The 114359-nt window shown below is 67.9% G+C and carries 106 protein-coding genes, 2 tRNA genes and 1 other RNA gene (2 of these 109 running past the window's edge); 50 read left to right on the top strand and 59 right to left on the bottom strand.

Annotated elements, in window-relative coordinates; genetic code table 11:
* On the top strand, positions 1-129 hold the final stretch of the coding sequence (locus ABDC25_RS08330) for an SPFH domain-containing protein (protein ID WP_347125782.1). The gene continues 567 nt to the left of window position 1, outside the view; 129 of the gene's 696 nt are visible here — the last part of the coding sequence; its start codon lies beyond the left edge, outside the window; the stop codon is at positions 127-129.
* A gap of 39 nt (positions 130-168) precedes the next feature.
* Here ABDC25_RS08330 and dxs read toward each other — a convergent pair whose 3' ends face one another.
* The 5 genes from dxs to dut all read right to left on the bottom strand — a co-directional run bounded on the left by dxs (position 169) and on the right by dut (position 7051).
* Positions 169-2109 (bottom strand): 1-deoxy-D-xylulose-5-phosphate synthase, encoded by a 1941-nt coding sequence (gene dxs / locus ABDC25_RS08325; protein ID WP_021200679.1) that lies wholly within the window; start codon positions 2107-2109, stop codon positions 169-171.
* A 169-nt stretch (positions 2110-2278) separates the two neighbouring features.
* Entirely contained in the window at positions 2279-5113 is a 2835-nt protein-coding gene (locus ABDC25_RS08320; protein ID WP_021200680.1) for an aconitate hydratase, read from the bottom strand.
* Between the two features lie 153 nt (positions 5114-5266).
* Entirely contained in the window at positions 5267-6001 is a 735-nt protein-coding gene (locus ABDC25_RS08315; protein ID WP_021200681.1) for a DUF3159 domain-containing protein, read from the bottom strand.
* Positions 5998-6585, bottom strand: a complete 588-nt coding sequence (locus tag ABDC25_RS08310; protein ID WP_021200682.1) for a DUF3710 domain-containing protein — start codon at positions 6583-6585, stop codon at positions 5998-6000. Before ABDC25_RS08310 ends, ABDC25_RS08315 begins: the two co-directional genes overlap by 4 nt.
* Positions 6578-7051 (bottom strand): dUTP diphosphatase, encoded by a 474-nt coding sequence (dut, locus tag ABDC25_RS08305; RefSeq protein WP_046398983.1) that lies wholly within the window; start codon positions 7049-7051, stop codon positions 6578-6580. Before dut ends, ABDC25_RS08310 begins: the two co-directional genes overlap by 8 nt.
* Positions 7052-7063: 12 nt before the next feature.
* Here dut and ABDC25_RS08300 point away from each other — a divergent pair, with 12 nt between their 5' ends.
* Positions 7064-7528 (top strand): DUF3093 domain-containing protein, encoded by a 465-nt coding sequence (locus ABDC25_RS08300; RefSeq protein ID WP_167254736.1) that lies wholly within the window; start codon positions 7064-7066, stop codon positions 7526-7528.
* A 113-nt stretch (positions 7529-7641) separates the two neighbouring features.
* Here the strand turns inward: ABDC25_RS08300 and ABDC25_RS08295 are convergent, their stop codons facing one another.
* Positions 7642-7935, bottom strand: a complete 294-nt coding sequence (locus ABDC25_RS08295; protein WP_029259298.1) for a DUF4193 domain-containing protein — start codon at positions 7933-7935, stop codon at positions 7642-7644.
* Positions 7936-8133: 198 nt separating this feature from the next.
* Here ABDC25_RS08295 and sepH point away from each other — a divergent pair, with 198 nt between their 5' ends.
* Positions 8134-9183 (top strand): septation protein SepH, encoded by a 1050-nt coding sequence (gene sepH, locus ABDC25_RS08290; RefSeq protein WP_021200685.1) that lies wholly within the window; start codon positions 8134-8136, stop codon positions 9181-9183.
* A gap of 59 nt (positions 9184-9242) precedes the next feature.
* On the opposite strand, the gene ABDC25_RS08285 is transcribed toward sepH, so the two are convergent.
* On the bottom strand, positions 9243-10364 hold the full coding sequence (locus ABDC25_RS08285) for a nucleotide pyrophosphatase/phosphodiesterase family protein (RefSeq protein ID WP_347125778.1): 1122 nt from the start codon (positions 10362-10364) through the stop codon (positions 9243-9245).
* A gap of 44 nt (positions 10365-10408) precedes the next feature.
* Here ABDC25_RS08285 and ABDC25_RS08280 point away from each other — a divergent pair, with 44 nt between their 5' ends.
* Positions 10409-12850: a DNA topoisomerase IV subunit A gene (locus ABDC25_RS08280; RefSeq protein WP_021200687.1), complete on the top strand. Its 2442-nt coding sequence runs from the start codon at positions 10409-10411 to the stop codon at positions 12848-12850.
* An 83-nt stretch (positions 12851-12933) separates the two neighbouring features.
* Here ABDC25_RS08280 and ABDC25_RS08275 read toward each other — a convergent pair whose 3' ends face one another.
* Complete coding sequence (locus ABDC25_RS08275; protein WP_347125776.1) at positions 12934-15054, bottom strand: DNA topoisomerase IV subunit B; 2121 nt, start codon at positions 15052-15054, stop codon at positions 12934-12936.
* Positions 15055-15235: 181 nt separating this feature from the next.
* Here ABDC25_RS08275 and ABDC25_RS08270 point away from each other — a divergent pair, with 181 nt between their 5' ends.
* A complete protein-coding gene (locus tag ABDC25_RS08270) occupies positions 15236-15454 on the top strand; it encodes a hypothetical protein (protein WP_021200689.1) in 219 nt (72 codons plus the stop codon).
* Positions 15455-15513: 59 nt separating this feature from the next.
* Here ABDC25_RS08270 and ABDC25_RS08265 read toward each other — a convergent pair whose 3' ends face one another.
* Together ABDC25_RS08265 and ABDC25_RS08260 are read right to left on the bottom strand one after the other, a co-directional pair.
* A complete protein-coding gene (locus ABDC25_RS08265) occupies positions 15514-16563 on the bottom strand; it encodes an alanine racemase (RefSeq protein WP_347125774.1) in 1050 nt (349 codons plus the stop codon).
* The gene (locus tag ABDC25_RS08260) at positions 16551-17255 is read right to left on the bottom strand and encodes an alanine racemase C-terminal domain-containing protein (protein WP_235045240.1); all 705 of its coding nucleotides are present in this window, start codon (positions 17253-17255) and stop codon (positions 16551-16553) included. Before ABDC25_RS08260 ends, ABDC25_RS08265 begins: the two co-directional genes overlap by 13 nt.
* An 80-nt stretch (positions 17256-17335) precedes the next feature.
* Here ABDC25_RS08260 and ABDC25_RS08255 point away from each other — a divergent pair, with 80 nt between their 5' ends.
* Positions 17336-18352, top strand: coding sequence for a sugar-transfer associated ATP-grasp domain-containing protein (locus tag ABDC25_RS08255; protein ID WP_021200692.1), 1017 nt, complete (start codon positions 17336-17338; stop codon positions 18350-18352).
* Positions 18353-18429: 77 nt separating this feature from the next.
* Here ABDC25_RS08255 and ABDC25_RS08250 read toward each other — a convergent pair whose 3' ends face one another.
* The 3 genes from ABDC25_RS08250 to ABDC25_RS08240 all read right to left on the bottom strand — a co-directional run bounded on the left by ABDC25_RS08250 (position 18430) and on the right by ABDC25_RS08240 (position 21470).
* Complete coding sequence (locus ABDC25_RS08250) at positions 18430-19125, bottom strand: coenzyme F420-0:L-glutamate ligase (RefSeq protein ID WP_021200693.1); 696 nt, start codon at positions 19123-19125, stop codon at positions 18430-18432.
* Positions 19122-20360 (bottom strand): RNA polymerase sigma factor, encoded by a 1239-nt coding sequence (locus ABDC25_RS08245; protein WP_017830477.1) that lies wholly within the window; start codon positions 20358-20360, stop codon positions 19122-19124. Before ABDC25_RS08245 ends, ABDC25_RS08250 begins: the two co-directional genes overlap by 4 nt.
* 168 nt (positions 20361-20528) lie before the next feature.
* Positions 20529-21470 (bottom strand): PAC2 family protein, encoded by a 942-nt coding sequence (locus ABDC25_RS08240; protein ID WP_021200694.1) that lies wholly within the window; start codon positions 21468-21470, stop codon positions 20529-20531.
* Between the two features lie 113 nt (positions 21471-21583).
* Between ABDC25_RS08240 and ABDC25_RS08235 the strand changes: the two genes are divergently transcribed.
* From ABDC25_RS08235 to sucB, 3 genes are all read left to right on the top strand, one after another.
* Positions 21584-23056 carry a leucyl aminopeptidase gene (locus ABDC25_RS08235; protein ID WP_167254030.1) on the top strand — a complete coding sequence of 491 codons (1473 nt, stop codon included), beginning with the start codon at positions 21584-21586 and terminating at the stop codon, positions 23054-23056.
* 3 nt (positions 23057-23059) lie between these two features.
* The gene (lpdA, locus tag ABDC25_RS08230) at positions 23060-24433 is read left to right on the top strand and encodes a dihydrolipoyl dehydrogenase (RefSeq protein ID WP_347125771.1); all 1374 of its coding nucleotides are present in this window, start codon (positions 23060-23062) and stop codon (positions 24431-24433) included.
* Between the two features lie 67 nt (positions 24434-24500).
* The gene (sucB, locus tag ABDC25_RS08225; protein ID WP_347125769.1) at positions 24501-26300 is read left to right on the top strand and encodes a 2-oxoglutarate dehydrogenase, E2 component, dihydrolipoamide succinyltransferase; all 1800 of its coding nucleotides are present in this window, start codon (positions 24501-24503) and stop codon (positions 26298-26300) included.
* A gap of 11 nt (positions 26301-26311) precedes the next feature.
* Here sucB and ABDC25_RS08220 read toward each other — a convergent pair whose 3' ends face one another.
* Positions 26312-27808: a hypothetical protein gene (locus ABDC25_RS08220; protein ID WP_167254026.1), complete on the bottom strand. Its 1497-nt coding sequence runs from the start codon at positions 27806-27808 to the stop codon at positions 26312-26314.
* 161 nt (positions 27809-27969) lie between these two features.
* On the opposite strand from ABDC25_RS08220, the gene ABDC25_RS08215 reads away from it, so the two are divergent.
* On the top strand, positions 27970-28680 hold the full coding sequence (locus tag ABDC25_RS08215) for a DUF4191 domain-containing protein (protein ID WP_021200699.1): 711 nt from the start codon (positions 27970-27972) through the stop codon (positions 28678-28680).
* Between the two features lie 62 nt (positions 28681-28742).
* On the opposite strand, the gene ABDC25_RS08210 is transcribed toward ABDC25_RS08215, so the two are convergent.
* On the bottom strand, positions 28743-29930 hold the full coding sequence (locus ABDC25_RS08210; protein WP_017830470.1) for a RimK family alpha-L-glutamate ligase: 1188 nt from the start codon (positions 29928-29930) through the stop codon (positions 28743-28745).
* A gap of 20 nt (positions 29931-29950) precedes the next feature.
* Here ABDC25_RS08210 and ABDC25_RS08205 point away from each other — a divergent pair, with 20 nt between their 5' ends.
* Positions 29951-30442, top strand: a complete 492-nt coding sequence (locus tag ABDC25_RS08205; RefSeq protein ID WP_029260308.1) for an ATP-dependent zinc protease — start codon at positions 29951-29953, stop codon at positions 30440-30442.
* A gap of 17 nt (positions 30443-30459) precedes the next feature.
* Here ABDC25_RS08205 and ABDC25_RS08200 read toward each other — a convergent pair whose 3' ends face one another.
* Positions 30460-30888, bottom strand: coding sequence for an RDD family protein (locus ABDC25_RS08200; protein ID WP_029260307.1), 429 nt, complete (start codon positions 30886-30888; stop codon positions 30460-30462).
* Positions 30889-31035: 147 nt separating this feature from the next.
* On the opposite strand from ABDC25_RS08200, the gene glnA (ABDC25_RS08195) reads away from it, so the two are divergent.
* Positions 31036-32460, top strand: a complete 1425-nt coding sequence (gene glnA, locus ABDC25_RS08195; protein WP_021200702.1) for a type I glutamate--ammonia ligase — start codon at positions 31036-31038, stop codon at positions 32458-32460.
* Between the two features lie 85 nt (positions 32461-32545).
* Here glnA (ABDC25_RS08195) and ABDC25_RS08190 read toward each other — a convergent pair whose 3' ends face one another.
* Complete coding sequence (locus ABDC25_RS08190; RefSeq protein WP_347125765.1) at positions 32546-33487, bottom strand: DUF1214 domain-containing protein; 942 nt, start codon at positions 33485-33487, stop codon at positions 32546-32548.
* Positions 33488-33688: 201 nt separating this feature from the next.
* Here ABDC25_RS08190 and ABDC25_RS08185 point away from each other — a divergent pair, with 201 nt between their 5' ends.
* A complete protein-coding gene (locus ABDC25_RS08185; protein ID WP_347125763.1) occupies positions 33689-35164 on the top strand; it encodes a LuxR C-terminal-related transcriptional regulator in 1476 nt (491 codons plus the stop codon).
* Between the two features lie 91 nt (positions 35165-35255).
* Positions 35256-36404, top strand: coding sequence for an AI-2E family transporter (locus ABDC25_RS08180; protein WP_167254018.1), 1149 nt, complete (start codon positions 35256-35258; stop codon positions 36402-36404).
* Between the two features lie 27 nt (positions 36405-36431).
* Here ABDC25_RS08180 and ABDC25_RS08175 read toward each other — a convergent pair whose 3' ends face one another.
* The 4 genes from ABDC25_RS08175 to ABDC25_RS08160 are packed head-to-tail and all read right to left on the bottom strand — an operon-like array spanning position 36432 to position 41952.
* Entirely contained in the window at positions 36432-37352 is a 921-nt protein-coding gene (locus ABDC25_RS08175) for a diacylglycerol kinase family protein (protein WP_029260275.1), read from the bottom strand.
* Positions 37353-37402: 50 nt separating this feature from the next.
* Complete coding sequence (locus ABDC25_RS08170) at positions 37403-40378, bottom strand: bifunctional [glutamine synthetase] adenylyltransferase/[glutamine synthetase]-adenylyl-L-tyrosine phosphorylase (RefSeq protein WP_029265070.1); 2976 nt, start codon at positions 40376-40378, stop codon at positions 37403-37405.
* Positions 40379-40387: 9 nt separating this feature from the next.
* Positions 40388-41725, bottom strand: coding sequence for a type I glutamate--ammonia ligase (glnA, locus tag ABDC25_RS08165; RefSeq protein WP_021200708.1), 1338 nt, complete (start codon positions 41723-41725; stop codon positions 40388-40390).
* 2 nt (positions 41726-41727) lie between these two features.
* Positions 41728-41952, bottom strand: coding sequence for a hypothetical protein (locus ABDC25_RS08160; RefSeq protein ID WP_021200709.1), 225 nt, complete (start codon positions 41950-41952; stop codon positions 41728-41730).
* Between the two features lie 68 nt (positions 41953-42020).
* Between ABDC25_RS08160 and ppgK the strand changes: the two genes are divergently transcribed.
* Complete coding sequence (ppgK, locus tag ABDC25_RS08155; protein WP_021200710.1) at positions 42021-42767, top strand: polyphosphate--glucose phosphotransferase; 747 nt, start codon at positions 42021-42023, stop codon at positions 42765-42767.
* Between the two features lie 263 nt (positions 42768-43030).
* Here ppgK and ABDC25_RS08150 read toward each other — a convergent pair whose 3' ends face one another.
* From ABDC25_RS08150 to ABDC25_RS08130, 5 genes are all read right to left on the bottom strand, one after another.
* Positions 43031-43609, bottom strand: a complete 579-nt coding sequence (locus tag ABDC25_RS08150) for a hypothetical protein (RefSeq protein ID WP_021200711.1) — start codon at positions 43607-43609, stop codon at positions 43031-43033.
* Between the two features lie 122 nt (positions 43610-43731).
* Positions 43732-44088: RNase P RNA component class A (gene rnpB, locus ABDC25_RS08145), an RNA gene on the bottom strand.
* Between the two features lie 43 nt (positions 44089-44131).
* Positions 44132-45832 carry a bifunctional 3'-5' exonuclease/DNA polymerase gene (locus ABDC25_RS08140; protein ID WP_347125758.1) on the bottom strand — a complete coding sequence of 567 codons (1701 nt, stop codon included), beginning with the start codon at positions 45830-45832 and terminating at the stop codon, positions 44132-44134.
* A 22-nt stretch (positions 45833-45854) separates the two neighbouring features.
* Positions 45855-46589, bottom strand: a complete 735-nt coding sequence (locus tag ABDC25_RS08135) for a C4-type zinc ribbon domain-containing protein (RefSeq protein WP_029260271.1) — start codon at positions 46587-46589, stop codon at positions 45855-45857.
* 36 nt (positions 46590-46625) lie between these two features.
* Positions 46626-47048 (bottom strand): YchJ family metal-binding protein, encoded by a 423-nt coding sequence (locus tag ABDC25_RS08130; RefSeq protein WP_136024266.1) that lies wholly within the window; start codon positions 47046-47048, stop codon positions 46626-46628.
* Positions 47049-47090: 42 nt separating this feature from the next.
* On the opposite strand from ABDC25_RS08130, the gene ABDC25_RS08125 reads away from it, so the two are divergent.
* Positions 47091-47939: an aldo/keto reductase gene (locus tag ABDC25_RS08125; RefSeq protein ID WP_021200715.1), complete on the top strand. Its 849-nt coding sequence runs from the start codon at positions 47091-47093 to the stop codon at positions 47937-47939.
* Between the two features lie 12 nt (positions 47940-47951).
* On the opposite strand, the gene ABDC25_RS08120 is transcribed toward ABDC25_RS08125, so the two are convergent.
* Complete coding sequence (locus ABDC25_RS08120; protein ID WP_347125755.1) at positions 47952-48788, bottom strand: helix-turn-helix transcriptional regulator; 837 nt, start codon at positions 48786-48788, stop codon at positions 47952-47954.
* Positions 48789-48888: 100 nt separating this feature from the next.
* Here ABDC25_RS08120 and ABDC25_RS08115 point away from each other — a divergent pair, with 100 nt between their 5' ends.
* The gene (locus ABDC25_RS08115) at positions 48889-49653 is read left to right on the top strand and encodes an SDR family NAD(P)-dependent oxidoreductase (RefSeq protein ID WP_347125753.1); all 765 of its coding nucleotides are present in this window, start codon (positions 48889-48891) and stop codon (positions 49651-49653) included.
* Between the two features lie 33 nt (positions 49654-49686).
* Here the strand turns inward: ABDC25_RS08115 and ABDC25_RS08110 are convergent, their stop codons facing one another.
* The 6 genes from ABDC25_RS08110 to ABDC25_RS08085 form a co-directional block, all read right to left on the bottom strand.
* Entirely contained in the window at positions 49687-50640 is a 954-nt protein-coding gene (locus ABDC25_RS08110) for an L-lactate dehydrogenase (RefSeq protein ID WP_021200718.1), read from the bottom strand.
* Between the two features lie 74 nt (positions 50641-50714).
* Complete coding sequence (locus ABDC25_RS08105) at positions 50715-51602, bottom strand: TIGR01777 family oxidoreductase (RefSeq protein ID WP_021200719.1); 888 nt, start codon at positions 51600-51602, stop codon at positions 50715-50717.
* Positions 51603-51684: 82 nt separating this feature from the next.
* Positions 51685-52242: a dihydrofolate reductase family protein gene (locus ABDC25_RS08100; protein WP_031207696.1), complete on the bottom strand. Its 558-nt coding sequence runs from the start codon at positions 52240-52242 to the stop codon at positions 51685-51687.
* A gap of 75 nt (positions 52243-52317) precedes the next feature.
* Entirely contained in the window at positions 52318-53748 is a 1431-nt protein-coding gene (locus ABDC25_RS08095) for a PepSY-associated TM helix domain-containing protein (protein WP_167254006.1), read from the bottom strand.
* A gap of 166 nt (positions 53749-53914) precedes the next feature.
* Positions 53915-54520 (bottom strand): hypothetical protein, encoded by a 606-nt coding sequence (locus tag ABDC25_RS08090; protein WP_347125750.1) that lies wholly within the window; start codon positions 54518-54520, stop codon positions 53915-53917.
* Positions 54521-54571: 51 nt separating this feature from the next.
* Positions 54572-54644, bottom strand: a tRNA-Val gene (locus ABDC25_RS08085).
* Positions 54645-54797: 153 nt separating this feature from the next.
* Between ABDC25_RS08085 and aceE the strand changes: the two genes are divergently transcribed.
* From aceE to ABDC25_RS08055, 6 genes are all read left to right on the top strand, one after another.
* Positions 54798-57524: a pyruvate dehydrogenase (acetyl-transferring), homodimeric type gene (gene aceE, locus ABDC25_RS08080; RefSeq protein ID WP_021200723.1), complete on the top strand. Its 2727-nt coding sequence runs from the start codon at positions 54798-54800 to the stop codon at positions 57522-57524.
* A 31-nt stretch (positions 57525-57555) separates the two neighbouring features.
* Positions 57556-58752, top strand: coding sequence for a PucR family transcriptional regulator (locus ABDC25_RS08075; protein WP_021200724.1), 1197 nt, complete (start codon positions 57556-57558; stop codon positions 58750-58752).
* A 92-nt stretch (positions 58753-58844) separates the two neighbouring features.
* Entirely contained in the window at positions 58845-59765 is a 921-nt protein-coding gene (locus ABDC25_RS08070) for an ACP S-malonyltransferase (protein WP_031207699.1), read from the top strand.
* Positions 59762-60763: a beta-ketoacyl-ACP synthase III gene (locus tag ABDC25_RS08065; protein WP_021200726.1), complete on the top strand. Its 1002-nt coding sequence runs from the start codon at positions 59762-59764 to the stop codon at positions 60761-60763. Before ABDC25_RS08070 ends, ABDC25_RS08065 begins: the two co-directional genes overlap by 4 nt.
* Positions 60764-60831: 68 nt before the next feature.
* On the top strand, positions 60832-61080 hold the full coding sequence (locus tag ABDC25_RS08060) for an acyl carrier protein (RefSeq protein ID WP_017830435.1): 249 nt from the start codon (positions 60832-60834) through the stop codon (positions 61078-61080).
* Between the two features lie 96 nt (positions 61081-61176).
* Positions 61177-62415: a beta-ketoacyl-[acyl-carrier-protein] synthase family protein gene (locus tag ABDC25_RS08055; RefSeq protein WP_021200727.1), complete on the top strand. Its 1239-nt coding sequence runs from the start codon at positions 61177-61179 to the stop codon at positions 62413-62415.
* 138 nt (positions 62416-62553) lie between these two features.
* Here ABDC25_RS08055 and ABDC25_RS08050 read toward each other — a convergent pair whose 3' ends face one another.
* On the bottom strand, positions 62554-63219 hold the full coding sequence (locus ABDC25_RS08050) for a hypothetical protein (RefSeq protein WP_347125746.1): 666 nt from the start codon (positions 63217-63219) through the stop codon (positions 62554-62556).
* 95 nt (positions 63220-63314) lie between these two features.
* On the opposite strand from ABDC25_RS08050, the gene ABDC25_RS08045 reads away from it, so the two are divergent.
* A complete protein-coding gene (locus tag ABDC25_RS08045; RefSeq protein WP_021200729.1) occupies positions 63315-64718 on the top strand; it encodes a PLP-dependent aminotransferase family protein in 1404 nt (467 codons plus the stop codon).
* A gap of 138 nt (positions 64719-64856) precedes the next feature.
* Here ABDC25_RS08045 and ABDC25_RS08040 read toward each other — a convergent pair whose 3' ends face one another.
* Both ABDC25_RS08040 and ABDC25_RS08035 read right to left on the bottom strand, forming a co-directional pair.
* Positions 64857-65360, bottom strand: coding sequence for a DUF3145 domain-containing protein (locus ABDC25_RS08040; protein ID WP_017830431.1), 504 nt, complete (start codon positions 65358-65360; stop codon positions 64857-64859).
* Positions 65361-65545: 185 nt separating this feature from the next.
* Positions 65546-66319: a hypothetical protein gene (locus ABDC25_RS08035; RefSeq protein ID WP_021200730.1), complete on the bottom strand. Its 774-nt coding sequence runs from the start codon at positions 66317-66319 to the stop codon at positions 65546-65548.
* Between the two features lie 176 nt (positions 66320-66495).
* On the opposite strand from ABDC25_RS08035, the gene ABDC25_RS08030 reads away from it, so the two are divergent.
* Genes ABDC25_RS08030 through ABDC25_RS08020 form a run of 3 tightly spaced genes read left to right on the top strand, consistent with a single transcriptional unit; the run spans position 66496 to position 70087 of the window.
* A complete protein-coding gene (locus ABDC25_RS08030) occupies positions 66496-68499 on the top strand; it encodes a DUF262 domain-containing protein (protein WP_347125743.1) in 2004 nt (667 codons plus the stop codon).
* On the top strand, positions 68496-69749 hold the full coding sequence (locus ABDC25_RS08025) for an alpha/beta fold hydrolase (RefSeq protein ID WP_347125741.1): 1254 nt from the start codon (positions 68496-68498) through the stop codon (positions 69747-69749). Before ABDC25_RS08030 ends, ABDC25_RS08025 begins: the two co-directional genes overlap by 4 nt.
* A 56-nt stretch (positions 69750-69805) precedes the next feature.
* The gene (locus ABDC25_RS08020; RefSeq protein WP_347125739.1) at positions 69806-70087 is read left to right on the top strand and encodes a hypothetical protein; all 282 of its coding nucleotides are present in this window, start codon (positions 69806-69808) and stop codon (positions 70085-70087) included.
* Positions 70088-70176: 89 nt separating this feature from the next.
* Here the strand turns inward: ABDC25_RS08020 and ABDC25_RS08015 are convergent, their stop codons facing one another.
* The 3 genes from ABDC25_RS08015 to glgA form a co-directional block, all read right to left on the bottom strand.
* The gene (locus ABDC25_RS08015; RefSeq protein ID WP_021200734.1) at positions 70177-70434 is read right to left on the bottom strand and encodes a type B 50S ribosomal protein L31; all 258 of its coding nucleotides are present in this window, start codon (positions 70432-70434) and stop codon (positions 70177-70179) included.
* Between the two features lie 91 nt (positions 70435-70525).
* A complete protein-coding gene (locus tag ABDC25_RS08010; RefSeq protein ID WP_021200735.1) occupies positions 70526-71311 on the bottom strand; it encodes an ABC transporter ATP-binding protein in 786 nt (261 codons plus the stop codon).
* 17 nt (positions 71312-71328) lie between these two features.
* Positions 71329-72513 carry a glycogen synthase gene (gene glgA / locus ABDC25_RS08005; protein WP_029260256.1) on the bottom strand — a complete coding sequence of 395 codons (1185 nt, stop codon included), beginning with the start codon at positions 72511-72513 and terminating at the stop codon, positions 71329-71331.
* Between the two features lie 46 nt (positions 72514-72559).
* On the opposite strand from glgA, the gene glgC reads away from it, so the two are divergent.
* Genes glgC through ABDC25_RS07990 form a run of 3 tightly spaced genes read left to right on the top strand, consistent with a single transcriptional unit; the run spans position 72560 to position 75227 of the window.
* Positions 72560-73801, top strand: a complete 1242-nt coding sequence (gene glgC / locus ABDC25_RS08000; protein WP_021200737.1) for a glucose-1-phosphate adenylyltransferase — start codon at positions 72560-72562, stop codon at positions 73799-73801.
* Positions 73802-73850: 49 nt separating this feature from the next.
* Positions 73851-74486, top strand: a complete 636-nt coding sequence (serB, locus tag ABDC25_RS07995; RefSeq protein WP_021200738.1) for a phosphoserine phosphatase SerB — start codon at positions 73851-73853, stop codon at positions 74484-74486.
* 45 nt (positions 74487-74531) lie between these two features.
* Positions 74532-75227 (top strand): alpha/beta hydrolase, encoded by a 696-nt coding sequence (locus tag ABDC25_RS07990; protein WP_021200739.1) that lies wholly within the window; start codon positions 74532-74534, stop codon positions 75225-75227.
* Positions 75228-75242: 15 nt separating this feature from the next.
* Here ABDC25_RS07990 and ABDC25_RS07985 read toward each other — a convergent pair whose 3' ends face one another.
* Positions 75243-75953, bottom strand: coding sequence for a beta-ketoacyl-ACP reductase (locus ABDC25_RS07985; RefSeq protein WP_167253997.1), 711 nt, complete (start codon positions 75951-75953; stop codon positions 75243-75245).
* Between the two features lie 235 nt (positions 75954-76188).
* On the opposite strand from ABDC25_RS07985, the gene ABDC25_RS07980 reads away from it, so the two are divergent.
* From ABDC25_RS07980 to ABDC25_RS07970, 3 genes are read left to right on the top strand one after another with little or no spacing between them, the layout of a single operon-like run.
* Complete coding sequence (locus ABDC25_RS07980; protein WP_031207707.1) at positions 76189-76536, top strand: DUF3099 domain-containing protein; 348 nt, start codon at positions 76189-76191, stop codon at positions 76534-76536.
* Positions 76533-76727, top strand: a complete 195-nt coding sequence (locus ABDC25_RS07975) for a hypothetical protein (RefSeq protein WP_081859644.1) — start codon at positions 76533-76535, stop codon at positions 76725-76727. Before ABDC25_RS07980 ends, ABDC25_RS07975 begins: the two co-directional genes overlap by 4 nt.
* The gene (locus tag ABDC25_RS07970) at positions 76724-77536 is read left to right on the top strand and encodes an SURF1 family protein (RefSeq protein WP_021200742.1); all 813 of its coding nucleotides are present in this window, start codon (positions 76724-76726) and stop codon (positions 77534-77536) included. Before ABDC25_RS07975 ends, ABDC25_RS07970 begins: the two co-directional genes overlap by 4 nt.
* A gap of 4 nt (positions 77537-77540) precedes the next feature.
* Here ABDC25_RS07970 and ABDC25_RS07965 read toward each other — a convergent pair whose 3' ends face one another.
* The 4 genes from ABDC25_RS07965 to abc-f are packed head-to-tail and all read right to left on the bottom strand — an operon-like array spanning position 77541 to position 80964.
* On the bottom strand, positions 77541-77990 hold the full coding sequence (locus ABDC25_RS07965; RefSeq protein WP_021200743.1) for a cupin domain-containing protein: 450 nt from the start codon (positions 77988-77990) through the stop codon (positions 77541-77543).
* A complete protein-coding gene (locus tag ABDC25_RS07960) occupies positions 77987-78610 on the bottom strand; it encodes a pyridoxamine 5'-phosphate oxidase family protein (protein WP_167253995.1) in 624 nt (207 codons plus the stop codon). The genes ABDC25_RS07965 and ABDC25_RS07960 overlap by 4 nt, the downstream gene beginning before the upstream one ends.
* A 44-nt stretch (positions 78611-78654) precedes the next feature.
* Positions 78655-79323 carry an HAD hydrolase-like protein gene (locus tag ABDC25_RS07955; protein ID WP_347125734.1) on the bottom strand — a complete coding sequence of 223 codons (669 nt, stop codon included), beginning with the start codon at positions 79321-79323 and terminating at the stop codon, positions 78655-78657.
* Between the two features lie 42 nt (positions 79324-79365).
* Positions 79366-80964, bottom strand: coding sequence for a ribosomal protection-like ABC-F family protein (gene abc-f / locus ABDC25_RS07950; RefSeq protein WP_029261766.1), 1599 nt, complete (start codon positions 80962-80964; stop codon positions 79366-79368).
* A gap of 162 nt (positions 80965-81126) precedes the next feature.
* On the opposite strand from abc-f, the gene ABDC25_RS07945 reads away from it, so the two are divergent.
* The 4 genes from ABDC25_RS07945 (at position 81127) to ABDC25_RS07930 (ending at position 85104) form a co-directional block, all read left to right on the top strand.
* Positions 81127-81744 carry a VTT domain-containing protein gene (locus ABDC25_RS07945; RefSeq protein WP_021200747.1) on the top strand — a complete coding sequence of 206 codons (618 nt, stop codon included), beginning with the start codon at positions 81127-81129 and terminating at the stop codon, positions 81742-81744.
* Positions 81745-81749: 5 nt separating this feature from the next.
* Entirely contained in the window at positions 81750-83012 is a 1263-nt protein-coding gene (locus tag ABDC25_RS07940) for a sensor histidine kinase (RefSeq protein WP_347125731.1), read from the top strand.
* A complete protein-coding gene (locus ABDC25_RS07935) occupies positions 83009-83680 on the top strand; it encodes a response regulator transcription factor (RefSeq protein WP_021200749.1) in 672 nt (223 codons plus the stop codon). The genes ABDC25_RS07940 and ABDC25_RS07935 overlap by 4 nt, the downstream gene beginning before the upstream one ends.
* A 98-nt stretch (positions 83681-83778) precedes the next feature.
* On the top strand, positions 83779-85104 hold the full coding sequence (locus ABDC25_RS07930) for an acyltransferase (RefSeq protein WP_021200750.1): 1326 nt from the start codon (positions 83779-83781) through the stop codon (positions 85102-85104).
* 1 nt (position 85105) lies between these two features.
* Here ABDC25_RS07930 and ABDC25_RS07925 read toward each other — a convergent pair whose 3' ends face one another.
* Both ABDC25_RS07925 and ABDC25_RS07920 read right to left on the bottom strand, forming a co-directional pair.
* Positions 85106-85699, bottom strand: a complete 594-nt coding sequence (locus tag ABDC25_RS07925; RefSeq protein WP_347125729.1) for a CbiQ family ECF transporter T component — start codon at positions 85697-85699, stop codon at positions 85106-85108.
* On the bottom strand, positions 85696-86394 hold the full coding sequence (locus ABDC25_RS07920; RefSeq protein WP_021200752.1) for an ABC transporter ATP-binding protein: 699 nt from the start codon (positions 86392-86394) through the stop codon (positions 85696-85698). Before ABDC25_RS07920 ends, ABDC25_RS07925 begins: the two co-directional genes overlap by 4 nt.
* A 62-nt stretch (positions 86395-86456) precedes the next feature.
* Between ABDC25_RS07920 and ABDC25_RS07915 the strand changes: the two genes are divergently transcribed.
* A complete protein-coding gene (locus tag ABDC25_RS07915; RefSeq protein WP_021200753.1) occupies positions 86457-87041 on the top strand; it encodes a TetR family transcriptional regulator in 585 nt (194 codons plus the stop codon).
* Here ABDC25_RS07915 and ABDC25_RS07910 read toward each other — a convergent pair.
* The 7 genes from ABDC25_RS07910 to sufB form a co-directional block, all read right to left on the bottom strand.
* Positions 87004-88371: an MFS transporter gene (locus ABDC25_RS07910; protein WP_347125727.1), complete on the bottom strand. Its 1368-nt coding sequence runs from the start codon at positions 88369-88371 to the stop codon at positions 87004-87006. The genes ABDC25_RS07915 and ABDC25_RS07910 overlap by 38 nt on opposite strands.
* Entirely contained in the window at positions 88368-89522 is a 1155-nt protein-coding gene (locus ABDC25_RS07905) for an aminotransferase class I/II-fold pyridoxal phosphate-dependent enzyme (protein WP_347125725.1), read from the bottom strand. Before ABDC25_RS07905 ends, ABDC25_RS07910 begins: the two co-directional genes overlap by 4 nt.
* 89 nt (positions 89523-89611) lie before the next feature.
* Complete coding sequence (locus ABDC25_RS07900; RefSeq protein ID WP_021200756.1) at positions 89612-89941, bottom strand: metal-sulfur cluster assembly factor; 330 nt, start codon at positions 89939-89941, stop codon at positions 89612-89614.
* Positions 89942-89950: 9 nt separating this feature from the next.
* The gene (gene sufC / locus ABDC25_RS07895) at positions 89951-90721 is read right to left on the bottom strand and encodes a Fe-S cluster assembly ATPase SufC (protein WP_021200757.1); all 771 of its coding nucleotides are present in this window, start codon (positions 90719-90721) and stop codon (positions 89951-89953) included.
* 3 nt (positions 90722-90724) lie between these two features.
* Positions 90725-91051, bottom strand: coding sequence for a non-heme iron oxygenase ferredoxin subunit (locus tag ABDC25_RS07890; RefSeq protein WP_017830403.1), 327 nt, complete (start codon positions 91049-91051; stop codon positions 90725-90727).
* Positions 91048-92265, bottom strand: coding sequence for a Fe-S cluster assembly protein SufD (sufD, locus tag ABDC25_RS07885; protein ID WP_347125722.1), 1218 nt, complete (start codon positions 92263-92265; stop codon positions 91048-91050). Before sufD ends, ABDC25_RS07890 begins: the two co-directional genes overlap by 4 nt.
* Positions 92265-93683: a Fe-S cluster assembly protein SufB gene (gene sufB, locus ABDC25_RS07880; protein ID WP_021200759.1), complete on the bottom strand. Its 1419-nt coding sequence runs from the start codon at positions 93681-93683 to the stop codon at positions 92265-92267. The genes sufD and sufB overlap by 1 nt, the downstream gene beginning before the upstream one ends.
* A gap of 233 nt (positions 93684-93916) precedes the next feature.
* Between sufB and ABDC25_RS07875 the strand changes: the two genes are divergently transcribed.
* Positions 93917-95023, top strand: a complete 1107-nt coding sequence (locus tag ABDC25_RS07875) for a COX15/CtaA family protein (RefSeq protein WP_167253987.1) — start codon at positions 93917-93919, stop codon at positions 95021-95023.
* Positions 95024-95089: 66 nt separating this feature from the next.
* Positions 95090-95596: a hypothetical protein gene (locus ABDC25_RS07870; protein ID WP_347125719.1), complete on the top strand. Its 507-nt coding sequence runs from the start codon at positions 95090-95092 to the stop codon at positions 95594-95596.
* A gap of 76 nt (positions 95597-95672) precedes the next feature.
* Here ABDC25_RS07870 and ABDC25_RS07865 read toward each other — a convergent pair whose 3' ends face one another.
* Positions 95673-96578, bottom strand: coding sequence for a heme o synthase (locus tag ABDC25_RS07865; protein ID WP_136024288.1), 906 nt, complete (start codon positions 96576-96578; stop codon positions 95673-95675).
* Between the two features lie 220 nt (positions 96579-96798).
* Here ABDC25_RS07865 and tkt point away from each other — a divergent pair, with 220 nt between their 5' ends.
* The 6 genes from tkt to pgl are packed head-to-tail and all read left to right on the top strand — an operon-like array spanning position 96799 to position 104912.
* A complete protein-coding gene (gene tkt, locus ABDC25_RS07860) occupies positions 96799-98910 on the top strand; it encodes a transketolase (RefSeq protein WP_347125717.1) in 2112 nt (703 codons plus the stop codon).
* Complete coding sequence (gene tal / locus ABDC25_RS07855; RefSeq protein ID WP_347125715.1) at positions 98907-100019, top strand: transaldolase; 1113 nt, start codon at positions 98907-98909, stop codon at positions 100017-100019. The genes tkt and tal overlap by 4 nt, the downstream gene beginning before the upstream one ends.
* Positions 100016-101623, top strand: coding sequence for a glucose-6-phosphate isomerase (locus ABDC25_RS07850; protein WP_347125713.1), 1608 nt, complete (start codon positions 100016-100018; stop codon positions 101621-101623). Before tal ends, ABDC25_RS07850 begins: the two co-directional genes overlap by 4 nt.
* 21 nt (positions 101624-101644) lie before the next feature.
* Positions 101645-103195 carry a glucose-6-phosphate dehydrogenase gene (zwf, locus tag ABDC25_RS07845; protein ID WP_021200766.1) on the top strand — a complete coding sequence of 517 codons (1551 nt, stop codon included), beginning with the start codon at positions 101645-101647 and terminating at the stop codon, positions 103193-103195.
* On the top strand, positions 103192-104127 hold the full coding sequence (locus tag ABDC25_RS07840; RefSeq protein ID WP_029260234.1) for a glucose-6-phosphate dehydrogenase assembly protein OpcA: 936 nt from the start codon (positions 103192-103194) through the stop codon (positions 104125-104127). The genes zwf and ABDC25_RS07840 overlap by 4 nt, the downstream gene beginning before the upstream one ends.
* Before the next feature lie 5 nt (positions 104128-104132).
* The gene (pgl, locus tag ABDC25_RS07835) at positions 104133-104912 is read left to right on the top strand and encodes a 6-phosphogluconolactonase (protein WP_029260233.1); all 780 of its coding nucleotides are present in this window, start codon (positions 104133-104135) and stop codon (positions 104910-104912) included.
* 52 nt (positions 104913-104964) lie between these two features.
* Here the strand turns inward: pgl and ABDC25_RS07830 are convergent, their stop codons facing one another.
* On the bottom strand, positions 104965-106074 hold the full coding sequence (locus ABDC25_RS07830; RefSeq protein ID WP_347125710.1) for a DMT family transporter: 1110 nt from the start codon (positions 106072-106074) through the stop codon (positions 104965-104967).
* A gap of 61 nt (positions 106075-106135) precedes the next feature.
* On the opposite strand from ABDC25_RS07830, the gene def reads away from it, so the two are divergent.
* Positions 106136-106702: a peptide deformylase gene (def, locus tag ABDC25_RS07825; protein ID WP_084487383.1), complete on the top strand. Its 567-nt coding sequence runs from the start codon at positions 106136-106138 to the stop codon at positions 106700-106702.
* Positions 106703-106822: 120 nt separating this feature from the next.
* The gene (locus ABDC25_RS07820; protein WP_021200771.1) at positions 106823-107338 is read left to right on the top strand and encodes a hypothetical protein; all 516 of its coding nucleotides are present in this window, start codon (positions 106823-106825) and stop codon (positions 107336-107338) included.
* A 60-nt stretch (positions 107339-107398) separates the two neighbouring features.
* On the opposite strand, the gene ABDC25_RS07815 is transcribed toward ABDC25_RS07820, so the two are convergent.
* A complete protein-coding gene (locus ABDC25_RS07815) occupies positions 107399-108817 on the bottom strand; it encodes a helix-turn-helix domain-containing protein (protein WP_021200772.1) in 1419 nt (472 codons plus the stop codon).
* A 113-nt stretch (positions 108818-108930) separates the two neighbouring features.
* Here ABDC25_RS07815 and ABDC25_RS07810 point away from each other — a divergent pair, with 113 nt between their 5' ends.
* Together ABDC25_RS07810 and ABDC25_RS07805 are read left to right on the top strand one after the other, a co-directional pair.
* A complete protein-coding gene (locus ABDC25_RS07810; protein ID WP_021200773.1) occupies positions 108931-110028 on the top strand; it encodes a Zn-dependent alcohol dehydrogenase in 1098 nt (365 codons plus the stop codon).
* A 56-nt stretch (positions 110029-110084) separates the two neighbouring features.
* Positions 110085-111521, top strand: a complete 1437-nt coding sequence (locus tag ABDC25_RS07805; protein WP_021200774.1) for an APC family permease — start codon at positions 110085-110087, stop codon at positions 111519-111521.
* Positions 111522-111679: 158 nt separating this feature from the next.
* Here ABDC25_RS07805 and ABDC25_RS07800 read toward each other — a convergent pair.
* The 3 genes from ABDC25_RS07800 to dnaG form a co-directional block, all read right to left on the bottom strand.
* A tRNA-Asn gene (locus ABDC25_RS07800) sits at positions 111680-111755 on the bottom strand.
* A gap of 97 nt (positions 111756-111852) precedes the next feature.
* On the bottom strand, positions 111853-112626 hold the full coding sequence (locus ABDC25_RS07795) for an ATP-binding cassette domain-containing protein (protein ID WP_347125706.1): 774 nt from the start codon (positions 112624-112626) through the stop codon (positions 111853-111855).
* Between the two features lie 36 nt (positions 112627-112662).
* Positions 112663-114359, bottom strand: partial view of a DNA primase gene (gene dnaG / locus ABDC25_RS07790; RefSeq protein WP_031206747.1) — the 3' portion only. The gene runs 163 nt beyond the window's last position; only the last 1697 of its 1860 coding nucleotides appear in the window; its start codon lies beyond the right edge, outside the window; its stop codon occupies positions 112663-112665.

Below are 114359 nucleotides of genomic sequence, written 5' to 3'. Positions count from 1 at the left end.
TGCGGCGTCGAGCTGGTGCGGGTCATGGTCACCGGCGACGCACTCACCGACGGTTACCTGCTGTCGACCGCGCTCCGAGATGCCGATCGCGGAGCACAGGCCGTCGCCGCGTTGCACGCTCTGAACTGACGTCTGCGCGCAGGGGATTGCGAAGGGTCGGAGCGAGCGTCAGTGCCGTTCGTGCAGCGGAAGATCGATGGTTCCTGTCTCTCCCGCGTCACGCGCCTTCGGGATTCGCGTCCCGAGCACCTGCGACACGATGTCCTGTGCGATCTTCGGCGCTGTGAGGCCGGCGTCGACGAGGATCTGATCACGCGATGCGTGGTCGATGAACTCGTCGGGAAGACCCAGCTCATCCACCGCGGTGTCGATGCCCGCCTCGCGAAGGACCTGACGTACACGGGTGCCGATGCCTCCGACCCGGATCCCGTCTTCGAGGGTGATCACGAGGCGGTGATGGGCGGCGAGTTCCACGATCGACGGCTGCACCGGAATAGCCCAGCGCGGGTCGATGACCGTCGCGCCGATCCCCTGCGCTCGAAGGCGGTCCGCGACATCGAGAGCGAGTTCGGCGAATGGTCCGATGGCGACGATCAGGACGTCTTCGGATTCGCCGCGGGCGAGCACATCGACGCCGTCGCTCAGACGTTCGATCGCGGGAAGATCGGCGGCGACCTCGCCCTTCGGGAAGCGGATGACCGTCGGAGCGTCTTCGACGTCGACGGCCTCACCGAGGGCCTCCGTCAGCCGCGCCCCATCACGCGGCGCGGCGATGCGAATGTGCGGGACGATCTGCAGCATCGCGAGATCCCACATGCCGTGGTGGCTGGGACCGTCGGGACCGGTGACGCCCGCTCGATCGAGGACGAAGGTGACTCCGGCACGGTGCAGAGCCACGTCCATCAGCACCTGGTCGAAGGCGCGTCCCATGAACGTGGCGTACAGGGCGACGACGGGGTGCAAGCCCCCGTAGGCCAGACCAGCCGCTGACGCCACCGCGTGCTGTTCTGCGATGCCCACGTCATAGACGCGATCGGGGAAGCGTTCGGCGAACGGCGCGAGGCCGGTGGGGCGCAGCATCGCAGCCGTCATCGCGATCACATCGTCGCGCTGCTCGCCGACAGCCACCAACGCGTCGGAGAACACATCGGTCCACCCACGCCCACCGGACGACAGGGTCTCCCCGGTCGTGGGGTCGATCTTGCCGACGGCGTGGAACTGATCGGCTTCGTCGTCGCGGGCCGGCTGGTAGCCACGGCCCTTCTCGGTGATGGTGTGGACGATGACGGGCGCACCGTACGACTTCGCCAACTCCAGAGTCTCGAGGAGCGCGGGAAGATCGTGGCCGTCGACCGGACCGAGGTACTTGATGTCGAGGTTGGAGTACAGCGCCTCGTTGTTGGTGAACCTCGACAGGAAGCCGTGCGTGCCTCCCCGGACGCCGCGGAACACCGCACGTCCCACGGGACCGAAAGCGCGGAACAGGCGATCGGACCGCTGGTGGAGGTCCTTGTAGGCTGCTGCCGTGCGCACGCGGTTGAGGTACCGCGACATGCCGCCGATCGTCGGCGCGTAGGAGCGTCCGTTGTCGTTGACGACGATGACCAGGTTGCGATCGTTGTCGTCGGAGATGTTGTTCAACGCCTCCCAGGTCATGCCGCCGGTCAGCGCGCCGTCGCCGACGACCGCGACCACGTGCCGGTCTGCACGACCGGTGGCCGTCAAGGCCCGGGAGATGCCGTCCGCCCAGCTGAGCGAGCTGGAGGCGTGCGACGACTCCACCACATCATGGGCGCTCTCGCCCCGCTGCGGGTACCCGGCGAGACCACCGCGCACGCGCAGCGCCGAGAAGTCCTGGCGCCCGGTGAGGAGCTTGTGCACGTAGGACTGGTGTCCGGTGTCGAAGATGAAGGGGTCGTCCGGGGAGGAGAACACTCGATGGAGAGCGATCGTGAGTTCGACGACGCCGAGGTTGGGGCCGAGGTGGCCGCCCGTCCTGGACACGTTCTCGACCAGGAACGTGCGGATCTCCGCAGCGAGCTCGGTCAACTGGTCGGTCGAGAGTGCATCGAGATCACGGGGTCCAGAGATGCTCGGAAGAATGGGCATCTGCACCTCCTCACAGGCTCCGTCAGAAGCGCCCGACGACGGTGCGAGCGCCCCTCGATCCTACCCCGCCGGACTCAGAGAGCACGGCGAATCGGACCCCCTTGACAGGAAGGGCCGGCACGATGAAGGGGCCCGGGTCCGCAGACCCGAGCCCCTTCGTCTCGTGCGATCAGACCAGCGAACGCAGCACGTACTGCAGGATGCCGCCGTTGCGGTAGTAGTCGGCTTCACCGGGGGTGTCGATGCGGACGACAGCATCGAACTCCACCGGCTGCTTGCCCTCGGGCGAGTTCTCGCTCGGAGTGGCCGTGACCTTGACCGTCTTGGGCGTGACACCGTTGTTGAGCTCTTCCAGACCCGAGATCGAGACGATCTCGGTGCCGTCGAGGCCCAGCGATTCCCAGCTCTCGCCGGCGGGGAACTGCAGCGGGACGACACCCATGCCGATCAGGTTCGAGCGGTGGATGCGCTCGAAGCTCTCGGTGATGACCGCCTTGACGCCCAGCAGGCTCGTGCCCTTGGCCGCCCAGTCACGCGACGAACCCGAGCCGTACTCCTTGCCACCGAAGATGACGAGGGGCGTGCCCTGCTCCTGATAGTTCATGCTCGCGTCGTAGATGTACGACTGCGGGCCACCGGGCTGCGTGAAGTCGCGGGTGAAGCCACCCTCGACGACCTGTCCGTCGTTCACGGCAGCGACCATCGCGTTCTTCAGACGAATGTTCGCGAAGGTTCCGCGGATCATGACCTCGTGGTTGCCGCGACGCGAGCCGAAGGAGTTGAAGTCCTTGCGGTCCACGCCGTGCTCCGTGAGGTACTGCGCCGCGGGCGTTCCGGCCTTGATGTTCCCGGCGGGCGAGATGTGGTCGGTGGTGACCGAGTCGCCGAGCGTCGCCATCACGCGCGCACCCTCGATGTCCTTCACCGGGGTGAGCTCCATCGTCATGCCCTCGAAGTACGGCGCCTTGCGCACGTACGTGGAGTTCTCGTCCCACTGGAAGATCGCGTCGTCCGGAGTGGGCAGGCTGCGCCAGCGCTCGTCACCGTCGAAGACCGTCGCGTACTGCTTGATGAACTGCTCGCGCGAGATCGAGGAGTCGACGAGTTCCTGCACCTCGGCCGGGGTCGGCCAGATGTCCTTCAGGAAGACGTCTTCGCCGTCGGTGCCCTTGCCGAGCGCGTCGTTCTCGAAGTCGAAGTGCATCGACCCGGCCAGCGCGTACGCGATGACCAGCGGCGGGCTGGCGAGGTAGTTCATCTTCACGTCGGGGCTGATGCGACCCTCGAAGTTGCGGTTTCCGGAGAGGACCGCGGTGACGGCGAGGTCGTGCGAGTTGATCGCTTCGGAGACCTCTTCGATCAGCGGACCCGAGTTGCCGATGCAGATGGTGCAGCCGTAGCCGACGGTGTAGAAGCCGAGGCCCTCGAGGTCCTTGTCGAGTCCGGACTTCTCGTAGTAGTCGGTGACGACCTTCGACCCCGGGCCGAGCGTGGTCTTGACCCACGGCTTCTGCTTCAGACCCTTCTCGAGAGCCTTGCGCGCGACGAGACCGGCGGCGATCATCACCGACGGGTTCGACGTGTTGGTGCACGAGGTGATGGCCGCGAGGGTGACGGCACCGTTGTCGAGGATGTACTTCTCCCCCGACGGCGTCGTGACCGGCACGGGCTTCGAGGCGTTAGCCGGTGCGCCGCTGTTGATGTGCACCGGACGCGTGGTGGGCTCTTCGTCGCCGGGTGCCTGTCCGGGGTCGGAGGCCGGGAAGGAGTGCTTCGATTCGAGGTCGACGATCGAGTCTGAGGTCGATGCCGTCGCGTAGCTCAGGATGTCCTGCTCGAACTGCGACTTCGCCTCGGAGAGCAGGATGCGGTCCTGCGGGCGCTTCGGGCCGGCGATCGACGGCACGACGGTGCCGAGGTCGAGCTCGAGGTACTCGCTGAACGTGGGCTCGTGCGCGGCGTCGTGCCAGAGCTTCTGCTCCTTGGCGTAAGCCTCGACCAGCGCGACGGCCTCTTCGCTGCGGCCGGTGAGTCGCAGGTAGTCGAGCGTCACGTCGTCGATCGGGAAGATCGCGGCGGTGGAGCCGAACTCCGGCGACATGTTGCCGATGGTCGCGCGGTTGGCGAGCGGCACCGACGCGACGCCCTCTCCGTAGAACTCGACGAACTTGCCGACCACACCGTGCTTGCGCAGTAGGTCGGTGATCGTGAGCACCACGTCGGTCGCGGTCACGCCGGCGGGGATCTCGCCGGAGAGCTTGAAGCCCACGACGCGCGGGATGAGCATCGACACGGGCTGGCCGAGCATGGCTGCCTCGGCCTCGATGCCGCCGACGCCCCAGCCCAGCACGCCGAGGCCGTTGACCATGGTGGTGTGCGAGTCGGTGCCGACGCAGGTGTCGGGGTATGCGCGGAGCACACCGTCGACGTTGCGGTCGTAGATGACCTTGGCCAGGTGCTCAATGTTCACCTGGTGGACGATGCCGGTTCCCGGCGGGACGACCTTGAAGTCGCTGAACGCGGTCTGACCCCAACGCAGGAACTGATAACGCTCGCCGTTGCGCTCGTACTCGATCTCGACGTTGCGCTCGAGGGCGTTCTCAGAGCCGAACAGGTCGGCGATCACGGAGTGGTCGATGACCATCTCGGCGGGCGAGAGCGGGTTGATCTTGTTCGCGTCACCGCCGAGTGCCGTCACGGCCTCGCGCATGGTGGCGAGGTCGACGATGCACGGCACACCGGTGAAGTCCTGCATGACCACACGGGCCGGCGTGAACTGGATCTCGGTGTTCGGCTCGGCCGCGGCATCCCACGAACCCAGCGCCTCGATCTGCGCCTTCGTCACATTCGCGCCGTCTTCGGTGCGAAGCAGGTTCTCCAGGAGGACCTTGAGACTGAAGGGAAGCTTCTCGAAACCCGGCACCGTGTCGATGCGGAAGATCTCATAGTCGGTGCTGCCGACTGTCAGGGTGCTCTTGGCACCGAAGCTGTTCACCGTGGACACGAATCCGTCTCCTTCTATTCGGATGGGAGCGACAGGCGCCTCCATCTTGCTCGCCAGCGAGCCCCTGCGGCTAGCAAGGCGGACCTAACCAGTCTGCTCCGCGCAGCTCACCGGCGAAAGCCTGCGATTTATCTTGATGTCAAGATAAATCTATCACGCCTCGGGGGCATCCTCGCGCGCGGGCTCGCGCGGGTGCAACGCGCGGACCACGAGCCACGTGACGGCGATCAGCGGGGCGAACAGCGGCAGCCCCATGATGAGTTTGAGCGTGCCCAGCGCCGTGACGTCACCGGCCAGATAAAGGGGCAGCTGCACAGCCAGCCGGGTGAAGAACAGCGCGGCCCAGGCGATCCCCAGCCAGAAGTAGGCACGTCGCTTGCGGCGATCGTTCCGCCAGGTGGTGCCCTCCCCCATCAGGAATCCGACGGCGAGGCCGATCAGCGACCAGCCGATCAGTGCCGACACCAGGATGACCGAGCCGTAGACCGCGTTGGTGATGAGCCCCGGGACGAAGTTGTCGGCGCCGCGTCCGGTCCACAGAGCCAGCGCTGCCGCGGCGACCGCGGCGATGAGACCGCCGAGGGCGGCCGAGGGCGGCGACTTCTGCACGAGTCGGACGATCGTGAAGACGGCTGCGAGACCGACCGAGATGCCGAGCGAGAGGATCAGCGGCTCGGGGCGGATCGTGAAGATGATCACGAACGCGAGGCTGGGCAGCACCGACTCGAGGATGCCCCGCCACCCGCCCATGGCGGTCCACACGACCGTGTGGGTGGCCGCACTCTCCGACGGGTCGAGCCCGGCACGACGGGCGACTCCTCCGAGGGCCTCCCCGAGGATCTCGGAGGTGCTCTTCTCCCGTTCGGCGTCGGGCTCGGGAGTGCTCACGCGGAACCAGGGGTCGCCGGCATCTTGAGCGGGATCAGGTCGCGCGGCGGCATCGGAGACCCGCCGCGGACGACCACGATCGACCGGAAGAGGTCTTCGACCTTCTCCGCCGCTTCGGGGTCCGAGGCACCGGCGCCGCCGATCACGCCGCGAAGGAACCAGCGCGGGCCGTCGATGCCGATGAAGCGCGCGAGGCGCAGACCGGATCCCTCCGCCGCCGTGGCGGGGACCTCGGCGAGGAGCTCCTTGCCCAGCGGGCCTTCGCGCTCTTCCACGCGGCCGCCCTGCGCCTTGACCTGGTCGCGGAGCTGTACGCGGGTCTCGTCCCACAGTCCTCCGGTGCGCGGTGCGGCGAAGGGCTGCACCTGCAGCGAGGAGTCCGCGTAATCGAGGCCGACCGCCACGATGCGCTTCGACTGCTCCTCGACCTCGAGGCGCAGGTTCAGACCTTCGCGCGGCAGGATCTTGATGCCGCCGAGGTCGATGTAGGGACGGACCGGGTTCGCCTCGGAATCGTCGAAGGGACCGTCGGTGGCACGATTCAGCGGTGCCGACTTCGAAGGGGTCTCGTTGTTGTCAGTCATTGGCCTGTCCTGCTTCGTTCTGGTGGGTCGCTGCCTGGTAACCGGTGGAACCGAACCCACCGGCACCGCGGACACTGTCCGGCAGCTCGTCGACCGGGATGAACGTGGCGCGCGTGACCGGCATGATGATCAGCTGCGCGATACGATCGCCGACCGCCACATCGTACGCGCTCTGGGTATCCGTGTTGATCAGGCTCACCTTGATCTCGCCGCGATACCCGGCATCCACCGTCCCCGGCGAGTTCACGATCGAGATCCCGTGCTTCGCGGCCAGTCCGCTGCGCGGAACCACGAAAGCGGCGTACCCGTCGGGCAGCGCGATGCTGACGCCCGTCGGCACCAGTGCACGCTCTCCCGGCTCGAGGTGCACGGCCTCCGCCGCGACCAGATCGGCACCGGCATCGCCCGGATGCGCATACCCGGGCACCACTGCAGCGATAATGGGGACATCAACGGAATCGGTCACCCCATGAGGCTAATGCAGAACCCCGCCACAGACGCACGTCCCCGCTACCGCGAAAGACTCTCGCCGAGCCTCTGGCTGCTCGTGACCGTCGCGGTCGCCGGCCCCATGGTGTCGCTCGTCTTCGTGCCGATCGGCTCGACCGTCGCACTGGTCCTCGGCGCCGCCGTATCGGCCCTCCTGGTGCTGGGCTTCATCGCGGCCACCCCTGTCGTCTCCGTCATCGGCACGGTGCTGCGCGCCGGCCGCGCGCACATCGACACGAAGCATCTTGGCGAGCCGGTGGCCCTGACCGGCGACGACGCCCGGCAGGCTCGCGGCCCCGGGCTCCCGGCGCGCGGGTGGCACCTGATCCGCGGCGGCATCGACGGAATCGTCGTCGTCCCGAATCTCGACCCGGACGACCCCGTCGACACGTGGACCGTCTCGACACGCACGCCGGATCGACTGGCAGCGGCGATCCGCACTGCGCAGAGCTGAGACGCGGCACGAAGAGGCAGAGCTGAGGTGCGGAGCCGAGAGGCACCCGCATACGACAGCGCGCCCCTGACCGGAGTGGTCGGGGGCGCGTGATACGTCGCTCGGAGGACTGCTTACGCAGCGCACTCCTTGCAGATGGGCCCGGATGCGCCCTCGTGGTCGAGCTGTGAACGGTGCTTCACGAGGAAGCAGCTCATGCACGTGAACTCGTCCTGCTGCGCGGGCAGCACGACGACGTCGAGCTCGAGATCGGAGAGGTCGGCACCCGGAAGGTCGAAGCTCGACGGGTTGTCGGAGTCTTCGTCCCCGCTTGAGCCGGAGAGCTTGTCCGGCACACGCTCCTTCAGGGCTTCGATCGACTCGGAGTCGTCTTCGCTCTTTCGGGGGGCGTCGTAATCGGTTGCCATGCGGTAGATCTCCACTTTCATGGTGCGAGTGGGTGGTGCGCCGTCGGGTATTCGGCGGCCATAGTTTGCACGACCGGACGACATAACGCAAATGCTCGCCCGTTCGCCTGAACAAACTCACGGCACGCCCAGGGTATTCCCGGCCCGGATGCCCCATGCGTGACACCATGATGAGACACCCATCAGAGGGGCATTCGCATGGAAAACGTCACCATCGTCGGCACAGAAGCAGGAGTCCTCGTACTCGCGACCGAGTCGGGCGAGCGGTTCGCGCTGCCCATCGACGACATGCTGCAGCGCGAGATCCGTCGCGCCACCCGTCAGAGTGAGCCGACGGCACAGAAGCTCGCCGCGAGTCCGCGTGATATCCAGGCGCAGATCCGAGCCGGTCTCACGGCTCCGGAGGTTGCCGAGCTCCTGGGTATCAGCGTCGACGACGTCGCCCGTTTCGAAGGCCCCGTCCTGGCCGAACGCGAGCACGTCATCGGCCAGGCCCTCGCCGTTCCCGTTCTCATCGGCAGCGAGGTCGAGCCCGACGCGCAGCCCACCTTCGGAGTTGCCGTCCGCGCCAAGCTCGCGGAGGTCGAAGCGACGTCGGAGCGTTGGGCGAGCTGGAAGGAGGACTCGGGCTGGACCATCAAGCTCGAGTTCACCGCCAACGACGTCGAGCACGACGCCCGCTGGAGCTTCGATCCCCGCCGCAGCGCCCTCTCGCCGCTCAATGCGGACGCCACGCAGCTGTCCCGCCAGGGCTCGCTGCCCGAGGGACTCATCCCCCGCCTGCGGGCCGTGGACGCAGAACGGATCACCTCTCCGTACAAGGACGAGAGCCGCTTCGACTCCGGCGCATTCGGCCCCCGTCTGCTCCCTGCTCCCGACGCCGAGATCGAGGATCCCTCCCTTCCCGAGCGTTCCGACGCGGCCGCACAGGACGCGGCGATCAAACGCGCACCGGCATCACAGACGACGAGCCCCGAGACCGCAGACCTTCTCGAAGCTCTCCGCCGTCGTCGCGGCCAGCGCGAGACCGCGCCGCTGCTGGATGAGCCCACGGACGCAGATCGGGCCGATCAGAGCCCGATCTCACTCTTCGAGGTCCTGGAGCAGCCGGACGACGAGCCGCAGTCTCCGCAGCCCGCGCCTCAGACGACCAACTCGGATTCCGGCGAATCCACAGGTCGGAGACGTCGTCGCAACGCCATGCCCTCTTGGGACGAGATCGTCTTCGGCGCACGAACGGACGAGTGAGACCGGCCTGAGAGTGCTCGCCGGGAAGTCGTGCCGGAGAGCATACCGGGCGATCGTCGTCAGCGAGCGAAAGCGCCGAGCCTGACGACGGGGACCTGCCGCTCCTCCGGTGTGAGTGCACCGTGCTGGCCGACCATTCCGCGACCGCGCTGGTCCGCAGCCGTGCCGTCATAGACCGCCCACGACCCACGCGCGATCGCGAGCACGTCACCGATCCGAGGCGAGGCTGCCTCGGAGACCGTGGGTCCGAAGAGGCCCGCACGCACGGCCTCCTCGCGGGTGACGACATCGGCGACCCCCTCGAGATCCGCACGCCAGCGCGATACCAGCGAGACGCCATCCGCATCGGGCTCCAGATAGGCGTGCAGCATCCGCGGTTCACCACCCACGTGTCGGACGCCTTCGAGGTAGTCCGCTTCGAGCACGATCTGTCGGTTCGGCGCCACATCGACCATCCCATGATCCGACGTGACCACGACCCCGACGCCCGGGGGCACCCGTGCGGAAAGAGCGGCATCGACGTCCTCGAGCGCCGCGACCCATTCGGACGAGGCGATGCCGTACTTGTGGCCGGCCTTGTCGACCTCTGGAAGGTAGCAGTAGACCAGCGAGCCCGGATGGGACTGAGCGAGCGCATAGGCGGCTTCGATACGCGACGCCGCTGTGGTGGCTGCGACGAACTCGGCACCTCGGAGAGTGGCTTTGGTGAAGCCGCTGTGCGCGTATCCGGCGAACCCCACGGCGAAACTCTCGTGGCCGGCACCACCGGCGCGCTCGAAGATCGTGGGAGCCGCCTGCCACGTATACGGGTCGATCCCGTCGGTCTCCCAGCCGCTGAGCTGGTTGACGAGCACGTCGCGGGTCGGATCGAGCACTCGGTAGCCGACGAGGCCGTGCTCCCCCGGCCAGACACCGGTGACGATGCTGGTCAGCGCCGCCGCGGTGGTGGAGGGGAAGACCGACTGCGCGACGTCCTTCTTCGCCATCCCCGCCGTCAACGCACGTGCGTGACCGGCGTGTGCCCGCAGACTGATCGCTCCGAGCCCGTCGATCACGACGAGCACGGCCGAGTCTGCGCGCGGCAACAGCGCCGATTCGCCGCGGAGGGCGGCGAGCAGGTCGTCCGCCACCCCGACGACACTCCGGGCACTCGGCGACGCGGACGGTAGCATGAAGGACATCCGAGCCAGTCTGACACAGGCTCCCGTATGCCTTCAGGAAGTCCATGCCGAAAACCCCGCCGCCCGAGCCTGTCGAGGAGCGCATCCAGGACATCGACCTCTCCACCGAGATGCAGGGCTCGTTCCTCGAGTACGCATACTCGGTGATCTACTCGCGCGCGCTCCCCGATGCGCGCGATGGTCTGAAGCCGGTGCAACGCCGCATCCTGTACCAGATGGCCGAGATGGGCCTTCGCCCCGACCGCGGTCATGTCAAGAGCGCCCGCGTGGTCGGCGAGGTCATGGGAAAGCTCCACCCCCACGGCGACTCCGCGATCTACGACGCGCTGGTGCGCCTCGCGCAGGAGTGGGCGCTGCGCGTCCCTCTGGTCGACGGACACGGCAACTTCGGCTCCCTCGACGACGGTCCGGCCGCGGCTCGATACACGGAGGCACGGCTCGCCGCCGCCGCCCTCGCGCTCACCGAGAACCTCGACGAGGACGTCGTCGATTTCATCCCGAACTACGACGGCCAGTTCCAACAGCCGGCTGTCCTGCCCGCTGCTTTCCCGAACCTCCTGGTCAACGGAGCGAGCGGCATCGCGGTCGGCATGGCGACCAACATGGCGCCCCACAACCTGATCGAGGTCGTCGCGGCCGCCACGCATCTCCTGGAGAACCCGGACGCGACCACCGAGGACCTGATGGAGTTCGTTCCCGGTCCGGACTTCCCGTCGGGCGGGATCCTGATGGGACTGGACGGGGTCAAAGACGCCTACACGAACGGACGCGGTGCGCTCAAGGTCCGAGGGAAGACCTCGATCGAGCCCCTCGGCCCTCGGCGCACCGGCATCATCGTGTCGGAACTGCCGTACATGGTCGGCCCCGAGCGTCTGCTGGAGAAGATCCGCGACGCCGTGCAGTCGAAGAAGCTGCAGGGCATCAGCGACGTCACCGACCTCACCGACCGCAACCACGGACTCCGCGTCGCGATCGGCATCAAGACGGGCTTCGACCCGAACGCCGTCCTCGAACAGCTCTACCGTCTGACGCCGCTGGAAGACTCGTTCAGCATCAACAACGTCGCTCTGGTCGAAGGCCAGCCGCGCACGCTCGGGCTCAAGGAGATGCTGAGCGTCTACGTGGGCCACCGCCTCGAGGTCATCACCCGGCGCAGCCGCTACCGCCTGAAGCGGCGCGAGGAGCGTCTGCACCTCGTCGAGGGGCTGCTCATCGCGATCCTCGACATCGACGAGGTCATCCAGGTCATCCGCTCATCCGACGACTCGGAGCAGGCCCGCACCCGCCTGCGCTCGGTCTTCGATCTGAGCGAGCTGCAGGCGGAGTACATCCTCGAGCTGCGTCTGCGCCGTCTGACGAAGTTCTCCCGCATCGAGCTCGAGACCGAACGAGACGCGTTGCTGGCCGAGATCGCTGCCCTCCGCGAACTGCTGGGGAGCCCCGTGCTGCTGCGCGCCGCGGTCGCGAAGGAACTCGATGCCGCGGCCGACGCGTACGGCACGCCCCGGCGCACACTGCTCATGAACGCCGCACCGCCCAAGCCCCGCGCCACCAAGGGCGCGGTCGACCTGCAGATCGCCGACGCCCCCACGGTGCTCATCCTCTCGACCACCGGGCGCACGGTCCGAGTCGACCTCGGCGAAGGGCAGGAGCTCACTTCCCCGGCACGTCGTAGCAAGCACGACGCGATCCTGACCACGGTCGAGACCACGGTCAGGGCCGAGCTCGGAGCGCTCACGAACCTCGGACGCGTCGTCCGCTTCTCCCCCGTCGACCTGCCTTCCGTGCCTGCCACCTCGGTTCAGCTCGCTGCCGGCACGCCGTTGCGCGACTACCTCGGGATCACGACGAAGGGCGAGCGGGTTCTCGGTTTCGTGCGGTTCGACAGCGATACGCCGATCGCCATCGGCACCGCCCAGGGTACGGTCAAGCGCATCGTCCCGTCAGCGCTTCCCGTGCGGCCCGACCTCGAGGTCATCGGCCTGAAGCAGGGCGACACGGTGGTGGGCGCGGCCGAGGCGCCGGACGACGCCGAACTGGTGTTCGTCACGACCGACGCGCAGCTGCTGCACTTCTCGGCCTCCGCCGTGCGCCCGCAGGGAGCGCCGGCCGGCGGCATGGCTGGCGTCAAGCTCAGCTCCGGGGCATCGGTCCTCTTCTTCGGTGTCGTCGATCCCGCCACCGAGTCGGTCGTCGCCACCGTCTCCGGAGGCGACAGCGCGCTTCCCGGCACGGAGCCGGGGCGCGCGAAGGTCTCGTCGTTCACCGAGTACCCGGCCAAGGGCCGCGCCACGGGCGGCGTGCGCGCGCACGCATTCCTGAAGGGTGAGGATCGCCTCACGGTCGCGTGGGTCGGGCCCCAGCCACCGCTGGCGGTCGATCCGACCGGTGCCGTGCGCAAGCTTCCCGAGACGGGCGCGCGTCGCGATGCCTCCGGACAGCCCGTCGAAGGCGTGATCGGCAGCATCGGCCGCACCCTGGTCTGAGTGCTCCGCAGGCGGGGTGACCGCCTGCAGCGAAGAAGCCGGCAAGGGATGACCCGTGCCGGCTTCTTCCGTGTCTCCGGGGCTCAGGCGTCGATCGACTCGCGCGACAGCCGGTCGGAGGAGTCGATGATGAACTCGCGGCGCGGGGCGACCTCGTTGCCCATCAGGAGCTCGAACACGCGGCCCGCGGCCTCCGCATCCTCCATGCGCACGCGACGCAGCAGCCGTCCGGAACGGTCCATCGTGGTGTTCGCCAGCTGTTCTGCGTCCATCTCACCCAAGCCCTTGTACCGCTGGATCGGCTCGTGCCAGCGCTTGCCCGCCTTGCGGAGCTTCGCCAGCAGCGTGTGCATCTCCTGCTCGCTGTAGGTGTAGATCGTCTCGTTCGGCTTCGAGCCCGGGTTCATCACGATGATCCTGTGCAGCGGCGGGACGGCGGCGAACACGCGGCCGTGCTCGATCAGCGGCCGCATGTAGCGGAAGAACAGGGTGAGCAGGAGGGTGCGGATGTGGGCGCCGTCGACATCGGCATCGCTCATCAGGATGATCTTGCCGTAGCGAGCCGCATCGATGTCGAAGGTCCGGCCGGAGCCTGCACCGATCACCTGGATGATCGACGCGCACTCCGCATTCGACAACATGTCGCCGACCGACGCCTTCTGCACGTTGAGGATCTTTCCCCGAATCGGCAGCAGCGCCTGGAACTCGCTGTTGCGCGCGTTCTTGGCGGTGCCGAGCGCCGAGTCTCCCTCGACGATGAAGAGCTCGCTGCGTTCGACATCGTTCGTGCGGCAGTCGACGAGCTTCGTCGGAAGGGTCGACGACTCCAGTGCGTTCTTGCGGCGCTGCGTCTCCTTGTGCGCACGTGCCGACACGCGCGCCTTCATCTCCGAGACGATCTTGTCGAGCAGCTGCGACGCCTGGTTCTTGTCGTCGCGCTTGGTCGAGCTGAATCGCTGGGCCAGGTCCTTGCGGATCACCTGGGCGACGATCTGCCGGACGGCCGGAGTGCCGAGGATCTCCTTCGTCTGCCCCTCGAACTGCGGCTCGGGCACGTTCACCGTGAGCACCGCTGTGAGGCCCGCGAGGACGTCGTCCTTCTCGAGCTTGTCGTTGCCGACCTTGAGACGACGCGCGTTCTGCTCGACCTGGGTGCGGAGAACCTTGAGGAGTTCTTGCTCGAAGCCCTGCTGATGGGTTCCGCCCTTGGGCGTCGCGATGATGTTGACGAACGACCGCACGCGCGTGTCGTAACCGGTGCCCCACCGCAGCGCGATGTCGACGGCGCACACGCGCTCCACCTCGGTAGCGACCATGTGCCCGTCGGCCTGCAGAACGGGAACGGTCTCCTTGAACGTCCCCTCCCCCTGGATGCGCCAGTTGTCGGTCACCGGCGGATCGACCGCGAGGTAGTCGACGAACTCCGAGATCCCGCCCTCATAGAGGTAGGACGTCACCGTCCCGGTGGCATCCGCATCCTCGGAGCCGAGCTCGGGAGCATCCGGACGATTCGTCCGCTTGTCGGCGACCTCGATCTCGAGGCCCGGGACGAGGAACGCCGTCTGTCGGGCGCGGGTCTCGAGCTCGGAGAGCTGGAAGGCCGCGTCCTTGGTGAAGATCTGCCGATCGGCCCAGTAGCGAACCCGCGTACCGGTCACGTCGCGGGGCGCCTTGCCGATGACACGGAGCTCGCTCTTCTCCTGGAAGGGAGTGAACGGCGCGTCGGGACGCTTCTCTCCGGAGTCTGCGAAGACCCCCGGTTCGCCACGATGGAACGACATGGCGTAGGTCTTGCCGCCGCGATCGACCTCGACGTCCAGGCGCTCGGAGAGCGCGTTCACCACGGAGGCGCCGACACCATGCAGACCACCGGATGCCGCGTACGACCCGCCGCCGAACTTCCCACCGGCGTGCAGTTTGGTATAGACCACCTCGACGCCGGTCAGACCGGTGCGCGGTTCGACGTCCACCGGGATGCCGCGGCCACGGTCGTGGACCTCGACACTGCCGTCGGCATGCAGGATGATGTCGATCTTCGTGCCGTTGCCGGCCACCGCCTCGTCGACGGAGTTGTCGATGATCTCCCAGAGGCAGTGCATGAGTCCGGGCGACCCGTTCGACCCGATGTACATCCCTGGGCGCTTGCGGACGGCCTCGAGGCCTTCAAGCACCTGGAGATGATGGGCGGAGTACTCGGCATTCACAATCTCCGAGTCTAATCTCGCGAGTCGTTCCGGCTCCGCAGACACTCCCCGCGGAGGGCCACTCGACGGGCGTCGCGTACGCGCTGAGCGAAACACGCCGCAAACCGGGCATGCGCACAGGTGGGGCGTGGTTGTATTGACCAAATCCCCCAGCGAAGCCGACACCCGAGGAGGCACCGAGATGAACGCAACGACCGAACGTGACACCTCCACCGTCGAGTTCCGCCTGACCGCCATGGATCGCTGTGATTCATGCGGCGCTCAGGCGTACATCGCCGCTGAGGTCAACGGATCCGAGCTCCTGTTCTGCGCCCACCACGGCCGCAAGTACGAAGAGAAGCTCCGCAGCATCGCGACCAGCTGGCACGACGAGACCGCCCGCCTCGTCGAGACGGTCTGATCGCATCCTGACGCACGTCGACTGGTCCCGGTCAGTCGGCTGCGGTCAGCGCACACGAATCAATCGGCGACGACTCTCCGCACACGTGATGTGAGCCGGGTGAGGATCTCTTCTCCCACGGTATCGATACGCTCAGCGAGAGTCGTCGCCGACGTCTCTCCGTGCGTCCCGGCGCCGAAGACCACGACCTGATCCCCCGCTCTCGCTCCTGCCCAGCCTTCGACAGTCGACGTCGTATGTCCCACCGACGTGAGGGTGCGCGTTCCGGCAGATGTGCCGACGCGACTTCCGGCCAGTGTCGAAGGGAATCCGTCGAAACTGCCGATGCCGATGGTCACGTCGTCCCGCTGGACGCTGATGACGGGCGCGACGAGGCTCGCAGCCGGGAGGATGCCTTCCAGTTCCGGTCCGTCTGCGGATCGGATGCCATAACAGAAGGCTCCGATGCGCGAGACCGTTCCGCGCAGTTCGGGGCGCCACCAGGACGCCGCCGACGCGGTCAGGTGAAGCGCGGCAGGGGTCGTCCCCGAATCCGCCACGGTACGGACCGCTTCGAGGAACACCGATTGTGCGACGTCGTCGTCCGCGTCGCTCGCCTCGGCGATATGGCTCCACACCCCCTCGAACTCCAGGAGTCCTGCGCGCTCGGCGTCGCGCGCGACAGCGACGGCCGCAGCCCAGTCGTCGGGCAGGATGCCATTGCGATGAAGGCCGGTGTCGATCTTCAGGTGCACGCGCGCGGGCGTGCCGAGCGCCTCTGCGCGCGTGATGATCCGCCGAAGGTAGTCGCTCGTGCCGACGCCGAGGTCGAGCCTCTGCATGAGGGCGTCGTCGATCTCGGCGTCCGTCGACGTCACCCACGCGAAGATCCTGGCGTCGCCGCCGGCGATCCTGCGCACGGTCAACCCGGTACGGATGTCATAGCTGCCGAACCACGTGACGCCCGCGTCGGCCGCGGACTCGACGGCCCACGAGAGTCCGTGGCCGTACGCGTCGTCCTTGAGCACGAGCATCAACGTCGACGGCGCCACTCGGGCGCGTACCGCGTCGATGTTCGCCCGGAACGTGCTGCTGCTCAGGCGCAGCTCCGGACGGCTCAAGCCTCCCACCCCCGCACGGCATGTGCGCCGGCGACGGTGACGAGTTCCGCCGGGCTCATTCCGGTGACGGCGGCCCAGTGCGCGATGGCGGATCCCGCCTGACCCTCGCCGCCGAAGTACGTGACCTCCGCGCCCGCCTCGGCATCCGCGCCTTGGAGGTCGACGACGCAGACGTCCATGGCGACACGGCCGACGATGGGGCGAGCTGCGCCGTCGATCTCGACCTCGGCATGGTTTCCGAGCGCGCGCACGATGCCTTGGGCGTACCCACCGGTCACCAGCGCCACCGTGGTCTCACGCGAGGCGCGGTAGGTGTAACCGTAGGAGACGGCGTCTCCCGGCCGGAGCCCCTTGGTGGAGAGGACGCGACCCGTCAGCCGCATCACCGGTCGCGTCCTCGTGCGTCCGGTCGCATCAGGAAGACCGTAGAGGAGCGTCGCGTCGATGTCCGGCTCACCCGTCGTGGCGCCGTCGATTCCCTCGAGCTGCAACGCCTCCACCTCTCCGCGGGCGTCGACGAGCACTCGCTCGGCTCCTGCGGCCGTCACGAGCTGCGCGACGGCGAGAACACCATGACCCCAGGCGTCACGCCGTAGATCGGCGACTCGGCCGCCTGCCGACACGGCAGCAAAGGCGCCCGCGGCCAGGGCCGAACGGGAGATCATCGCACGCGGCAGGGCGCTGGAAGTCGTCTCACACACGTCTTCCACCCTAGCTTCCGGCTCTCAGGTCGGCCGTCCCGGCCCCCGTAGACTGGTGGGGACCCCGACCCTGGAGCCTCATGTCTCGTCTTTCCCTCGCGCCCCGCATCCGCTATCTGATGGGACGTGCCCGCCGCATCGACGTCGGATCGGTGGTGGAACGCGCCAAGGAGGCATCCGCTCAGCATCACAAGGCCGTCCCCGCCATCGTCGTGGACATGCTCTGGTCGGCCGCGCGCCACAACGTCGGGTTCCAGGACTACATCGACTACGACTTCGCGATGCTGACGAAGGCCGAGCGCGACACCTACATGACGCATCCCGTCTCGAACCAGCTCTCGCAGCGGTATGACCACCCTGACTACCGCTGGATCTTCCAGGACAAGGTCGAGTTCGACAAGCAGTTCTCCGACCACCTGCACCGCGAATGGATGGTCGTCGACCAGGGCAACGCCGACGCGGTGCGCGAGTTCACACAGCGACTCGGCACGATCGTCACGAAGGAACCTGTGGGACAGGCCGGAACCGGAGTGCATCGCTATCACGCCGCCGACATCACCGACTGGAACGAGTTCCACCAGGGGCTCCTCGCTCGAGGCGAGCTGCTGATCGAAGAGGTGATCCGCCAGCACGACGCGCTTGCGGCCGTGTGCCCCGGCACGGTGAACACCACCCGCATCACGGCGTTCTTCGATGGTGAGAAGGCGCACATCCTCGCCATGGCCCAGAAGTTCGGTCGCGGTGCGGTGAGCGATCAGATGACCTTCGGCGGCTTCTACACGATGCTCGACGAGAACGGTCATGCCGTCGGTGCCGGGTACGACTCGCACGGGCACGTGCACGAGACGCACCCGGACTCGGGTTTCCGCATCGCCGACTTCCAGCTGCCCTACATGGACGAGGTGCGCGCGTTCATCGACGAGGTCGCCCGCGTCGTGCCCCAGGTGCAGTACGTCGGTTGGGACATCGTCGTCTCCCCGGACGGTCCCGTCCTCGTCGAGGGCAACTGGGGCGCCGGAGTCTACGAGAACAAGCCCAGCGTCACCGGTATCCGCACGGGCCACAAACCTCGGTACCGCGAAGTCATCGGTTTCTGAGACAGAGATGACGAAGGCCCCGGATGCCGAGCATCCGGGGCCTTCGTCGTCGTTCTGAGCGGATCAGATGACAGAGGTCAGACTGCGCGGACGATGCCGAGCGGTGTGGACTCGAGCCCCTGTCCGAGCGGGTTGTCCCCGAGGATCTTGACCAGACGACGCTCGCCGTCCTTGTCGAGCGTCGACCCGAGGATGTTGCCGCCGAGGTCGTTGATATCGACCACTGCCACTTCTGCCTGGCCACCGATCAGTGCCTTCAGCCGCGCGGCCACGCCGTCGGGATCCTTCGGTCCGAGCACGACAGCCTCGTTGTACGGAGGGATGGTGTGCTTGGTGGGACCGTCGATGGCCCGCGCCTTGTCACCCGCGATGCGGTAGAAGTCACCACGACGACCGAACGCCTTGGTGACCGCTGCCACGGCCGACGCGAACAGGATCCGCGGAGTGCCGCATTCCCGCAGCGCCATCTCCATCGTCTCCGGCATGCCGAGCCCGATGCCGTACGGCGTGCGGGTGACGTACTTGGAGAGGAACAGGGCGAGCTTGCGCGGCTTGATCTCGTCGAGACGGTACGACCGCCCCTGGGTGATCGCCACGATCTTCTCGGTCACGAACAGCAGGTCGCCCGGCTGCACGGCGTCCTTGGCGTACTCCGTGATGATCGCATCGAGGTCGTCCTCGGGCATGACCACACGGGTACGCAGCGGGATACGCGCATAGCTCTTGCCGTCGACGCTCGCCTCGAGCGCCTTGCCGTCGTTCGCCTGGCTCATTCGAGGTAGTCCCGCAGGGACTGCGAACGGCTCGGGTGCCGGAGCTTCGCCATGGTCTTCGACTCGATCTGACGGATGCGCTCACGCGTCACGCCGAAGGTGTCGCCGATCTGGTCGAGAGTCTTCGGCTGACCGTCGCCCAGGCCGAAGCGCATCCGGATCACGCCGGCTTCGCGCTCGGAGAGCGAGTCGAGCAGCTGCTCCAGCTGACGCTGCAGCATGGTGAAGCCCACCGCGTCGGCCGGAACCACGGCCTCGGTGTCCTCGATCAGGTCGCCGAACTCGCTGTCGCCGTCTTCACCCAGCGGCGTGTGCAGCGAGATCGGCTCGCGGCCGTACTTCTGCACCTCGACGACCTTCTCGGGCGTCATGTCGAGCTCACGGCTGAGCTCTTCCGGCGTGGGTTCGCGGCCGAGATCCTGCAGCATCTGACGCTGCACTCGCGCGAGCTTGTTGATGACCTCGACCATGTGCACCGGGATGCGGATCGTGCGGGCCTGGTCGGCCATCGCACGGGTGATCGCCTGGCGGATCCACCACGTGGCGTACGTCGAGAACTTGAAGCCCTTGGTGTAGTCGAACTTCTCGACCGCGCGGATGAGGCCGAGGTTGCCCTCCTGGATCAGGTCCAGGAACTGCATGCCGCGGCCCGTGTAGCGCTTGGCGAGCGAGACGACGAGTCGGAGGTTCGCGCCGAGCAGGTGGCTCTTGGCACGCTGTCCGTCGCGGGCGACCCACTGCAGGTCGAGTCCGAGCTGGCTCGTCTTCTCGGCCGCGGTCATCGCCGACAACTTCTCCTCGGCGAACAGACCCGCCTCGATGCGCATAGCGAGCTCGACCTCTTCGGCCGCGTTCAGGAGCGCGACCTTTCCGATCTGCTTCAGGTAGTCCTTGACAGGGTCGGCAGTCGCACCGGTGATCTGCGTCGAGTAGACGGGAACGTCTTCATCGTCGTTCGACGAGATGACGATCGCGCCGGTCGGCAGCGGCTCGGTGAACTTCGGCTTCGCGTCCTCGTCCTCGTCGTCCTCGACCGCAGCAGCGGCGGGGGCCTCGTCTTCTTCGACGACGTCCTCGGACTTCTTCTTCTTGACGGGGGCGCGCTTCGCGGCAGCACGCTTCGCCGCGCTCAGGGGCGCGGGCTTCTCGGGCGCATCGGCCTCGACCGGAGCGTCGGCGGTCGTCTCTTCGGCAGCCTTCTTCGTCCGGGTGTTCTTCGTCGTGGCAGGAGTCACGTTTCGCCTTTCACGGAGCTGCTGTGTAGCCCCGGGACATTTCGGACACTAGTAAGACCCTTGTCAAGTCCAGCGCTCGAAAACACTGATTGACAACGGGTCAGAGTCCTAGTATCGCACACGTGTGGCGATGCGGATGCATTACGACGAAGTTCTCGCGGATCCGTGTCAGTTGCGACCGGGCTTGTCCTCGTCGCCCGACGGACGCGACGCCAGGTAGCGCTCCAGTTCCGCAGCGAGCTCGTCGGCGCTGGGAAGGTCCCGCTCACTGAACCCGCCCTCGTCGTACGAATCGTCATCGGGATTGCGTCCCGCCATGTACGCGTCATATCGGCGCTCGAGGTTGTGCACCATCTGCTGCAGCTCATCGTTCCCGGCGACCTGCTCGTCGACGCGCGCCAGGTAGTCCTCGCGGCGCTCCTGAACGGCGTCCAGCATCAGCACCAGACCGGTCGAGGCCATCAGCCTCTCTGCCGCGGCGATCACCGCTTCTGGATTCTCGGTCTCGGCGAGGTAGTGCGGCACGAGGAGCACGAATCCGACGGCGGGGTCGCCGCGCTCGACGAACCGGAACTCGAGGAGGTGACCGGCGGTCGCCGGCACCTGGGTGCGCGGACGCCAGACGGAGTGCGCGACCGTGAGCTCACGGCGATTGCCGCTCACGGTTGTACCGATCGGACGTGTGTGCGGAACAGGCATGGCGATCGAATGCACCCAGTGCAGTCCCGACACCTCGAACTCCGCCGCCAGGGCGAGGACGGTGCTCGCGAAGCGGTTCCACGCGAAGTCGGGCTCGTACCCGGCGAGGAGCAGGAAGGGACGACCGAGCGCGTCCGTCGCAAGCGACAGCTCGAGACGCGGCGGCCGGAATTCGGTGAGATGGTCCTGGTCGAAGGCGATCACCGGTCGACGGGCGCGATAGTCCAGCAGCGCATCGTTGTCGAACACCACGACGGTTTCCGGCGACGCGGTCTCCCTCAGGTGGTCGATCAGGCCGGACACCGCGCTGCCCGCGTCGGTGAAACCGGTGAGAAGGAGCACCAGGGGCAGGCCGTGCGGCACTGTCGGCGCATTCGCGACGCGTTCGTGGATCTCACCGGAGAAGGGCATGTGTCCATGCTACGAGCAGGGCTGGGGGCCGGGGCGCGGAGCATCATGCTGAGAGCGAACACGCGCCACGAGGGCGCGCGACCATGCTGCGACAGAGATCCTAGGATGGAGGCATGACGCTTCCCGTGCTCTCGCACACCACCGCTCAGTTCCCCGGAAGCGCTGCAGATGCCGCAGTGCTCGTCGTCGCCGCTCTCCCTGATTCGGCGGATTCACTGGCCGGTTATCCCGGCCTCGCCGATGCGTTGGCCGGTATCGGCTTCACCGGCTCCGCTGGATCGTTCGCACGCGTGTACGCCCCGGAGGTGACGTCGTTGCCGCTGGCCGTCGTCGGCGTCGGCAACGCGCCCGATCCCGCTGCGGTGCGCAATGCGACCGGGACAGCGCTGCGCACCCTCGCCGGTTTCGAGCACGTCGCCATCGCCCTCGCCGACGGCCTGGAGTCCTTCGCCGTGCCGGCAGCAGAAGGCGCCGTGCTCGGCGGACACAAATTCGACGGGTACCGCACGGAGAAGGGCAAGGCTCGCGCCACCACGATCACCCTGCACGCCGCCCTCGACGACGAGGACGCCGAGCATGCTCAGGTCCTCGGCGACGCCGTCGCCCTCGTCAAGGACCTCGTGAACGTTCCCGCCGAGTGGCAGAGCCCTGCCCAGCTCGCCCAGAGCGCTGCCGACAGCGTCGCCGACCTCGACGTCACGGTCGAGATCCTCGACGAGAAAGACCTCGCCGATCAGGGCTTCGGGGGCATCCTCGGCGTGGGGCAGGGCTCCGACCGCCCCCCGCGCCTGGTCCGCCTCGACTACTCCCCCGCCGACGCATCGCGACACATCGCGCTGGTCGGCAAGGGCATCACCTTCGACACCGGCGGGCTGTCGCTGAAGCCCGCCGCATCGATGGTCGGCATGAAGTTCGACATGGCCGGAGCAGCGACATCTCTCGCCGCGATCCGCGCGATCGCGACTCTCGGGCTCCCTGTCCACGTGACGGCCTGGCTCTGCATCACCGACAACATGCCCTCGGGCCGCGCTCTGCGCCCCGGCGACGTCATCCGCATCCTCGACGGCACCACGGTGGAGGTGCAGAACACCGACGCTGAGGGCCGCCTCGTCCTGGCGGACGGTCTGGTCGCCGCGAGCCGAGAGAATCCCGACGTCATCATCGACGTGGCGACCCTCACGGGTGCCATCGTCGCCGCGCTCGGCCACCGGCACACCGGTGTCTTCGGCGACGTCGAGACGGTCTCCGCGTTCATCTCCGCGACCGCACAGGTCGACGAACCGGCCTGGCACATGCCGCTGCCGGAGTACATGGAGGAGTCGCTCGAGTCCCCCATCGCCGATCTCCAGAACGCCAACATGGGCGACCGGATGGGCGGTGCCTCCTATGCCGGCCTGTTCCTGCGCCGGTTCGTCGGGCGCACGTCGGAGGCCGAGGACGCCCCGCGCATCCCCTGGGTGCACCTCGACATCGCGGGCTCCGGCGAACACGCCGGCGCCCCGTACGGCTTCACCGAGAAGGGCCCCACAGGGGCGATGGTCCGATCGATCGTCGCCTTCGCCGAAGCATCCCACACGGAGGCATGACATATGACAACCCACACCTTCGACATCGTCGTCCTGGGCGGCGGAAGCGGCGGCTATGCCGCTGCATTGCGCGCGAGTGAGCTCGGCAAGTCCGTCGCATTGATCGAGAAGGACAAGGTCGGCGGCACCTGCCTGCACCGCGGCTGCATCCCGACCAAGGCACTCCTGCATGCGGCCGAGGTCGCCGAGCATGTGCGCGATGCCGCGTCGGTCGGTGTGACGGCGTCCCTGGAAGGCATCGACCCCGTCGGCGTCCGCACGTATCGCGAGGGCATCGTCGCCAAGAAGTTCAAGGGTCTCGAAGGTCTCGTCAAAGCTCGCGGCATCACCACCGTCACCGGGCTCGGTCGACTGAATCCAGACCGCAGCATCAGCGTCGGCGATGACATCTACGTCGGTGCAGACGTCGTGCTCGCGACCGGTTCGTACAGCCGATCGCTCCCCGGCCTCGAGATCGGCGGACGGATCCTTACCAGCGAGCAGGCGCTCGCTCTGGACGTCGTCCCCGACCGCGTCCTGATCCTCGGCGGTGGTGTCATCGGCGTCGAGTTCGCGAGCGTCTGGCGCTCCTTCGGCTCCGAGGTCACCATCATCGAAGCGCTGCCGCACCTCGTCCCGAACGAGGACATCGCGCTCAGCAAGGGCCTGGAGAGGGCATTCCGCCGCCGTGGTATCCAGTACTCCCTCGGGACCCGCTTCCAGACGGCCACGCAGGACGACTCGTCCGTCACGGTCACGCTCGAGGACGGCAAGGAGTTCACGGCCGACTACCTGCTCGTCGCCGTCGGACGCGGGCCGGCGACGGCCGACCTCGGCTTCGCAGAGGCCGGTGTCACTCTGGACCGCGGCTTCGTGATCGTCGACGAAGACCTGCGCACCGGGGTCCCGGGGCTCTGGGCCGTCGGCGACATCGTCCCCGGCCTCCAGCTCGCGCACCGCGGATTCCAGCAGGGCATCGCCGTCGCCGAACGGATCGCCGGCCTCTCCCCCGTCAACGTTCCCGATCTGCAGATCCCCAAGGTCACCTATTCCAGCCCCGAGGTCGCGTCGGTCGGAGTTACCGAGGAAGTCGCCGCTACTGAACACGGCGCGGACGCGATCGTCGCCTACGAGTACAACCTCGCCGGGAACGGCAAGAGCGAGATCATCGGAACGGGTGGTCTCGTGAAGGTCGTCCGCCTCAAAGACGGCCCCGTCATCGGTGTGCACCTGCTCGGCGACCGTGTCGGCGAGCTCATCACCGAGGGGCAGCTCGCCGTCGCCTGGGAGGCGCACCCGGAGGACATCGCTCCCCTGATCCACGCGCACCCGACCCAGAGCGAGGCACTCGGCGAGGCCTTCCTCGCCCTGGCCGGCAAGCCCCTGCACGCCCTCTGAGCACCAACCGGTGCCCGAGTCACTAAGCTAGACAAGCGTCATACAACTTCCTGAAGGAGACTCAGTCATGAGCACATCCGTCGTCCTCCCCGCTCTCGGCGAGAGCGTCACAGAGGGTACGGTCACCCGCTGGCTCAAGCAGGTGGGAGACACCGTGCAGGCGGACGAGGGCCTGCTCGAGATCTCGACCGACAAGGTCGACACCGAGATCCCCTCCCCCGTCAGCGGCGTGATCGAGGAGATCCTCGTGGCCGAGGACGAGACCGTCGAGGTCGGCGCGCTCCTCGCGCGCATCGGCGATGGCAGCGCCGCGGCTCCGGCCGCAGATGCTCCCGCCGCCGCCGCACCCGCTGCGGAAGAAGCGCCAGCGGAGGCATCTCCCGCTGCCGAAGAGACCCCGGCTGCAGAGGCTCCGACCCCCGCCGCAGAAGCACCGGCGCCCGCCGCTGAGTCCGCACCTGCCGCACCCGCCGCACCCGCCGGCGATGCGACAGACATCGTGCTTCCCGAACTGGGCGAGAGCGTCACCGAGGGAACCGTCACCCGCTGGCTGAAGCAGGTCGGCGACACCATCGCCGTCGACGAGGCCCTTCTGGAGATCTCCACCGACAAGGTCGACACCGAGATCCCGTCGCCGGTCGCCGGCGTACTGCAGGAGATCGTGGCCGGCGAGGACGAGACCGTCGCGGTCGGCGCTGTGCTCGCACGTGTCGGTTCCGGAGCAGCGCCCGCTGCCGAGGCCCCTGCTGCTCCGGCACCCGCTGCTGCACCGGCCCCTGCCGCCGCACCCGCCGCTGCTGCTCCGGCGCCTGCCGCTGCTTCGGCGCCTGCCGCTGCACCGGCCCCGGCTGCTCCGGCACCCGCTGCTGCTCCGGCGCCTGCCGCTGCACCGGCCCCTGCCGCTGCTCCTGCTCCGGCGCCTGCCGCCGCTCAGCCCGCATCGAAGCTCGCGCTCCCCACCGAGAGCGACAACCTCTATGTAACCCCGCTCGTACGCCGACTGGCGTCGCAGCAGGGCGTGGATCTGGCTTCCGTCACCGGAACCGGTGTGGGCGGTCGCATCCGCAAGGAAGACGTGCTGAAGGCTGCGGAGACCGCGAAGTCGGCACCCGCTGCGGCAGCGGCGGCCCCTGCTCCGCTCGAGGTCTCGCCTCTTCGTGGGACGACCCAGCCGATGTCGCGTCTGCGCAAGGTCCTCGCCAAGCGCGCTGTCGAGTCGATGCAGCAGACGGCACAGCTGACCACGGTCGTCGAGGTCGATGTCACGGCCCTCGCCGACTACCGCGACAGCGTGAAGGCGTCGTTCCTCGAGAAGACGGGCGACAAGCTCTCCTTCCTGCCGTTCTTCGCTCTCGCCACGGCCGAGGCCCTGCAGGCGTTCCCGATCGTCAACGCGACGGTCGACGGTGAGAACATTGTCTACCCGGCCAGCGAGAACGTCTCGATCGCGGTCGACACCGAGCGGGGCCTGCTGACGCCGGTACTGCGTGACGCGGCGTCGAAGAACATCGCCCAGATCGCCCACGAGATCGCCGATCTTGCGGCACGGACCCGCGACAACAAGCTGAAGCCCGACGAGCTGGCCGGTGGAACGTTCACGCTGACCAACACCGGTTCGCGTGGTGCCCTGTTCGACACGCCGGTCGTGTTCTTGCCGCAGTCGGCGATCCTGGGCACCGGAACGGTCGTCAAGCGTCCGGGTCTCGTGAAGGTCGGAGGCACCGACGCGATCGCTGTCCGGTCGTACGTGTACCTCGCTCTCTCCTATGACCACCGCATCATCGACGGTGCAGACGCCGCCCGCTTCCTGGGCGCCGTGAAGGCGCGACTCGAGTCGGCACAGTTCGCCGCTCAGCTCGGCGCCTGACGGGCGAAGAGTCATCCTGGCTGGTCCGCGACGTCGTAGACGTCGCGGACCAGCCATTTCTCTCCTGTGCGGATGAGCACGACGATCGTCTGATCCGAACTCTCGTCTTCCTCCCCGCCCTCTTCCCCCTCCGCGCCTCCCTCCCGACCTGCCGATGCGAGGCGCACCACCGCGACGTCGCCGTATTCATCCACCAGTTCCGCGGCCGAGGGCGGCAGCCCGTCGAGGGCCTTCATCACTCGCGCGGCGTCGCCGGACACCGCGTCTGCGCACGAGATGTCTCCCGCGGCCCGACAATCCGCGATCGCGCGGAGGAGCGATGAGGCTGCCGCCACGGGATCGATGCCCGCGGCCGACTCCTCGGGCTCTGAGCCCTCGGGGGCTGAGTCCTCGCTCTCTTCCGGGGCACCGATCACGGAAGGCGAGGCCGCCGGAGACGCATCGTCGGGCGACGACGATGCCCGCGCCTGACCACTGCCACCAGACAGGTCAGCGCCCTTACCCGACGCTTCTCCCTCCGGCAGCAGCAGTCCGCCGGCAAGCACAAGCGCCGCAGCCGCGCCCGCGACGAGCAGGGAACGTCGACGCAGCTTCCCAGTCTCAGCGGATCGCCCACGGCGTACGCTCTGGCGACCGGTTCGCGAAGCCTGCGTTCCTCTCATGCGATCCACACGCGCAAGAACCTCGCCGATCGATGAGCGCATCGCATCGCCGATCGCCTCCCGCGCGCGGCTTCCGCGACGCGACCCCCTGCTCGGAGTCCGGTCCGCGCGCAGACGTCGCCCCCCTTCGTGAAGGCCAGAGACGTGCGGAACGACGGCACGGGCGACGTCCCGCGCTCGTTCCGCAGCATGGATCTCGCGTTTGAGCGGCTGCGGCGCGGCGACGTCGAGCATCGACTGCTCCCACGCCTCGGTGAGCCTGCGGGGCAGACGCGGCTGGGCGATGACCTTCCGCAGGGCCTCCTCGATCGCACCGGTCGCGCGTCTGAGCACTTTGTCTGAACTGCGCTCCGCCAGCTGTTCCAGGATCTCCACGGTCCCCGCCCTCGCGTCCGTGCCGTCCCCCAGCACGAACACCGGTCGCCCGCCATCCGTCAGCCACCATGCCCCGGTGCGCATGCCGTCGATGCCCTCTCCCAACTCGTCGAGTCCCCGCAGGAGACTGACGACGAGAGTGGTGGTTTCGCCCGGCGTGATGCCCCCTCCTCCCACCGAACGGCGGCCCAGGAAGCTGCTCACACGCTCGGTGCACCACGGAAGCAACACGTCGTGCCCTCCCTGGCGCCGGACGACATCGATCGGCGCAGCGATGTGTTCGGCGCCGGAGAAACCCCATCCCACCCACCCGCCGAGCGCCGCCGCTTCCACTCTCACGGCGACGCCGTCCCCGTTCGTGACGAGAGTGCCGGGGAAGGGCCCCTCCGTCGCATCGAGCGTTCTCACCACGCGATGCGCGCCCGGTACGAGCGGCCCGCCCCGGCCGTCGTCGATCGCGATGTCTTCCATTGCTCCATCACAGCGCAGACCTCAGCCCGATCCCGGTGCCCGGGGATGATCGCGACGGATTCCGCCGAATCCTCTGATGTGCAGGAGTGGTGGCGCCGGTCCCCTCCGCTTCGCGCGAACGCCGACATCAGGAGGCTCCGGGACTCGGTAGGCTGGTCCTCATGGCAAAGCGTGCTCCTGAACCCGAAAAGCGTCCTGGGTTCTTCTCCCAGATCAAGTCCCTCTTCCGGTTCACACGTGAGGCATACTCCTGGTTGCCGTGGGCGCAGGCTGCCATCCTCATCGGCGGCGTGCTGCTCGGCCTCGTCGCCGGCTATCTCATCCCGCCCTTCCAGATCTGGACGCTCGTCCTCTGGGGGATCACCGGTCTCATGCTCGGCATCCTCGGTGCCCTGTTCCTGATGACGCGCCTCTCGACCTCCGCCATGTACAGCAAGATCGACGGCATGCCCGGCGCCACCGGACACGTGCTCAGCACGAGCCTCGGGCGCAGCTGGCAGGCATCCGAGACTCCCGTCGGCATCAACCCGAAGACCCAGGAGGCTGTGTACCGCACCATCGGGCGCGGAGGCATCGTCATCGTCGGTGAAGGTGCACGCGGCCGATTGACGCGTCTCGTGAACGAGGAGCGCAGCAAGGCACAGCGTGTCGCGCACGGCGTCCCGGTCACCGTCCTCTACGTCGGTCACGGCGACGACGAGGTGGCGATCGCCGATCTCTCGAAGACGATCAAGAAGCTCCCGAAGGCGATCGACAAGGCCACGATGGCCGCCGTCATCCGCCGCGTGGACTCCGTCTCTCAGTCGCTGTCATCGCTGCCGATCCCGAAGGGCATCGACCCGACCAAGGTGCGCTCCCAGCGTCCTCGTTGACTCTCCGCACCTCAGAAGCACCGAGCGCGGCCATCCTCCTGCGAGGGTGGCCGCGCTCTCTTTCACTCGGAGAGAGGCTGTCGCGGCAGCCTGCGGACTTTGGCGCGCCGACGACGACGCTCAGGAACCATGGAGCGCATCTCGTCGAGCTTGCCGAAGCAAAACAGCCGGTCATCGGCTTCCAGGACGACGTGCTTGCGCGGGTTGGGAATGACACTGACTCCTCGGTGCAGCGTGAGGACCGTGATGTCGCGTTCCCAGAGCCCGGCCTCCCCCAGGGTCTTCCCGACGAGGTCGACCGCGCCGTGGACCATCAGCTCGGCGACGCCATAGCCCGTCGAGACGGTGAGACGCTGACGCACGTCGATCTCGGGGAAGGCGACCTGACCGGCGATGTAGTCGATGATGGCGCCGGCGACGTCGAGCTTGGTGGCCGTCTCGATGCCCTGCAGCCCGGGTGAGGAGTTGACCTCCATGACGAGCGGGCCGTCGTCCCCCTCGAGCATGTCGACACCGGCCACACGCAGGCCCATGATCTGGGCCGAGCGCACGGCCGCACGCTCATAGACCGGATCGAGCTCGATGGCCTCGACCGATCCGCCACGGTGCACGTTGGATCGGAACTCGTCACCGGCCGCCGATCGTCGCATCGCCGCGACGACACGGTCACCGACGACCAGCGCCCGGATGTCGCGACCGCGGCTCTCCGAGATGAACTTCTGGATGAGCACGTTCTGCTTGGTGGAGTGCAGGGTCTCGATGATGGCCTCGGCGACCTTCACCTGAGGGGCGAGGATGACCCCGATCCCCTGTGTGCCTTCCAGGAGCTTGATCACGACCGGAGCCCCGCCCACGCGTTCGATCGCCGGACGGACGTCGGCGCGGTTGCGCACGAACGCGGTCGGCGGCATCGCGATGTTGTGGCGCGAGAGGATCTGGTTCGCTCGCAGCTTGTCACGTGCGCTCGAGATCCCGTTCGCCGTGTTCGGCGTGTAGACGTCCATCTGCTCGAACTGGCGCACGACGGCCGTGCCGAAGTACGTGATCGAGTTCCCGATGCGCGGGAGGATCGCGTCGTAGTCGCTGAGCTGGCGACCCCGGTAATGCAGGTCCGGTTCCTCGGCGGTGAGATCGATCGCGAAGCGCAGAGTGTTGAGCACCTTGACGTTGTGTCCGCGTTGAAGCGCGGCTGCACGCAGCCGCTGGGTGGAGTACGCCTGCGGCGCGCGGGAGAGCACTGCGATCTTCACGGGGGATTTTTCCTGCCAGGATGTATCAGGTGAGTAGGACTACCCCCCATTCAAACACCCTTACGGGGTGGCGAGAATGGGTGAGCCTGCCCGATCTCGGAGTGGACTGGCTGAAGGCCAAGATCGACACGGGTGCGCGCACGTCGTCTCTGCATGCTTTCGACATCGTGGAGTTCGAACAGGACGAGCAGCCGTGGGTGCGGTTCAAGGTCAAGCCCTGGCAGGACAGCCAGGAGGACGCGGTCGTCGTCGAATGCCCGATCCATGATCGTCGTGCGGTGCGGAGCTCGTCCGGGCACGCCCAGGAACGCCTCGTGGTCGAGCTGCTGATCCGGCTGGTGGACCGCGAGGTGCTGGCGGAGGTCACCCTGAGCAACCGCGACGAGATGGGCTTCCGGATGCTCATCGGCCGGGAGGCGCTGCGCCGCGGCTACGTGGTCGACCCCGCCCGCTCGTTCCTCGGCGGACGAGCCCCGCGCGAAGCACGTCGGCGCAACCGCGGGCGAGACTGACGGCAGCCCGCCGCAGGTCAGGTGCGGATCAGAACCGTGCCGACGGCCTTGTCGTGGAGACCGCGCTGATCGGCATCCCAGATCACCGCAGGCACGACGACCACGAGCAGAAGCGTGCGGACGATCGGACGCCACAGACCGACCCAGCTCCCGTCCATGCGAGCAAGACGCATGCCGAGGATACGGTGTCCCGGGCTGCCGCCGGCGGTCGGGATGAAGACGATCTGCAACACGGCGAACACCAGCATCGGAGCGAACTGGCTCAGGCCGGCTTCCGTCGGCAGTGCGAACTGGTTGAATCCGAGGAATCCGGTCGCGATGATCGTCGCCGCGGTGTAGTCGATCAGGAGCGCTCCGATGCGGCGTCCGGGACGGGCGATGCTCCCGGAGCCGGATTCGGGGAGTCCGAGTCGTTCACCGGGGTATGTGTTCACAGCATCCGTCACTCCCCCAGCCTACCGAGCGCGAAATGCCGCTCTGACGCCCTCGCGCCTGTAACACGCCCGAAACAAAGCGGATACCGTAGAGAAATCCCCCGTCCGTACTCTGCAGAGTGGCCGTGAAGCCATCGATCCGCATTACAGGAGTCGTACATGTTCAAAGATTCGTCCGAGGTACTGAGCTACATCAAGGAGAACGACGTCAAGTTCCTTGACATCCGCTTCACCGATCTCCCGGGTGTTCAGCAGCACTTCAACATTCCTGCATCGACGGTCGACGAGGCTTTCTTCACCGACGGCCAGCTGTTCGACGGCTCGTCGATCCGCGGCTTCGCGAGCATCCACGAGTCCGACATGCAGCTCATCCCCGACGTCACGACGGCGTACGTCGACCCGTTCCGCGAGGCGAGCACGCTCGTCATGCTGTTCGACATCTACAACCCGCGCACCGGCGAGATCTACTCGAAGGACCCGCGTCAGGTCGCCAAGAAGGCCGAGAAGTACCTGACCTCGACCGGCATCGCCGACACCGCCTTCTTCGCCCCCGAGGCCGAGTTCTACATCTTCGACGACGTCCGCTACAACGTCACGTCCAACTCCAGCTTCTACAGCGTCGACTCGGAAGAGGGCGCCTGGAACACCGGTCGCGAAGAAGAGGGCGGAAACCTCGGCAACAAGACCCCGTACAAGGGTGGGTACTTCCCGGTCAGCCCGGTCGACAAGACAGCCGACCTGCGTGATGACATCACCCTCAAGCTGATCGACGCCGGGTTCATCCTCGAGCGCTCGCACCACGAGGTCGGCACCGGCGGCCAGCAGGAGATCAACTACCGCTTCGACACGATGGTGCACGCGGCGGACGACATCCTCAAGTTCAAGTACATCGTCAAGAACACCGCCGAGGAGTGGGGCAAGGTCGCGACCTTCATGCCCAAGCCCCTCTACGGTGACAACGGCTCGGGCATGCACACCCACCAGTCGCTGTGGAGCGACGGCAAGCCGCTGTTCTACGACGAGGCCGGCTACGGTCAGCTCAGCGACATCGCGCGCTGGTACATCGGTGGCATCCTGGCGCACGCGCCGGCCCTGCTCGCCTTCACCAACCCGACCCTGAACAGCTACCACCGCCTGGTCAAGGGCTTCGAGGCTCCGGTGAACCTGGTCTACTCGGCCGGAAACCGCTCCGCCGCGATCCGCATCCCGATCACGGGCTCGAACCCCAAGGCAAAGCGCATCGAGTTCCGTGCCCCCGACGCCTCCGGCAACCCGTACCTCGCCTTCGCCGCGCAGCTGATGGCAGGACTCGACGGCATCAAGAACCGCATCGAGCCGCACGAGCCGGTCGACAAGGACCTCTACGAGCTTCCGCCCGAGGAGGCCAAGGACATCCCGCAGGTTCCGAACTCCCTGCTCGACTCGCTCGACGCGCTGGCGGCCGACCACCAGTTCCTCCTCGAGGGCGGCGTGTTCACCAAGGAGCTCATCGAGACCTGGATCTCCTACAAGTACGAGAACGAGATCCTGCCGATGGCGCAGCGTCCGCACCCGTTCGAGTACGAGCTGTACTTCGGCGTCTGACGACCGCGGAGCATCACGAAGAGCCCGTCCCCGCTTCTGCGGGGACGGGCTCTTCTGCGGTGGGGGTGGCGGCGCGGGGCCTCACTCAGATCGTTTCGGGCCGGGGCGCGACCCACGTGCCGTCGAGCACGGACAGGCGCGGTCGGTAGAGGCGCAGTGTGTAGTTCCACCCCGGCATGACGACCAGCGCGTTCGTGAGGCCGGCAGGGTGCGCACCGAAGTGGATGGTGATCCCGCCGTCGTCGTCCGCGGTCGCCGTCAGGCTGTTGATACTGTTCACCCCGAGCTCGTTCTCCTCGAAGTAGCCGGCGGCGTTGTAGAGCGAGACGGACCAGAAGGCGTCGACGGGAACGTCCGTCAAACGCAGACGATAGTCCCCGACCGGCAGGCCCTCGTCAACGCTGATGTAGGTCGCCTCGTACTCGGGCAGGCCGCCCCATCCGCCGGCGACGCCCAGCAGGTGCATGACGGGATCCACTTCCTCCCTCGTGCCGAACGCACGATCGTAAGTCGAGACGCCGCGCCCGAGAGTGAGCAGAGCACCACGGGTCTCCGACTGCGACGGCTCGTCGTACTCAGGCAGCGGGAACTCCCCCGATCCGCCGCCCACGAGACGAAGAGCGTCCTGGAGGCGATTCACCTCGGCGATGTCTTCGGCGTCGTTCGGGTCGACGAGGATGCGGACCAGGACCGCCGCGTGGTCGGTTCCGACGGCTGCGCGTGTGAGCGCATGGGCGCCGGGCTCGCGTAACAGGAACGGCGCGTAGTGATCCTGATTCACGACAAAGGCGGAGATGTAACGGCCACCCGTGTCGGGCAGCGTGAGCGTGACTCCTTCGCGCACATCGATGATGGCGCTGCTGTAGAGAGTGTCCCGGTTCTGCCGGATGATGGGCTGATCGTCGAGCGACTTCAGCTCTCGCGTGTGATTCCAGGTCCCGAGCGTGCTCCCGGCGGCGAGCCGGGAGAACATCAAGTCGGACTCGGCACGAGCGAAGTTGCGGACGTTCACCTTCGTGGCTGACATGTCATTCCTTTCTCTCGCGGCACAGACTCACCGCGAAGCATGGGTCGGGGTCGGATGGCCGGCCGTGACACGGTCCGGCAGCGCGGACCTCGTTGCGATTCTGTTCGCCCGGTCGCTCCCCGGACGCACGCGTCATCCTCATCGGATGAGATCTGCCTGCCCCACCAACATCACGGATTCCCACGCCGATATCGTTGTCCCGTGATCGATGCCGTCCGCGAGGCCCCTTCTCCCAGCGATCCGGCACTCGCCCGCGCGGCGCTGCGCCGGAACTGGCTCCGTCTCATCCTCGAATCCCGCACCCGAGATCTCGAGCAGCTCTGCCTCGCCCACCCCGAGCCGCACGACCCGCACGTCCTCCTCATCCGTGCCTGCTGCCGCGACCTCCTCGGCGATTCCCACGGTGCCACGTTCCTTCGCGGCCAAGGAATGCGCATCGCTGACGATGACTTCGTGGTCTGCTTCACCGAGCTCCTCCTCGCTGCCGACACCCTGACGAAGGCCACGGTCGCCGATCGCGCTCGAGAAGCTCTGACCGAGTGCGGGCCCGACGACGACTATCCCTCGGCGCTCTTCCTCCTCGGCTGGACGGAAGTGCGCCTCCGTCGCGACCTCTCCGGTGCCATCGGCCTCCTGCGCTCAGCCTCAGACGAAGCCCGCTTGCGCGGGCGGCCGGAGACCTATCGCCTCGCCCAGTCCAATCTCGCCTTCGCCTTGACCCACGCCGGTCTCTTCACCGATGCCGAGCAGACGCTCGATGCGCTTCCCGTCTCGTCCTCGCCGTCGGACTGGGACATCTTCGAGGGCGGGCTCCCCCAGGCGAACCGCGGCACCATCGCATACTGGCGAGGCGACTACGACGAAGCGATCGCCCACCTCGAACAAGCAGTGGACGACGGCGCTCCCGGCAACAACTTCGAAGCCCTCGCCCGGCTGTACCTGGTCATGAGCATCATCGCGCTCAGGCGCGAAGACCGATACTTCGCCGCGGCCGGCCTGCTCCACGGGGTGAGCAAGGACGATAAGCACGGCATCCCCTGGGACACGCTGCGCCGCGTGATCTCCGCACTGCTCGCGCACGCCGAGGGACACGACGACCGCGCTCGAACCATCGCGGCGCCGGCACTCGCCCGCCCCGGTGCCGCCGTCGCCCACGCGGTGCTCGCGGAGCTCTATCGTGTCCTCGAAGAACCCGCGTCGGCTGCGCAGGCGCTGCGGCTGGCGACATCGGGCGCGCTGCCACGCTACGCGCGGGCGAGCACGCTCGTCACTGCAGCGGCCCTGCGCTCCACCGCAGGGCATGGAGCGGACGCGCACGAACAGCTCGACAGAGCCCTCGAATCCGCAGCCCCCGAGCGGATCCTCACTCCATTCCTCTCGGATGATCCGCTCATCGGCGATCTCCTGATCGCCCATGCCCACCGCGGATCCCGCCACGATGAGTTCCTCGGAACGATTCTCGAACGACGGGGAGAGCTGGCCCGACGACGGACGGGCGTCCTCACCCCGCGCGAGAGCGAAGTCCTCGCATACCTGCGCACGACGATGACCGCCGAAGAGATCTCCACGCGTCTGGGGGTCGCCTATCCCACCGTCAAGACCCACATCCGCTCCATCTATCGCAAGCTCGGCGTGACCTCGCGACGGGGGGCCGTCCTCACCGCCGACGCGAGGTGAGGAATCAGACGTCGCCACGCCGCGCCACCGGCTTGACCGCGCGGGATCCAGGGTGATCAACTGGTGAGTCTGACCATCGACCGGGGGAATCATGCGCCGTAGAAGAGTGACCGCGAACACCGAGCTGCGCGCGTCGGCGGAGCCGCGTTCATCGCAGCCGTCGAATGCGGTCGCCGCATACGCCAGGACCAACCCATTCATGTTCGGCCTGCTGGGCGCCCTCGGAGTCCTCGTGGCGCTGGGGATCGGCAGCGTCGTCGGGCAGCTCGCGACCGTGCTCGTCTACATCGGCGTCGCCGTGTTCCTCGCACTCGGGCTCGATCCGATCGTCACCTTCATCGAGAAGAAGCTCCCCCGCCCCGCGGCCGTCACCATCGTGGTCGCCGCGGTCATCCTGGCGTTCGCCGGCGTCATCCTCGCGATCGTCCCGCTGCTCGTCGAGCAGATCAGCAACCTGATCAAAGACGGACCGCAGATGATCAAGGACTTCATGGCCAGCGACTGGTTCAAGGACGTCAGCGGTCAGTTCGGCTCGACGATCGACGACGCCGTGCAAGGCATCCTCGGCTTCGTGCAGGACCCCAACAACTTCCTCGACATCGGGGGTGGTGTGTTCGCCGTGGGCGCGGGTATCGCCGGCGGCTTCACCGGGATCACGATCGTCCTGATCCTGACGCTGTACTTCATGGCGTCCCTGCGCAGCATGAAGCACGTGGCCGCCCGCTTCGTGCCCGCCTACCAGCGCGACACCTTCAGCGGCCTCCTCGAAGACGTCTCCGGCGCCGTGGGCCGCTACGTCATCGGCCAGGTGAGCCTCGCACTCATCAACGGCATCCTGAGCCTCATCTTCCTCAGCATCATCGGCGCCCCGGTTCCGGCCCTGCTCGCCCTGATCGCCTTCATCGGCTCGATGATCCCGCTGGTCGGCACGCTGACCGCGTCGATCATCAACTCGCTGATCTGCCTGTTCGTCTCTCCGCTGACCGCGCTGATCGCGATCATCTACTACCTCATCTACATGCAGATCGAGGCATACGTGCTGTCGCCGCGCATCATGAGCAAGGCCGTCGCCGTGCCGGGTGCGCTCGTCGTGATCGCCGCGGTGGCCGGCGCCGCGCTGGGCGGCATCCTGGGCGCCCTGGTCGCGATCCCCGTGGCCGCGAGCATCATCATCATCATCCAGAAGGTGACGTTCCCCGCGCAGGACCGCAAGATCGTCCCCCCGCCCGTCACCCGCTGACACGGGGACGGGACGGGGCGTTCGACCTCAGCGGACCAGGAGGGCGCCCGGCTCGACGCGCACGTCGAACGCGGTGACCTCGCCCATCTCCTCCCCGTCGATCTCGAACACGAGGGGCGTCTTCAGCTCGACCGAGATGCTCTCTACCGGAAGGTGGCGGGCGGACTCGGTGCTCACGGCCTCGTCGGTGGCACCGAAGAGACGGCGGATGCCGTTGTCCCAGACGAAGGAACGGAGCGTGTCGAGCCACTGCAGCGCACCGTCCGCGCTGATCATGAGCACGTCGAGCTTGCCGTCGTCGAGCACCGCATCGGGAAGCAGCCGGATGCCGCCCTGCACCATCCCGCAGTTGCCGATGAGCATGGTGTGTCCCCGCACGGCCACGGCCTTCTCCCCGTCGATCGCCAAAGTGATGTCGGTCATCTCGGTGCCGGCGAGTGCGCGGCCCATCGCCTCCACGTAGGCCAGCCAGCCGGCCTTGGACTTGAGGTCGTCGTCGGTCTCCACCAGCATCTGCGCATCGACGCCGAAGCCGACCATCACGGCGAAGGCGTGCTCGGTGCCGTCGTACGAGACCCAGCCGAGGTCGATCCGACGGGGCTCGGCGTCGCGCACGCGCTCCAACGCCGCCTTCACGTTGTTCAGCGGAACGTCGAGGTTGCGCGCAAGCAGGTTGCCGGTCCCCTGCGGCACGATCCCCAGTGCTGTGTCAGACCCCGCCAGGGACTCCGCGACGGCGCGTACAGTGCCATCGCCGCCGACGGCGATCACGATGTCGCGGCCGTCTTCGCGGGCCTCGCGAGCCATGCCCCGGCCCGGGTCCTCCGGAGTCGTCTCCCACCAGCGGATATCGTACTGAGCGTCGAACACGCCGCTCACGGCGGTCTGCAGGACCTCCTGCTCGACCTTCGAAGGGTTCCAGACGATGCCGATACGTGCGTGGGTCATATCGTCAGCTTGGGACACCTCGCCCGATACCGCAAACTCAGGGCGCGGACTCAGCCGTAGAAGAGCTGCTCGAAGGTCTTCCGTGCGCGTCGGGTGACCCCGAGGTAGTCCTCTTCGAGCTCGGTCGCCGATCGATCGGGGTAGCCCAGGAGCCTGCCGATCGCGTCGAGCTGCCGACGATCCGCCGGCAGCACGTCACTCGTCTGCCCCGTGAGCAGGGTGATCGCAGAGCGGAGACGGCTGGACAGGAGCCAGGCTTCACGAAGGCGCAGCGCGTCTTCCTCGGAGACGAGATCAGCCGCGACGGCAGCCTCGAGGGCACCGAGCGTCGACGTCGTGCGCAACCCGGGAACCGCGTGCGCATGCTGCAGCTGCAGCAGCTGCACCAGCCACTCCACGTCGCTGAGCGAGCCGGGACCGAGTTTCAGGTGACGCCGCGGATCGGCGCCCTGCGGCAGCCGCTCCCCCTCGACCCTGGCCTTGATCCGCTTGATCTCACGTGTGCCCTGCAGATCGACGGACTCCGGATAGCGGATCGTGTCGGCCAGGGCGGTGAACCGCGTGATCAGCTTCGCACTCCCGGCCACGCCGCGGGCGCGGAGCAGGGCCTGCGCCTCCCAGGACAGCGACCAGCGTCGGTAGTACTCCGTGTACGCCTCGATGGAGCGGACGACGGGCCCGTTGCGTCCCTCCGGTCGGAGGTCAGCATCGAGGTCGAGCGGAAGGCGGTGATCGGTCAGATGCTCCCGCAGGCCCGCCACGATCTGCGTCGCCAGCTTCTGAGCCCGCTGCGGATCGACGCCGTTCGCGTCGTACACGTAGAGGATGTCGGCGTCGGACCCGAAGCCGAGCTCGGCGCCACCGAACCGTCCCATCGCGATGACGGCGAAGTCCAACGCCTCGTCTTCGAGCGGGACCACCTCGCGGATCACCGCGCGCAGGGCGGCTTGAATCGTGGCCTCGGTGATCTCGGTGAGTGCGGTGGCCACCTCTTCGATGGTGAGGACGTCGAGGACTGCTCCCATAGCGGTGCGCAGGAGCTCACGCCGTCGCAGCGCCCTGACGGCGCGCAGCGCATCGCCGATGGACTCATGACGCGTCTGTATCGCACGAGCCTCCTCGTCGAGCGCTGCCGCGCCCCGAGGGCGCAGACGCCCCGTGCTGTCCAACCATGCCACGGATTCGGGGATCCACTCCAGGAGCTCCCCGACGTAGCGTGAGGATGACAACAGGCGGGTGAGACTCTCGGCGGCCCCTGAGGAGTCCCGCAGCATCCGCAGGAACCAGGGAGTGTCCCCGAGTCGCTCGCTGATGCGCCGGAATGCGAGGAGCGCATAGTCGGGGTCGCTGCCGTCCGCGAACCACCGCACCATGATGGGCATCAGGTGGCGTTGGATCGTCGCCTTACGGCTCAGTCCGCTCGTGAGGGCGCCGATGTGCCGGAGAGCTCCCGCCGGGTCACGGAACCCGATCGCCGCCAGGCGGTCGTGCGCCTGGGCTGCGGAGAGCGTGCGCTCCTCCTCCGGCAGCCCGGCGACGGCGCTGAGCAGCGGCCGGTAGAACAGGCGGGTGTGGATCTCGCGCACCTCGCGCCGCACGCTCTCCCAGCGCGCCCACACGCCCTCGCCGCTCTCGGCCAGTCCGGTGCCTCGCGCCAGGATCCGAAGACCGGCAGGAGTGCGCGGCATCAGATGCGTGCGGCTGAGCTCCCTGAGCTGGAGGCGGTGCTCCATGAGCCGCAGCAGACGATAGTCGTCGGCGAACGCGGCTGCATCGACGCGCCCGATGTAGCCGCCCTCGACGAGTGCGTCGAGACTCTCGAGGGTTCCACGCGTGCGCAGCGATTCGTCGGTGAGACCGTGGACCAGTTGCAGCAGCTGCACCGTGAACTCGATGTCTCGCAGACCGCCGGCTCCGAGCTTCAGCTGATACGGCGCATCCTCGGGATCGATGTGCTCCATCACGCGCTCCCGCATGCGCTGCACGCTCTCCACGAAGTCCTGTCGCGCCGCGCTCGACCAGATCTTCGGCTGCACCGCGGCGATGTACTCGCCCCCGAGCTCGGCGTCTCCCGCGATCGGACGGGCCTTGAGCAGCGCCTGGAACTCCCAGCTCTTCGCCCAGCGGTCGTAGTACGCGAGGTGCGACGCGAGCGAGCGGACCAGTGCACCCTGCTTGCCTTCGGGGCGGAGAGCGGCGTCCACCTCCCACAGCGGCGGCTCCACCTCGATGGCGTCGAGGTTGCGCATGGTCTCGCGCGCGAGTCGCGTGGCGATATCGATCGCCCGCGCCTCCGAGAGGATCTCCTCGTCGCTACTCCCGCCGACGAAGATCACATCGACGTCGCTGACGTAGTTCAGCTCGCGAGCCCCGGCCTTGCCCATCCCGATGACGGCGAGACGCGTCGCGGCCACTTCCGCACGGCCCATCGATGCCTGCAGTCTGGCCCTGGCGACGGCGAGCGACGCTTCGAGGGCGGCACCCGCGATGTCCGCCAGCGCCGCAGACACCGGTCCGACGATCGACTCCGGGTGCGGATGCGAGAGGTCATAGGCGGCGATAGCGGCGAGATGCCGACGATACGCGATTCTGATCGCGACGACCGCATCATCGTCGCCCGACTGCGCGAAGCCGTCTTCCGCGCCCACCGCAGCCAGCAGGCGCTCCTGCAGCTCCGCCGACGAGGGCAGCCCGACGATCGGCCCTTCCAGGACCGAGAGCTGATCCGGGTGGCGGAGGAAGAACTCGGCGAACCCTTCCGACGCGCCGAACACCCGCCATACCCGCCGACGGGTCTCCTCGTCGACCAGCAGCCGCCGCAACGGCTCCTCGTCGCGGCGCGCCACCCGCAGGAGTCCGCGCACCGCTGCATCGGGGTCGGCGGCGTCGGCCGCCTCGAGCAGGACCGAGCGCGGCTGATCCAGAATGGCCGCCAGCTCAGCGAGAGAGGCCGCGGCTTCACTCAACTCGGAGAAGCCGAGCCTCGCCAGCGCGGAGAGGGAGACCGAATCGTCAGGACGCGCCATCTGTGCGGATCAGAGCAGTTCGAGATTGCTCTTCAGCTCGAACGGGGTGACCTGACCTCGGTAGGCCTCCCATTCCTTGCGCTTGTTGAGCAGCACGTAGTTGAAGACCTGCTCGCCCAGCGTCTCCGCGACGAGCTCGGATGCCTCCATGTACTCCAGGGCATGGTCGAGACTCGCCGGCAGCGCCTCGTAGCCCAGTGCACGCCGCTCGGCGTCGCTCAGCGACCACACGTTGTTCTCGGCCTCGGGCGGGAGATCGTATCCCTCCTCGATTCCTTTGAGCCCCGCTGCGAGCAGGAGTGCGTACGCGAGATACGGGTTCGACGCCGAATCGATGCCCCGGTACTCCACGCGGGACGACTGGCTCTTGTTGGGCTTGTACATCGGCACGCGGACGAGAGCGGAGCGGTTGGCGTGGCCCCAGGTCACGAAGCTCGGCGCCTCGTCGCCGCCCCACAGGCGCTTGTACGAGTTGACGAACTGGTTGGTGACTGCAGAGATCTCGTTCGCATGACGGAGCAGGCCCGCGATGAAGTGCCGCCCTGTCTTCGACAGCTGGTACTTGGCGCCTTCTTCGTAGAACGCGTTCTGGTCGCCTTCGAACAGCGACATGTGCGTGTGCATCCCGCTGCCGGGCTGGTCGCTGAGGGGCTTCGGCATGAACGTCGCATAGACGCCCTGCTCGATCGCCACCTCCTTGATCACCGTGCGGAAGGTCATGATGTTGTCGGCTGTCGTGAGTGCGTCCGCGTAACGGAGATCGATCTCGTTCTGCCCGGGGCCGCCTTCATGGTGGCTGAACTCCACGGAGATGCCGAGGTCTTCCAGCATCCGCACCGAGCGGCGGCGGAAGTCGTGTGCCGTGCCACCGGGAACATTGTCGAAGTATCCGGCCGAGTCCACGGGCACGGGGCCGTCGGGACCGAACGAGGAGGACTTCAGCAGATAGAACTCGATCTCCGGATGCGTGTAGAACGTGAATCCGGCGTCCGCGGCCTTCGCGAGCGTGCGCTTGAGCACGTGACGCGGGTCGGCGACGGCCGGCTGCCCGTCGGGCGTCGTCAGGTCGCAGAACATGCGCGCGGTCGGGTCGATCTCCCCGCGCCAGGGCAGCGTCTGGAACGTCGTCGGATCGGGCTGCGCGAGCAGATCGGATTCGTAGGTGCGTGTCAGCCCCTCGATCGCCGAACCGTCGAACCCGATGCCCTCCGCGAAGGCGCCCTCGACCTCGGCCGGCGCGATGGCCACCGACTTGAGCGTGCCGATCACGTCCGTGAACCACAGCCGCACGAACTTGACGCCGCGCTCCTCGATGGTCCGGAGGACGAAGTCCCTCTGCTTGTCCATGGCTACTCTGCGCCCTGGCCCTTTGCGTCGCCCTTGACATCCCAGCCCTGCTCGACGGCCTCTTCCTCGGCCCAGGCGCGCGAACGCTCCTTGACGACCTCGGGCGCACGGCGGGCCTCGGCCTCCGTGTCGAACGGACCGATGCGGTCGATGGAGGGCGAGATCATGCCGAACTCGATCTCGCCGGTCGTGGAGTTGTACCAGTACTTGTGGTCGCCGTCAGACATGTCTGCCCCTTCTTCACGTGATGTCATCGATCCTACTGGCGCGCACCGCGGTCGCTAAGCTATCGCCCATGGCAAAAGCGATCGGCGTCGACATCGGCGGCACGGGTATCAAAGCAGGAATCGTCGACCTCGAGCACGGAATCATGGCATCCGACCGGGTGCGGGTCCCCACTCCCGAGGGCGCATCGCCGCAGGATGTGCTCAACGCCGTGCAGACCGTTCTGAAGACGCTCGACGTCCACGACTCCACCCTTCCGCTCGGTGTCGCCTTCCCGGCGATCGTCAAGCGCGGCAAGACCCTCTCCGCCGCGAACGTCTCGAAGGAGTGGATCGACTTCGACGCGGAGCGGTTCTTCCGGGACGGCCTCGGCCGCAACATCGTCTTCGTCAACGACGCCGATGCCGCCGGCGTCGCGGAGGCCCGCCACGGAGCCGCCAGGGACGTGCGCGGCTTCACCCTTCTGACGACCCTCGGCACCGGTATCGGATCGGCTTTCCTCTACGACGGTGTGCTGCTGCCGAACACCGAGCTCGGGCACCTGAACTTCCGTGAGTACGAGTCGGTCGAGACGTACGCCGCGACCTCGGCGCGCGAGCGCGAGAACCTCACCTGGGCCGAGTGGGCCGAGCGCCTGCAGGCGTTCTACTCGCACATCGAGTTCCTGTTCAGCCCCGACCTGTTCGTGGTCGGCGGCGGCGTGTCGAAGAATGCGGGCGACTTCCTCCCGCTTCTCGATCTCAAGACCCCGATCGTCCCGGCGATCCACCGCAACAACTCCGGCATCATCGGTGCGGCGTCCCTGGCCGGGGACTGATCGCCACGACACCGGACACCCGAAGGCCCCGCTGACTCTGCAGTCATCGGGGCCTTCGTTCGCCTTCGGGGACGATCAGCCGCTGGATGGTGGACCCCCTGGCGGTCTTCGGTGGGCAGATCCACCCCCCGCGAGCCTCGCGGAGGTCACCGAATCCTCGTGCACCCACCGGGGGTGGGTCGACCAAGTCCGGTGAGGTGAATGGCCCGACTCATACGGGCGACGTCCCGCCTCTCGTCCGGGGGCAAAACGCCCGCGGCCGGTCAGCGCTGCGGCGGCAGGACGAACGTGGTCTCGTACGCGTGCACCTCGCCGTTCACATCCCCCACACTCGTGATCGTGTACGGGCTGAGGTTCAGCGTGTCACCGGCGTAGAGCGGGGTCAGGTACGTCTGGTTCGTGGGGTCGACAGAGTGCAGGCTCCCGCGACGAACCGCGTTCAGGGCTTCGTACGAGTACGGGCCGAGACAAAGCCGTTCGAGGATCGCATCCTTGTAGTCGCCCGACGCGACCAGGTACGACGCGAGCGAGCCGTCATCCGCGGACACGACGGTCCCATTCGCTCCTGCGCGCGATCCCAGGTCGACCATGCCGTCGTACAGACCGACGTCCAGCGGCTCGCCGTTGGAGATCGTCCCATCTCCGCCTGGCCGCCGGCACTGGGGTGTGGCCGCGGGGACCGGGTCGGCGCCCGACGTCGGCTGGATGCTCGGTGCCAGGGTGGGCTGAGCCTCGGCAGGTGACTCGACGGCTCCCGGGGTCGGCGCGCCACAGCCGGTGAGCGCTGCGGTGGACAAGCCGAGGAGAAGCGCCGTGGTCGCGGCGGGCGTGCGGTACGACATGAACGAACGCTACAGGGTAGCCGGCATACGAACCAGCAGCGAACGCCGAGCGTGTCACTGCGAGGTCCCCACGCGCCACCTCGACGTACAGAATCGAAATGAACTTGATTAGATCGTGAATGCGAATGGGCCGACCTGTACGCCGGGTTCTGTTCCGGGGTTCTTCGCCCCTTCGACGGCCATCTCTCTCGGCGACACGTTGCCGTGGCACTCTAGCGGTCTACCCGAGGACTCGGCGAGCCGCGTCAACATCCTCTGTCTGACCTTGCTCCGGACGAGGTTTACCTGGCGGGCCATGTCACCATGGCCCCCGGTGGTCTCTTACACCACCCTTTCACCCTTACCCCTTGCGGGGCGGTCTACTCTCTGTGGCACTTTCTCGCGGATTGCTCCGGGTGGGCGTTACCCACCGTCCTGCCCTGAGGAGCCCGGACGTTCCTCGGTGCGGTCACCCGCAACGCGGCCGTCCAGTCGACCCATTCGCGTCTCCAGTCTACGTTCTCCGGATCCCCCGGCCTGCGACTACTTCTCCGCCGACTCCGCGATGCGCAGGTCGAGGGGCACATCGATCGGGAAAGAGCCGAACAGTCTCGTCGTCGCGGTGGCCGCTGCCTCTCGCACGGCCTCCGCGGCGGCCTCGGCATGTTCGAGCGGAACATGCAGGATCACCTCGTCGTGCAGGAAGAACGCGAGGTGCGGCGCGCGTGCGAACGGACCGGATGCCGCAGCCTCGGCGAACACCTCGGGGATCTGCTGCAGCCGATGACGGATCTCCGCCAACCAGATCAAGGACCACTCGGCAGCCGTGCCCTGCACCACGAAGTTCCGGGTGAACCGCCCCCAGTCGCGTGCTCTGCGTCGCGCGAGAGCCACGACCGCCGGGTCGGCGTCCGCGTCGGTCGCTTCCGACTGCAGCCGCATCCACTCCACCGATGGCCGCGGGGAGGATCGGCCGAGCCAGGTCGACACGATGCCACCGTCCTCTCCCGTGCGCGCTGCGGCATCGACGAGCGCCATCGCGCGCGGGTACACCTTGCGCAGGCGCGGAACCAGCCGGCCGCTGTCGCCCGTCGTGGCTCCGTACATCGCTCCGAGAACCGCGTACTTCGCCTCCTCTCGGGTCGCGACCGCACCGGAGGCGACGACTCCGGCGTAGAGATCACTCCCCCGGGCGGCCCGGGCCATCGCCTCATCGGCCGCCATCGCGGCGAGCATCCGGGGTTCCAACTGCGCGACGTCCGCCACGACCAGAGTCCATCCGGGATCCGCCCGCACTGCGGGGCGCAGGCTCCTCGGCAGCTGGAGCGCCCCACCGCCGGCCGAGGCCCAGCGCCCGGTGACGACGCCACCCGGGATGTACACCGGACGGAATCGTCCCTCGTGCACCCACTCCGCAAGCCATGCCCAGCCGTTCGCGCTGAGCAGTCTCGAGAGCTTCTTGTACGCGAGCAGCGGTTCGACCACGGGATGATCGTGCTCTGCAAGCTCCCACCGACTCGTGGACTCCACCTGGATGCCGACGCGATGCAGCGCCCGAAGCAGCTTCTGCTGGCTGTCGAGGTGGAGCGAGGAGTCACCGAGGAGCTCACGCACCCGATCGCCGAGCTCGACCATGCGGCTCGGCACTCCCCCGGCGACCGGACGCGTCCCCAGGGCGTCGGTCAGGATCGCATCGTGCACGCCCGCGTCCCAGGGCAACCCTGCGACCCGCATCTCCTCGGCGATCAGGCCACCCGCCGATTCGGCGGCGCACAGCAGTGTGAGACGTCCGTCCGGTGCCGCAGCGATCACGTCGCGCTGCGCCCGGTACTGATCGAGCGTCACGGCGACCGCATCGTCATCGACGACATCGTCGAACACGTCGAACAGCGATGGGACCGCTGCGGCCGGTTCGCGTCGCTCCCAATCGGGCGATGCCGGGAGCGGGCTCGGAACCGCCGAGGTGTCCCGCAGGATGGCGTGGCACAGGACCAGATCATGGCTGCGCGTGATCCGAACTCCGTGGCGTAGGAGAAGCGCATAGGTTTCCGCGGCGGAGCGCATGATCCATCGCGGAGCATCGGAATCCTCGACCGAACGGACCCACGCGGCGAGATCATCGGCGCGCAGAAACGTGCGGTCCTGCTCTCGGTCTTTCCCGTCGAGTTCGATCGCCGCGTACTCCCGCGGCCCGACGGAGATCAGCGCGATGCGTCTCTCGACGCCCGACGCCGGTGTCGTCATCGCCGGCGCGCGCAGGCGCCGCTCATGCGAGCCCGGACTCCTCGGTGCGCACGAGGATGCAGCCGCATTCGGGACATGAGACCACGAGGTCGTCGGCCGCGCGACGGATGTCGTTCAGGTCGGTGCTGGGGAGCAGGATGCGGCAGCCTTCGCAGGTGCCGCGAGTGAGCAGCGCGGCGCCCGCGCTGTTCGCGGCACGGCGTGCGTACTCGGCCAGCAGCTCCGGCGCCACGCCTTCCGCAACGGCAGCCCGATCGCGGGCGAGTTGTGCACCGAGCTCGGTGGCCGCGGCGACATCCGCCTTCGCCTGCGCCGTCAGCGCGGAACCCTCCGCCGTCGTGGTGTCGAGAAGTGCCTGCTGGGCGGCGAGGGCGGCTTCTGCTTCCTCGAGCCGTCCCATCACATCGAGTTCGGCGTCCTCGAGGTCGCTCTGCCGGCGGGCGAGGCTCGCCAGTTCGTGCTCGAGCGCCTGCGCGTCCTTGGAGTTCGTCGATGCGGCGAGCCGCTCCGCGTCGCGATTCCGTCGTGCCTCGACGACGGCGACATCGGATTCCAGGCGCTTCAGCTCGGTGCGCACATCGTCGCGGGTGCCGGCGAGAGAGGTCAGCTCGCGGAGCTGCTCCTGGCGGATCGCGACGAGCTCGGTGATCCGCCCCGCCTGGCTCGGCTTCGTTCGTGCACGCTCGGTCTGCGCGATGCGCCGATCGAGGTCGGCGATGTCGAGCAGGGTGCGCTGGTTCTCGGGGCTGGCGTTCACGCTCTCAAATCTAGTCGCTGTCACGACATCCGCCCATCAGTGCACGTCGCCGTCGACGTAGTACCAGTGACGGTCCTCCCGCACGAAGCGGCTGCGCTCGTGCAGCGACCCCCTCGCTGCTCCCTGACGCCAGAGCGCCTCGAACTCCACCACGCCGTCGCGGTCGAAGGGGCCTCCGGCCACGCGATCGATGAGGACCAGCCGCCGCCAGTCGAGGTCGGGCTCGAAATCGATCGTCTCCGGCCTCGTCGTCGGATGCCAGCTGCGCAGAAGGTGCGCCGCGTCCTGAACGACGAAGGCCGTGTAACGCGAACGCATCAGACGCTCCGCCGTCGGAGCAGCGGCTCCATCGAGAATCGGGCGGCAGCACGCGCCGAACGTGTCCCCGGACGAGCACGGGCAGCGTGACCCGTCGTCGATCACGACGTCATCCGGCGCCATCTCCGCCTCCGTTGTCATCCCCTCAGCGTACGCTCGACGAAAAGGCCAAGAAGGAGCATCGTGACCACTCAGCCCGTCGTCCCCTCGTTCACCGCCCACAACGGGTTCGCCCTCCCGGCCATCGGCCTCGGCACCTACGGACTCCACGGCGATGTCGGGGCGGAAGCCGTCAGCGGCGGCATCGACGCGGGCTACCGCCTGGTCGACACGGCGTTCAACTATGAGAACGAGGGCTCGGTCGGGCGCGGGGTCGCCGCCTCGGAGGTCGATCGCTCCGAGATCATCGTGACCACCAAGCTCCCCGGCCGCCATCATCCCTCGGCGAAGGCGCGCACGAGCATCGAGGAGAGTCGCTCCCGGCTCGGTCTCGACGTCACGGATCTGCACCTCGTCCACTGGCCCAACCCCATTCAGGACGAGTACGTCCAGGCCTGGACCGCGCTCGTCGACGCCCAGGCCCGCGGTGTCGTCCGGCAGATCGGCGTCTCGAACTTCCTCCCGGAGCACCTGGAGCGCATCGAGCAGGAGACCGGGGTGCGGCCCGTCGTCAACCAGATCGAGGTGCATCCGTACTTCCCGCAGGAGGAGCAGCTCGCCTACCACCGAGAGCACGGCATCCTCACCGAGGCATGGAGCCCGCTGGGTCGCGCGAAAGAGCTCTTCGACGAACGGGTGATCCACGACATCGCCGCGGCCCGTGGCATCACGACCGCGCAGACGGTCCTCGCGTGGCACGTCGCCCGCGGCACGGTGTCGATCCCGAAGGCGTCGTCGCTCGCACACCAGGTGGCGAACCTCGCGGCGGCGGAGATCGTGCTCGACGACGCCGAGGTCGCGGCGATCACCGCGCTGGGACGCGCGGACGGACGCCTCTTCGACGCCGACCCGCGAACCCACGAGGAGTCCTGAGGCAGGCTCGCGTCAGACCTTCTGCGTGCCGAGCACCCTCAGGAACTCGAGCTTGCTCGCCGATTCGCTTCCGGGTGCGGCGGTGAGAACGATCAACGCGTGCGATTCATCCTCGGTGAAGAGCGCCTGACAGTCCACCTCGATCTCGCCCAGTTCCGGATGCACCATCACCTTGTGCTGCTCGAACCGACGGCTCACCACGTGGGCGTCCCACAGCTCGACGAACTCCGGGCTCCGGGCGGTCAGCTCTGCGACGATCTCCCCGGCGCGGGATCGGGCGCCCATCACGCCGTGCGCGGCACGCAGCGACCCGACCAGGGCGCGGGCCTGTCGCGGGTGATCGGCCTCGCGATACCGACGCCGTTCGACGTCGGGATACGCGAACCAGCGGTAGATGCCGCTGCGGTCGAGCCCGGTGAGTGCACTCGCATCGCCCACGAGCGCGCGGGACGCATCGTTCTGCACCAACACTTCATCGAGGACGGAGACGACGAAGGCCGGGGTGTCGTGCAGTCGGTCGAGCACGCGGAGGATGCCGGGGCGCACGTACTCCGTGATGTGTGCACGATCGGGGGCACTGTGGCCGCAGAGCCGGAAGAGGTAGTCGCGCTCGTCCTCGGTCAGGCGCAGAGCCCGGGCCAGCGCGGCGAGGATCTGCACACTCGGCTGCGGACCACGCCGCTGCTCCAGACGGGCGTAATAGTCCGTCGACATGGTCGCCAACTGCGCCACCTCCTCCCTGCGCAGTCCCGCGGTGCGTCGTCGCGGCCCCGCCGGGAGCCCGACGTCAACGGGCCTCAGCGCCTCCCGCCGACGGAGGAGGAATTCGGCCAATGCATCACGATCCACCCCTGAAGTATCCCCCGCTGTCGACCCCGGTTCCAGGGATCCCCGATCCCTGGATGTCCGCTCTCTGGATGGACGGTGCCAGGAAGCCGAGGCTGGTCGCATGAACATCAGCGGAAACACCATCTTCATCCCGGGAGCGACGAGCGGTATCGGCCTCGCCCTCGCGCTGCGCCTGCACGATCGGGGCAACACCGTGATCGTGGGCGGACGCCGCGAGGACCGCCTCACGGCCATCGCGACCGCGCACCCCGGCATCCACACGATCCGCATCGACACTGCCGACGCGCGCAGCATCGAGGCCGCTGCCCGTACTGTGCTCGCCGAGCACCCTGATCTCAATGTGCTCATCACCATGGCCGGCGTCATGCGGGCAGAGGACTGGACGACCCCGTCGGGCTTCCTCGCCACCGCCGAGGAGACGGTGACCACGAACGTCCTCGGACCCATCCGGCTCATCGCCGCTTTCATCGATCACCTGGGCGCGCAGCCGGATGCGACGATCATGACGGTCTCCTCCGGGCTCGCGTTCGCCCCGCTCCGGGTGACCCCGACCTACAACGCCAGCAAGGCCGCCATCCACATGCTCAGCGAGTCTCTGCGCCTGCAGCTCGAGAGGAGCAGCGTGTCGGTGCTCGAGCTGGAGCCGCCGGCCGTGCGCACGCCGCTCATGCCCGGGCACGAGGAAAACGAGTCGGCGATGCCGCTCGACGAGTTCATCGACGAGGTCATGATGCTGATCGAATCGCAGCCGGACGCCACCGAGATCCAGGTCGAGCGGGTCAAGTTCCTCCGCTACGGCGAAGCCCGCGGCGACTACGACCAGGTCGTCGCGACGCTGAATCGCACCGACCCGCACGGTCGCTGAGAACTGAGGGCGTCGGCCTCCGAGCCGGCGCCCTCAGGGACGCAGGGTGGCAGCCGCGGCGGTGAGGGCGTCGGCGGACTGACGCAGCAACGCCAGCTCACCGTCGGAGAACGATGTGTTCCGGATCGGCACGGCACCCGCCGCGCTCACGATCGACGGCACCGAGAGGGCGACACCGTCGAGCCCGTGGAAGTCGCGCAGCACCGTGCTCACCGGCATCACCGCATGCTCGTCGCTCAGGATCGCCTCGACGATGCGCGCGCTCGACAGGCCGATCGCATAGTTCGTGGCCCCCTTGCCCTGGATGACCTTGTACGCGGCGTCACGCACGTCGACCGCGATCTCCTGCAGCTCGTCGAGCGTGAAGCGCGGGTGCCCCGGCGTCTCCCACTCCAGGATCGGCACGGTGCCGATCGTCGCGCGGGACCAGAGCGGGAATTCGGTGTCGCCGTGCTCGCCGATGATGTGGGCGTGCACGCTGGCGGTCGACACTCCGGCGCGCTCACCGAGCTTCCACCGCAGCCTCGACGTGTCGAGCACGGTTCCCGAGGCGAAGATCCGCTCCGGCGGAAGCCCCGTCTCCTCCTGTGCGATCACCGTCAGCACGTCGCAGGGATTCGTGACGATCACGTAGATGGCGTTCGGTGCGACTTCGAGCAGATCGGGCATCATGCGGCGGATGATGCCCGCGTTGACCTCAGCGAGCTCGATGCGGGTCTGGCCGGGCTTCTGCTTGGCCCCGGCCGTGATCACCACGACGTGCGAACCGGCCGCGACGGAGATGTCGCTGCCGCCGATGATGTCGCTGGAGCCCGTGAACTGCGTGCCGTGGGCCAGGTCGAGCACCTCGGCCTCGACCTTTTCGGTCGCGATGTCATACAGCGCGACGTGCCGGGCAGAGCCACGGATCAGTGCCGCATAGGCGACACTAGATCCCACGCTTCCCGCACCGACGACCGTGAGCTTCGAGTTCTCGATGATCTCCATGCGCACAGTCTTGCAGTGCGGCACCCCGATCCGGGAGGGGTCTCACCGGAAGAATGCCGTCCCGCTCGACGACGTCACAGCGCGGCGGCGACAGCCTCCGCCGCAGTCGCGTGTGTGAACCGGAATCCGGACCGCTCCAGTACCTGCGGACGGACATCGGCGTCGGGGAGCAACAGCGATTCCGCAGCGTCCCCGAGAGCCCAGCGCAGCGCCCAGGCCGGCGCGGGCAGCCAGAACGGCCGATGCATCCGCGCGGCGAGCGCACGACCGATGTCGTTCGCGGAGGCCGGAGTGGGTCCGGTGAGGTTCACCGGACCCACGATCTTGGCGTCCACGATGTGGCGGATCGCCCGCACCTCGTCATCGAGCGAGATCCACGGCCAGATCTGCGTGCCGCGGCCCAACGGCCCGGAGACGCCGAATCGGGTCAGTTGGATGAGGGGCTTGAGGACTCCGCGTCTGTGCACCACCGGCGCGGTACGGAGCAGGGCGACCCGGGTGTGGTCTTCCGCGCGTCGCGCTTCGGCTTCCCACCGCACGGTCAGATCGGCCAGGAAGGTCTGCCCTGCGGCCGAGTCCTCGGTGAGGATCTCACCGGGGGCGGAGCCGTAGTACCCGACGGCGGATGCCGAGACGAGCGCCGGGGCGTCGGAGCGCAGTGCCCGAAGCGCGGTGGTCAGGGTACGCGTCGCCTGGAGCCGCGAGTCGACGAGCTCCCGACGATAGCCGCGTGTCCAGGGCAGCCGTCCCACGCTGGCTCCGCCGAGGGCGACGACCGCGTCTGCGCCCGTCAGAACCTCGGGGTCGAGTGCGCTCTCCCCCGGCGCCCATTGCGCCTCGTCCTCCGATCGCGGGATCCGACGGACCAGAGCGGTGACTTCGATCCCATCCGCGCGGAGCGATGCGGCGAGTGCGGTGCCGATGAGGCCCGATGCCCCGCTGATGACGATACGTCCCGCCATGTGTGAAAACTCCCCTGTCCGATCGCCGAATCGTGTCGTGCGGTCCAGCGTACGCGCCGCCTCGCTCCCCGGAGGTCAGGTCTCAGCGGGCCCGCCGATAGTGCGTCGCGATGACCCCGCTGCGAAGCGGTGTGGCGGAGATCAGCTCGAGACGGCGTGTTCCTGGCAGTCCGTCCTGATAGAGGGTCGGGCCGTGACCCACGATCCGGGGGTGCACGAGGAACCGGTACTCGTCGATCAGGTCCAGGCGATCGAGCGCGCTCGCCAGCATCCCGCTGCCGAGCAGGACACCATCGGGGGTGTCGTCCTTGAGTCTCTGCACGCTCGTGCGCAGGTCTCCGACGAGACGATGGCTGTGGGCCCAGGGGAAGTCCTCGCGCGTGGACGAGACCACATACTTCGGCTTCGCGTCCAGCGCGACCGCCCAGTCGTACAGCGCGCGTGGAGCGTCCACCTCGCCGCGGGCGACCGCCGGCCAGGCGTCCTCCATCATCTCGTAGGTGGTCCGGCCCCAGAGCATCGCACCGGATTCCTGCAGCAGTCGCGTGAAGTGGGCGTGGGTCTCGTCGTCGGCGATCCCCTCACGATGATCGACGCAGCCGTCGAGGGTGACGTTGATGCTGAAGGTCAGAAGTCCCATGCGGGGAGCATAGGTCTGCGGCGAGGCGACCGCCAGGGGCTTTCGGACGGTCGCCTCGCCGCTCATAGGCTGCCTTCACCCGCCCTTCGTGCCTCGCGAACGCGTGACGCCGATGACCGTGTCGAGGATCACGAAGCCGAGGAGTGTCCATCCGACGAGCGGAAGCCAGAAGCCGATGAGAACGGCGGCGACTCCCACCGCTCCGATCCCCCACCACGGTGCCGTCGGCAGCACGCGGCGGGGTGGGGCCCCGACGACGGGGCCCGTGACACGCGGCGGCCTCCGTTTCCACCACAGGAGATAACCGAGCACGACCATCGCGGCGAGTCCGACCGCGACGACGAACAGCACGAGCTGGTTGACGAGTCCGAACATGACCCCCATGTGCAGGTTGATCCCCCAGCTGGCGAGCTTCGCCGCGAGCGGGAGGTCCGCGAAGTCGATCCGGTCGACGACCTGCATGGTGATCCCGTTGATCGCGAGGGAGTCGCCTTCCGTGGGGAAGCTGCTCTTGATCTCGCGGATCGCCCATGCCGTGCCGGGCTCTGTCGGCGGTCTGATCTCGACCTGCCCCGTGTTGACGTTCTCTTCTTGCGCGATCGCGAGGATCGCGTCGAAGGTAGCAGGATTGGCGGCGCCGGTCGGTGCGGTCATCGCGCCGTTGTGGCCGGCGTGCTCGTCCGCTGACGCGGTGCCGCCGTCGAGGCTGGTGTCGATCGAGGGCGTGCCCCAGTCGAGTGCGGCGCGAAGGCTGCTGACGTTGTTCCCGGCATACTGCGACCAGGTGATTCCGGTGGCGGAGAGGAAGAGCGCACCGAGGATGACCCAGATCCCGATGCTCGTGTGCCAGCCCAGCATCCCGCGGTAACCCTTGTGGGCGAGGTTCGGGCGAAGGAGGTCCCTCTTCACCCGAGACTTCCGGATGCGGACGATCCACAGCCCCAGACCCGCCACGACCACGATCCCGAGCCAGGAGGCGGCGAGTTCGCTGTAGAGACGTCCGGCGTCTCCCAGGTGGAGGTTGCGGTGGAGATTGCTGATCCAGGTGCGGAGCGGCGTCGCGCCGCTGGTGCCGTAGACGACTAGATCGCCGCGGATCTCTCCGGTTCCGGGATCGACGAACACGGCCCTGGATTCGCTCGGTCCCAGCCCGTCCTCGGCGTACATGATCCGTGTGGTGTCGCCGGGTTCGGGTGCGGGCCGCACAGCGAGGAGTCCGGAGGGGTCGCCACGGTAGTCGGCGGCGGCCTCGATCTGCTCCGCGAGGGTGAGTGATGTCTGCGTGTCGGGTGCACGCAACTGCTCCGCGTAGACGGCCTGTTCCAACTGCGGGGTCAGCGCGTACAGGGCGCCGCTGACGGCAGCGATGAGGATGAACGGCCCGACGAGGATGCCCGCGTAGAAGTGCAGACGGAGCAGCAGAGGGACGAACCATCCGCGTCGACGGGACGTGGCGGGTGGGGAGGGCGGGGAGTGTGGGGCGGATTCGGACGATGTGAGGGTCATGGTGGTGCTCTCCGGATGTGAGGGGTCGCCGATGGATCGTCGTGCACACCCGGGAGAAGGGAATGCCCCGGGCGCAGACGGACGACACCGACGGTCGTTCAGGAGGCTCTGGGCGCGCGTGGCGCCCAGAGCGGGAACACACCGGCCGCAGACGAGCCGGTGCGGATCAGCTCACGCCGTGTGCCGGCGGAGCCCGCCCCCGCAGACTCGCGAGTGTCGACGACTCACGCAGACGACGACCACGCGGCGAGACGCCGGGTTCGCGCAGGTCGAGCATCGCGGGGGCGCCCAACGCCGCTGCCAACCGACGACGCACCCAGAGGACCACCCGAATCGCGAGGTCTCGCAGCGCGAGCAGCATCCGCTCACCGCGATGCGCGGCGGCGACCGTCACGATCGCCGCCGACAGGTGTCCGATCCACATGGTCCCGTCGGCGACGACCAACTCCGTCGTGCCGGAAGCACCGGGCAGAACCATGGCAGTGCCGTGTACGTGACCGAGGGACCGCCCCGAGGGCTCGATCGTGCCCAGGACGAACAGGAGGTGGAACAGGAGTTGGCTGATCGCGATGGAGATGCTCGATCGGATCACCGAGAGCTTCCGGCCCGCGAGGAGCACGCAGACCATGAGGGAGAAGATCCAGGGCACCAGGATGCCCAACGGGCCCGGCATCTGTCCGCCGCCGGTCACGTGGCCGGCCAGCGCCGCGAACGTCGCGAGCGACGCCGAGGAGAACCCACGCACGAGTGCGCTCTTCCTCGACGGGGTCATGTTCCCATCCTGTCATCGCCGCGGCGACAGGATGGAGCTCGCGATCTGGGGTGGGCCCTGCCGGGATCGAACCGACGACATCCACGGTGTAAACGTGGCGCTCTACCAGCTGAGCTAAAGGCCCTGGTGTCGTCAGTCTATCGGGAGCCCGATGCGCACCGGTGTCGTAGAAGAGGGATAGGCTGAATCCGGCGCGCGTTGTGCACAGCTGACAAGGCTGCCCGTGTCGCTTCCCGTTTCCTTGGCATGACCTGCCAGCTTGACGAAAGGTTCCCCCGTGACCGTGCACGACCAGGATCCGTACTCCCAGGGCCCCCTCGACAGCGATCCGGAGGAGACCGGCGAGTGGCAGCAGTCCCTCGATGAGCTGGTGGATGCCAAGGGCCACGGCCGCGGCCGCGAGATCATGCTCAGCCTGCTCAAGCGCTCGAAGGAGCTGCACCTGGGCGTGCCGATGGTCCCGACGACGGACTACATCAACACCATCGCCTCGGAGAACGAGCCCGAGTTCCCCGGCGACGAAGAGGTCGAGCGTCGCTACCGTGCATGGATCCGCTGGAACGCCGCGATCACCGTGCACCGCGCGCAGCGCCCCGGCATCGGCGTCGGCGGACACATCTCGACGTATGCGTCGTCGGCCGCGCTGTACGAGGTCGGCTTCAACCACTTCTTCAAGGGTGCCGACAACCCCGGCGGCGCCGACCAGATCTTCATCCAGGGTCATGCCTCGCCCGGCACCTACGCCCGCTCGTACCTCGAGGGACGTCTGAGCGAAGACCAGCTCGACGGCTTCCGCCAGGAGAAGTCGCACGCCCCGAACGGCATCCCGTCGTACCCGCATCCGCGTCTGATGCCGGAGTACTGGCAGTTCCCGACCGTGTCGATGGGGCTCGGGCCGATCAACGCCATCTACCAGGCGATGTCGAACAAGTACCTCGAGAACCGCGGCATCAAGGACACCTCGCAGTCGCACGTCTGGGCTTTCCTCGGCGACGGCGAGATGGACGAGGTCGAGAGCCGCGGCCAGCTGCAGGTCGCCGCCAACGAGGGCCTCGACAACCTCACCTTCATCGTCAACTGCAACCTGCAGCGCCTCGACGGCCCGGTCCGCGGCAACGGCAAGATCATCCAGGAGCTCGAGTCGTTCTTCCGCGGTGCGGGCTGGAACGTCATCAAGGTCGTCTGGGGTCGCGAATGGGACGACCTGCTCGCCCGCGACACCGAGGGCGCACTGCTCAACCTGATGAACGTCACCCCCGACGGCGACTACCAGACGTACAAGGCCGAGTCCGGCGCTTACGTGCGCGAGCACTTCTTCGGACGCGACGAGCGCGCCGCGGCTCTCGTCAAGGACTACTCCGACGAGGACATCTGGAACCTCAAGCGCGGTGGCCACGACTACCGCAAGGTCTACGCCGCGTTCAAGGCAGCGACCGAGCACAAGGGCAAGCCCACCGTCATCCTCGCGAAGACCGTCAAGGGCTACGGCCTCGGTCCGCACTTCGAGGGCCGCAACGCGACCCACCAGATGAAGAAGATGACGCTGGACAATCTCAAGACTTTCCGCGACGCGATGCACATCCCGATCACGGATGCGCAGCTCGAGGAGAACCCCTACCTGCCCCCGTACTACAACCCGGGCCCCCAGGACGAGACGATCCAGTACATGCTCGAGCGTCGTCAGGCTCTCGGCGGCTACCTGCCGGAGCGCCGTTCCACCCACGTCGGACTGTCGCTGCCGGACGACTCGGCGTACGCCCTGCCCAAGAAGGGCTCCGGCACGCAGGAGATCGCCACGACCATGGCGTTCGTCCGCCTGCTGAAGGACCTGCTGCGCTCGAAGGACTTCGGCCACCGCATCGTCCCGATCATCCCGGACGAGGCCCGCACGTTCGGAATGGACGCCTACTTCCCGTCGGCGAAGATCTACAACCCCAACGGCCAGCACTACACGTCGGTCGACCGCGAGCTCCTCCTCGCCTACAAGGAGAGCCCGCAGGGCCAGATCGTGCACGTCGGCATCAACGAGGCGGGTGCCCTCGCGGCGTTCACCGCGGCCGGCACCTCCTACGCCACGCACGGCGAGCCGCTGATCCCGATCTACCTCTTCTACTCGATGTTCGGATTCCAGCGCACCGGCGACGCCCAGTGGGCGGCCGGCGACCAGATGGCCCGCGGGTTCATCATGGGCGCCACGGCAGGTCGCACCACCCTCACGGGTGAGGGCCTGCAGCACGCAGACGGCCACTCGCACCTGCTCGCCGCCACGAACCCGGCGACGGTCTCGTACGACCCGGCCTACGGCTACGAGATCGCGCACATCATGCGCTCCGGTCTCGAGCGCATGTACGGCGGCAACCACGAAGACCCCAACGTCATGTACTACATCACGCTCTACAACGAGCCGATGGTCATGCCGGCGGAGCCGGAGAACGTGGACGTCGACGGCATCGTGCGCGGCATCCACCGCGTTTCGGTCGGCGAGGGCGAGGGCCCCCGCGCCCAGCTCTTCGCGTCGGGCGTCGGTCTTCCCTGGGCACTCGAGGCTCAGCAGCTGCTGAAGAACGACTGGGGTGTGATCGCCGACGTCTGGTCGGTCACGTCCTGGACCGAGCTTCGCCGCGACGGCCTCGCCGCCGACGAGCACAACTTCCTGCACCCGGAGGAAGAGCCCCGCACCGCGTACCTCACCCAGAAGCTGCAGGGTGCCGAGGGTCCGGTCGTCGCGGTCAGCGACTTCATGCACGCTGTGCAGGACCAGATCCGCCCGTGGGTGCCGAACCGCTTCGCCACGCTCGGTGCCGACGGCTTCGGCTTCTCCGACACGCGGGCCGCGGCTCGTCGCTTCTTCAAGATCGACGGCCCGTCGATCGTCGTCCGCACGCTGCAGTCGCTCGCCGAAGACGGGGTCGTCGACCGTTCTCTCGCCGCGCAGGCCATCCAGAAGTACAGCCTGCACGATGTGAACGCCGGAACCAGCGGCAACGCGGGCGGCGAAAGCTGAGCCCTCGGTGACAGGTTCTCCTCCTTCCGGCATGGACAAGGCCGCGACGCTCACCTGGCTGCGCCGGATCTCCGGTGACATCGCCTCGGTGACGATCAAGCGCCTGGAGGACACCCTCCCGTGGTACGCCGATATGCCACCAGCCCGCCGCTCTGCGGTCGGGCTGGTGGCCCAGGCGGGCATCACGTCGTTCATCCAGTGGTACGAAGACCCCACCTCCACCCCGTGGATCGCGGCCGACATCTTCGCCGCGGCCCCGCGTGAACTCCTGCGCAGCGTCAGCCTCCAGCAGACCCTGCAGCTGATCCGCGTGACGGTCGAGGTCACCGAGGAGCGCGTCGCCGGGCGGGGAAACGATCTCCGCGAAGCGATCCTGCTCTACTCGCGTGATGTCGCCTTCGCGGCGGCCGACGTGTACGCCAGGGCTGCGGAGGCCCGCGGCCTGTGGGATGCGCGCCTGGAGGCGCTCGTCGTCGACTCGATCCTCACGGGCGAGGCCGACGAAGAGCTCCCGAGCCGGATCGCCGCGCTCGGATGGCACGGTCACGGGGAGGTCGCCGTCCTCGTCGGCACCACGCCTCCCCAGTTCGACGTCGATCTGGTCCGCCGTACGGCGAGGAAGCTCGCTGTCGACGTGCTCATCGGCGTGCAGGGCTCCCGACTCGTCCTGGTGCTCGGACGCGCCCGAGTCGAGGGGCACGAAGTCGAAGAGGAAGAGCTCGGCTTCCAAGAGATCGCCTCCCGCCTCGAGCCGTCCTTCGGCCCGGGATACGTCGTACTCGGCCCCGAGGTCGCTGCCCTCGTGGACGCGAGCCAGAGCGCACGCGCCGCGCTCGCGGGGTTCGCCGTCGCCCGTGCATGGCGCGGTGCTCCCCGTCCCGTCGAAGCCGATGACCTGCTCCCGGAACGGGCACTCGCCGGAGACCCGTTGGCGAAGCAGACCCTGATCGAGCGCATCTTCCGCCCCTTGCAGGCGCACTCCACCGATCTGGTGACGACCCTGTGGAGCTACCTCGACAACGGGCGCTCCCTCGAAGCCACAGCACGCGAGCTGTTCGTGCACCCCAACACTGTGCGCTATCGCCTGAAGCGCGTGAGCGAGGTCATCGGCTGGGACGCCACCGGCCCCCGTGAGGCTCTCATCCTGCAGACCGCGCTGATCCTCGGTTCGATCGGTGCGGCGGATCAGGTGCGGCGGCGGCCACCGCTTCGACGTCCGCAGCGCTGAGCGCGCCCTTCTGTACACCACACACAAGGGTTTTTCCGAATCTTGTGATGGATCATCCACCGATCTCCGGCAATCGTTGGCAGACTGGGTGGGTGATTGTCGTTGTATGCCCAGGTCAGGGCTCGCAGACCCCCGGATTCCTCGCCCCTTGGCTCGAGCTCGACGGGGTGGCCGAGCGCCTCGCCTCGTACTCCGACGCCGCGGAGGTCGATCTGCACGAACACGGCACGGTGTCCGACGCCGACACGATCCGTGACACGCGTGTCGCGCAACCGCTGATCGTCGCCGCGTCGTTGATCGCCGGTGACGCCTTGACGCAGCGCGCCGGTCGTCGCGCCGACGGCATCGCCGGCCACTCGGTCGGAGAGATCGCGGCACTCGTCGGCAGCGATGTGATCGACGCCGACACCGGCATGCGCCTAGTGGGCATCCGCGGCCGTGCGATGGCCGACGCTGCAGCACAGGAGCAGACCGGGATGAGCGCCGTGCTCGGCGGCGACGAAGACGCCCTTCTGGCGCGCCTCGCCGAGCTCGACCTCTCCCCCGCCAACTACAACGGCGGCGGACAGATCGTCGTCGCCGGCGCCCTCCCGGCTCTCGCCGCTCTCGCGGAGGAACCCCTCAAGGGCACCCGCGTGGTCCCGCTGCAGGTTGCCGGAGCCTTCCACACGCGGTACATGGCGTCCGCCGTCGCCGCTCTCCGCGACGCGGTGGCCGACGTCACCCCCGCGAACCCCGACATCACTCTCTGGACCAACCGTGACGGCTCCGTCGTCGCGGACGGGGCCCAGGCGCTGAGCTTCCTCGTCGACCAGGTCTCGTCGCCGGTGCGCTGGGACCTCTGCATGCAGTCCTTCGCGGACGCCGGCGTGACCGGGGTCATCGAGCTCGCCCCCGCCGGCGCCCTGGTCGGCCTCGCCAAGCGCGGCCTCCGCGGTATCCCGACCGTCGCCGTGAAGACTCCCGAAGACCTCGATGCGGCCGTCGCGCTGCTGAATGGAGAAGCCGCATGAGTGCCACCCTCGCCCAGGTGACCGGCCCGGCATACACGCGCATCTACTCCTACGGCGCAGCCCGCGGCGAGAACGCCGTGCCGAACGAAGACCTGGTGGGTCCGATCGACTCCAGCGACGAGTGGATCCGCCAGCGCACGGGCATCATCACCCGCGCGCGAGCCGACAAGGGGACGGACGCGATCGACCTCGCGACCACGGCGGCGGCCGAGGCGATCGAGAAGTCGGGTGTCCCGGCGGACCAGGTCGATCTGGTGATCGTCGCGACCATCAGCAACCCCAAGCAGACCCCGTCCGTCTCGGCGATCGTGGCCGACCGTGTGGGGGCGAACCCCGCGGCGGCCTACGACATCAACGCTGCCTGCGCCGGCTTCGCCTATGCGATCGCTCAGGCCGATGCGCTGATCAAGGCCGGCGCTGCGCGCTACGCACTGGTGATCGGCACCGAGAAGCTGTCCGACGTCGTCGATCCGACCGACCGCAGCATCTCCTTCCTCCTCGGCGACGGTGCGGGCGCTGCGCTCATCGGCCCGAGTGACACGCCGGGCATCGCTCCCGCGGTCTGGGGCTCCGACGGCTCGAAGGCCGACGCGGTAGGCATGAACGGCACACTCACCGACTTCCGCGACGGCGTGGTGCCGTGGCCGACCCTCCGCCAGGAGGGCCCGACGGTCTTCCGCTGGGCAGTCTGGGAGATGGCCAAGGTCGCACGCGAGGCGCTGGACAAAGCGGGCGTCGAGCCCTCCGACATCGCCGCGTTCATCCCGCACCAGGCCAACATGCGCATCATCGACGAGTTCGCCAAGCAGCTGAAGCTGCCCGACACCACGGTGATCGCGCGCGACATCGAGACGACGGGCAACACCTCCGCCGCCTCCATCCCGCTGGCCAGCCACCGCCTGATGGCCGAACACCCCGAGCTGTCGGGCGGTCTCGCCCTGCAGATCGGCTTCGGTGCCGGTCTCGTGTTCGCCGCACAGGTCGTCGTCCTTCCCTGAGAATGCGCTGACCTTCCCTAGACTGTTCCACGGTTCCGAAAACAACCCGCAAGAAAGAGGAAGACCACATGGCTTTCACCAACGATGAGGTCCTCGCCGGCCTCGCAGAGCTCATCACCGACGAGACCGGCATCAACGCTTCCGAGGTCGCCCTCGAGAAGTCGTTCACGGACGACCTCGACATCGACTCCATCTCGATGATGACGATCGTCGTCAACGCCGAGGAGAAGTTCGGCGTCACCATCCCCGACGACGAGGTCAAGAACCTGAAGACCGTCGGCGACGCCGTCAGCTTCATCGTCGCGGGCCAGGAGTAATCCCGGCAGGATGCCACTCCCGCGCCTCGCGGGGAGTGGCATCCTCCGCCTGCCCTCTCACCCGTTCGACTTCGTTTCGACAAGGAACCACACCTCATGACCAAGCGCATCGTCGTCACCGGCATCGGCGCCACTTCCGCCATCGGCGGCACGGCCCCGGAGAACTGGACGAACCTGCTGGCCGGCATGTCCGGCACTCGCACGCTCGAACACGACTGGGTACAGCAGTACGAGCTGCCCGTCACCTTCGCCGCCGAGGCGATTGTCCGCCCTGAAGAGGTGCTCCCCCGCCACGAGGCCAAGCGCCTCGACCCCTCGTCGCAGTTCGCGCTGATCGCCGCACGCGAGGCCTGGGAGGACGCCGGTTCTCCCGAGGTCGCCCCCGAGCGCCTCGGCGTCGACTTCGCCACCGGCATCGGCGGCCTCTGGACGCTTCTGGACGCCTGGGACACCCTCCGTGAGAAGGGCCCGCGCCGGGTCATGCCTCTCACCGTTCCGATGCTCATGCCGAATGCCGCTGCCGGAAACCTGTCGCTGCAGTTCCACGCCCGCGCTTACGCGCAGACCGTGGTCAGCGCGTGCGCCTCCAGCACCGAATCGATCATCCACGCTTTCCATCACCTGCAGGACGGGCTCGCGGACGTCGTGATCGCCGGCGGCACAGAATCCGCGATCCATCCGATCACGATGGCCTCCTTCGCCTCCGCGCAGGCCCTCTCGCGCCGGAACGACGACCCCGCCCATGCCTCGCGTCCCGGCGCGATCGACCGTGACGGCTTCGTCATGGGCGAGGGCGCAGCCGCGCTGATCCTCGAGACCGAGGAGCACGCCAAGGCCCGCGGCGCCAAGATCTACGGCTATGTGCTGGGTGGCGGCGTCACCGCAGACGCCTATCACATCACCGGCAACGACCCTGAGGGCAACGGCGCGGCCCGTGCCGTCACGCAGGCGCTTGAGGAGGCCGGGGTCACGGCCGACCAGGTCACGCACATCAACGCGCACGCGACATCGACGCCGGTCGGCGACCCCAACGAGTACGTGGCACTCAAGAAGGTCTTCGGAGACCGGATCGACGAGATACCCGTCTCCGCGACGAAGGCATCGACCGGGCACCTTCTCGGTGGCACCGGTGCGCTCGAGGCGATCTTCTCCCTCCTCGCGCTGCGCGACCGTGTCGCCCCGCCGACGATCAACATGACGGAGCCCGACCCGGCCGTCCCGTTCCGCCTCTCCGGCGAAGCCACGCCCCTCGGAGACGGTCCGCAGGTCGCGATCAGCAACTCGTTCGGATTCGGCGGTCACAACGCGGTCCTCGTGGTCGCCAGCGCCGACTGACACGCCACAACGATGAGCGGCCCTCGGGATTCCGAGGGCCGCTCTTCTCATCGGCATGAGGATCACACGGAAGCATGAGCATCCGCCGGTACTCGATCACGCAAGCGTGCACAGGTCATGCAGGTGCGCGGTGTTCCGTCAGGAGGTGCGGAGGCTCCCGAGCTTCTGCGATCGGGCCCCGCGCATCCGGGTGATGCGCGGGAGGAACCAGCCGATCAGCGGGCCGACACCGAAGGCGAAGAGCACGGTGCCGACGCCGACGGGGCCGCCCAGCAGGAAGCCCACGAGCAGCACGCTCCCTTCGATCAGTGTGCGCACCAGCCACACCGCCCATCCGGTTCGACGGACGAGCCCCGTCATCAGGCCGTCACGAGGGCCGGGGCCGAAGTCGGCGGCGATGTAGAGGCCGGTCGCGAAGGACAGCAGAAGCAGCCCGAAGACGAACATCGGAGCGCCGATCCACACCGAGGACGGTTGCGGGATCAGGGCGAGCGCGAGATCCGCACTCGGACCGACGAGCAGGGCATTCAACACGGTGCCCAGCCCCACGCGTTGGCGCAACGGAATCCACAGCAGAAGGACGATGATCGAGATCAGCACGGTCATGACGCCGTAGCCGAGGCCGGTCTGCGCGGCGAGACCGAGAGCCAGCACGTCCCAGGGAGCGACGCCGATGCCTCCCCGCACCATGAACCCGAGCGCGACGCCGTAGAGGAACAGACCGGCGAGCAGCTGCACGAGCCTCTCGACGAGGTCGCGCCGACTGGTCGCCGTCACGGGGAGGAGCACAGAACGCAGGAACATCCCTCCACTCTGGCCCCCGATCCGCCTTTCGAGGCGAAGCCACTCGCCGCAAAGTGGTCTGCATAGATCAGGCCACTTTGCGTCATGCTGGACGTATGGGATCACGACTCGTCGAACAGCTCGGAGCGCACAACGTCGCCGGCGCCACGGCGTCGGGGCTCGCGGACCGGATCAGGGCACTGATCCTCGACGGCCGACTCACCGTCGGCGAGCGTCTGCCGAGTGAGCGTGCACTCGCCGTCGAGCTGCGCCGTTCCCGTTCGACGGTCACCCGCGCCTACGGCGTGCTGGAGACCGACGGCTACGTCTCACGTCTGCACGGCGGAAGCACGCGTGTCACGCTCCCCAACGGCCACACCGCTCCGGGCGCGGAGGCCGACGACGACTCCATCGACCTGTCGATCGCGTCGATGGACTCGACCCCGGGCCTGTACGACGCGACGGTGCGCTCGCTGCCCCGCCTCGCGGCGCTGCGCGGCACCAGCGGATACTCGCTGCGTGGACTTCCCGAGCTGCGAGAAGCCGTCGCGCAGCGGTTCCGTGATCGCGGCGCTCCGACGTCGGCCGACGAGATCATCATCACCTCCGGTGCTCTCAACGCGGTGAACCTGATCCTCACGGCGATCGGGCGGCGCGGTGAGCGAGCCCTGGTCGAGCAGCCGACGTTCCCTCACGCTCTCGAGGCGCTGAACCGCCACGGGTACCGGCTTCTCCCCACGCCGGTGGACGCCGACGGGTGGGACACGCGGCATCTGAACGAGACGCTAATGAGCTCCCGGCCGCATGTCGCGTATCTCATCCCCGACTTCCACAATCCGACCGGCGCGACCCTCCCCGACGACGAGCGACCGCGCATCGTGACCACCGCGCGCAACGTGGGCACTCACCTCATCGTCGACGAGACGACGACCGAGCTCGACATCGACCGGGGCTGGGCACCGATTCCCATGGCCGCGGGCGGCCCCAACGTGATCACCGTCGGATCGATGTCGAAGATCGCATGGGGCGGGATGCGCATCGGCTGGGTCCGCGCGGAGCGTTCCGTCATCGCGCGGCTGCTCGCGGTGCGCCCCTCGTTCGAACTCGGTACGGCGCTGCTCGAGCAGTGCATCGCCGTCGAGCTGCTCTCCGACATGCCGGCGCTCAGCGCGCACGTCCGCCGGCGCCTGCGCGCGGGTCGTGGGGCGGTTGAGGCGGGTGTGGCCGGTATCCCCGGGTTCCGGATGCCGCCGACGCCCGGAGGCCTCTCCGCGTGGATCGACATCGGCGCGCCACTGTCCACCTCGCTCTCCCTCGCCGCGCGCGAGCGGCGCCTCGTTCTTCCGCCCGGCCCCCGCTTCACGACGGGCGGCGTGCTCGAGCGCCGGGTGCGCATCCCGATCACGCTCCCACCCGAGCGGATGGCGGAGGCGATGCGGCGGTTGACCCTCGCCTGGGGAGACGTGCGCGAGGGAAGCGCATCGCGCACCGCGGAACTCCAACACTCCGCGGTCATCTGATCCGGATGACGAAGACGCCGCCCCGTTCCCGGGGCGGCGTCCTCATCGTGCGGAGCGGGGATACGTCTTCTCAGCGTCCGGGATGACTCACCGGCATCCGATACTCACGCCTCCCCCGTTCCGGTCTGTGGTGTCGGCTCAGCCGACCTTGTGGAGCCAGACGACCCTGGCATCGTCGCTGGCGTGGCGGAAGGGCTCGAGCTCCTCGTCCCAGGCGGAGCCGAGGGCGATGTCGAGCTCGCGCTGCAGCTCGACCGCGCTCCCGGCGGCGATCTCCATCGCATAGCGGATGCGGTCTTCACCGATCACGATGTTGCCGGCGGCATCGGTCTGGGCGTAGTGGATGCCGAGATCGGGCGTATGCAGCCAACGGCCGCCGTCGCTGCGGGGCGTCGGGTCCTCGGTCACCTCGAAACGGAGGTGCTCCCAGCCGCGAATGGAGGTCGCGAGAGCCGCTCCGGTGCCGACAGGGCCGTCCCAGTAGAACTCCGCGCGTCGTGCGCCGTCCAGGACGGGCTGCTCGGTCCAGTCGAAGTTCACCGCACGCCCGATAGCGCGACCCACCGCCCATTCGAGGTGCGGGCAGAGCGCGCGAGGCGCAGAGTGGATGAACACCACTCCGCGTGCGTAAGCCGTCGCCATGATCTCTCCGTTTCATCAGGTGCGTCTTCCCCAACGACCTGAACCACGAAGTGGCGAGAATATGCGGTTGTGCGCCCATTCTCGCCGAGATCCACAGAAATCACAAGCATGTCATTCCATGACGAAGGCCCCGGTCACGGGGACCGGGGCCTTCGGACCGCAATCGGTCGTAGATCTGACGAGGATCAGGCCTCGCTCATGGCCTGCTTGACCTGCTGGCCCTTGGCGGCGTAGTACGCCGCACGAGCGGCGTCCTTGCGCGCCTGCTCGGCATAGCCGAACTCCAGCGTCTCCTGGTCGACCTCGTAGTTGGGCACATCGTCGGTGCCGTGGTACTTCTCGATGTAGGCATCGAGCTCCGGGCCCGAGGTCCACGAGGTGATGAGGCAGTAGCGCGGCTCCGTGCCGTTGTGCGTGGCCGCGTGCCAGAGGCGCTGCGTGTCGACGATGAGCTGCGCACCGGCCGGAAGGGCGATGCGGTACTCGATGCTGGGGTCGGTGCGGTTCTCGCGCAGGACGAAGTAGCTGTCCTTGTCGTCCGTCAGATTGAAGAAGCCGCGGACCACCCAGCCCGTGCCGTCCGGGTTCAGACGGTTGTTGTCATCCTGGTGCAGGTTGTAGAGGCAGTCGCCGTACGGGGTCGGCTGCAGCTCGATCACGCGGCAGCGGCCGACGTTGGCACCCGGCTCCTGCGCGCGGCGCGTCAGGTTCGGGGCCTTCTCGGTCTGCGAGTCGATCCAGACGCCATCCTTGTCGGTGCGCGGCGGCTTGTGGTTCCAGAAGCCGTTGCACTCGATGTCACCGAAGGCACTGGCGAGAGGGGCGAAGCGGGTGTCACCCGACGACTTCCAGTCGTTGTACTCGATGTCGAGCCATTCCTTGGGGTCGAGCTCCTGGTTGTAGCTGTCGAGGACGACGAATCCCTTTTCCTCGAGGGCAGCGGACTTGATGTAACCCATGATCGAGTCATGTTCCTTTCATCGGGGGCCAGCACGTTTTAACAGGCCCTGATAAGGCAAGCCTAACAGCGTGGTCCGGGAGCCCTTCGGAGGTCGGCCGTGCATAACCGAATAGACTGATCGGGGCGCCCGGCGAGTCCTCGGCGCCCGTCGCTACGGGAGGACGAGACACCAGCATGAGCACCGCGACCAACGTCGAGGCGACAGCAGTCAACACGATCGAATGGCTCGCGGCAGGGAGCACGACCATCGTCGTCCCCGTGTATCAGCGGCAGTACCGGTGGGACATCGGCGGCTGCGAACGTCTCCTCTCCGACATCCGCGCGGTCGCCGGCGAAGACGATGCCCACCGTCACTTCATCGGCTCGATACTGTCCGCCGAAGACGGCTCCGCAGCCGACTCCGACCTGATCCTCATCGACGGCCAACAGCGCATTACCACTCTCATGCTGCTGGTGGCCGCCCTGCATCATGCGATCCGCGATACCGACAGCGCCATGGCCGCAGCGCTCGAACGCGTGCTGGTGCGCTCCGACGCTCCGGACCGCACCAAGCTGCGCCCGCACGATGCCTGGGCCGACCTGTACGAGTCCGTGGTCCTGGATCGACGCGATGACGCCGACCGAGAGTCGCGCTTCGACGACAACTACGCCTTCTTCCGCAGCCAGATCCACGTCGACGAGGTTCCGGCCATCTGGCGCGGGCTGCAGAAGCTCGAGCACGTGTCGATCACCCTCGGCGCGCAGGCGAACGCACAGCAGATCTTCGAGAGCCTGAACTCGACGGGCGAGCCGCTGCGCGACCACGAGCTCATCCACAACTACATCCTGATGGGGCTCAGCCACGCGGAACAGGTCGACGTCGAGGCCCGGTTCTGGGTTCCGATAGAACGGCACACCGGCGAGGCGATCGGTGCCTTCTGGCGGCACTACCTCGTACTCGTCACCGGACGCGAGGTCGCCGCGAACGGCGAGCACGGCGTGTACAGCGCCTTCCGGCAGTCGTTCCCGCGGGTCGACGTCGACCATCTGCAGGCGGACGCGGCCGAGTGGCGGCACTACGCCGAGATCTACGGCACCCTGCTGGATCCGTCGCGGGAGCAGGACCCGGAGATCGCGCAGCAGCTGCGCCACGTCAACACGTTCGGCCGCTCCTCTTACCCGCTCGTGATGAGCGCTTACAGCGATCATCTGCGCGGCGTGATCGACCGCGCAGAGTTCGTCGAGACGTTGGAGTGGTTGCAGGCCCTCTCCCTCCGCCGCGCCCTCGTGAACCTGCCCGCGGAGAGACTCGTCGCCAGACTGTGCCGAGCGCGCCGCGACGGTCGCGATGCGCTCGCCCGGGCGTTCGCGCGCATCACGCCCTCCGACGAGCGCGTCAGTGCAGTCGTGAAGTACAGCGAGCTCCCCCACCCCGCGTATGTGTTGGGACGGCTCGAAGGTGTCGACGACGTCGACGACTTCGACGTCGAGCACATCGTCCCGACCGTACCCGGAGATGCGTGGTCGGGCGACGGGGAGCGATCGTGGATCGACTATTCCGAAGACGAGCAGAACAGCCACCGTGCCCTCGCTCCGACCCTCGGCAATCTGACCCTGCTCGAGCAGTCGCTGACGGAGCGGGTGTTCGGTGCCTCCTTCCCCGTCAAGCGCTCGGAAGCCTACGCGCACAGCTCCGTGCCGGCCACGCGCGATCTCACCGACCTCGGCTCCTGGAACACGGCGGCGATCACCCGCCGCACGATCGCGCTCACAGCCGACCTCATCCGCATCTGGGCCCGCCCCGCGCTGCCGGAGATCGATGACGACGGCCTGACGCCGATCCTCGATGCGGTCCGTCGCCGCGGATGGCCGACGGGCTGGGAGCGGGAGTTCGACTACGTCGAGTATCGCGGTGAACGCTGGGAGGTTCCCGACGTCAAGTATCTGTTCAACCGGGTCTTCCGTCGCGCCTGGACCGACACGAGAGAGGCCGCCCTGGCCTACTGCGCCGCGCACGGCGGTCCGATCTACCAGGACATGGCCTGGAAGGGGCAGTGGGATGAGCTCGACGAGGGTCATTTCCTCTACATGGGCTGGGATTCCAACTACATGATGACCGCGGTGCAGGGCGTGCTCGAGGAGTCGGGCATCGCCTCGGAGGTCTTCGTCAAGTACTCCTATATCGGAAATGTGATGTGAACATGAGCACCATCGTCCGCACGCTGCAGGATCTGACCGTCGAAGAGCACACGCTCACCGTCCCTCTGGTCTGGGGCGATCCGGCCGATCACCGCACCATCGAGATCTTCGCCCGCGTGGTCACCCGCGAAGGCGGCGACGCCCTCCCCTACCTGGTCTTCCTCCAGGGCGGGCCAGGGCATGAGGCTCCGCGCCCCTTCCACTCCTCGACATCGCCAGCCTGGCTCGACGAGGCCCTCGCCCACTATCGCCTGGTGCTTCTCGACCAGAGAGGGACCGGTCGGTCCACTCCTGTGGGCGACGGCGACCTCGAGCGCGGCTCGGCCGCCGTCGCCGAGCACCTCACGCATTTGCGCGCCGACGCGATCGTGCGCGACTGCGAGGCCGTGCGCGAGCACCTGGGCGCCACCACCTGGAGCGTGCTCGGACAGTCGTTCGGCGGCTTCACGACCTTGGCGTACCTCTCCACCGATGCCTCCTCCCTCGAGGACGTCTTCATCACCGGAGGCCTCAGCGCCGTGGGGCGGCACCCTGACGACGTGTATGCGCTCTGCTACGACAAGATGCGCGACGCCTCGGAACGCTACTACCGCCGTTTCCCAGAGCACCGCGATGTGATGCGACGGCTCGTCGAGCTGGCGGATGCCGGCGACATCGTCCTGCCCGACGGAGAAGTCGTCTCCCGCTCACGCCTCCGATCTGTGGGATCGGCACTCGGCACCGACGATGGCTGGCAGACCCTGTGGTCGATTCTGGAGCGCGATCCCTCCTCAAACGCCTTCCGCTACGACCTGATGCACGCGATGCCCTACGACGGCCGCAACCCGCTGTACTTCACCTTCCACGAATCGAGCTACGCGGACGGGCACGCGACCCGGTGGTCGGCCGAGCGCACCGAGCCCACGGACTTCCGCGACGACCCCACGCTGTTCACAGGTGAGCACATCCGGCGCGAGTGGGCCGAGACGGTGCCCGCGTTCCGGCCATGGCGCGAGGTCGCCCTCGAGCTCGCCGAGTTCGAGTGGCCGAGCATCTACGACGCGGCCGCGATCGCCGGGTCGGAGGCGACCGGTGCGGCCGCGGTCTACGTCAACGACGTCTACGTGCCATATGAGTTCTCTCTCGAGACGGCGAAGCTCATCCCGGGGGTGCAGCTCTGGCAGACGAGTGAGCACGAGCACAACGGGCTGCGTTCGGGACCGGTGCTGTCGCGCCTCATCGACCTCGCGCACGGTCGCCGCATCCGCTGAACATCTCCTCCCGAAGGAGGATGCTCTCGCTCCACCCGACGCCTACTCTGGAGCACATGGAACAGGGAGTGGGCGTGCTCGTCACGGTCGGAGTGCTGCTGCTCCTGGTCTCGGCGGTGATCGTCGTGATCGCCTTCGGCTTCTCGAGGGTGCCGATCGAGAAGAAGTACGAGACCAGTGGAAGGGGACTCGGCGGCGCATTCGACGCCGTCTGGTCTCCGTCTGCGCACGAGGCGGGTATCGAACGCGACCGCCAGACGCAGCGGACGGCCCCGGCACCATCGCCGGGGGATCCTCCGGACACGATCGACGACGGCCGGATCCGACTCGACCTCTGAGGTTTCGGGCACGGCCGCGAACGCAGCGGCCGGGGAACGAAGAAAGCCCCACGCTCCGAGGAGCATGGGGCCTTGTTCGTTGGCGATCGTTACTTGGACGAGCCGCCGAAGCCCTTGAAGCGCTGGTTGAACTTCTCGACGCGGCCGGCCGAGTCCATGATGCGCTGCTTACCCGTGTAGAACGGGTGCGAAGCCGAGGAGATCTCGACGTCGATGACGGGGTACTCCACGCCGTCCAGCTCGATGGTCTTGTCGCTCGACACGGTCGAACGGGTGAGGAACGTCTCGCCCGAACCGAGGTCGCGGAACACGACAGCCTTGTACTCGGGGTGAATGTCAGTCTTCATGGGATTCCTTAGTTGCTGCCCTGGATTGTGCCAGGGACGAGGGAAGTCTGCGGTGCAGAGAGCACCAAGGGTCGATTCTATCAGACCCGGATCAGGATGCTGCGCGGGCGGCGTAGCGGCCGTCCTCGCCGCTGAGCACGATCGGCATGCCGAACGTGTCGCTGAGAGCCTCGGCCGTGAGCGTCTCCGCGATCGGGCCCGCCGCGACCACGGCACCGTCCCGGATCAGCATCACGTGGGTGAATCCCACGGGGATCTCCTCCACGTGGTGCGTCACCATCAGCATGGCCGGGGTGGTCGGCGAGGACGCGTACCCGCTGAGGAGCGCGAGGAGCTCTTCACGAGAGCCGAGATCGAGCGAAGCCGTGGGCTCGTCGAGAAGCAGGAGCTCGGGGTCCGTCATGACGGCACGCGCGATCTGGACCCTCTTCTGCTCGCCGTCGCTGAGGGTGCCGAAGGTGCGGTCGGCCAGATGGTCGAGACGCCAGTCGCCGAGGACGCGGAGCGCGCGGCGCTCGTCGATGGCCTCGTAGCTCTCGTTCCAGCGGCCGAGCACGGAGTACGCGGCCGTGAGCACGGTGTTGAGAACCGTCTCGTCCCGGGGCACACGCTTGGCCATGGCCGACGAGGCGAAGCCGATGCGCGGGCGCACCTCGAACACGTCGGTGCGGCCGAGGGTCTCCCCCAGTACCGTCACCGTTCCCGACGTCGGGTGCATGAGAGTGTCGGCCAGCTGCAGGAGCGTGGTCTTTCCCGCGCCGTTCGGGCCGAGGATCACCCATCGTTGATCGTCGTCGACCTTCCAGGTCACGTGATCGATGATGTTGCGCCCCTCACGGCGCACGACGACGTCGGTGAATTCCAGAGCGCTCGGCATGCCTTCAGCCTATCGGCTCAGGCGGTCAGCTCCGCGTAGAGCGCGCGCGTCGTCTCGGCGATCGCCGCCCAGCTGAACTCCTCGCGCGCCCGCTCCCGTCCGGCCTCGCCGTACGCGCGTGCCCGATCCTGATCCATCGCCACCTCCGTGAGCACGGCGGCCAGATCCGCGACGTAGCGGTCAGGGTCCACCGGCGTGCCGGTGCCGTCCTGAACCTGCTCGATCGGGACGAGACGCCCGGTCACACCGTCGGCGACGACCTCAGGGATCCCACCGGTCGCGGTCCCGACGACCGCCGCCCCGCACGCCATCGCCTCCAGGTTCACGATCCCGAGGGGCTCGTAGACGGACGGGCAGACGAACGTCGTCGCGGCCGTCAGGACCGTCGACAGCTCGTCGCGCGGCAGCATCCGCTCGATCCAGATCACCCCGTCCCGCTCCTGCTGGAGCAGCCGGACGCCTTCTTGGACCTCCGCCATGATCTCCGGTGTGTCCGGCGCTCCGGCGCAGAGCACCAGCTGCACCTCTGGCGGCAGCAGACGCGCGGCCTGCAGCAGAAACGGCAGCCCCTTCTGCCGCGTGATGCGACCGACGAAGACGACCGACGGTCGAGCAGGGTCCATTCCGATCGATCGCAGGAACTGGTCGTCGCGTACCGGACGCCAGCGTTCGACGTCGATCCCGTTGTGGATCACCCGCACCTTCGCCGGGTCGACCTGCGGGTAACTGCGCAGGATGTCGGCACGCATCCCCGCGCTCACAGCGATCACCGCTGCGGCGTTCTCATAGGCCAGGCGCTCGATCCCACTGGAGACGGCGTAGCCGCCGCCGAGCTGCTCCGCCTTCCATGGTCGAAGGGGTTCGAGGCTGTGCGCCGTGAGCACGTGGGGGATGCCGTGCAGCTGCGAGGCGAGATGCCCGGCGAAGTTCGCGTACCAGGTGTGGCTGTGCACCAGATCGGCCTCGGCGATAGCCGACACGATCTCCAGATCCGTGCCGAGCGTCTGCAGAGCGGCGTTCGCCCCGGCGAGCTCGGCGGGCGTGCGGTAGGCGAAGGTGCCCGCCTCGTCACGGGGTGCGCCGAACGCACGGACCCGGACGTCGACGTGCTCCCTGAGGGCCGCGACGAGCTCGGCGACGTGCACGCCGGCACCGCCGTAGACCTCCGGCGGGTACTCCTTCGTGATCATTTCAACTCGCATGTCTGAACGCTAGTACAGCGACGATGATGGCATCTATGGTGGAGCCATGTCCGCTCCAAAGAAGGTCTTCGGGATCATCCTCGCCGGCGGCGAGGGCAAGCGCCTCATGCCTCTCACGGCCGATAGAGCGAAACCCGCAGTGCCCTTCGGCGGACAGTACAGACTCATCGACTTCGCGATCTCGAACCTCATCAACTCCGGGTTGCGGCAGATCGTGGTGCTGACGCAGTACAAGTCGCACAGCCTCGACCGACACATCTCGCAGACCTGGCGGATGTCGGCGCTCCTCGACTCCTACGTGACCTCCGTGCCGGCCCAGCAGCGCCTCGGCAAACGGTGGTTCTCGGGCTCCGCCGACGCGATCCTGCAGAGCATGAACCTCATCAACGACGAGAAGCCCGACATCGTCGTCGTGATCGGCGCCGACCACGTGTACCGGATGGACTTCCGCCAGATGCTCGAGGCGCACATCGAGTCCGGTGCCAAGGCGACCGTCGCCGGCATCCGCCAGCCGCTCGCGCTCGCGTCGCAGTTCGGCGTGATCGACGCCGACGCGGAGTCCGGACGGATCAAGCAGTTCCTCGAGAAGCCGACCGACATCGCGGGCCTCGAGGATTCGCCCCACGAGGTCCTCGCCTCGATGGGCAACTACATCTTCGACGCCGACGCGCTGATCGCCGCCGTCGAGGCCGACGGGGAGTCTCCCGTGTCCGGGCACGACATGGGGGGCGACATCGTCCCCTACTTCGTCGAGCGCGGCGAGGCCGGCTACTACGACATGAAGCAGAACGAGGTCCCCGGTTCTTCTCCACGCGACCGGTCGTACTGGCGGGACGTGGGGACGATCGACTCGTTCTTCGACGCGCACCGGGACCTCATCTCGACGCTTCCCGTCTTCAACCTCTACAACATGGAGTGGCCGATCCACTCGCAGGCCGTCAACTCCCCGCCGGCGAAGTTCGTCAGGGACTCGGTCGGACGGATCGGCAACGCGATCGACTCGATCGTCTCCCTCGGCTCGGTGCTGTCCGGAACGCACCTGGAACGCAGCGTGGTCGGTCCGTGGACACTCGCCGGAGGAGGATCGACCATCACCGACTCGGTCGTGTTCGACCACGTGCACGTCGGCCAGGGGGCACGCATCCACCGGGCGATCCTCGACAAGAACGTGGTGCTGGCTGATGGAGCGACGGTCGGTGTGGACCGTGAACGCGACCTGGCGCGCGGCTTCACCGTCACGGAGTCCGGCATCACCGTCGTGGGCAAGGGCATCTTCATCGACCGCTGAGCACGTCACGCCGCACACCGACCACTCGGGCGATCGCTAGGCTCGACGGGTGACCAGCGCGCGCTTCCTCGTCGTCCTCGATGCCGATTCCACCCTCATCCGCAACGAGGTGATCGAATTGCTCGCCGACGAAGCCGGGCGGCGTGCCGAGGTGCAGGCCGCCACCGAAGCGGCGATGCGCGGTGAGGTCGACTTCTCGACGAGCCTGCGCTCGCGGGTCGCGGCTCTGAAAGGTGTACCGGTGTCGGCCTTCGAGCGCGTCCGCGCGCGCATCGAGCCCACGCCCGGCGTGCGAGAGCTGACTGCGGCCGTCCACGACCGCGGCGGGGTGGTGGGCGTCGTCTCCGGAGGATTCCACGAAATCCTCGACAGCGTCGCGCCGGCCCTCGGCGTCGATCGCTGGCGAGCCAACCGTCTCGACGCCGCAGAAGGCGTGCTGTCCGGCCTGGTAGACGGTGACATCGTCGACGGCGCGGCGAAGGCATTGTCTCTCCGGGAGTGGGCGGCGGAACTCGGGGTCGCTCCCCGGGCGACCATCGCGATCGGCGACGGTGCGAACGACCTGCCGATGATGGCGGTCGCCGGTCTCGGTCTCGCCTTCAACGCGAAGCCCGCCGTTCGGGAGGCCGCGAGCCTCGTCATCGGCCCGCAGGACTTGGCGGAGGTCATCGCCCTACTGCCGTAAGGGAACGCTGTGGTGAAAGTCCGACGCCACCGCTAGCGTCAGCTCATGGACATCATCCTCATCCCGGGACTCTGGCTCGACGCGTCCAGTTGGGAAGAGGTGATCCCTGCCCTCGAACAGGCCGGGCATCGCGCACATCCCCTCACCCTCCCCGGCCTCGGCGCGCCCGCCGCCATCTCCGCGGGGATCGGCATCGCCGAATGGATCGACGCCGCCGTCCATGCCGTGGACGCCCTGCAGGGAGAGATCGTGGTGGTGGGTCACAGCGGCGGGGGCAACGTGGCATGGGGCGTCGCCGATGCCCGCCCCGAGCGCCTGAAACGAGTCGTCTTCGTCGATACCGTGCCGCCCCCTCCCGGGAGCGGCATCAGCGAGTTCGAGATCGTGGACGGGGTCGTGCCCTTCCCCGGTTGGGGCTTCTTCCCGGACGAGGACGTGAGCGACCTCGACGACGCGACCCGAGCGCGTACGACTCGCCTCACCCGCAGCGTTCCCGCGAGGGTGCCGACCGACGGCATCGTCCTGGAGAACCGCTCACGCCATCGAGTTCCGGTGACGCTGCTGATGGCTGGCCTCGATCAGGCCACGTTCGACGAGATGATCGACCAGTGGGGTGCGTACGCCGACGAATACCGGTCGATCGATGACGCCGAGGTCCTGCGCATCGGCTCCGGCCATTGGCCGCAGTTCTCCGTGCCCGAACGGCTCGGTGCGCTGATCAACGCGGCGACCGCGCGCTGAACACCGGTCTCGGGGTCAGTGCCCCATTCCGAGGCCGCCATCGACGGGGATGACCGCGCCCGAGACGTACCCGGCGTCGTCACCCGCGAGCCATGTCACCACACCCGCGACCTCATCGGGTGTGGCGAAGCGTGCGGCCGGGATGCTCGCCTTGTACTGCTTCTGGGTCTCTTCGGGGAGCTCGGCGGTCATGTCGGTCTCGATGAATCCGGGAGCGACGACGTTGGCGGTGATCCCGCGCGCGCCGAGCTCACGGGTGATCGATCGCGCGAAGCCGACCAGGGCGCTCTTCGACGCCGAGTAGTTGGCCTGGCCTGCGGAGCCGTAGAGTCCGACGACGCTCGAGATCAGGATGATGCGGCCGAAGCGTGCCCGGAGCATGCCCTTTGAGGCACGCTTGACGACGCGGAACGTGCCTCCCAGATTCGTCGCGACCACGCTGTCGAAGTCGTCTTCACTCATGCGCATCAGCAGGGTGTCCTTGGTGATGCCCGCATTCGCGACGACGATCTCCACCGGTCCCAACTGCTGCTCCACCTCGGTGAACGCCGCATCGAGCGCGGCCGCATCCGTGACATCCGCCCGGACCGTGAGACTCCCCTCCGGCCCCTCGCCGCTGCGAGCGGTGACCGCGACGCGGTATCCGTCCCGCACGAAACGCTCCGCGATCGCGCGGCCGATACCGCGGTTTCCGCCGGTGACGAGGACGACGCGCTCAGCGCTCATGGGGACACTCCTGCTCTGGCCGGTGGCACGGGTTCCCGAGCCGTCATCGATCCTACCGACGATGCCGGGTCGATCCTCGGCTCCGCGATAATCGCGATCGGCGCGTTCCCCCTCATCGGCGTCTTCATCGGCTTCCTGTTCGTCGGAGCGCTCAGCCTGCCCGTCGTCTTCTCGCGCTGAACCGCCTCCGAACCGGCACGCCGAATGCCCGGTACCGGCGTAGGCTTGAGACATCGTGAAGAACGCGCGTCAAGTCCCGGCCGTCACCTCACTGCCGCAGTCTCCGCGGGATGAGGCAGACCATCGTGTGCGCCGTTATGTCCTGACGATGTCCATCCGCATCGCGTGCTTCGCTCTGATGGTGCTGGTCCAGCCGTACGGTTGGTACACCTGGGTTTTCGGGATCTCCGCCGCCGTGCTGCCGTACATCGCCGTGGTCTTCGCCAACGCGGGCAGCGACAGCACCGAGACCGGTGCCGAGTCGCCGGTTCAGGAGCTGTCCGCCCCGGCGCCCGCACCGATCGAGAGCCAGCCCGCGACACCACCGGTGTTCACGATCCACGAAGGCCCGAAGGACCGATGACAGACCTCGAATGCTCGCGTGCCGGCTGCCGGAGCGCGGCGACCAGACAGGTCGTATGGCGCAACCCCCGCATCCATGCCGCCGATCGGGAGAAGATCTGGTTGGCGTGCGATGAGCACGTCGCCTACCTCCGGGACTATCTGGCAGCACGTGACTTCCCTGTCAGTGTTCGGGATGGGATCCCCGCATGAGCGGACGTCTGACCCGATGGGCCGTCTACGTGCTCATCGCGATCGGTTTCGCGGTCGCGTGCGTCTTCCTGTCGAACTGGCAGTTCGAGCGCAACGAGACCAGAGCCGCGCAGATCGAGCTCGTTGAAGAGAACTACGACGCGAAGCCTGTTCCCCTCTCCGACCTCATCGGAGAAGACGGTGCCCTCGATCCCTCCGACGAGTGGCGACCGGTGATCCTGCAGGGCGAATACCTCGCCGACCAGCAGCTCCTGGTGCGCAACCGCCCGCACGGCGGGACGAGCGCCTTCGAGGTGCTCGTGCCGTTCCGCGACGTCGATGGTCGCATCTTCATCGTCGATCGCGGCTGGGTGCCGCCGGGTGACGGGGACGCGCCGGATTCGGTGCCAGCACCGCCGGAGGGCGAAGCCGAGGTCACCGTACGTCTTCGCCCGGGTGAGCAGGTTCCGGCATCGGGCCGTGGCGCGCCCGAAGGTCAGGTGCCGACCATCAATCTGCCGACCATCGCCGATCTCGTCGACGGTGACGTGATCACCGGAGCCTACGGACGGATGATCAGCGAGGACCCGGCCGGCGCAGGGACGCTGGGGGGATTCGACTCCCCCACCGACGATCCGGGTCCGCACCTGTCCTATGCCATCCAGTGGATTCTCTTCGCGCTGATGGGCTTCATCTTCATCGGATACATCATCCGGACGGAGATCGTGAAGCACCGCGAGGAGGTCGAGGGAGTCCAAGCCCCCGTCAAGAAGTCGCGCCGCAAGGACCACGACGCCGACGTCGAGGACGAACTGCTCGACGTGCGGTGACTCTTCAGCCGGTGCTCGCTCGGTCCGACCATGGCATCGGGCGCTCCGGTAGCCGCGAGCTGTCGTCCGGAAGGTGCGGCAGTTCCTCGCCGCCGGCGCGGAGACAGAGCCAGCGCAGTTCGCCCGGACTGTCCGGTCGCGCCCGCCACGTGCGAGCGACGCCCTGACCGACGCGGATCACGGTACCGGGGCCGACCTCCACCACATCGTCGTCCAGCCCCATCTGCCCTCGCCCTCCGAGGAACACGTAGACCTCTTCGATCTTCCGGTGCACGTGCCAGTAGCCGGCCTCTTCGCCCGGCTCCAACGCGTTCGCGGTCATCCCGATGTACTGCATCGTCAGCTCATGGTCGACGACGCGACGCCCGTCGCGCGATCGTGCGGCATCGAAGCCACCATGGTGGGTGCGCCACTCGTCGAGCGACCCGATCTCGAGCACCTGATAACCGCTCATGTCCGCTCCCCTGCGACTCTATATCTCGCCACACCGGCGGCCTCGCCCGTCACGCTGCGGCTCCAGCCGCCCTCCGCGCGCTGAAAGACGATCCGGCTGTGGTTCCGGTCCGCCGATCCCTGCCAGAACTCGACCCGCGCCGGGACGATCCTCCAGAGCACCCATTCCCCCGGCGCGACACCGCGACGAGCGTCAGCCGACCGCGCGGCGAGATCTGCGGCGCTCTCCACCTCGGACGCTTCCTGGATCATTCCCCGGACCCGCACGGCCCGTCGGAGCGGCTGCCACCAGAAGTTCAACGCCGCGGCAGGGCGTGCGGCGATCTGCTCGCCCTTGCGGGACGAGCGCGTCCCGGCGAACGCCCATCCTCGCGCGTCGACGCCCTTGAGGATCAGTGTCCTCGCATCCGGCACGCCGTCATCGTCGACCGTCGCCAGGGTCGCCGCGTGCGGTTCCGCGACCCCGCTCTCGGCGGCCTCTCCGATCCAATCGACGAAGAACGGCACGGGATCTTCGGGAAGCCCTGCGAGATCGAGCGGCGGCGCGACCCCGGTGAGGGAAGGCTGCGCACGCAACCAGTCGCTGATGTCTGACGAGGACGGGGGATGCGCGAACGGCATGCTCTCGACTATGCCATGGGTCCGCCCCGGGCAGGGCCGAGTGGTCAGGCGAGTTCGGCGGAGGCGGAACCCACCGGGAGCGGCCCCAGGAGGTCGATCAGCTCGCCGAGCGTCGAGACCCGGCGGGTGTCTCCTGCCCACTTCTGGTGCCCGCCGTCGAAATGGACGAACTCCGCGCCGAGACCGTCCGCGATCTCTCGATCGTGATTGGTGTCGCCGACGACGAGCACATCATGCGCAGCCATCCCGGATGTCGCCAGCCATCGCGAGATCACATCGTGCTTGGAGGCGCGGAAGGGATCGTCGATCGACAGCACCGCTTCGAACGCCTCGCCCAGGTCGTGCGGGGCCATCTGCCGAGCGAGGGCATCCGGAAGAGTCGCCGAAGCGAGGACCTGGCGGATCCCTCGCTCACGGAGCACCGCGAGCGTGGCCCGCACGTCGGAGTGGAGCGGCGCCTCGCCGACGCGCTGGGCGAGCAGGTCGAGATACGTGGTTGCGGCCGACAGGAATCGGTCGTCCCCGAGTCCGACCGAGCGGTAGAAGTCCCGGATCGGGAAGCGGAAGACGGATCGGTACGCGTGCTCGTCGGCGAGCGGTTCGAGCGCGTGCTCCTCGAGCACGGCGTTCATGACCTGACGGCAGATCTCGGCATCGTCGAGCAGCGTGCCGTTCCAGTCCCAGCAGATCGCGCGGATGTGACCCAGCCCCATGTCCGTCACGATATCCCGGGCCGCCGACACGGAACCGACCCCCTAGGCGAGCTCGATGAGGTCCTGGTACTCCTGGCTCCAGATGTCCTCGACCCCGTCCGGCAGGATCAGCACACGTTCGGGGTTGAGTGACTGCACGGCACCGGGGTCGTGCGAGACGAGCACGACTGCGCCCTCGTAGTGCGCGAGCGCACCGAGGATCTCCTCGCGCGAGGCAGGATCGAGGTTGTTGGTCGGCTCATCGAGCAGCAGCAGGTTCGCCGACGACACGACCAGCGTCGCGAGCGACAGACGGGTCTTCTCACCACCGGAGAGGACGCCGGCGGGCTTGAGCACGTCGTCACCCGTGAACAGGAACGACCCGAGCACCTTGCGCGCTTCGGTCTCCGTGATGTGCGGAGCGGCCGAGACCATGTTCTCGAGCACCGAGCGGTTCACGTCGAGGTTCTCGTGCTCCTGCGCGTAGTAGCCGACCTTGAGGCCGTGCCCCGGCTCGAGCTGTCCCGTATCGGGCTGGTCGACGCCGGCGAGCATCCGCAGCAGTGTGGTCTTTCCTGCACCGTTGAGTCCGAGCACGACGACCTTCGAACCGCGATCGATCGCCAGGTCGACGTCGGTGAAGATCTCGAGCGAGCCGTACGACTTCGAGAGGCCGGAGGCCATCATCGGCGTCTTACCGCAAGGAGCGGGCTTCGGGAAGCGCAGCTTCGCCACCCGGTCCTCCTGACGCACCTCGTCCAGTCCGGCAAGCAGCTTCTCGGCGCGCGCGATCATCTGGTGCGCAGCAGCGGCCTTCGAAGCCTTCGCACCGAAGCGGGCGGCCTGCAGCTGCAGGGTCGTCGCCTTCTTCTCGGCGTTCGCGCGTTCCTTCTTGCGACGCTCCTCATCAGCCACCCGCTGACGCAGGTAGTTCTTCCAGTTCATGTTGTATGTGTCGATGATCTGGCGGTTCGCGTCGAGGTAGAACACCCGGTTGACGGTCTCGCCGACGAGCTCCACATCGTGACTGATCACGATCAGCCCGCCCTTGTAGCCCTTGAGGAACTCGCGCAACCACACGACGCTGTCGGCGTCGAGGTGGTTGGTCGGCTCGTCGAGGATCATCGTCTGCGCGTCGGAGAAGAGGATGCGCGCGAGTTCGATCCGACGGCGTTGACCGCCGGACAGCGTCGACAGCGGCTGGTCGAGGATACGGTCGGGAAGCGACAGGTTGTTGGCGATGGACGCGGCTTCGGCTTCGGCCGCGTAGCCGCCCTGCGCCTCGAACTGCTCGGTGAGTCGGGCGTAGCGCTTCATGGCCTTGTCGGCCACCGCGGGGTCGTCGGAACCCATGGCGAGGGCCGCCTCGGTCATGCCGAGGTTGAGCTGACCGAGCCCGCGGGCATCGAGGATGCGCGTACGCGCGAGGTCTTCGGGATTGCCCGAACGAGGGTCCTGCGGCAGGTAGCCGAGTTCCCCGGAGCGGGTGACGCTTCCGCCCGACGGGAGCACGTCACCGGCGAGCACCTTGGTGAGCGTGGTCTTCCCGGCCCCGTTGCGGCCGACGAGTCCGATCTTGTCTCCGTCGGCGACGCGGAACGAGACGTTCTCCATCAGCAGGCGCGCGCCAACGCGGATCTCGAGGTCGTGCACGGCAAGCACAGCGGACGTCCGTTCTTTCGGGGAGGTTGTCGGCCGATCGGCCAGCCTCCCAGTATAAGCGGCGTCGCCGGGAGTCGCGCTCAGCAAGATCACTCCGAAGGGTGAGGGTCCCGATACCCGAGAGGGATGCCCTGCTCGGGGTCCGCTGCATAACGTACGGGAGTGGACATCCTCAACGAGCTCATCATGCAGGCGATCGCCTCGCCCTGGCTGTACCTGGTCCTGTTCGCCGTCACCGTCATCGACGGCTTCTTCCCCCCGGTTCCCAGCGAGACCGTGCTCGTCGCCGCGGCGGCGGTCACTGCCTCCACCGGCGAGGGAAACCTGGTGCTCCTCGGGCTCGTCGCCGCGATCGGTGCGGCGATCGGAGACAATCTCGCCTTCGTCATCGGGCGAGCGGTGGGCACGACGAGGTTCGCGTGGATGCGACGCCCCCGGGTGGCGGCGGCATTCGCTCACGCCCAGCGCGCACTCGACCGTCGGAGCGCGACGCTCATCCTCGGCGCCCGCTACATCCCGGTCGGTCGGGTCGCCGTCAACATGAGCGCGGGCGCTCTCCACTTCCCCTGGCGGCGCTTCCTCCCCTTGAGCCTCATCGCCGGGGTCAGCTGGAGCGTGTTCAGCCTCGCGATCGGTCTGCTCGCCGGCGCCTGGATCAAAGACCAGCCCCTGCTCAGCGCCGGGCTCGGCATCGTCATCGCCCTCGTCATCGGGTTCGTGATCGACCGGATCGCCGCGGCCCGTCGCCGCCGTGCGCCGGCGCCCCAGCTGGCAGGATGACAGTCATGGCACGACGCCGGGAGCGCACACCGCTCCGCCAACGGATCAACCGCCGCACCTCCGCCCTCGTGGCGCTGGGTGCGGCGGTCGTGGCGCTGTACGCGGTGATCGTCCCGCTGCAGACCCTCCTGTACGGCACACCGCTGCCGCTGTCGTTCATCCTCGGAGCTGTGCTGTGCGCTTCGCCGCTCCTCGCGATCTCACGTCCTCGCTGGGCTCTCATCCTGTTCACGGCGAGTGCGTTCACCCTGCCGCTCACGGTCGTGCCGGAGCTGGCGATCCAGTCTCCCTGGCCGTGGTCCGTTCCGGCACTCCTCGTCTTCGTCCTCTTCGTCGGCGTCGTCACTTTCCTCCATGGGACGAGGATCGGAGCCTTCGCCCTGATCCTCGGGGCGATCGCCTCGCTTCTCGCCCCCGTGCTCCGGCCCGACATGGTCGCCCTCCCGGCGTCATCCGCCAGTGCGACCGCCGACCTGATCGTCACGACTGCAGTCGCCTCCGCGATGTTCCTCATCGCAGCGCTGATAGCCGGGCGGGTCCGCGTCGCCGCCGAGCTGACGCGCGAGAAGGAGCACAGCGCGCTCGAGGAGGCCAGGCGCGCGCTCGTCGAAGAGCGCACACGGATCGCCAGGGAGCTGCACGACGTCGTCGCCCACAGCATGTCGGTGATCCAGGTGCAGGCCTCGACGGCCAAGTATCGGATTCCCGAGCTCGGCACCGCCGCCATCACGGAGTTCGACGACATCGCCGCCACCGCCCGGACCTCGCTCACGGAGATGCGACGCATGCTCGGGGTGCTCCGCACCGAAGACCAGAGCGCCGAACTGGCCCCGCAGCAAGGCGTCGACGACATCCCCGCCCTTGTCGACAGCATCCGCCGCGCCGGTGTCGACGTCGGACTCGTCCTCGAAGGAACCGAAACCGCCTCCGCCACACCTGCTGTCCAGATCGCCGCCTTCCGCATCGTGCAGGAGGCATTGAGCAACGCCGTGCGACACGCACCCGGTGCGCGCATCGCTGTGCGCGTGCGCGCAGAGGCGCCCAGCATCCACATCCAGGTGCACAACGACGCACCGCCGCACCGCGCCGAGAGTCACGGCACCGGTTACGGGCTCCGGGGCATGCGGGAGCGCGCCGAGATCCTCGGCGGCAGTCTCTCCGCCGGCCCCGCGTCCGACGGAGGATGGGATGTCGACGCCGTCCTCCCCCTCGACGCCGCCCCGGCCGGCACACCTTCATCCCCTTCCCCTGACAAGGAGAGCCTGTGACCATCAGCGTCCTCATCGCCGACGACCAGGCCATGGTTCGAGCAGGGTTCGCCGCGCTCCTCGACGCCCATGACGGCATCCGCGTGACCGGGCAGGCGGCGAACGGTGCGGAAGCGGTCACCCTCGCAGCGCGTCTCGATCCCGATGTGATCCTCATGGATGTGCGCATGCCGGAGCTCGACGGGATCGAGGCCACGAGGCGCATCCTCGGCCCCTCCTATCCGGCCGCGCACGTACCTCGAATCCTGATGCTCACCACATTCGACATCGACGACTACGTGTACGACGCGCTCGAGGCCGGCGCCAGCGGCTTCCTGCTGAAGGATGCTCTACCGGAGGAGCTCGTGCACGCGGTTCGGGTCGTCGCGGACGGCGATGCGCTGCTCGCGCCCAGCGTGACGCGCCGCATGATCGAGCAGTTCGCCGGCCGCCGCCCCCGCGCACCGCGCTCGGCGACGGCTCTCGCCGAGCTCACGGATCGCGAGCGCGAGGTGCTCGTGCTCATCGGTCGAGGTCGTTCTAACACCGAGATCGCCGCCGATCTCTTCATCGCAGAGCAGACCGTCAAGACGCATGTCGGCAAGGTGCTCGCCAAACTGAGCCTGCGAGACCGCGTGCACGCCGTGATCCTCGCGTACGACACCGGACTCGTCGAACCGTCGTCCTGACTCACCCCGTCGTAGGGGGTCGTGACGGCACCCACGGGTGATGCCCTCGCCGGCACCACCTCCATAGTCTCCTGGAACACCGCTTCCGAGGAGGACTCATGGCCATCGTCCAGGCACCGCGCGCCGTCAGCACCACAGCTCCCCCACGCGCATCCCGCGACACCGGGATCGACTTCCTCCGGGCCCTCTGCGTCCTCGGGGTCGTGCTCCTGCACGCCATCATGGTCGGCGTCACCGTGACCGATTCCGGACCGGTCTTCGCCAATGCCAGCGACGGGACCGGATGGATCGCGCCGCTCAGCTGGTTCCTCCAGGTGATGCCCCTGTTCTTCGTCATCGGAGGGTTCTCGGGTCTGCTGGCCTACCGGCGGATGCATCAGCGCGGAGGCACGGCCATCGGCTTCGTCGCCGGCCGTGTGCATCGACTGCTGCGTCCGGCGATCTTCACGATCGCGGTCATCGCACTCGCACTCGCGCTGCTCACGGTCTTCGGCGTTCCCGCCGACCTCATCGCGACGGCGGGATTCCGATACGGGCAGCCGCTCTGGTTCCTGGGCGTCTTCCTGCTCTGTCAGGCTCTGCTCCCTCTTCTCGCCTCCGCCCATGAACGCGCACCGCTGCGCACGATCGGCGCGCTGGTGCTCGCCTCGATCACCGTCGACGTGCTGCGCACAGCCACCGGCATCGACGGGCTGGGGTTCCTTAACCTCGCTTTCGTGTGGATGACCCTCCAGCAGCTCGGGTTCTTCCTGGCCGACGGCAGCATCGACCGCCTCGCCAGGCGCGTACGCGCCACCGCCGGGATCACGGCCCTCCTTCTGCTCGTCGCGACCTTCGCCTTCGGCATCTACTCCCCCGACCTCATCGCGAACATCAACCCGCCGACCGCGGCGCTCCTCCTCGTCGGAGTTGCGCACACCAGCCTGCTGTCACTGCACCGCGAGCGTCTCGAACGGTTCAGCCGTCGGCCGCGGGTCGCCGCGTTCACCGCCTTCGTGACGGTGCGCACCATGACGATCTACCTCTGGCACATGCCGGTACTGCTCCTGATGGCCGGTGTCACCGCAGTGTACGCACTCGTCGCCGGAGCCAGCCTGCCGGCGTTGGACAGCGCGGGATGGTGGGCCGGGCGTCCCCTCTGGCTGGCGACGGCTCTCGCTCTCACCGCTCTCGTCGCCGTCGCCTTCACGCGATTCGAGTCGCAGCCCGCGCCCTCGGCGACGACCTCGATGCACCGCATCGTCATCGGAACCTTGAGCGGTCTGGTCGGGATCGTGCTCCTTCTGGTGCTCGGCACCTCGGTATCGACCGCGCTGATCGCGATCGCGCTGATCGGCGCCGCGCTGCGACTCTCGTCGCTGTCGGCTTCTCAGCGACCGACACAGCGAGCACGAGTCGCAGTCAACGCGCCAGTGCCGGCCTGAGTCAGACGATGCCCCGGGCCGCCAGCGCTTCGCCGACGTCATCCGCGTGCCGCAATGCGAGCACCAGCAGCGGCACGACGGTGCGGATCCCCAGGCGCACATCGCGGGCCTGCTCGGCTTCGCGCACGCGTGCGGCGAACCCGGCGATCACCGGGACTGTCGTGAGGGTGAGCGATATCGTCAGCGCCACCGCCTCCGGATCGACCCGCATGCTGCGAAGCGGACGGAGGAGACGATGGAGCACCGCGAGAAGGTCCGACATCCGAGTGGTCAGGGTCAGCAGGCTCGCCAGGAGGAGCACCGCCACGACCCTCCCTGTGCTGATCCACGCGGCGGCGGGCGACACGAAGATGAGCAGCGCCGCGGCGAGGACGAGGACGATCCAGCGCAGACGCCAGGCCTCCGTGACGAGCACACGGAACGGCAGTCCGCTCAGGCCGTACAGCCCCACGACGATCGCGAGCGAGACGCCGATGCTCAGCGAGTCGTGCGGATACAGCGAGAGCACGAGGGCGCCGACAGCCAGGGCCGCGAGTTTGAAGCCTGCCGGCGCTCGATGGATGAGCCCCGTTCCCGGACGGTAGAGCGGGATCATGCGCACGCCCGCCGGTAGGCGTCGATCACGCGCGCCGGCTCACCGGAGGCGGCGATCCTCCCGTCCTCGAAGAGCAGCGCGGCGTCGCAGCGGGCAGCGAGGTCGAGGTCGTGCGTGACCACCACCACCTGCGCCTGCTGTGCGAGCAGGAGGTCGCCGATGCGGCGGGCGTTCCGTAGATCCAGCAGCGTGGTCGGCTCGTCGGCGACGATCACGCGCGGTTGCGCGATGAGCACCGACGCCAGCGCGAGCATCTGCTTCTGCCCACCGGACAGCATCGATGCCGGGACCTCGGCGTGCGCGCCCAGTCCGTTCGTCTCGAGGGTCTCCTGGACGCGCGCGGCCACTTCCGCCTTCGGGCGACCGCGCAACGACAGCGCGAGATCCTCGGCCGGTGTCGGCATGAGGATCTGCGCATCCGGATTGGTGAAGACGAAGCCCACGAGGCGGCGCACCGCTGCACGCTCCTGCACGGTGTCATGTCCGTGCACACGCACGGTGCCGCTGTGGGGTGTGACGAGTCCGTTCAGCAGCCTCGCGAACGTCGACTTCCCCGAACCGTTCGCCCCGATCACGGCGATCGTGGAAGCCGTGAGCTCGACGCTGATGTCATGCAGCACCGAACGTCCGTCGAGTTGCACCGACACCCGCTCGAGCGTGATCGGAGCCCCGGCGACCTGAGGGCACCCCATCATCTGATCTCCCCGTCACGGTCCTGAACACTGTTCACCTGAACGTCGTTCACTATAATCGGAGCATGAGTCCCGAGCACAATCCGGCACGTCACGACCGCGACAGCGTGGCCAGGCGCGCTCTCGCCCTGCTCGACGAGGTGGGACTCGCCGATCTCTCGATGCGGCGCATCGCCGCCGGGCTCGACGTGCAACCCAGCGCGCTCTACTGGCACTTCGCGAGCAAGCAGGAGCTGCTGGCCGAACTCGCCGACCGGATCACCGCATCGATCCCTCACGGGAGCACCGACGTCCTCACGACCGCGCGCGGCATCCGCGACGCACTCTTCGCCTACCGTGACGGCGCCGAACTGGTCCTCAGCACCTATGCGCTCCAACTCGGCTCGTCGCAGGCGCAGACCGCGCTGACCGATGCGCTCCGCGCGCAGGGAGCCCCCGATGCGGATGACCGTGGAGCCGCGATCCTGCATTTCGTGCTCGGACACGCAACGCTCGTCCAACAGCGCATGCATGCCGACAGCCACGGCGCTCTGCCCGACGCCGGCGCTCTCGACGTCACCGCCGGACTCGATGGCGTGTTCGACCTCGGGGTCACCGCCCTCGCGGGAGACCTCAGCGCGCCGGCGACTCCGCCGCGTGCCCGAGCCTGAGCCCGGGTACGACAGCCAACGCGACGAGAGCGATACAGAACGCGAAGACCGCGCTGAACGCCCCGGCCTCGCCGCCGAGCGTCGCGACACCGAGACCGGCGAGTGCGATGGCGACGGCTGATCCGGCCGCGTCCGATATCGACAACGCGGAGGAGTTGAACCCCTGATTGGTCTCGTCCGAGTAGGCCAGGGTCAGGACGGTGAGGCGTGGATAGAGCAGTCCCATCCCGCCGCCGGCGAATGCCCAGCCCACCACCACGACGGCCGCCGAGACGTCGAACACGGCGGCGGTGAGCACGCACAGCATCGCGACCAGGAGTGACCCCAGGCTGATCGTCGTGATGCGGTGATTGCCGAGTCTCTCGCCGAACCGCCCCTGCAGGGCCGAGGCACCCGCCCACGCGAGGGCCGCGAGCATGAGGGCGACGCCCGCCCAGGTCGCGCTGAAGTCGAACTTCTTCATCAGCAGATAGGGGATGTAGGCCTCCGCAGCGAAGAAGGCTCCCGCCACGATTCCTCGCATGAGCACCACGCTGGGAAGCCCCAGCCCTGCCCGCAAGGTACGCCGCGGCAGGAGTGGCAGTACGGCGAAGCCGATCGCCAGCACGGCGCCGAGCGCCACCGGCCATCTGATCGAGGGGATCATCTCGGCGGAGAAGCCGACGACGACGGCGAGGACCGCGACGACGACCGCGAGCAACAGGCGGACGATGAGCGTACGGCGATCCTGCGGCTCGCCACGCCCGAGGTCGACCCCACGGAGGCGGACGGCGATCATCAGGAACGCCGCAGCGGTGAGCACGGCCACGCCCAAGAAGGCCCAGCGCCAATCGAGATACTCGGCGACGGCGCCCGCCAGAAACGGACCGACCATGGACGGCACGACCCACGCCGCGGCGAAGGCGGCGAAGATCCGACCGTGCAGATGGGGCGGATACAAGCGTGCGACCACGACGTACAGTGCGACCGTCTGCCCTCCCGTCCCGAGCCCCTGGACGAGGCGTCCGACCAGGAACTGATGCATCGTGACGGCGAAGCCCGAGAGGAGCAGACCGATGATGAAGAGCGTCACCGCGACGTAGAGGGCGCCGCGGGGGCCGCGGGCATCTGACCAGGCTCCGGTCGCGACCATGCCGATCACGCTCGTCGCGAGGGTTCCCGCGAAGGCCACGGCGAACAGGGCCTCACCATCGAGAGCCTCGCTGACGATCGGCATCACCGTCGTGACGGCCAGAGCCTCGATCGCCGCGAGGAAGATCAGCGCGACCGCGCCGAGAGTCACCCAGATCCGTTGGCGGTCCCAGATCGTCGCGGCGTCGGCGGCGGTCATCGGCCGACGAGCGACGCGATGCGCTCGATGGCCTCGGTGAGGATCTCGGGGCTGGTGCCGAAGTTCAGTCGCACGTGGCCCGCGCCCTCCGCGCCGAACGACGGCCCGAAGTGCAGGGCGACCTTGGCGTCCTTGAGGATGCGCCGAGCGGGGTTGTCGCCCCACTCCAGTGCGGAGAGATCTATCCAGGCGAGGTAGCCCGCATCGGGGATGCGGTAGCGCGCGCCGGGAAGACGGGCGGCGAGAAGATCCTTGAGCAGCACGCGGTTCTCGTCGAGAGTGCGCAGCAGACCGTCGAGCCACTCATCGCTCTCCTCCGAGAACGCCGCGACGGCCGCGAGCAGCCCGAACTGCCCCGTTCGCCATTCGACCTCGACCGGAAGACCTCGGACGACGGCGCTGGTCGCGTCGTCGGCCGTGACCATGAGGGCGCACTTGAGCCCGGCCAGGTTGAACGCCTTGCTGGCGCTCACGACGGCGTAGCCCACCCGCTGTGCAGAGTCGCTCACGGACAGGAAAGGGGTGAACCCCGTGCCCGGTTGGGCGAGGGGCGCATGGATCTCGTCCGAGACGACCGCGACGCCGAACTCGTCGGCCAGCTCCGCGAGCGCTGCGAGACTGTCCCGATCGTGCACCGTGCCAGTGGGGTTGTGCGGGTTGCAGAGCAGGATCGCCGTCGCACCGTCGTCGAACGCCGCGCGGATCCCGTCGATGTCGAGCTCCCAGCCGGTGCCGGTATCGCGAAGCGGTACCCGTTCGACCTCTGCACCGGCCTCGGCGACCAGATCGTAGAAGGGTGGGTACACGGGCGGCGTCACGACGATCCGCTCCCCCGGCTGCGTCACGCGACGCAGGATCTCCACGATCCCCATGCTCACGTCAGCCGTGCTGCGCATCCGGGCCGGGTCAGGGTCCCACCCGTAGCGTCGGCTCGCGAAGGCCGCGAACGACTCCGCGAGCGGCGTGCGCGAGGCGACATACCCTGTGTCACCGATCTCCACCGCACGCTGCAACGCCGTCGAGATGGCCGGAGCCAACGGGAAATCGGTCTCCGCGACGAACAGCGGCAAGACGTCGGCGGGGTACTCCCGCCACTTCTCGCTGCTGCGCTCGCGGAGTTCCGCAAGAGGCAGGGCCTTCACCTGAAGCATTGGTTCTCCCGAGGTTCCGACACGCGCCGTCGCGGTGCCATCCGATCCGACGCGCGCCGATGATGCCTTCCGGCAATGCTCCTGCGGGGTCAGATAGCGAAGCCGAGGGCGCGCATCATGTCGCGTCCGTCATCCGTGATCCGCTCCGGGCCCCACGGCGGCATCCAGACCCAATTGATCCGGAAGCGATCGACGACGCTGTCCAGAGCCTGGGCGGTCTGGTCCTCGAGGACGTCCGTGAGCGGGCAGCCGGCGCTGGTCAGCGTCATGTGGATGACGAGAGCATCGTTCTCGTCATCCCAGGCGAGGTCGTAGATGAGGCCGAGGTCGACGACGTTGATCCCGAGCTCGGGGTCCATGACGTCTTTGAGAGCCTCGGTGACCGCGTCGTACTTCTCGTCCGTGAGGGTCGCTGTCATGCGATCAGCCTACGCCTCGATGGGGGCTGCAGGGTCGAGGAAACGGTCGTATCCCTCGTTCTCCAGCCGGTCCGCGAGCTCGGGGCCACCCTCTTCGACGATCTTGCCCGCGACCACCACGTGGACGAAGTCGGGCCGGATGTAGCGGAGGATGCGGGTGTAGTGCGTGATCAGCAGCACGCCGAGCCCGGTGGACTCCTTCGCACGGTTGACGCCCTCGGAGACGATCTTGAGCGCGTCGACGTCGAGGCCGGAGTCGGTCTCGTCGAGGATCGCGAACTTCGGCTTCAGCACCTCGAGCTGCAGGATCTCGTGACGCTTCTTCTCGCCACCGGAGAAGCCCTCGTTGACGTTGCGCTGCGCGAACTTCGGGTCCATGCGCAGGTTCGACATGGCCGCCTTGACGTCCTTGGTCCAGCCGCGGATCGCCGGCGCTTCGCCGTCGAGTGCCGTCTTGGCCGTGCGCAGGAAGTTCGTCACCGTGACGCCGGGGATCTCGACCGGGTACTGCATCGCGAGGAAGAGGCCGGCGCGGGCCCGCTCGTCGACGCTCATCTCCAGGACATCCTGGCCGTCGAACGTGATCGAACCGGAGGTCACCGTGTACTTGGGGTGCCCGGCGATCGTGTAGGCCAGCGTCGATTTGCCAGAGCCGTTGGGGCCCATGATGGCGTGGGTCTCACCCGTGTTCATGGTGAGGTTGATTCCGTTGAGGATCGGGGTGGTCCCCGCATCGGTCTCGACCGTCACATGCAGGTCGCGGATCTCGAGAACAGACATTCTTCAGACTTCCTTAATCACAGTCGGATCGATGAGCACGTCGTCGCCGTCGATCTGGACGACATAGACGGGGACGGGCTCATATGCGGGGAGATTCTGGGGCTTGCCGGTGAGCAACGAGAAGGCGGAGCCATGGGCCCAGCACTCCACGGTGTCACCCTCGACGAAGCCCTCGGACAACGAGATGTCGCCGTGGGTGCAGGTGTCGCCGATGGCGTGGATGACGCCCTCGCCGTCTTTGATCACCGTGATGGGGACGCCGCCCGGGTCCACGCGCAGCGGCATGTCCTGTTCGAGGTCGGCGACGCCGCAGACGCGCTCGGCGGTCATGCGCTCACCTCGGCGAGCTCCGTCTCGATCGCTGCCAGCAGTTCGGTCTCGAGGGCGGGGATGCCGAGGCGCTGCACGATGTCGGTGAGGAACCCGAGCACGACCAGACGTCGCGCCTCCTCCTCGGTGATGCCGCGAGCCTGCAGGTAGAACAGCTGCTCGTCGTCGAACCGACCGGTGGCACTCGCGTGTCCGGCGCCGAGGATGTCACCGGTCTCGATCTCGAGGTTCGGGATGGAGTCGGCACGCGCGCCCTCCGTCAGCACCAGGTTGCGGTTCGCCTCGTAGGAGTCGGTTCCGGTCGCGTCGGCGCCGATCAACACGTCGCCGATCCACACGCTGTGCGCGCCCTCACCCTGCAGCGCGCCCTTGTAGAGGACATCACCCTTGGTGTGGGGTCCCTTGTGGTGCAGGTAGACCTGACTCTCGAGGTGCTGCCCGGCATCCGCGTACGAGAGCCCGTACAGGTACCCCTCGGACCCGGCGCCCGTCAGCTCGACGCTCGGGTTGACGCGGACCACTCCGCCGCCGAAGCTGATCACGAAATGCCGGAGAGTCGCGTCTGCTCCGACCGTCGCCTGGTGAGCGGACGCGTGAACCGCGTCGTCTTCCCAGCGCTGGAGACTGACGACGGTGAGCTTGGCTCCGTCGCGCACGATGATCTCGACGTTCTGCGCATACTGCGCGGAACCGGAGTGCGCGAGCACGATGGTGCCGCGCGAATGCGGGAGGGCTTCAATGAGGATCTGCCCGAAAGCGCGCTTGTCTGCACCCTTCCCCTCGACGGGGACGATGATCGGCTCGTCGAGTTCGGCCTCAGCAGGGATCTGGATGTGCAGACCGCGGGGGCTGTGCTTCCACGCGAGGGCGCTCGGCAGATCCTCGGGGCGGAAGAACTCGCCGTACGGGCCCTTCTCGTCCGCAGACGGCTCGAGGAACGCTTCGGCCGCGCCGAGACCATAGGTCACCGCGTCCTCGTCTCCCTGCTCGTCGGTGAAGAGTCCGCCGAACTTCGCGATCGGCGTGTGCTTCCAGTTGACCTCGCGCCCGGTCGGGGCGCCGAAATCAGCGGGCTCGAAGGAGTGCGGGCGCTCCGAGCGGGTCTGCACGGGGACGAATCCCGCGGCGGCGACCTGTGCCGCCGGATCGATGTGCGCGCTCACGGGCGCGTCGGTGTTCTGCGCCTCGGCGGGCGCTGTCGTCGAGGCCGTCACTAGCCGACCGATCCTTCCATGCCCATCTCGATGAGCTTGTTCAGTTCCATCGCGTACTCCATGGGAAGCTCCCGTGCGATCGGCTCGATGAAGCCGCGCACGATCATCGCCATCGCCTCGTCCTCGGGCATGCCGCGGGACTGCAGGTAGAACAGCTGCTCCTCGCTCACCTTCGAGACCGTGGCCTCATGGCCGAGCTGCACGTCGTCGACGCGGATGTCGATGGCCGGGTAGGTGTCGGAGCGGGACTTGGTGTCCACGAGCAGAGCGTCGCAGCGCACCGTGTTGGCGGAGTGGTGCGCCGCCGCGTCGACGCGCACCTCGCCGCGGTATCCGGCACGTCCGCCACCACGAGCGATCGACTTCGAGACGATCGACGACTGCGTGTAGGGCGCCATGTGGATCATCTTGGCGCCGGCATCTTGGTGCTGACCGGGACCGGCGAAGGCGACGGACAGGGTCTCGCCCTTGGCGTGCTCGCCCATCAGATAGATCGACGGGTACTTCATCGTGACCTTGGAGCCGATGTTGCCGTCGACCCACTCCATGGTCGCGCCCTCGTACGCCACGGCGCGCTTGGTGACCAGGTTGTAGACGTTGTTCGACCAGTTCTGGATCGTCGTGTACCGAACGCGGGCGTTCTTCTTCACGATGATCTCGACGACGGCCGAGTGCAGGGAGTCCGACTTGTAGATCGGAGCCGTGCAGCCCTCGATGTAGTGGACATAGCTGTCCTCGTCGGCGATGATGAGCGTCCGCTCGAACTGCCCCATGTTCTCGGTGTTGATGCGGAAGTAGGCCTGCAGCGGGATCTCGACGTGCACGCCCTTCGGGACGTACACGAACGAACCGCCAGACCACACGGCGGTGTTCAGCGCGGCGAACTTGTTGTCGCCTGCGGGGATGACGGTGCCGAAGTACTCCTCGAAGAACTCGGGGTGCTCGCGCAGTGCCGTGTCGGTGTCCATGAAGATGACGCCCTGGGCTTCGAGGTCTTCGCGGATCTGGTGGTAGACGACCTCGGACTCGTACTGAGCCGCGACGCCGGCCACGAGGCGCTGACGCTCAGCCTCGGGGATGCCGAGGCGCTCATAGGTCTCGCGGATCTCGGCGGGAAGGTCTTCCCACGTCTGCGCCTGCTTCTCGGTGGAGCGGACGAAGTACTTGATGTTGTCGAAGTCGATCTCGCTGAGGTCTGCACCCCAGGTCGGCATCGGCTTGCGCCCGAAGAGCTGGTACCCCTTGAGACGGGTCTTCAGCATCCATTCGGGCTCATTCTTGAGGCTCGAGATCCCACGGACGACGTCTTCGGAGATGCCGCGTTTCGCGATGGCACCCGCAGCATCCTCATCGTGCCAGCCGAATTCGTACACCCCCAGACCGTCAAGCTCCGGGCGGTCGATCAGCACATCCGACATCCAACACTCTCCTCACAGGTCCCAAACGGTGTCATCCGCCCCGACACACCTGATCCCCGTCGAGTCTGCGGGAGCGGGTGCCGTTGGTGGGCCCTCATCACCGGCGCTTCCATCGCGCCTAAACTGTTGACGATGCTTCAGCGCTGTCAGCGCTCATCGCAACAATCCGATTCTACAGGTTCCGCCTGACAGACGGGCCATGCCCGCCGCGTCCCGTGCGGTCCGGAGGACTTATGCCCGAGACGATGATCCCCGCCAGCTCGACGACGCCGGCGGTCCCCGCCCGTTCCTCGTCCTGGGGGCGCGCGTTGACGGTCTTCGCGTGGTTGTCGTTCATCAGCGAGACCATCATCATCGGCACCGGCGGCGCCGTCCGTCTCACCGGATCGGGCCTGGGATGCTCGGACTGGCCCCTGTGCACGCCGGACTCACTGGTGCCGATCCTCGAGGTGCAGGGCATCCACGGGATCATCGAGTTCGGCAACCGTCTGATGACCGGCGTGGTCGGGATCATCGCGCTGGTCGTGGTGCTGCTGGTGCTGCGTCTGTTCAGCGGGAAGCGCGGCCTCGTCAACGCGCTCTGGTTCGCGGCCGGCGGCCTCGTCGCCGCGGGTGTCGCCTACGCCGTCGCCGCTCCGTTCCACATCCCCGCCTTCCCGATCGCCTCCGGTGTCCTGCTCATCGCGGTCATCGCCGCGGCTGTCCGATCCGTGCGCACGACTCCGGCGAGACGGGACCTCGTCCTGCTCGCCTGGCTCACGCTGATCGGCGTGGTCGCGCAGGCGCTCGTCGGCGGCATCACGGTCCTCACCGGACTCAACCCGTTCATCGTGGGCTTCCACTACACCTCGTCGCTGCTGCTCGTGTGCATCACCGCGGCCTTCCTCGTGCGGTTGAAGACCTCCCCCGGACCGCGCGAGCGTGCGGTGCCCGCCTGGTTCGCCGTCGTCACGCACGTGACCGGCCTGGCTCTGGCGGTCACGATCGTGTTCGGCGTGCTCACGACCGGCTCCGGCCCGCACTCGGGCGACGCCGATGTGCTGCGTCACGGGTTCGACGCGACCGTGCTGGCACACGTGCACTCGTGGCCGGGCTACATCCTGGCGGCGCTAGTGCTGTTCCTCACGGTCGCGGCGTGGGTGCTGCGACTCGAGCCGCGCCGGTGGCTGCTCGTCCTCGTCCTCGCGATCCTCGTGCAGGTCGGCGTCGGCGTCTGGCAGGCCAGAGAGGGCCTCCCGCCTGTCCTCGTCGGCATCCACATGGTCTTGGCCTCGCTCTCCGCCGCGACCTACACCGTGGTCGTGCTGCACCTCAAGCGCACGGCCGCAGCCGCGGACTGACCCCGCACAGGCGATCCACAGGCGGCGCATCGTCGACTCATCAGGATGTCGGCGATGATGGTCCGCATGAACAAGTCACTCACACGAAGCATCGGATTCTGGCTCCTCCTGGTCGTGTCCCTCGCCACGACGGCGGTCGGCGCCTGGCTGATCTCCGGTCAGATCGGCACGATGACGACCACGCTGCTCGATGGCACCGCCACCGGCGTCGAGGTATACGTCGGTCAGTCGCTCGTCGTGGTGGGTGCCGGCGTGCTCGCAGCCGGAATCGTCGGCATCCTGCTGACCCTCGGACTCGTCGCTGCACGTTCACTCGTCCCCACGCCCGCCCCGGCCGTCGTCGAAGCGATCGACTGGACCGTCGAGACCAACGAGACGCCCGCCCCTGTCGCGGTCGCCCCTTCGGTCGACACCACGCCGTCGACCGACGCCACTCCTGTGTCCGAGGACGTGGCGACCGACGCCGTTCCCGAGACCGCGGCCACGAACGACACGGCCCCGAATGACGCGGCCACGAACGGCGCGCCCGCGATCGACGCCGAGCCGGACAGCACTCCGCCGATCACCCGCTGATCGTCGGAACGGATGACGACGGAGCGGCGCCGAGGAATTCCTCGGCGCCGCTCCGTCGTCTCAGACGTAACCCGGGTCAGAACGGCAGCAGCGGGTCGACCGCAACCGCCACGAAGATCAGCGTGAGGTAAGTGATCGACGCGTGGAAGACGCGCATCGGACGCGGTTCGGTTCCGTGGACCGCACGGTTGTAGAGGCGGTGCGACTCGTAGATGAACCATCCGCCGAACACCGTGGCAGACACGGTGTACACCAGCCCCATGTTCGCGATCGGGATGAGGAGAAGCGAGCAGGCGACGGTGGCCCACGCGTAGAGGATGACCTGGAGGCCGACCTGCGAGGCGTTGCGCGTGACGCCCAGCATCGGAACGTCGACATCTTCGTAGTCGTCCTTGTACTTCATCGACAGCGGCCAGTAGTGCGGCGGCGTCCACAGGAAGACGAGGAGGAACAGGATGAACGCCGGCCAGTCGAGCGAACCGGTGACCGCGGACCATCCGATGAGCACCGGGAAGCAACCGGCGATCCCGCCCCAGATGATGTTCTGCTCGGTGCGGCGCTTGAGGATCATCGTGTAGATCACGACGTAGAAGAAGATGGCCGTCGCCGAGAGGGCCGCCGTGAGCCAGTTCGTCGTGACGAGGAGCCAGACGGTCGAGGCGACGGCGAGCGTCCACGAGAAGACCAGGGCGCCGCGCGGGCTGACCTCGCCGGTCACCAGCGGGCGGTTCTCGGTGCGGTGCATGTGCGCATCGATGTCGCGGTCGAGGTACATGTTGAAGGACGCCGCGGAACCGGCGCTCAGCGAGCCGCCGATGACGGTGGCCAGCACGAGCCACAGGTTCGGGAGTCCGCCCTGCGCCAGGAACATCACCGGCACGGTCGACACGAGCAGCAGCTCGAGGACACGCGGCTTGGTCAGCGTGACGTAGGCCTTCACCGTGCGACCGATGGACGACTTCCTCACGGTCTGATCAGACATCGTCGAGATCTCGATCGCCTCCTCCGCACGTGTGACCGGACAACCTCTCCAGTGTATGACACGGGATGACGTGTTCCCGCTCGCGGGCCCGCGTAGCGCAAGGCACGTCACCGCTATGCTGAAAACACTCGCGCGCCCGGCGATGTGCACACTTCTCCGTGATGATGCGGATGCGCCAGGGAATACGGGCGCCCTCGAAACTGTCGGAAAGGGCATGAACGTGTCGGAATTGCAGTGGGATGAGATCGATCGACGCGCGGTGGACACCGCTCGAATCCTGGCGGCCGATGCCGTGGAGAAGGTCGGTAACGGTCACCCCGGCACAGCCATGAGCCTCGCTCCGGCCGCGTATCTCCTCTACCAGCGGGTGCTGCGTCACGACCCGACCGATGTCGACTGGCTCGGTCGCGACCGGTTCATCCTTTCGGCCGGACACTCCTCCCTCACCCAGTACGTCGAGCTGTACCTCGGCGGCTTCGGTCTCGAGCTGGACGACCTCAAGGCGCTGCGCACCTGGGGCTCACTGACGCCGGGCCACCCGGAGTACGGCCACACCAAGGGTGTGGAGATCACCACCGGCCCCCTCGGCCAGGGCCTCGCATCGGCCGTGGGCTTCGCGTACGCCGCCCGGTACGAGCGCGGTCTCTTCGACCCCGAGGCTGCGGCCGGTACGAGCCCCTTCGACCACTTCGTGTACGTGATCGCCGGTGACGGCGACCTGCAGGAGGGCGTGACCAGCGAGGCCTCCTCGCTCGCGGGCCACCAGCAGCTCGGCAACCTGATCGCGATCTACGACTCCAACCAGATCTCCATCGAGGACGACACGAACGTCGCCTTCACCGAAGACGTCGCGAAGCGCTACGAGTCCTACGGATGGCAGGTGCAGGTCGTCGACTGGAAGAAGACCGGCGAATACGTCGAAGACGTCGCCGAGCTGTTCGCTGCGATCGAAACCGCCAAGGGCGAGACCTCGAAGCCGTCGCTGATCATCCTCAAGACCATCATCGGCTGGCCGTCGCCGGGCAAGCAGAACTCCGGCAAGATCCACGGCTCCGCTCTCGGCGCCGACGAGCTCGCCGCGACCAAGAAGGTGCTCGGCTTCGACCCCGAGCAGAACTTCGTTGTCGCTGATGACGTGCTCGCACGCACCCGTGGACTCGCAGCTCGCGCCGCCGATGTCCGTGCCGCCTGGCAGGAGTCGTTCGATGCCTGGGCCGCCGCGAACCCCGAGAAGAAGGCCCTGCTCGACCGCCTGGAGGCGCACGAGCTGCCCGGCGACATCACGAGCGCGCTGCCCGTCTTCGAAGCCGGCAAGGAGGTGTCGACCCGCGCCGCGTCCGGCCAGGTCATCAACGCCCTCGCTGCCGAGCTCCCCGAGCTGTGGGGCGGTTCGGCAGACCTCGCCGAATCGAACCTCACCACGATCAAGGGCGCGCCGTCGTTCATCCCGGCGGAGTGGTCGACCCACGAGTGGTCGGGCAACCCCTACGGCCGAGTGCTCCACTTCGGCATCCGCGAGCACGCCATGGGCGCGATCATCAACGGCATCGTGCTCCACGGACCGACGCGCGCCTTCGGCGGGACCTTCCTGATCTTCAGCGACTACATGCGCCCGCCCGTGCGTCTCGCAGCGCTCATGAACGTGCCCAGCATCTTCGTCTGGACCCACGACTCGGTCGCCCTCGGCGAAGACGGTCCGACCCACCAGCCCGTCGAGCAGCTCGCGACGCTCCGCGCGATCCCGAACTTCACAGTCGTGCGACCCGCGGACGCGAACGAGACGGCAGCGACGTGGCTGGAGATCCTCCGCCGCCACGAGGGACCCGCCGGCATCGCCCTGACTCGCCAGAACATCCCGGTGTTCGAACGCGGCGAGGGCGCAGCCTCCGGCGACACCTTCGCGTCGGCCGACAACGCCGCCAAGGGCGCCTACGTCCTCGCCGAGGCCCCCAACGGCACCCCGGACGTCATCATCGTGGCCACCGGCTCGGAGGTGCAGCTCGCGGTGAACGCCCGCGAGGCACTCGCTGCGGAAGGCGTGAACGTGAGGGTCGTCTCCGCTCCGTCGTTGGAGTGGTTCGACGAGCAGGATGCGGAGTACCGCGAGAGCGTGCTTCCCGCCTCCGTCACCGCCCGTGTCTCGGTCGAGGCGGGATCCGTGCTCAGCTGGCGCGGCATCGTCGGCGACCGCGGCCGTTCGGTCGGCATCGACCACTTCGGCGCCTCCGCCGACTACAAGACCCTCTTCGAGAAGTTCGGCATCACCACCGAGGCCGTCATCGCGGCCGCCCGCGAGACCATCGCGGCCAACAGCACCAAGGAGAACGCATGAGCACCCCCACCGCACAGCTCGCCGCCGCCGGCGTCAGCATCTGGCTCGACGACCTCTCCCGCACGCGCATCTCCTCGGGTAACCTCGCCGACCTGATCTCGTCGCGCAACGTCGTGGGCGTGACGACCAACCCGACGATCTTCGCGAACGCGATCACCGACAAGAACGACACGTCGTACGACGCTCAGGTCACGGAGCTCGCCGCCTCCGGGGCTACTGCGGAGGAAGCGGTCTTCGCCGCGACCACCCAGGACGTCGCTGCCGCCCTCGACGTGTTCCGCCCCGTCTGGGAGGCATCGAGCCACGTCGACGGCCGCGTCTCCATCGAGGTCTCCCCCGATCTGGCGCATGACACCGCCGGCACCGTGGCACAGGCCAAGGAGCTGTGGGCCAAGGTCGACCGCCCGAACCTGCTCGTCAAGATCCCGGCGACCAAGGCCGGTCTCCCCGCCATTGCCGAAGCGATCGGGGCGGGCATCAGCGTCAACGTCACACTGATCTTCAGCCTGGAGCGCTATGCCGAGGTCATCGAGGCGTACCTGACCGGCCTCGAGACCGCCAAGGCCGCGGGCATCGATCTGTCGACGATCCACTCCGTCGCCTCGTTCTTCGTGTCGCGCGTCGACACCGAGACCGACAAGCGCCTCACCGCGATCGGCACGGAGGCCGCAGAGGCCCTCAAGAGCAAGGCTGGGCTCGCCAACGCACGCCTCGCCTACGAGTTGTTCGAGAAGACGTTCGCCGGCGAGCGTGCCACGGCTCTCCTCGACGCGGGCGCGAACCTGCAGCGTCCGCTGTGGGCGTCCACCGGCGTCAAGGACCCGGCCCTGCCCGACACGCTCTACGTCACCGAGCTCGTCGCCCAGGGTGTCGTCAACACGATGCCCGAGAAGACGCTCGAGGCCACGTTCGATCACGGTGTCGTCACGGGCGACACCATCACCGGTGGTTACGAAGAGGCCCGCGCCGTCTTCGCCGGGCTCGCCGAGGTCGGCATCGACTTCGCCGATGTCACCCAGGTGCTGGAAGACGAGGGCGTATCGAAGTTCATCGACTCGTGGCACGATCTGCTGACGCAGGTCGCCGAAGGACTGGAGTCGCAGCGATGACGTTCTCGATCCACACATCCGGTGCACCCCGCGCCGCGATCGATGAGACGGTACCCAGCCTCGTCCATGATCTGATCGCCTCGCGCATCACCGGCGGAGACGCGACTCTCTGGGGCCCCGCGGCCGAAGCCGAGGCCTCCGTGCGCCTCGGATGGGTGGAGGCCGTCTCGGTCTCCCGTCCGCTCGTCGCCGAGATCGTCGCACTGCGTGCCGACCTCGAGGCCAAGGGCGTCACCCGCGTCGTGCTGGCGGGCATGGGCGGTTCGTCGCTCGCGCCCGAGGTCATCGCGCAGACCGCGGGCGTCCCCCTCACGATCCTCGACTCCACGGCTCCGGGACAGGTGCTCGCCGCTCTCGACGAGGGCCTCGCCGACACCGTGCTCGTCGTCTCGTCGAAGTCCGGCTCCACGGTCGAGACCGACTCTCAGCGGCGCACGTTCGAGGCGGCGTTCCGCGACCTCGGCATCGACCCCGTCGAGCGCATCGTGGTCGTCACCGATCCCGGCTCGCCGCTCGACGCCTCGGCTCGCGAGGCGGGTTACCGCGTCTTCAACGCGGACCCGAACGTCGGCGGACGCTACTCGGCGCTCACCGCCTTCGGCCTGGTGCCGTCCGGGCTCGCGGGGGTCGACATCGATGAGCTGCTGAACGAGGCCGAGGCCTCGCTGCTCGAGGTGGCCGTCGACTCGGCCGAGAATCCCGCCCTGCGCCTGGGCGCGGCGATCGCCGCGACGAACCCCCGCCGCGACAAGCTCGGGCTGATCACCGACGGCACGCACATCAAGGGTCTCCCGGACTGGATCGAGCAGCTCATCGCCGAATCCACCGGCAAGGAGGGCACGGGCATCCTCCCGGTCGTCCTGCTCCCGGTCTCCCCCGAGCTCGATCCCGTGCCCGCCGACCTGCAGATCGTCCGACTGGTCGATGACGCCAACGAGTTCCACCTGCACGAGCGTCACGAGGGCGAGATCCTCGTCAGCGGAACGCTGGGCGCCCAGCTGATCGTGTGGGAATACGCCACGGCGATCGCCGGACATCTGCTGCGCATCAACCCGTTCGACCAGCCCGACGTCGAGTCGGCCAAGGTCGCTGCTCGCGGCCTCCTCGACGCGCGTCCGGAGCCGACCGCTCCCGCATTCGTCGAGAACGGCGTCGAGGTCCGCGTGTCGGATCCGGCTCTCGCCGTGTCCGGCAACGTCGAGGGCGTGCTCGATGCTCTCTGTGCCCGGCTTCCGGCAGACGGCTACGTGTCGATCCAGGCCTACGTCAACCGTCTCGAGGTGCCGCAGCTCCAGGGCCTGCGCGAGCTGGTCGCGGCAGACTCCGGAAGACCCACCACATTCGGATGGGGGCCGCGGTTCCTGCACTCGACCGGCCAGTATCACAAGGGCGGCCCCGCGCAGGGCGTGTTCCTGCAGATCCTGGAGCGCACCGAGGTCGACCTCGAGATCCCGGACCGTCCCTTCACCTTCGGGCAGCTCATCCAGGCCCAGGCCGCCGGTGACGCTGCTGTGCTCGCCGAGCACGGCCGCCCCGTCGTCACGCTGACGATCACGGAGTCCTCCGACGACGTGCTCGCCCTCTTCGAAGCCGCACAGAAGTAACAGCAGGAGAATCCCCCACCGATGTCTGTTCCCATCTCGCGCGGGCACAACCCGCTGCGTGACCCCGATGACCGCCGTCTCAACAGGATCGCCGGGCCCAGCGCCCTGGTGATCTTCGGCGTCACCGGAGACCTGTCACGCAAGAAGCTGATGCCCGCGGTCTACGACCTCGCGAACCGCGGCCTTCTCCCTCCCGGGTTCGCCCTGGTCGGATTCGCCCGCCGAGACTGGGAGGACCAGGACTTCGCGCAGGTCGTCTACGACGCGGTCAAGGAGCACGCTCGCACGCCGTTCCGTGAGGAGACGTGGACCCAGCTGCTGCAGGGCATCCGGTTCGTCTCGGGTGAGTTCGACAATCCGGACTCGTTCCGCAAGCTCCGCGAGACCATCGAGAAGCTCGATGTCGAACGCGGGACGATGGGCAACCATGCGTTCTACCTGTCGATCCCGCCCAAGGACTTCCCGCTGGTCGCCAAGCAGCTGAAGGACTCCGGCCTCGTCGGCGAGAACAGCGACGACGACGAGCGCTGGCGCCGTGTCGTGATCGAGAAGCCCTTCGGGCACGACCTCGAATCGGCGCGCGCACTCAACGCCGCGCTCGAGGTGGCCTTCCCGGCCGACTCGATCTTCCGCATCGATCACTACCTCGGCAAGGAGACGGTCCAGAACATCCTGGCGCTGCGCTTCGCGAACGAGCTGTACGAGCCGATCTGGAACCGCAACTACGTCGACCACGTGCAGATCACCATGGCCGAGGACATCGGTGTGGGTGGACGCGCGGGCTACTACGACGGCATCGGCGCGGCACGCGACGTGATCCAGAATCACCTTCTGCAGCTGCTGGCCCTCACCGCGATGGAAGAGCCGATCAGTCTCTCGGCGGAGCACCTGCGCGCCGAGAAGGAGAAGGTCCTCGCCGCAGTCCACGTTCCGGACGACCTCTCCCTCGCGACCGCGCGCGGTCAGTACGCGGGTGGGTGGCAGGGCGGCGAGAAGGTCACCGGTTTCCTGGAAGAGGAGGGGATGAACCCCGAGTCGACCACGGAGACGTATGCCGCGATCAAGCTCGAGATCGATACGCGCCGCTGGGCGGACGTGCCGTTCTATCTGCGCACGGGCAAGCGCCTCGGACGGCGCGTGACCGAGATCGCCGTCGTCTTCAAGCGCGCACCGCAGCACCTCTTCGGGCGCGGCAACGCCTCGGAGCTCGGACAGAACGCTCTGGTCATCCGCGTGCAGCCGGATGAGGGCGTGACGATCCGCTTCGGCTCCAAGGTGCCGGGCAACGGCACGAACGTGCGCGACGTGACCATGGACTTCGGATACGGTCACGCCTTCACCGAGGCGAGCCCCGAGGCCTACGAACGCCTGATCCTCGACGTCCTCCTGGGCGATCCGCCGCTGTTCCCGCGGCACGAGGAGGTCGAGCTCTCCTGGAAGATCCTCGACCCCGTGGAGAAGTACTGGGCAGCCGAGGGCGGTCCGGTCGAGCAGTACGCGCCCGGCTCGTGGGGACCGGCATCCGCCGACGACCTGCTGGCCCGCGATGGACGAGTCTGGAGACGCCCGTGATCATCGACCTTCCCGACACCACCGTCAGCCAGGTCGCGAAGCAGCTGGTCAAGGTGCGCGAAGAGGGCGGCGCCGTTGCCCTCGGGCGTGTGCTCACCCTTGTGATCGCCGCACGCAACGGCGTCGCCGAAGCGGCGATCGACGCGGCGAACGACGCCTCACGAGAGCACCCCATGCGCGTGATCGTGATCACGACGGGCGAGGGCGACTCTCGCCTCGACGCGCAGATCCGCGTCGGCGGAGACGCCGGCGCCAGCGAGGTCGTGGTCCTCCGCGCCTTCGGGGACGCGGCCAGCAACGAGGAGAGCCTGATCACCGGACTCCTGCTTCCGGATGCTCCCGTGGTCGCCTGGTGGCCCGAAGCCGCCCCCGTGGCACCCGCCCAGTCGCCCCTCGGCAAGATCGCCCAGCGCCGCATCACCGATGCCGCGACGGCGACCGACGTCCGCGACCGGCTCGCCCTGCTCGGCGAGACCCACGCCCCTGGCGACACCGATCTGGCGTGGACCCGTCTGACCCATTGGCGCGAACAGCTCGCGGCCGTGCTCGACCAGCCGCCGTACGAGCCGATCACCGGCGTCGAGGTGCGCGGGGCCGCGGCATCGCCGTCGACCGCTCTGCTGGCCGCCTGGCTGCAGATGGCCCTCGACGTTCCGGTGCGCTGGTCGTACGAAGACCCCGAGCACTGGGCGGAGGGCATCAAATCGGTGCGCCTGACTCGCGAGTCCGGAGACATCCTCCTGGAGCGTCCGACTCCCGGCGTGGCCGTGCTCACGCAGCCCGGGCAGCCGAACCACGATCTGCACCTGCCGCGACGCACTCTTCGCGAGTGCCTGGCGGAGGAGCTGCGTCGACTCGACCCCGACGTCCTGTACGGTCGAGTCATCACCGAGGGCTGGGAGAAGTTGGGTCCGCCCGAGACAGGAGAGTGACGTCGATGACGACATCGTCCGCCGAGAAGCGGGTCGTGGTGGAAGCCACGCCCGCCGCCCTCGCCACCCGTGTGGCCGACCGATTCCTCACGCGGGTGCGCGCGCGCACCCGCAACGGTCGGATCGCACACATCGCCCTCACCGGTGGTTCGATGGGTGGAGCGGTGCTGCGTGCGGCGTCCGAGCACCCGCGGGCGACGGAGATCGACTGGTCACTCGTGCATTTCTGGTGGGGTGACGAGAGGTTCGTGCCGCGCGACGACGTCGACCGCAACTCGCTGCAGTCACGACAGGCCCTCCTCGATCACATCCCGGTGCCCGTCGAGAACGTGCATGAGGTCGCGGGGCCAGACAGCGGTCTGACATTGGACGAATCCGCGGCGGCCTACGCCGCCGAACTCGCGCGGTTCGGCACCGAGGAGCATGCCTGGCCCTCGTTCGCCGTGTGCTTCCTCGGCGTCGGTCCCGACGGCCACATCGCGTCGCTCTTCCCCGATCGGGAAGAGGTCACGGTGACGGATGCGGCCGTCCTCGCCGTCCGCGACTCACCGAAGCCGCCGCCCGAGCGCGTCACGCTGACCCGCCCCGTGCTCAACTCGTCGAAGCGCGTGTGGCTCGTGCTGACGGGTGCGGACAAGGCATCAGCCCTGGGGCTCGCTCTCGCGGGAGCGAGCTACACGAGCGTGCCCGCTGCCGGGGCCAAGGGGCGCAAGCGCACGGTGTTCTTCGTGGACGAGGCTGCGGCCGCCGAGGTGTCGGTCGACCTGATCGATCAGGCGTACTGAGTCCGTATCGCCACGGGCGACCGGCACACCTCCACGGACGAGCGGAGCGGCGCTAGGGCCGGTCAGCGGAGCCGTCGTACGTCGGCGGAGTCTCCGGGCTCACCGACCCGCTCGAGCGCTCAGGCGCAGCCGTGGAGGAGGAACTCGATGATGCTGCGCCCTCCGTCCCGCCCTGCCCAGCTCCGCCCGGGGTGCTGCCACCCGGGGTGCTGCCGCGTTGGATGCCCAAGTCCTGGCTGTCGCTGAGCACCTGAGGATGGTAGCGGGCCAGGCCGACCACCCCCCACACGGCGATGGCTCCGGCGACCGCGAAGATCACGAGCACCCACCACGGTGCCGCAGCGGCCTCGCCCAGCACGACCATGCCGATGAGCACCGCGACGAGAGGGTCGACGACCGTGAGCCCGGCGATCACGAGGTCGGGCGGACCTGAGCTGTACGCCGTCTGCACGAAGTACGCACCGACCGCGGCTGCCGAGACGAGCGCGAGCACGCAGATGCCGGTGATCCACTCGAACTGACCTGCTTCGATGCGCTTGATGACCACCTTCGCGAGCGTGGCGACGAATCCGTAGAGGATGCCGGCGCCGATCACGTAGAAGAGCGCCCGCATGCGATGGCGCAGGATGAGCCAGCACGCGCCGAGCACGATGATCACGACCAGGAGGAGCGCCAGGATCACGAACAGCTCGCGGTCGGTGACGTCCTGCTCGGTCGCGTAGATCGCCGCGAAGAAGACGAAGAGGAAGATGCCGCCCACACAGGCCACGATCGCGGTGAGCGACTGCTTGGTGGGCGTATGACCGGAGACGCGGGCGTTGAGCAGAGTGGTGATGACGAGCGCAATGGCGCCCAGCGGCTGCACCACGATGAGCGGTGCCTTCACGAGCGCGGCGAGCTGGCAGATCACGGCGAGCCCGAGCATGAGTGTGCCGATGAGCCATGATGGGCGGGTGAGAAGCCGTTTGAGCTGATCGAAGCTCAAGCCCGACGCGCCGTTGGCACCGCTGAGACGCTCGACCTTCTCGACCCCGCGGTGCTGGTACTGCGCTCCGAGCGACATGAAGACGGCACCGGCGAGAGCGAGGGGGATTCCGAGCAGAAGGCCCGGGTTCTGGAAGGCGCCGACGAGCTGATCGCCGACATCCTCGACCGCGTTCATCCATACCCCGGCATTCACAGTACGACCCTACCTGCCGACTGCCGCCGACTAGGGTTGTGACGTGGCTGTACTTCCGATTCGCATCATGGGCGACCCCGTCCTGCACTCCCCTGCTTCCCCCGTCGACGAGATCACGGAGGACATCCGCACCCTCGTGGCCGACATGTTCGAGACCATGGACACGGCGCCTGGAGTCGGCCTCGCCGCTCCACAGGTGGGCGTTCCCCTGCGGATCTACACCTACGCGTACGTCGATGACGACGACCAGCCCTGGCGTGGGGTTCTCATCAACCCCGTGCTCTGGATGGTGCCCCTCGAGCCCGGCGACCCGGACCCCGACCTCGAGTCCGAAGGCTGCCTCTCCTTCCCGGGCGAGCGGTTCCCGCTGCGGCGGTCGGAGCGGGTCCACGTGACGGCGACCGACCTGGAAGGCCAGCCGGTCTCGATCGACGTCGACGGCTGGCGCGCACGCATCATGCAGCATGAGTTCGATCATCTCGACGGCATCCTCTACGTCGATCGCCTCTCCGACGGCGATTGGAAGACAGCCCAGAAGGTCGCCCGCAAGCGCGGTTGGGGCCGCCCGGGATCGAGCTGGATGCCCGGCGTCGACGACCTCGAAGGCTGAACCGCTCTCAGCCGAACCACAGGCTCCTCGAAGTTGCATCACAGACTCGCGAACGGCTAGCGTGTTCGCGGCGGGGGCTTTTCGCATGCCTCCACATCACGCTTCGGAGGGGAACCAATCATGATGAAGATGCGCACGCGACGCGCTCTGATGCTCGCAGGATCCGCAGTGGCACTCTCAGTCGCCCTGAGCGGCTGCAGTGCTCTCAACAGCCTTCTCGGCAGCGGCTCCGGCGACGCCAACCGCGATGAGGAGACCGGCCAGGTCACGGAGAGCGCGAACGTCGGCGTCTTCTCGGTGAAGCTGGGCGACTGCATGCTCGACACCGGCTCCGGCATGCTCACGGACGCCAACGTCCTCCCGTGCACCGACCCGCACGACCAGGAGGTGTACTACGAGATCACCATGCCCGACGGCGAGTTCTCCGACTCCGACGTCGACGCGGCGACGCAGGAGTGCATCGGCGATGCCTACACGACCTTCGTCGGTGTGGCCTACCAGGACTCGGCCCTCGACGTCACCACGCTCGTTCCCACCAAGGACTCCTGGGAGCAGAACAACGACCGCGTGATCCAGTGCATCATCTTCGATCCGGCCGGACAGACCACCGGATCGCTGGCCGGCGCCGCACGCTGACCGACAGCCACCAAGGAGGGTCTCGCCAATCGGCGGTGCCCTCCTTCGTGCACGCGCGCATCAGTCGTCAGAGGCACGTATCGCGAGCCAGGCGGCCACCCGATCATCGGGATCGGCGAATGACAGCCCGATCAGGTCTTCGATCCGTCGGATGCGCGCTGCCAGAGTCTGCCGGTGGATCCGCAACCGCGTGGCGCTCTCGCCCCAGGCGCCGTTCGTGGCGAGGAACACGCGCAGGGTCTCGATGAGCTCGGTCCGCTGCTCGGCGGCCCTCAGCGGATCGAGAAGCCGCGCGATCCTCTGCGTCTGGTCCGCATCCAACTGCCCGAGCACGAACGACACCGTCGGGATCGACGAGTAGCGGACGACGCGCTCCCCTCCCGCGCGAGCCGTCTCGCAGGCTTGACGGGCTTCATCGACACTGCGGGCGAGCGCATCCGTCGTGGCGGGCCGACCGAGCCCGAGATAGAGCGTCGAGGCGAAGGACCGCGCCCGATGCGCGATCTCCTCCGCATGTTCCTCGCGCACAACGCCGCGGATCAGACCACGCTGCGCGGCGAAGACATGCTCCGCCCCGAGCTCATCCAGCCACAGCGCCAGCAGATGCTCCACGTCCACGCCACTGGTGCGCGAGGTCAGGACGAATCCCACCAGACTTCGTTCGTGCACGCCCCAGCGACGCAGGAGACGCGTCGCCTCCTCCCCTCCCTCGAGCACGGTCTCCAGCATCATGGATCGGCCGAGACGCTCGAGGTGGCTGCTGTCCCGCGTGCGCATCAGAAGATCGAGCAGTGCCGCGGCCTGCGAGCTGAGCTCCCTCCCCCGACCCGAGCTGTCGTTGCGGGGTGCGGTGACGAGTTGGGCGGTGATGTCCTGCCCCGGGCCGACCGGATGCACCTGGAGCGCGCGATGGCGCACGCGAACCGGGCGCCCCACGGCGACCGCCACGGCGTCGTCGATGTGCAGGCTTCCCGCTCCCGCCGTCGTGATTACCTCCCCGTGGCGGTCGAGGAGCACCGCCCATCCATCGATCCGATGCGCGAGCTCGGCGATGACCCCCGTGATGCCGCTGCGGCGTGCGGCCAGGGTCAGCACCCGCATCGCCGAAGTGATCGCTCGGGCCTCGGCTGCCTGGTCGACGGCCAGCAGGGCCGTCAGCATCGGCGTCAGCAGCTCGCGCGACGTTCCTGCCCCGACGATCGCCGTGATGCCTCCGTCCTCGAGCAGACGTCGGAAAGAGGGCGTGTCCGCATCCGTCACGACGACCACGTCCCGGAGCAGGGCGACCCGCTCCGCATCGTCGGCGAGCCGGTCCAGTTGCCAAGCGTCGACGGTGACGAGAGTGGTGAAGAGACTGTCGGTCGGGGCGCCGAACACTTCGAGCGCGACGACGGAATTCACATGTCGCGAACTCGGAACGCCCCCGTGCAGCAGCTCCCCTTGGAGGTATCGCGCCACGGAGGCGACATCACGAGCCATCTTCTGATCATACAAAGTGTGAACACGCGCTTTGCAATCCACATATTTGTCGGATGCCCGCGGTCCCGCACTCTCCTAGCATCGTCGGCAGCCCCCTCCACCCGAAGGATGTCATGAAAGCTGTTGTCTTCCGCGATCCGCAGTCCCCGATCGAGTTCGTCGACGTCGACCTCGCCCCGCCGCGTGCAGGTGAGGTTCGAGTACGCATCGCCGCTGCCGGCGTGTGCCACTCCGACCTCCACGTCAAGCGCGGCGAATGGGATGCGGCTGCTCCCCTGGTCATGGGACACGAGGGTTCCGGTGTCGTGACCGAACTCGGCGAAGGTGTCACCACACTGGCCGTCGGCGATCACGTCGTCCTGAGCTGGGTGCCCCCGTGCGGTGAGTGCCGCTACTGTCGCGCCGGCCACGAGGCACGCTGCCAGAAGGTCGCGACCGTGGTCGCTCCCCTCGGCGTGCTGTTCGACGGCACCTCGCGCCTCAGCCTCGACGGCGAACCGCTGCACCACTATCTCGGAGTCTCCTCGTTCGCGGAGGAGGTCGTCGTTCCCGCCTCGGGGGCCGTCAAGGTCCGTGACGACGCGCCGCTCGATGTCATCGCCGTCGTCGGCTGCGCGGTGGCCACGGGCGTCGGCGCCGTCCTCAACACGGCGGCGGTCGAGCCCGGTTCCACCGTCGTCGTGATCGGCTGCGGCGGCGTCGGCCTCAATGTCGTGCAGGGCGCGCGCCTGGCCGGCGCCGAACGCATCATCGCGATCGACGTGCGTCCGGAGAAGACGCAGATGGCGCTGCAGTTCGGCGCGACGGATCGCATCGATGCCTCGCTGGGCGACCCCGTCGCCCAGCTGCGCGAACTCATCCCGGACGGCGTGGACTACGCGTTCGACGCGATCGGCCGCACATCGACGACCGAGCAGTCGATCCAGATGCTCGGCCTCGGCGGTGCCGCCGTGATCGTCGGCCTCCCTCCCACGGGAGCCCGTGCCTCGTTCGAACCCCTCGTCCTCGCCGAGGCCGACCAGCGCATCCTGGGATCGAACTACGGCTCCGTGCGTCCCTCGATCGATGTCCCGGCGCTGGTGGACCGCTACATGGACGGCCAGCTCAAGATCGATCCGCTCATCTCCGGTCGACGTCCGCTCGCCGAGGCCGCTGCGGCGCTCGACGATCTCGAGACCGGCTCCGCGCTCCGCACGCTTCTCATCCCCTGACCGCACGCCACCCGCAGCCTCCACCCCATCCCCGGAAACCCGAATCCAGGAGAACCATGTCAGACACCGTCGTCGCCCCACCCGGCACGCCCACCGATGCCGGTCTTCGCACCGGCGTCATGAGCGGACCGGAACTCGCCGCCCAGGCCATCGCGAACATCGCCCCCAGCGCCGTCATCGCGTTCACCGCTGCGGCCATCTTCCTCGGTGCCGGCAACGGCACCATCTACGCCTTCGCACTCGCGACCATCGTCATCCTGTGCGTCGGCTACTGCGTTGTCGTGTTCGCCCGCAAGCACGCCTCTGCGGGATCGCTCTACACCTATGTCTCCAAGGGGCTCGGTCCGTTCGGCGCATTCCTCGCCGGCGTCACACTGCTGATCGGCTGCTTCGGCATCGCTGCGGCTTCACTCAGCGGCTCCGTCAGCTACATGGCGCAGTTCCTCACCATGCTGGGCCTCCCCGCCCAGGGCCTCGGGTGGGACATCGGCCTCGCCGTCGTCCTCGGCGGCCTGGCGACGCTGTTCACGATCCGCGGGATCCGCCTGTCCGCCCGGGTCTCGCTCGTACTGGAGCTCGTCTCGGTGGGAATCATCCTCGTTCTCCTGATCGCCGCGCTCGTGTGGGCCGGCCCCGCCGCGTGGGACCCCGCGCAGGTGCTCGCTTCCGGATCGTCGTTCCAGGGGGTCGCGTCCGGCATGGTCCTCGGCATCCTCGGTTTCGTCGGCTTCTCCTCCGCCGACGCGCTCGGTCGCGAGGCCAAGGAGCCGTACAAGGCCATCCCCCGCGCGATCATGTGGAGCGCCCTCGGTGTGGGGGTGCTGTACGTGTTCGCCGCGTACACCCAGATCACGGTACTCGGTGACGACCTCGCCACCTCGTCCAGTCCCCTGGAGAGCATGTCCGCACTGATCGGGATGCCCGGCTGGTTCGCGGCCGTGCTCACGTTCGGTGTCTCCGCGTCGTTCTTCGCCGTGGTCGTCGCTCCGCTCAACGTGATCGGTCGCATCGTGTACGTGATGGGCAAGGAGGGCGTCGTCGCCGAACGATTCGGACGCACCCACGAGCAGCATCTGACGCCTCACCGCGTCCTGATCATCGCCGGCGCTGCAGCCGTGGCGGTGGACATCGTGCTGCTGCTCTCGGGCGCGGCGACCGGCGAGATCCTCGTCTGGGTGAACACCTGGGGCACCTACGGCTACATGGTCGCCTACGCACTCGTCGCGATCGCCTGTGTCGTCTACACGCAGCGCGCGAAGATGCGCAATGGACTCGTGAAGGTCTGCGCGACGGTCGCCGTCGTCACCATGGCCTACGTCTTCTTCGCGAACGTCTGGCCGGTGCCGGTCTTCCCCTACAACGTGATCCCCTACGTGTTCCTCGTGACGGTCGCCCTGGCCCTCACCCGGTACGCCTACCTGGCCCGCCGTCGGCCCGAGGTCATCGCCCGCATCGGCAACACCGAGACGAGCGCGATGGAGGGCGTCGGCTGATCCGGCCTCCCTCGGACGAGAAGAGCCCCTTCCGATGAGGGGCTCTTCTCGTACCTCGGCTGATCGACGTCCGCTCTTCGACGGTGCCTGCTCGACGGTGCCCGTTCGGTGCACGGGAAAACGAGAGAAGCCCCCTCCGTGGAGGGGGCTTCTCTCGTTGGCTCCCCGGCTTGGACTCGAACCAAGAACCTGCCGGTTAACAGCCGGCTGCTCTGCCAATTGAGCTACCGAGGAATGTGCACCGCTGAGCGGGCAACTCGACAAGCTTAGCAAACTCCCGGACCTGTTCACGACACCGGGGCGCCGTTCGCGGATGCCGGGCGTGTCGGGGTCAGTGGCGCGAATCCGACTCCGCGTTCGGCACCCACAGCAGGTCCTTGCCCACGCCGCGCGCGACGACATGTCCGTTGCGGAGCATGAGCGTCTCGGCATTCAGCTCGCGGATGAAGTCGGCGTCATTGGTGACGAGGAGAACGGCCATCGACTGCTCCTTGCGACGACGGGTGATCGCATCGAACACGACCGGCCGCACCTCGAGGTCGAGATTCGCGAGCACCTCGTCGGCGATGAGCACCTTCGGCTCCAGGACGAACGACCGCGCGATCGCCACGCGCTGACGCATGCCGGCACTGAGCTCGTAGGGGAACTTCGCGGCTGTTCCGAGGGGAAGGTGCAGCTCGTCGAGCAGAGTGGCGACGCGGATCGAGAGTGCCTTCGTGTTCACCCGCCGCTCGCGCATGAGGATGGGCTCCGCGATCACCTCGTTCACGGTGAGTCGCGGCGGCAGATCGGCGCCGGCGCCCTGCGGTACGAATCCGGTGCGATAGGTGAGGATCCGATGCTTGCGACCCGGCCGACGCACGTCCACCCCGCACACCTCGGCGCGCCCGCCGACGACCTTGACCGAGGGATCGGTGGAACCGGCGAGAGCGGCGACCAGCGTCGATTTACCCGAACCCGTGGGGCCCGCGACGCAGATGAGTCCGCCCGGCACAAGGGAGAAGGTGACGCCGTCGACGGCCCGAGTCGGGATCCCGTGTCCGATGCGGTCGATCACCAGATCGGAGCAATCGATCGCGTTCGTGGATACGGGCCTGCGGGACATGACTCCATCCTGCCCTCTGGGCGATGCCGGTACGCGTTACGACTCGGCGAAGCGCTGACGCTCTGCGTCGATGTCGCGCAGACGCATCCGCAGCGCGCGACCACCGTCGGAATCGGCGGGCACACGCTGCACCGCACCGAGGAGCTCCTGCTTCTCGTGCTCGAGCTGGCGGAGCACGAGCCTGCGGGCGAGGTCGGCCACGGTGGCGACAGCCCGCTCTTCCGTCCGCTCCGGGAATGGAGTCATCAGCAGCTCCCCCGCGAGCGAGCGGTAGGGCTCGCGGACGCCGTTCACGGCCTCGGTCACCCACCCGGCCCTGCTGCGGTCGGGAGCCGCGGCGACGGCCTCGCGCACGGCATCCAGTGCCGGGGTGCGGAACGGCGCCTCCAGAGCCCTGTTGAGGAGGGCCTGATCGACCTGATGCCCGTACTGCAGGGCTCCCATCAGCGCATCGCGTTCGACCGCGACGTCGGGGCTGCGAGGCAGGGTCGCGAGAGTGACCGGAGCGACGAGGGGAGCGCCGGTCACCGAGTCGATCTGCGGAGCCTCCCGACGCACCTGATGCGGTGCAGGTCCCCCACGAGCCGCGCGTTCGACTTCACTGCGCACCTCGGTGGGATCCATCCCGAGCCGACGCGCCAGCACACGCTCGTATCCCGGCCGGAGGAGCTGGTCACGGATCTCGGCCACGATCGGAGCCGCGGCCCGCAGAGCCCCGACCCGACCCTCGACCGTCGAGAGGTCGAAGCCACTCAGCTTGCGGTCGATCGCGAACTCGAACATCGGCTGCTTCGCGTCCATCAGTCCGCGAACCGCGGCGTCTCCGCGTTGAAGACGCAGATCGCACGGGTCGAGGCCGTCGGGCGCGACGGCGACGAAGGTCTGCGCGTTGAAACGGTCGTCCTCCGTGAAGGCACGCAGCGCGGCCTTCTGCCCCGCCTCGTCACCGTCGAACGTGAAGACGACCTCACCGGATGCGTTGTCGTCACCCATCACCCGGCGCAGCACCTTGATGTGATCGGTGCCGAAGGCCGTGCCACATGTCGCGATCGCCGTCGTGAGACCGGCGAGGTGACAGGCCATCACGTCGGTGTATCCCTCGACCACGACCACACGGCGAGGGTCGCCGCGAGCGATGTCGCGCTTGGCGAGGTCGAGCCCGTACAGCACCTGCGCCTTCTTGTAGATGGGCGTCTCCGGGGTGTTCAGGTACTTGGGTCCCTGGTCGTCGTCGAAGAGCTTGCGCGCGCCGAATCCGATGGTCTGCCCCGAGACATCCCGGATCGGCCACACCAGACGCCCGCGGAAGCGGTCGTAGACCCCGCGCTGCCCCGTGGAGACGAGACCCGCATTGCTCAGCTCCTCGCGGGTGAACCCCTGTGCGGTCAGCGCCTTGAGCATCCCGTCCCAGCCGCGCGGAGCGAAGCCGACTCCGAAATGCGCCGCAGCTCCGGCGTCGAATCCTCTCTCACCGAGAAAGCGCCGTCCTGCCTCCGCATCGGGGGTGAGCAGCTGCGCACGGAAGAACTCCGCCGCCGCGGTGTTCGCCGCGTACAGCCGGCTGCGGCCGCTCGTCTCGGGGGCTGCTCCCCCGTCTTCATAGTGCAGTGTGTACCCGATACGCCCGGCGAGACGCTCGACTGCTTCCGTGAAGCTGACGTGATCCATCTCCCGCAGGAAGGAGTAGACGTCCCCCGACTCCCCGCATCCGAAGCAGTGGTAGTACCCCACCT

Origin of the sequence: Microbacterium sp. SY138 (assembly GCF_039729145.1) — a bacterium.
GTDB classification, from domain to species: Bacteria; Actinomycetota; Actinomycetes; order Actinomycetales; family Microbacteriaceae; genus Microbacterium; species Microbacterium maritypicum_A.
This window is presented reverse-complemented; position numbering and strand designations above follow the sequence as displayed.

Coding starts and splice junctions, on each gene's coding strand:
- dxs (WP_021200679.1), bottom strand. CDS start 2,109: ATGCCCATTCTTCCGAGCATCTCTGGACCCCGTGATCTCGATGCACTC.
- ABDC25_RS08310 (WP_021200682.1), bottom strand. CDS start 6,585: ATGACTGACAACAACGAGACCCCTTCGAAGTCGGCACCGCTGAATCGT.
- ABDC25_RS08300 (WP_167254736.1), top strand. CDS start 7,064: ATGCAGAACCCCGCCACAGACGCACGTCCCCGCTACCGCGAAAGACTC.
- ABDC25_RS08295 (WP_029259298.1), bottom strand. CDS start 7,935: ATGGCAACCGATTACGACGCCCCCCGAAAGAGCGAAGACGACTCCGAG.
- sepH (WP_021200685.1), top strand. CDS start 8,134: ATGGAAAACGTCACCATCGTCGGCACAGAAGCAGGAGTCCTCGTACTC.
- ABDC25_RS08285 (WP_347125778.1), bottom strand. CDS start 10,364: ATGTCCTTCATGCTACCGTCCGCGTCGCCGAGTGCCCGGAGTGTCGTC.
- ABDC25_RS08280 (WP_021200687.1), top strand. CDS start 10,409: ATGCCGAAAACCCCGCCGCCCGAGCCTGTCGAGGAGCGCATCCAGGAC.
- ABDC25_RS08270 (WP_021200689.1), top strand. CDS start 15,236: ATGAACGCAACGACCGAACGTGACACCTCCACCGTCGAGTTCCGCCTG.
- ABDC25_RS08255 (WP_021200692.1), top strand. CDS start 17,336: ATGTCTCGTCTTTCCCTCGCGCCCCGCATCCGCTATCTGATGGGACGT.
- ABDC25_RS08250 (WP_021200693.1), bottom strand. CDS start 19,125: ATGAGCCAGGCGAACGACGGCAAGGCGCTCGAGGCGAGCGTCGACGGC.
- ABDC25_RS08240 (WP_021200694.1), bottom strand. CDS start 21,470: ATGCCCTTCTCCGGTGAGATCCACGAACGCGTCGCGAATGCGCCGACA.
- ABDC25_RS08235 (WP_167254030.1), top strand. CDS start 21,584: ATGACGCTTCCCGTGCTCTCGCACACCACCGCTCAGTTCCCCGGAAGC.
- lpdA (WP_347125771.1), top strand. CDS start 23,060: ATGACAACCCACACCTTCGACATCGTCGTCCTGGGCGGCGGAAGCGGC.
- sucB (WP_347125769.1), top strand. CDS start 24,501: ATGAGCACATCCGTCGTCCTCCCCGCTCTCGGCGAGAGCGTCACAGAG.
- ABDC25_RS08220 (WP_167254026.1), bottom strand. CDS start 27,808: ATGGAAGACATCGCGATCGACGACGGCCGGGGCGGGCCGCTCGTACCG.
- ABDC25_RS08215 (WP_021200699.1), top strand. CDS start 27,970: ATGGCAAAGCGTGCTCCTGAACCCGAAAAGCGTCCTGGGTTCTTCTCC.
- ABDC25_RS08205 (WP_029260308.1), top strand. CDS start 29,951: ATGTATCAGGTGAGTAGGACTACCCCCCATTCAAACACCCTTACGGGG.
- glnA (WP_021200702.1), top strand. CDS start 31,036: ATGTTCAAAGATTCGTCCGAGGTACTGAGCTACATCAAGGAGAACGAC.
- ABDC25_RS08190 (WP_347125765.1), bottom strand. CDS start 33,487: ATGTCAGCCACGAAGGTGAACGTCCGCAACTTCGCTCGTGCCGAGTCC.
- ABDC25_RS08180 (WP_167254018.1), top strand. CDS start 35,256: ATGCGCCGTAGAAGAGTGACCGCGAACACCGAGCTGCGCGCGTCGGCG.
- ABDC25_RS08175 (WP_029260275.1), bottom strand. CDS start 37,352: ATGACCCACGCACGTATCGGCATCGTCTGGAACCCTTCGAAGGTCGAG.
- ABDC25_RS08170 (WP_029265070.1), bottom strand. CDS start 40,378: ATGGCGCGTCCTGACGATTCGGTCTCCCTCTCCGCGCTGGCGAGGCTC.
- glnA (WP_021200708.1), bottom strand. CDS start 41,725: ATGGACAAGCAGAGGGACTTCGTCCTCCGGACCATCGAGGAGCGCGGC.
- ABDC25_RS08160 (WP_021200709.1), bottom strand. CDS start 41,952: ATGTCTGACGGCGACCACAAGTACTGGTACAACTCCACGACCGGCGAG.
- ppgK (WP_021200710.1), top strand. CDS start 42,021: ATGGCAAAAGCGATCGGCGTCGACATCGGCGGCACGGGTATCAAAGCA.
- ABDC25_RS08150 (WP_021200711.1), bottom strand. CDS start 43,609: ATGTCGTACCGCACGCCCGCCGCGACCACGGCGCTTCTCCTCGGCTTG.
- ABDC25_RS08140 (WP_347125758.1), bottom strand. CDS start 45,832: ATGACGACACCGGCGTCGGGCGTCGAGAGACGCATCGCGCTGATCTCC.
- ABDC25_RS08130 (WP_136024266.1), bottom strand. CDS start 47,048: ATGACAACGGAGGCGGAGATGGCGCCGGATGACGTCGTGATCGACGAC.
- ABDC25_RS08115 (WP_347125753.1), top strand. CDS start 48,889: ATGAACATCAGCGGAAACACCATCTTCATCCCGGGAGCGACGAGCGGT.
- ABDC25_RS08110 (WP_021200718.1), bottom strand. CDS start 50,640: ATGGAGATCATCGAGAACTCGAAGCTCACGGTCGTCGGTGCGGGAAGC.
- ABDC25_RS08105 (WP_021200719.1), bottom strand. CDS start 51,602: ATGGCGGGACGTATCGTCATCAGCGGGGCATCGGGCCTCATCGGCACC.
- ABDC25_RS08100 (WP_031207696.1), bottom strand. CDS start 52,242: ATGGGACTTCTGACCTTCAGCATCAACGTCACCCTCGACGGCTGCGTC.
- ABDC25_RS08095 (WP_167254006.1), bottom strand. CDS start 53,748: ATGACCCTCACATCGTCCGAATCCGCCCCACACTCCCCGCCCTCCCCA.
- ABDC25_RS08090 (WP_347125750.1), bottom strand. CDS start 54,520: ATGACCCCGTCGAGGAAGAGCGCACTCGTGCGTGGGTTCTCCTCGGCG.
- ABDC25_RS08075 (WP_021200724.1), top strand. CDS start 57,556: ATGGACAAGGCCGCGACGCTCACCTGGCTGCGCCGGATCTCCGGTGAC.
- ABDC25_RS08065 (WP_021200726.1), top strand. CDS start 59,762: ATGAGTGCCACCCTCGCCCAGGTGACCGGCCCGGCATACACGCGCATC.
- ABDC25_RS08060 (WP_017830435.1), top strand. CDS start 60,832: ATGGCTTTCACCAACGATGAGGTCCTCGCCGGCCTCGCAGAGCTCATC.
- ABDC25_RS08055 (WP_021200727.1), top strand. CDS start 61,177: ATGACCAAGCGCATCGTCGTCACCGGCATCGGCGCCACTTCCGCCATC.
- ABDC25_RS08050 (WP_347125746.1), bottom strand. CDS start 63,219: ATGTTCCTGCGTTCTGTGCTCCTCCCCGTGACGGCGACCAGTCGGCGC.
- ABDC25_RS08045 (WP_021200729.1), top strand. CDS start 63,315: ATGGGATCACGACTCGTCGAACAGCTCGGAGCGCACAACGTCGCCGGC.
- ABDC25_RS08040 (WP_017830431.1), bottom strand. CDS start 65,360: ATGGCGACGGCTTACGCACGCGGAGTGGTGTTCATCCACTCTGCGCCT.
- ABDC25_RS08035 (WP_021200730.1), bottom strand. CDS start 66,319: ATGGGTTACATCAAGTCCGCTGCCCTCGAGGAAAAGGGATTCGTCGTC.
- ABDC25_RS08030 (WP_347125743.1), top strand. CDS start 66,496: ATGAGCACCGCGACCAACGTCGAGGCGACAGCAGTCAACACGATCGAA.
- ABDC25_RS08020 (WP_347125739.1), top strand. CDS start 69,806: ATGGAACAGGGAGTGGGCGTGCTCGTCACGGTCGGAGTGCTGCTGCTC.
- ABDC25_RS08015 (WP_021200734.1), bottom strand. CDS start 70,434: ATGAAGACTGACATTCACCCCGAGTACAAGGCTGTCGTGTTCCGCGAC.
- ABDC25_RS08010 (WP_021200735.1), bottom strand. CDS start 71,311: ATGCCGAGCGCTCTGGAATTCACCGACGTCGTCGTGCGCCGTGAGGGG.
- glgA (WP_029260256.1), bottom strand. CDS start 72,513: ATGCGAGTTGAAATGATCACGAAGGAGTACCCGCCGGAGGTCTACGGC.
- glgC (WP_021200737.1), top strand. CDS start 72,560: ATGTCCGCTCCAAAGAAGGTCTTCGGGATCATCCTCGCCGGCGGCGAG.
- ABDC25_RS07990 (WP_021200739.1), top strand. CDS start 74,532: ATGGACATCATCCTCATCCCGGGACTCTGGCTCGACGCGTCCAGTTGG.
- ABDC25_RS07985 (WP_167253997.1), bottom strand. CDS start 75,953: ATGAGCGCTGAGCGCGTCGTCCTCGTCACCGGCGGAAACCGCGGTATC.
- ABDC25_RS07975 (WP_081859644.1), top strand. CDS start 76,533: ATGACAGACCTCGAATGCTCGCGTGCCGGCTGCCGGAGCGCGGCGACC.
- ABDC25_RS07970 (WP_021200742.1), top strand. CDS start 76,724: ATGAGCGGACGTCTGACCCGATGGGCCGTCTACGTGCTCATCGCGATC.
- ABDC25_RS07965 (WP_021200743.1), bottom strand. CDS start 77,990: ATGAGCGGTTATCAGGTGCTCGAGATCGGGTCGCTCGACGAGTGGCGC.
- ABDC25_RS07960 (WP_167253995.1), bottom strand. CDS start 78,610: ATGCCGTTCGCGCATCCCCCGTCCTCGTCAGACATCAGCGACTGGTTG.
- ABDC25_RS07955 (WP_347125734.1), bottom strand. CDS start 79,323: ATGGGGCTGGGTCACATCCGCGCGATCTGCTGGGACTGGAACGGCACG.
- ABDC25_RS07940 (WP_347125731.1), top strand. CDS start 81,750: ATGGCACGACGCCGGGAGCGCACACCGCTCCGCCAACGGATCAACCGC.
- ABDC25_RS07930 (WP_021200750.1), top strand. CDS start 83,779: ATGGCCATCGTCCAGGCACCGCGCGCCGTCAGCACCACAGCTCCCCCA.
- ABDC25_RS07925 (WP_347125729.1), bottom strand. CDS start 85,699: ATGATCCCGCTCTACCGTCCGGGAACGGGGCTCATCCATCGAGCGCCG.
- ABDC25_RS07920 (WP_021200752.1), bottom strand. CDS start 86,394: ATGATGGGGTGCCCTCAGGTCGCCGGGGCTCCGATCACGCTCGAGCGG.
- ABDC25_RS07915 (WP_021200753.1), top strand. CDS start 86,457: ATGAGTCCCGAGCACAATCCGGCACGTCACGACCGCGACAGCGTGGCC.
- ABDC25_RS07910 (WP_347125727.1), bottom strand. CDS start 88,371: ATGACCGCCGCCGACGCCGCGACGATCTGGGACCGCCAACGGATCTGG.
- ABDC25_RS07905 (WP_347125725.1), bottom strand. CDS start 89,522: ATGCTTCAGGTGAAGGCCCTGCCTCTTGCGGAACTCCGCGAGCGCAGC.
- ABDC25_RS07900 (WP_021200756.1), bottom strand. CDS start 89,941: ATGACAGCGACCCTCACGGACGAGAAGTACGACGCGGTCACCGAGGCT.
- sufC (WP_021200757.1), bottom strand. CDS start 90,721: ATGTCTGTTCTCGAGATCCGCGACCTGCATGTGACGGTCGAGACCGAT.
- ABDC25_RS07890 (WP_017830403.1), bottom strand. CDS start 91,051: ATGACCGCCGAGCGCGTCTGCGGCGTCGCCGACCTCGAACAGGACATG.
- sufB (WP_021200759.1), bottom strand. CDS start 93,683: ATGTCGGATGTGCTGATCGACCGCCCGGAGCTTGACGGTCTGGGGGTG.
- ABDC25_RS07875 (WP_167253987.1), top strand. CDS start 93,917: ATGCCCGAGACGATGATCCCCGCCAGCTCGACGACGCCGGCGGTCCCC.
- ABDC25_RS07870 (WP_347125719.1), top strand. CDS start 95,090: ATGAACAAGTCACTCACACGAAGCATCGGATTCTGGCTCCTCCTGGTC.
- ABDC25_RS07865 (WP_136024288.1), bottom strand. CDS start 96,578: ATGTCTGATCAGACCGTGAGGAAGTCGTCCATCGGTCGCACGGTGAAG.
- tal (WP_347125715.1), top strand. CDS start 98,907: ATGAGCACCCCCACCGCACAGCTCGCCGCCGCCGGCGTCAGCATCTGG.
- ABDC25_RS07850 (WP_347125713.1), top strand. CDS start 100,016: ATGACGTTCTCGATCCACACATCCGGTGCACCCCGCGCCGCGATCGAT.
- zwf (WP_021200766.1), top strand. CDS start 101,645: ATGTCTGTTCCCATCTCGCGCGGGCACAACCCGCTGCGTGACCCCGAT.
- pgl (WP_029260233.1), top strand. CDS start 104,133: ATGACGACATCGTCCGCCGAGAAGCGGGTCGTGGTGGAAGCCACGCCC.
- ABDC25_RS07830 (WP_347125710.1), bottom strand. CDS start 106,074: ATGAACGCGGTCGAGGATGTCGGCGATCAGCTCGTCGGCGCCTTCCAG.
- ABDC25_RS07820 (WP_021200771.1), top strand. CDS start 106,823: ATGATGAAGATGCGCACGCGACGCGCTCTGATGCTCGCAGGATCCGCA.
- ABDC25_RS07815 (WP_021200772.1), bottom strand. CDS start 108,817: ATGGCTCGTGATGTCGCCTCCGTGGCGCGATACCTCCAAGGGGAGCTG.
- ABDC25_RS07810 (WP_021200773.1), top strand. CDS start 108,931: ATGAAAGCTGTTGTCTTCCGCGATCCGCAGTCCCCGATCGAGTTCGTC.
- ABDC25_RS07805 (WP_021200774.1), top strand. CDS start 110,085: ATGTCAGACACCGTCGTCGCCCCACCCGGCACGCCCACCGATGCCGGT.
- ABDC25_RS07795 (WP_347125706.1), bottom strand. CDS start 112,626: ATGTCCCGCAGGCCCGTATCCACGAACGCGATCGATTGCTCCGATCTG.